116 protein-coding genes, 7 pseudogenes and 1 riboswitch (2 of these 124 only partly in view) are annotated in these 107,989 nt (G+C 70.7%); of the genes and pseudogenes, 64 read left to right on the forward strand and 59 right to left on the reverse strand.

Annotated features, from left to right (window positions below):
• The 5 genes and pseudogenes from ACY0PA_RS08105 to ACY0PA_RS08125 all read right to left on the reverse strand — a co-directional run.
• Positions 1-672, reverse strand: the 5' portion of a protein-coding gene (locus ACY0PA_RS08105; RefSeq protein WP_473084026.1) for an urease accessory protein UreF. The gene continues 3 nt to the left of window position 1, outside the view; the window shows 672 of its 675 coding nt (coding positions 1-672); its start codon is at positions 670-672; its stop codon lies off the left edge, out of view.
• 19 nt (positions 673-691) lie between these two features.
• A complete protein-coding gene (locus ACY0PA_RS08110) occupies positions 692-2,413 on the reverse strand; it encodes an urease subunit alpha (protein WP_473084027.1) in 1,722 nt (573 codons plus the stop codon).
• Positions 2,406-2,717: an urease subunit beta gene (locus ACY0PA_RS08115; RefSeq protein ID WP_473084028.1), complete on the reverse strand. Its 312-nt coding sequence runs from the start codon at positions 2,715-2,717 to the stop codon at positions 2,406-2,408. The genes ACY0PA_RS08110 and ACY0PA_RS08115 overlap by 8 nt, the downstream gene beginning before the upstream one ends.
• Positions 2,718-2,733: 16 nt before the next feature.
• Positions 2,734-3,036, reverse strand: coding sequence for an urease subunit gamma (locus ACY0PA_RS08120; protein WP_383084142.1), 303 nt, complete (start codon positions 3,034-3,036; stop codon positions 2,734-2,736).
• Between the two features lie 199 nt (positions 3,037-3,235).
• Positions 3,236-3,403 (reverse strand): annotated as a pseudogene (locus tag ACY0PA_RS08125) (TetR/AcrR family transcriptional regulator); the annotation flags it as partial.
• On the opposite strand from ACY0PA_RS08125, the gene ACY0PA_RS08130 reads away from it, so the two are divergent.
• The gene (locus ACY0PA_RS08130) at positions 3,345-3,506 is read left to right on the forward strand and encodes a hypothetical protein (RefSeq protein ID WP_473086646.1); all 162 of its coding nucleotides are present in this window, start codon (positions 3,345-3,347) and stop codon (positions 3,504-3,506) included. The pseudogene ACY0PA_RS08125 and the gene ACY0PA_RS08130 overlap by 59 nt on opposite strands.
• A gap of 238 nt (positions 3,507-3,744) precedes the next feature.
• On the opposite strand, the gene ACY0PA_RS08135 is transcribed toward ACY0PA_RS08130, so the two are convergent.
• Positions 3,745-4,023, reverse strand: coding sequence for a type II toxin-antitoxin system Phd/YefM family antitoxin (locus ACY0PA_RS08135; protein WP_329575903.1), 279 nt, complete (start codon positions 4,021-4,023; stop codon positions 3,745-3,747).
• Positions 4,024-4,253: 230 nt separating this feature from the next.
• Here ACY0PA_RS08135 and ACY0PA_RS08140 point away from each other — a divergent pair, with 230 nt between their 5' ends.
• The 5 genes from ACY0PA_RS08140 to ACY0PA_RS08160 all read left to right on the forward strand — a co-directional run bounded on the left by ACY0PA_RS08140 (position 4,254) and on the right by ACY0PA_RS08160 (position 7,397).
• Positions 4,254-4,613 carry a hypothetical protein gene (locus ACY0PA_RS08140; protein ID WP_473084029.1) on the forward strand — a complete coding sequence of 120 codons (360 nt, stop codon included), beginning with the start codon at positions 4,254-4,256 and terminating at the stop codon, positions 4,611-4,613.
• 162 nt (positions 4,614-4,775) lie between these two features.
• Positions 4,776-5,411, forward strand: coding sequence for an ATP-dependent Clp protease proteolytic subunit (locus tag ACY0PA_RS08145; RefSeq protein ID WP_473084030.1), 636 nt, complete (start codon positions 4,776-4,778; stop codon positions 5,409-5,411).
• Positions 5,412-5,418: 7 nt separating this feature from the next.
• Positions 5,419-5,727: a hypothetical protein gene (locus ACY0PA_RS08150; protein WP_100597546.1), complete on the forward strand. Its 309-nt coding sequence runs from the start codon at positions 5,419-5,421 to the stop codon at positions 5,725-5,727.
• Between the two features lie 352 nt (positions 5,728-6,079).
• Positions 6,080-6,257: riboswitch (cyclic di-AMP (ydaO/yuaA leader) on the forward strand.
• A gap of 3 nt (positions 6,258-6,260) precedes the next feature.
• Positions 6,261-6,734, forward strand: coding sequence for a C40 family peptidase (locus tag ACY0PA_RS08155; RefSeq protein WP_469988449.1), 474 nt, complete (start codon positions 6,261-6,263; stop codon positions 6,732-6,734).
• Between the two features lie 105 nt (positions 6,735-6,839).
• Positions 6,840-7,397 carry a DUF6328 family protein gene (locus ACY0PA_RS08160; protein WP_473084031.1) on the forward strand — a complete coding sequence of 186 codons (558 nt, stop codon included), beginning with the start codon at positions 6,840-6,842 and terminating at the stop codon, positions 7,395-7,397.
• A 21-nt stretch (positions 7,398-7,418) separates the two neighbouring features.
• On the opposite strand, the gene ACY0PA_RS08165 is transcribed toward ACY0PA_RS08160, so the two are convergent.
• Complete coding sequence (locus tag ACY0PA_RS08165; RefSeq protein WP_473084032.1) at positions 7,419-7,853, reverse strand: ATP-binding protein; 435 nt, start codon at positions 7,851-7,853, stop codon at positions 7,419-7,421.
• Positions 7,854-8,125: 272 nt separating this feature from the next.
• On the opposite strand from ACY0PA_RS08165, the gene ACY0PA_RS08170 reads away from it, so the two are divergent.
• Positions 8,126-9,007, forward strand: a complete 882-nt coding sequence (locus ACY0PA_RS08170) for a helix-turn-helix domain-containing protein (protein WP_473084033.1) — start codon at positions 8,126-8,128, stop codon at positions 9,005-9,007.
• Between the two features lie 9 nt (positions 9,008-9,016).
• The gene (locus tag ACY0PA_RS08175) at positions 9,017-9,253 is read left to right on the forward strand and encodes a DUF397 domain-containing protein (RefSeq protein WP_473084034.1); all 237 of its coding nucleotides are present in this window, start codon (positions 9,017-9,019) and stop codon (positions 9,251-9,253) included.
• Here the strand turns inward: ACY0PA_RS08175 and ACY0PA_RS08180 are convergent.
• On the reverse strand, positions 9,237-10,397 hold the full coding sequence (locus ACY0PA_RS08180; protein WP_473084035.1) for an 8-amino-7-oxononanoate synthase: 1,161 nt from the start codon (positions 10,395-10,397) through the stop codon (positions 9,237-9,239). The genes ACY0PA_RS08175 and ACY0PA_RS08180 overlap by 17 nt on opposite strands.
• A 213-nt stretch (positions 10,398-10,610) precedes the next feature.
• On the opposite strand from ACY0PA_RS08180, the gene bioB reads away from it, so the two are divergent.
• Genes bioB through bioD form a run of 3 tightly spaced genes read left to right on the forward strand, consistent with a single transcriptional unit; the run spans position 10,611 to position 13,862 of the window.
• Positions 10,611-11,828 (forward strand): biotin synthase BioB, encoded by a 1,218-nt coding sequence (bioB, locus tag ACY0PA_RS08185; RefSeq protein WP_473084036.1) that lies wholly within the window; start codon positions 10,611-10,613, stop codon positions 11,826-11,828.
• Positions 11,821-13,143: an adenosylmethionine--8-amino-7-oxononanoate transaminase gene (locus tag ACY0PA_RS08190; protein ID WP_473084037.1), complete on the forward strand. Its 1,323-nt coding sequence runs from the start codon at positions 11,821-11,823 to the stop codon at positions 13,141-13,143. The genes bioB and ACY0PA_RS08190 overlap by 8 nt, the downstream gene beginning before the upstream one ends.
• Before the next feature lie 5 nt (positions 13,144-13,148).
• The gene (gene bioD, locus ACY0PA_RS08195; RefSeq protein WP_473084038.1) at positions 13,149-13,862 is read left to right on the forward strand and encodes a dethiobiotin synthase; all 714 of its coding nucleotides are present in this window, start codon (positions 13,149-13,151) and stop codon (positions 13,860-13,862) included.
• Positions 13,863-13,872: 10 nt separating this feature from the next.
• On the opposite strand, the gene ACY0PA_RS08200 is transcribed toward bioD, so the two are convergent.
• Positions 13,873-14,211, reverse strand: coding sequence for a fic family toxin-antitoxin system, toxin component (locus ACY0PA_RS08200; RefSeq protein ID WP_473086268.1), 339 nt, complete (start codon positions 14,209-14,211; stop codon positions 13,873-13,875).
• A 49-nt stretch (positions 14,212-14,260) separates the two neighbouring features.
• Positions 14,261-14,488 (reverse strand): toxin-antitoxin system HicB family antitoxin, encoded by a 228-nt coding sequence (locus tag ACY0PA_RS08205; protein ID WP_100597555.1) that lies wholly within the window; start codon positions 14,486-14,488, stop codon positions 14,261-14,263.
• Between the two features lie 177 nt (positions 14,489-14,665).
• Between ACY0PA_RS08205 and ACY0PA_RS08210 the strand changes: the two genes are divergently transcribed.
• From ACY0PA_RS08210 to mug, 9 genes are all read left to right on the forward strand, one after another.
• Positions 14,666-15,460: an ABC transporter ATP-binding protein gene (locus ACY0PA_RS08210; protein WP_473084039.1), complete on the forward strand. Its 795-nt coding sequence runs from the start codon at positions 14,666-14,668 to the stop codon at positions 15,458-15,460.
• A 10-nt stretch (positions 15,461-15,470) separates the two neighbouring features.
• The gene (locus ACY0PA_RS08215) at positions 15,471-18,038 is read left to right on the forward strand and encodes an ABC transporter permease (protein ID WP_473084040.1); all 2,568 of its coding nucleotides are present in this window, start codon (positions 15,471-15,473) and stop codon (positions 18,036-18,038) included.
• A 101-nt stretch (positions 18,039-18,139) separates the two neighbouring features.
• The gene (locus ACY0PA_RS08220) at positions 18,140-19,030 is read left to right on the forward strand and encodes an LLM class F420-dependent oxidoreductase (protein ID WP_473084041.1); all 891 of its coding nucleotides are present in this window, start codon (positions 18,140-18,142) and stop codon (positions 19,028-19,030) included.
• Between the two features lie 66 nt (positions 19,031-19,096).
• Positions 19,097-19,522: a GNAT family N-acetyltransferase gene (locus ACY0PA_RS08225; RefSeq protein ID WP_473084042.1), complete on the forward strand. Its 426-nt coding sequence runs from the start codon at positions 19,097-19,099 to the stop codon at positions 19,520-19,522.
• 309 nt (positions 19,523-19,831) lie between these two features.
• The gene (locus ACY0PA_RS08230; protein ID WP_473084043.1) at positions 19,832-21,172 is read left to right on the forward strand and encodes a hemolysin family protein; all 1,341 of its coding nucleotides are present in this window, start codon (positions 19,832-19,834) and stop codon (positions 21,170-21,172) included.
• The gene (locus ACY0PA_RS08235) at positions 21,169-22,182 is read left to right on the forward strand and encodes a hemolysin family protein (protein ID WP_473084044.1); all 1,014 of its coding nucleotides are present in this window, start codon (positions 21,169-21,171) and stop codon (positions 22,180-22,182) included. Before ACY0PA_RS08230 ends, ACY0PA_RS08235 begins: the two co-directional genes overlap by 4 nt.
• 79 nt (positions 22,183-22,261) lie before the next feature.
• Complete coding sequence (locus ACY0PA_RS08240) at positions 22,262-23,050, forward strand: SGNH/GDSL hydrolase family protein (RefSeq protein ID WP_473084045.1); 789 nt, start codon at positions 22,262-22,264, stop codon at positions 23,048-23,050.
• 105 nt (positions 23,051-23,155) lie between these two features.
• The gene (gene purB / locus ACY0PA_RS08245) at positions 23,156-24,598 is read left to right on the forward strand and encodes an adenylosuccinate lyase (RefSeq protein WP_473084046.1); all 1,443 of its coding nucleotides are present in this window, start codon (positions 23,156-23,158) and stop codon (positions 24,596-24,598) included.
• A gap of 92 nt (positions 24,599-24,690) precedes the next feature.
• Entirely contained in the window at positions 24,691-25,215 is a 525-nt protein-coding gene (gene mug, locus ACY0PA_RS08250; RefSeq protein ID WP_473084047.1) for a G/U mismatch-specific DNA glycosylase, read from the forward strand.
• A gap of 33 nt (positions 25,216-25,248) precedes the next feature.
• Here mug and ACY0PA_RS08255 read toward each other — a convergent pair whose 3' ends face one another.
• From ACY0PA_RS08255 to ACY0PA_RS08270, 4 genes are all read right to left on the reverse strand, one after another.
• Complete coding sequence (locus tag ACY0PA_RS08255) at positions 25,249-26,055, reverse strand: SAM-dependent methyltransferase (protein WP_473084048.1); 807 nt, start codon at positions 26,053-26,055, stop codon at positions 25,249-25,251.
• Positions 26,056-26,146: 91 nt separating this feature from the next.
• The gene (locus tag ACY0PA_RS08260; protein ID WP_473084049.1) at positions 26,147-26,581 is read right to left on the reverse strand and encodes a hypothetical protein; all 435 of its coding nucleotides are present in this window, start codon (positions 26,579-26,581) and stop codon (positions 26,147-26,149) included.
• A gap of 65 nt (positions 26,582-26,646) precedes the next feature.
• Entirely contained in the window at positions 26,647-27,384 is a 738-nt protein-coding gene (locus ACY0PA_RS08265; protein WP_473084050.1) for an ABC transporter permease, read from the reverse strand.
• A 2-nt stretch (positions 27,385-27,386) separates the two neighbouring features.
• The gene (locus ACY0PA_RS08270; protein ID WP_473084051.1) at positions 27,387-28,316 is read right to left on the reverse strand and encodes an ATP-binding cassette domain-containing protein; all 930 of its coding nucleotides are present in this window, start codon (positions 28,314-28,316) and stop codon (positions 27,387-27,389) included.
• Positions 28,317-28,423: 107 nt separating this feature from the next.
• Between ACY0PA_RS08270 and ACY0PA_RS08275 the strand changes: the two genes are divergently transcribed.
• The 3 genes from ACY0PA_RS08275 (at position 28,424) to ACY0PA_RS08285 (ending at position 31,631) form a co-directional block, all read left to right on the forward strand.
• Entirely contained in the window at positions 28,424-29,653 is a 1,230-nt protein-coding gene (locus ACY0PA_RS08275) for a sensor histidine kinase (protein WP_473084052.1), read from the forward strand.
• Between the two features lie 75 nt (positions 29,654-29,728).
• Entirely contained in the window at positions 29,729-30,379 is a 651-nt protein-coding gene (locus ACY0PA_RS08280) for a response regulator transcription factor (RefSeq protein WP_473084053.1), read from the forward strand.
• A 94-nt stretch (positions 30,380-30,473) separates the two neighbouring features.
• Positions 30,474-31,631, forward strand: a complete 1,158-nt coding sequence (locus tag ACY0PA_RS08285) for an ROK family transcriptional regulator (RefSeq protein ID WP_473084054.1) — start codon at positions 30,474-30,476, stop codon at positions 31,629-31,631.
• 116 nt (positions 31,632-31,747) lie between these two features.
• Here ACY0PA_RS08285 and ACY0PA_RS08290 read toward each other — a convergent pair whose 3' ends face one another.
• Entirely contained in the window at positions 31,748-32,515 is a 768-nt protein-coding gene (locus ACY0PA_RS08290; RefSeq protein ID WP_473084055.1) for a GntR family transcriptional regulator, read from the reverse strand.
• A gap of 287 nt (positions 32,516-32,802) precedes the next feature.
• A complete protein-coding gene (locus tag ACY0PA_RS08295; RefSeq protein ID WP_473084056.1) occupies positions 32,803-33,681 on the reverse strand; it encodes an RNA polymerase sigma-70 factor in 879 nt (292 codons plus the stop codon).
• Positions 33,682-33,863: 182 nt separating this feature from the next.
• Here ACY0PA_RS08295 and ACY0PA_RS08300 point away from each other — a divergent pair, with 182 nt between their 5' ends.
• Positions 33,864-34,694, forward strand: coding sequence for an alpha/beta fold hydrolase (locus ACY0PA_RS08300; protein WP_473084057.1), 831 nt, complete (start codon positions 33,864-33,866; stop codon positions 34,692-34,694).
• Positions 34,695-34,778: 84 nt separating this feature from the next.
• Here ACY0PA_RS08300 and ACY0PA_RS08305 read toward each other — a convergent pair.
• A pseudogene (locus ACY0PA_RS08305) lies at positions 34,779-34,973 on the reverse strand (EamA family transporter); the annotation flags it as partial.
• Here ACY0PA_RS08305 and ACY0PA_RS08310 point away from each other — a divergent pair.
• The 3 genes and pseudogenes from ACY0PA_RS08310 to ACY0PA_RS08320 form a co-directional block, all read left to right on the forward strand.
• Positions 34,972-35,760, forward strand: a pseudogene (locus ACY0PA_RS08310) (aminotransferase class I/II-fold pyridoxal phosphate-dependent enzyme); the annotation flags it as partial. The pseudogenes ACY0PA_RS08305 and ACY0PA_RS08310 sit on opposite strands and share 2 nt — an antisense overlap.
• A gap of 188 nt (positions 35,761-35,948) precedes the next feature.
• Entirely contained in the window at positions 35,949-37,535 is a 1,587-nt protein-coding gene (locus tag ACY0PA_RS08315) for an alkaline phosphatase D family protein (protein WP_473084058.1), read from the forward strand.
• Positions 37,536-37,628: 93 nt separating this feature from the next.
• The gene (locus ACY0PA_RS08320; protein ID WP_473084059.1) at positions 37,629-39,080 is read left to right on the forward strand and encodes a GNAT family N-acetyltransferase; all 1,452 of its coding nucleotides are present in this window, start codon (positions 37,629-37,631) and stop codon (positions 39,078-39,080) included.
• A gap of 181 nt (positions 39,081-39,261) precedes the next feature.
• Here ACY0PA_RS08320 and ACY0PA_RS08325 read toward each other — a convergent pair whose 3' ends face one another.
• Positions 39,262-40,473, reverse strand: coding sequence for a trans-sulfuration enzyme family protein (locus ACY0PA_RS08325; protein WP_473084060.1), 1,212 nt, complete (start codon positions 40,471-40,473; stop codon positions 39,262-39,264).
• A gap of 60 nt (positions 40,474-40,533) precedes the next feature.
• Between ACY0PA_RS08325 and ACY0PA_RS08330 the strand changes: the two genes are divergently transcribed.
• Positions 40,534-41,028 carry an Lrp/AsnC family transcriptional regulator gene (locus tag ACY0PA_RS08330; protein WP_473084061.1) on the forward strand — a complete coding sequence of 165 codons (495 nt, stop codon included), beginning with the start codon at positions 40,534-40,536 and terminating at the stop codon, positions 41,026-41,028.
• 35 nt (positions 41,029-41,063) lie between these two features.
• Entirely contained in the window at positions 41,064-42,767 is a 1,704-nt protein-coding gene (locus tag ACY0PA_RS08335; RefSeq protein ID WP_473084062.1) for a DUF885 domain-containing protein, read from the forward strand.
• A gap of 62 nt (positions 42,768-42,829) precedes the next feature.
• On the opposite strand, the gene ACY0PA_RS08340 is transcribed toward ACY0PA_RS08335, so the two are convergent.
• On the reverse strand, positions 42,830-43,315 hold the full coding sequence (locus ACY0PA_RS08340) for a rhodanese-like domain-containing protein (RefSeq protein WP_473084063.1): 486 nt from the start codon (positions 43,313-43,315) through the stop codon (positions 42,830-42,832).
• 146 nt (positions 43,316-43,461) lie between these two features.
• On the opposite strand from ACY0PA_RS08340, the gene ACY0PA_RS08345 reads away from it, so the two are divergent.
• The gene (locus ACY0PA_RS08345) at positions 43,462-43,917 is read left to right on the forward strand and encodes an Lrp/AsnC family transcriptional regulator (RefSeq protein ID WP_116500112.1); all 456 of its coding nucleotides are present in this window, start codon (positions 43,462-43,464) and stop codon (positions 43,915-43,917) included.
• 27 nt (positions 43,918-43,944) lie between these two features.
• Here ACY0PA_RS08345 and ACY0PA_RS08350 read toward each other — a convergent pair whose 3' ends face one another.
• The 3 genes from ACY0PA_RS08350 to ACY0PA_RS08360 all read right to left on the reverse strand — a co-directional run bounded on the left by ACY0PA_RS08350 (position 43,945) and on the right by ACY0PA_RS08360 (position 48,824).
• A complete protein-coding gene (locus ACY0PA_RS08350) occupies positions 43,945-46,941 on the reverse strand; it encodes an AAA family ATPase (protein ID WP_473084064.1) in 2,997 nt (998 codons plus the stop codon).
• Complete coding sequence (locus tag ACY0PA_RS08355) at positions 46,938-48,101, reverse strand: exonuclease SbcCD subunit D (RefSeq protein ID WP_473084065.1); 1,164 nt, start codon at positions 48,099-48,101, stop codon at positions 46,938-46,940. Before ACY0PA_RS08355 ends, ACY0PA_RS08350 begins: the two co-directional genes overlap by 4 nt.
• 96 nt (positions 48,102-48,197) lie before the next feature.
• Positions 48,198-48,824 carry a YigZ family protein gene (locus tag ACY0PA_RS08360; RefSeq protein ID WP_473084066.1) on the reverse strand — a complete coding sequence of 209 codons (627 nt, stop codon included), beginning with the start codon at positions 48,822-48,824 and terminating at the stop codon, positions 48,198-48,200.
• A gap of 171 nt (positions 48,825-48,995) precedes the next feature.
• Here ACY0PA_RS08360 and ACY0PA_RS08365 point away from each other — a divergent pair, with 171 nt between their 5' ends.
• The 3 genes and pseudogenes from ACY0PA_RS08365 to ACY0PA_RS08375 all read left to right on the forward strand — a co-directional run bounded on the left by ACY0PA_RS08365 (position 48,996) and on the right by ACY0PA_RS08375 (position 51,598).
• The gene (locus tag ACY0PA_RS08365; RefSeq protein WP_473084067.1) at positions 48,996-50,972 is read left to right on the forward strand and encodes an APC family permease; all 1,977 of its coding nucleotides are present in this window, start codon (positions 48,996-48,998) and stop codon (positions 50,970-50,972) included.
• Positions 50,973-50,986: 14 nt separating this feature from the next.
• Positions 50,987-51,097, forward strand: a pseudogene (locus ACY0PA_RS08370) (M56 family peptidase); the annotation flags it as partial.
• 93 nt (positions 51,098-51,190) lie between these two features.
• A complete protein-coding gene (locus ACY0PA_RS08375; RefSeq protein ID WP_473084068.1) occupies positions 51,191-51,598 on the forward strand; it encodes a CoA-binding protein in 408 nt (135 codons plus the stop codon).
• 27 nt (positions 51,599-51,625) lie between these two features.
• Here ACY0PA_RS08375 and ACY0PA_RS08380 read toward each other — a convergent pair whose 3' ends face one another.
• The 3 genes and pseudogenes from ACY0PA_RS08380 to ACY0PA_RS08390 form a co-directional block, all read right to left on the reverse strand.
• Entirely contained in the window at positions 51,626-52,483 is an 858-nt protein-coding gene (locus ACY0PA_RS08380) for a hypothetical protein (protein WP_473084069.1), read from the reverse strand.
• 97 nt (positions 52,484-52,580) lie between these two features.
• A pseudogene (locus ACY0PA_RS08385) lies at positions 52,581-53,137 on the reverse strand (YbaK/EbsC family protein).
• A 43-nt stretch (positions 53,138-53,180) separates the two neighbouring features.
• A complete protein-coding gene (locus tag ACY0PA_RS08390; protein ID WP_473084070.1) occupies positions 53,181-53,753 on the reverse strand; it encodes a helix-turn-helix domain-containing protein in 573 nt (190 codons plus the stop codon).
• Positions 53,754-53,856: 103 nt separating this feature from the next.
• On the opposite strand from ACY0PA_RS08390, the gene ACY0PA_RS08395 reads away from it, so the two are divergent.
• Positions 53,857-54,723: an EamA family transporter gene (locus tag ACY0PA_RS08395; protein ID WP_473084071.1), complete on the forward strand. Its 867-nt coding sequence runs from the start codon at positions 53,857-53,859 to the stop codon at positions 54,721-54,723.
• A gap of 7 nt (positions 54,724-54,730) precedes the next feature.
• Here ACY0PA_RS08395 and ACY0PA_RS08400 read toward each other — a convergent pair whose 3' ends face one another.
• Entirely contained in the window at positions 54,731-55,504 is a 774-nt protein-coding gene (locus ACY0PA_RS08400) for an acyltransferase (RefSeq protein ID WP_473084072.1), read from the reverse strand.
• Between the two features lie 144 nt (positions 55,505-55,648).
• Between ACY0PA_RS08400 and ACY0PA_RS08405 the strand changes: the two genes are divergently transcribed.
• Entirely contained in the window at positions 55,649-56,182 is a 534-nt protein-coding gene (locus ACY0PA_RS08405) for a gamma carbonic anhydrase family protein (protein WP_473084073.1), read from the forward strand.
• A gap of 9 nt (positions 56,183-56,191) precedes the next feature.
• Here the strand turns inward: ACY0PA_RS08405 and ACY0PA_RS08410 are convergent, their stop codons facing one another.
• Both ACY0PA_RS08410 and ACY0PA_RS08415 read right to left on the reverse strand, forming a co-directional pair.
• Entirely contained in the window at positions 56,192-56,827 is a 636-nt protein-coding gene (locus ACY0PA_RS08410; protein WP_473084074.1) for a DedA family protein, read from the reverse strand.
• A gap of 101 nt (positions 56,828-56,928) precedes the next feature.
• Positions 56,929-57,366, reverse strand: coding sequence for a DUF4442 domain-containing protein (locus tag ACY0PA_RS08415; protein WP_473086269.1), 438 nt, complete (start codon positions 57,364-57,366; stop codon positions 56,929-56,931).
• Between the two features lie 87 nt (positions 57,367-57,453).
• On the opposite strand from ACY0PA_RS08415, the gene ACY0PA_RS08420 reads away from it, so the two are divergent.
• From ACY0PA_RS08420 to ACY0PA_RS08430, 3 genes are all read left to right on the forward strand, one after another.
• A complete protein-coding gene (locus ACY0PA_RS08420; protein ID WP_473084075.1) occupies positions 57,454-58,410 on the forward strand; it encodes a DUF8017 domain-containing protein in 957 nt (318 codons plus the stop codon).
• A gap of 95 nt (positions 58,411-58,505) precedes the next feature.
• Positions 58,506-59,543: a DUF8017 domain-containing protein gene (locus tag ACY0PA_RS08425; RefSeq protein ID WP_473084076.1), complete on the forward strand. Its 1,038-nt coding sequence runs from the start codon at positions 58,506-58,508 to the stop codon at positions 59,541-59,543.
• 227 nt (positions 59,544-59,770) lie between these two features.
• Positions 59,771-61,075, forward strand: a complete 1,305-nt coding sequence (locus ACY0PA_RS08430; RefSeq protein WP_473084077.1) for an MFS transporter — start codon at positions 59,771-59,773, stop codon at positions 61,073-61,075.
• On the opposite strand, the gene ACY0PA_RS08435 is transcribed toward ACY0PA_RS08430, so the two are convergent.
• The 3 genes from ACY0PA_RS08435 to ACY0PA_RS08445 form a co-directional block, all read right to left on the reverse strand.
• Positions 61,037-61,882 (reverse strand): spermidine synthase, encoded by an 846-nt coding sequence (locus tag ACY0PA_RS08435; RefSeq protein ID WP_473084078.1) that lies wholly within the window; start codon positions 61,880-61,882, stop codon positions 61,037-61,039. The genes ACY0PA_RS08430 and ACY0PA_RS08435 overlap by 39 nt on opposite strands.
• A gap of 486 nt (positions 61,883-62,368) precedes the next feature.
• On the reverse strand, positions 62,369-63,547 hold the full coding sequence (tuf, locus tag ACY0PA_RS08440; RefSeq protein ID WP_473084079.1) for an elongation factor Tu: 1,179 nt from the start codon (positions 63,545-63,547) through the stop codon (positions 62,369-62,371).
• Positions 63,548-63,862: 315 nt separating this feature from the next.
• Positions 63,863-64,567: a DNA alkylation repair protein gene (locus ACY0PA_RS08445; protein WP_473084080.1), complete on the reverse strand. Its 705-nt coding sequence runs from the start codon at positions 64,565-64,567 to the stop codon at positions 63,863-63,865.
• Positions 64,568-64,617: 50 nt separating this feature from the next.
• Here ACY0PA_RS08445 and ACY0PA_RS08450 point away from each other — a divergent pair, with 50 nt between their 5' ends.
• Positions 64,618-65,343 (forward strand): TVP38/TMEM64 family protein, encoded by a 726-nt coding sequence (locus ACY0PA_RS08450; RefSeq protein WP_473084081.1) that lies wholly within the window; start codon positions 64,618-64,620, stop codon positions 65,341-65,343.
• 34 nt (positions 65,344-65,377) lie between these two features.
• Here ACY0PA_RS08450 and ACY0PA_RS08455 read toward each other — a convergent pair whose 3' ends face one another.
• Positions 65,378-66,547: a thiolase family protein gene (locus tag ACY0PA_RS08455; RefSeq protein ID WP_473084082.1), complete on the reverse strand. Its 1,170-nt coding sequence runs from the start codon at positions 66,545-66,547 to the stop codon at positions 65,378-65,380.
• 119 nt (positions 66,548-66,666) lie between these two features.
• Here ACY0PA_RS08455 and ACY0PA_RS08460 point away from each other — a divergent pair, with 119 nt between their 5' ends.
• From ACY0PA_RS08460 to ACY0PA_RS08470, 3 genes are all read left to right on the forward strand, one after another.
• Entirely contained in the window at positions 66,667-67,137 is a 471-nt protein-coding gene (locus ACY0PA_RS08460; protein WP_473084083.1) for a winged helix-turn-helix transcriptional regulator, read from the forward strand.
• Between the two features lie 193 nt (positions 67,138-67,330).
• Complete coding sequence (locus ACY0PA_RS08465) at positions 67,331-68,206, forward strand: undecaprenyl-diphosphate phosphatase (protein ID WP_473084084.1); 876 nt, start codon at positions 67,331-67,333, stop codon at positions 68,204-68,206.
• Positions 68,207-68,320: 114 nt separating this feature from the next.
• Complete coding sequence (locus tag ACY0PA_RS08470) at positions 68,321-68,500, forward strand: hypothetical protein (RefSeq protein ID WP_473084085.1); 180 nt, start codon at positions 68,321-68,323, stop codon at positions 68,498-68,500.
• Positions 68,501-68,514: 14 nt separating this feature from the next.
• Here the strand turns inward: ACY0PA_RS08470 and ACY0PA_RS08475 are convergent, their stop codons facing one another.
• Complete coding sequence (locus tag ACY0PA_RS08475) at positions 68,515-69,192, reverse strand: maleylpyruvate isomerase N-terminal domain-containing protein (RefSeq protein WP_473084086.1); 678 nt, start codon at positions 69,190-69,192, stop codon at positions 68,515-68,517.
• A gap of 86 nt (positions 69,193-69,278) precedes the next feature.
• Between ACY0PA_RS08475 and ACY0PA_RS08480 the strand changes: the two genes are divergently transcribed.
• Together ACY0PA_RS08480 and lnt are read left to right on the forward strand one after the other, a co-directional pair.
• On the forward strand, positions 69,279-69,803 hold the full coding sequence (locus tag ACY0PA_RS08480) for a nuclear transport factor 2 family protein (RefSeq protein ID WP_473084087.1): 525 nt from the start codon (positions 69,279-69,281) through the stop codon (positions 69,801-69,803).
• Between the two features lie 113 nt (positions 69,804-69,916).
• Positions 69,917-71,611, forward strand: coding sequence for an apolipoprotein N-acyltransferase (gene lnt, locus ACY0PA_RS08485; protein WP_473084088.1), 1,695 nt, complete (start codon positions 69,917-69,919; stop codon positions 71,609-71,611).
• Here the strand turns inward: lnt and ACY0PA_RS08490 are convergent.
• Positions 71,535-72,440 (reverse strand): Gfo/Idh/MocA family protein, encoded by a 906-nt coding sequence (locus tag ACY0PA_RS08490; RefSeq protein ID WP_473084089.1) that lies wholly within the window; start codon positions 72,438-72,440, stop codon positions 71,535-71,537. The two genes, lnt and ACY0PA_RS08490, sit on opposite strands and share 77 nt — an antisense overlap.
• A 47-nt stretch (positions 72,441-72,487) precedes the next feature.
• Positions 72,488-72,646 (reverse strand): hypothetical protein, encoded by a 159-nt coding sequence (locus ACY0PA_RS08495; protein WP_473084090.1) that lies wholly within the window; start codon positions 72,644-72,646, stop codon positions 72,488-72,490.
• On the opposite strand from ACY0PA_RS08495, the gene ACY0PA_RS08500 reads away from it, so the two are divergent.
• Together ACY0PA_RS08500 and ACY0PA_RS08505 are read left to right on the forward strand one after the other, a co-directional pair.
• Positions 72,639-72,905: a hypothetical protein gene (locus ACY0PA_RS08500; RefSeq protein WP_473084091.1), complete on the forward strand. Its 267-nt coding sequence runs from the start codon at positions 72,639-72,641 to the stop codon at positions 72,903-72,905. The two genes, ACY0PA_RS08495 and ACY0PA_RS08500, sit on opposite strands and share 8 nt — an antisense overlap.
• Positions 72,906-73,083: 178 nt before the next feature.
• The gene (locus ACY0PA_RS08505; RefSeq protein WP_473084092.1) at positions 73,084-73,449 is read left to right on the forward strand and encodes a hypothetical protein; all 366 of its coding nucleotides are present in this window, start codon (positions 73,084-73,086) and stop codon (positions 73,447-73,449) included.
• A 97-nt stretch (positions 73,450-73,546) separates the two neighbouring features.
• Here the strand turns inward: ACY0PA_RS08505 and ACY0PA_RS08510 are convergent, their stop codons facing one another.
• The 9 genes from ACY0PA_RS08510 to ACY0PA_RS08550 form a co-directional block, all read right to left on the reverse strand.
• Positions 73,547-74,098, reverse strand: a complete 552-nt coding sequence (locus tag ACY0PA_RS08510) for a hypothetical protein (RefSeq protein ID WP_473084093.1) — start codon at positions 74,096-74,098, stop codon at positions 73,547-73,549.
• A 165-nt stretch (positions 74,099-74,263) separates the two neighbouring features.
• Positions 74,264-74,947, reverse strand: coding sequence for a uracil-DNA glycosylase (gene ung / locus ACY0PA_RS08515; RefSeq protein WP_473084094.1), 684 nt, complete (start codon positions 74,945-74,947; stop codon positions 74,264-74,266).
• 105 nt (positions 74,948-75,052) lie between these two features.
• A complete protein-coding gene (locus ACY0PA_RS08520; protein ID WP_473084095.1) occupies positions 75,053-76,633 on the reverse strand; it encodes an ABC transporter substrate-binding protein in 1,581 nt (526 codons plus the stop codon).
• A 165-nt stretch (positions 76,634-76,798) separates the two neighbouring features.
• A complete protein-coding gene (locus ACY0PA_RS08525) occupies positions 76,799-77,566 on the reverse strand; it encodes an SDR family oxidoreductase (RefSeq protein ID WP_473084096.1) in 768 nt (255 codons plus the stop codon).
• A 17-nt stretch (positions 77,567-77,583) separates the two neighbouring features.
• Positions 77,584-78,345: a 3-oxoacyl-ACP reductase FabG gene (fabG, locus tag ACY0PA_RS08530; protein ID WP_356286572.1), complete on the reverse strand. Its 762-nt coding sequence runs from the start codon at positions 78,343-78,345 to the stop codon at positions 77,584-77,586.
• A gap of 159 nt (positions 78,346-78,504) precedes the next feature.
• Positions 78,505-78,894 (reverse strand): DUF3037 domain-containing protein, encoded by a 390-nt coding sequence (locus tag ACY0PA_RS08535; RefSeq protein ID WP_473084097.1) that lies wholly within the window; start codon positions 78,892-78,894, stop codon positions 78,505-78,507.
• Positions 78,891-79,718, reverse strand: coding sequence for a HipA family kinase (locus tag ACY0PA_RS08540; RefSeq protein WP_473084098.1), 828 nt, complete (start codon positions 79,716-79,718; stop codon positions 78,891-78,893). Before ACY0PA_RS08540 ends, ACY0PA_RS08535 begins: the two co-directional genes overlap by 4 nt.
• 79 nt (positions 79,719-79,797) lie before the next feature.
• Entirely contained in the window at positions 79,798-80,544 is a 747-nt protein-coding gene (locus ACY0PA_RS08545; protein WP_473084099.1) for a tyrosine-type recombinase/integrase, read from the reverse strand.
• A 1-nt stretch (position 80,545) separates the two neighbouring features.
• Positions 80,546-81,342, reverse strand: a protein-coding gene (locus ACY0PA_RS08550) for an IS5 family transposase (RefSeq protein WP_376692667.1) whose coding sequence is annotated in 2 segments (ribosomal slippage) — positions 80,546-81,007 and positions 81,010-81,342 — 795 coding nt in all. Because the reading frame shifts where the segments join, the coding sequence is not laid out codon by codon here.
• A gap of 448 nt (positions 81,343-81,790) precedes the next feature.
• On the opposite strand from ACY0PA_RS08550, the gene ACY0PA_RS08555 reads away from it, so the two are divergent.
• The 3 genes from ACY0PA_RS08555 to ACY0PA_RS08565 all read left to right on the forward strand — a co-directional run bounded on the left by ACY0PA_RS08555 (position 81,791) and on the right by ACY0PA_RS08565 (position 85,446).
• A complete protein-coding gene (locus ACY0PA_RS08555) occupies positions 81,791-82,516 on the forward strand; it encodes a heparin lyase I family protein (protein WP_473084100.1) in 726 nt (241 codons plus the stop codon).
• 286 nt (positions 82,517-82,802) lie between these two features.
• Positions 82,803-84,179 carry an IS1380 family transposase gene (locus ACY0PA_RS08560; RefSeq protein WP_473079639.1) on the forward strand — a complete coding sequence of 459 codons (1,377 nt, stop codon included), beginning with the start codon at positions 82,803-82,805 and terminating at the stop codon, positions 84,177-84,179.
• A 436-nt stretch (positions 84,180-84,615) separates the two neighbouring features.
• Entirely contained in the window at positions 84,616-85,446 is an 831-nt protein-coding gene (locus ACY0PA_RS08565; protein ID WP_473084101.1) for an IS5 family transposase, read from the forward strand.
• Here ACY0PA_RS08565 and ACY0PA_RS08570 read toward each other — a convergent pair.
• Complete coding sequence (locus ACY0PA_RS08570) at positions 85,406-85,930, reverse strand: hypothetical protein (protein WP_473084102.1); 525 nt, start codon at positions 85,928-85,930, stop codon at positions 85,406-85,408. The two genes, ACY0PA_RS08565 and ACY0PA_RS08570, sit on opposite strands and share 41 nt — an antisense overlap.
• A gap of 128 nt (positions 85,931-86,058) precedes the next feature.
• The gene (locus tag ACY0PA_RS08575) at positions 86,059-87,501 is read right to left on the reverse strand and encodes an NF041680 family putative transposase (protein ID WP_473083030.1); all 1,443 of its coding nucleotides are present in this window, start codon (positions 87,499-87,501) and stop codon (positions 86,059-86,061) included.
• A 100-nt stretch (positions 87,502-87,601) separates the two neighbouring features.
• On the opposite strand from ACY0PA_RS08575, the gene ACY0PA_RS08580 reads away from it, so the two are divergent.
• A complete protein-coding gene (locus ACY0PA_RS08580) occupies positions 87,602-87,814 on the forward strand; it encodes an STAS domain-containing protein (protein ID WP_473084103.1) in 213 nt (70 codons plus the stop codon).
• Positions 87,815-89,306: 1,492 nt separating this feature from the next.
• Here the strand turns inward: ACY0PA_RS08580 and ACY0PA_RS08585 are convergent.
• The 4 genes from ACY0PA_RS08585 to ACY0PA_RS08600 all read right to left on the reverse strand — a co-directional run bounded on the left by ACY0PA_RS08585 (position 89,307) and on the right by ACY0PA_RS08600 (position 91,438).
• A complete protein-coding gene (locus ACY0PA_RS08585) occupies positions 89,307-89,510 on the reverse strand; it encodes a cold-shock protein (protein ID WP_389708268.1) in 204 nt (67 codons plus the stop codon).
• Between the two features lie 233 nt (positions 89,511-89,743).
• The gene (locus tag ACY0PA_RS08590; RefSeq protein ID WP_473084104.1) at positions 89,744-90,079 is read right to left on the reverse strand and encodes a MerR family transcriptional regulator; all 336 of its coding nucleotides are present in this window, start codon (positions 90,077-90,079) and stop codon (positions 89,744-89,746) included.
• Positions 90,080-90,986: 907 nt separating this feature from the next.
• Positions 90,987-91,247 (reverse strand): DedA family protein, encoded by a 261-nt coding sequence (locus tag ACY0PA_RS08595; protein ID WP_473084105.1) that lies wholly within the window; start codon positions 91,245-91,247, stop codon positions 90,987-90,989.
• Positions 91,244-91,438 carry a DedA family protein gene (locus ACY0PA_RS08600; RefSeq protein WP_473084106.1) on the reverse strand — a complete coding sequence of 65 codons (195 nt, stop codon included), beginning with the start codon at positions 91,436-91,438 and terminating at the stop codon, positions 91,244-91,246. Before ACY0PA_RS08600 ends, ACY0PA_RS08595 begins: the two co-directional genes overlap by 4 nt.
• 649 nt (positions 91,439-92,087) lie before the next feature.
• Between ACY0PA_RS08600 and ACY0PA_RS08605 the strand changes: the two genes are divergently transcribed.
• The 4 genes from ACY0PA_RS08605 to ACY0PA_RS08620 all read left to right on the forward strand — a co-directional run bounded on the left by ACY0PA_RS08605 (position 92,088) and on the right by ACY0PA_RS08620 (position 95,338).
• Complete coding sequence (locus ACY0PA_RS08605) at positions 92,088-92,354, forward strand: hypothetical protein (RefSeq protein WP_473084107.1); 267 nt, start codon at positions 92,088-92,090, stop codon at positions 92,352-92,354.
• 504 nt (positions 92,355-92,858) lie between these two features.
• Positions 92,859-93,062 (forward strand): cold-shock protein, encoded by a 204-nt coding sequence (locus ACY0PA_RS08610; protein ID WP_023586116.1) that lies wholly within the window; start codon positions 92,859-92,861, stop codon positions 93,060-93,062.
• 337 nt (positions 93,063-93,399) lie between these two features.
• On the forward strand, positions 93,400-94,893 hold the full coding sequence (locus ACY0PA_RS08615; protein WP_473084108.1) for a DEAD/DEAH box helicase: 1,494 nt from the start codon (positions 93,400-93,402) through the stop codon (positions 94,891-94,893).
• A 46-nt stretch (positions 94,894-94,939) separates the two neighbouring features.
• Positions 94,940-95,338, forward strand: a complete 399-nt coding sequence (locus tag ACY0PA_RS08620) for a CBS domain-containing protein (RefSeq protein WP_473084109.1) — start codon at positions 94,940-94,942, stop codon at positions 95,336-95,338.
• Positions 95,339-95,528: 190 nt separating this feature from the next.
• Here the strand turns inward: ACY0PA_RS08620 and ACY0PA_RS08625 are convergent, their stop codons facing one another.
• Positions 95,529-95,753 carry a hypothetical protein gene (locus tag ACY0PA_RS08625; protein WP_473084110.1) on the reverse strand — a complete coding sequence of 75 codons (225 nt, stop codon included), beginning with the start codon at positions 95,751-95,753 and terminating at the stop codon, positions 95,529-95,531.
• Between the two features lie 207 nt (positions 95,754-95,960).
• Between ACY0PA_RS08625 and ACY0PA_RS08630 the strand changes: the two genes are divergently transcribed.
• From ACY0PA_RS08630 to ACY0PA_RS08640, 3 genes are all read left to right on the forward strand, one after another.
• Positions 95,961-96,521, forward strand: coding sequence for a hypothetical protein (locus ACY0PA_RS08630; protein WP_473084111.1), 561 nt, complete (start codon positions 95,961-95,963; stop codon positions 96,519-96,521).
• Between the two features lie 55 nt (positions 96,522-96,576).
• Positions 96,577-97,059, forward strand: coding sequence for a hypothetical protein (locus ACY0PA_RS08635; protein ID WP_473084112.1), 483 nt, complete (start codon positions 96,577-96,579; stop codon positions 97,057-97,059).
• Positions 97,060-97,127: 68 nt separating this feature from the next.
• Positions 97,128-97,283 carry a DUF6131 family protein gene (locus ACY0PA_RS08640; protein ID WP_383891451.1) on the forward strand — a complete coding sequence of 52 codons (156 nt, stop codon included), beginning with the start codon at positions 97,128-97,130 and terminating at the stop codon, positions 97,281-97,283.
• 171 nt (positions 97,284-97,454) lie between these two features.
• Here the strand turns inward: ACY0PA_RS08640 and ACY0PA_RS08645 are convergent, their stop codons facing one another.
• The 3 genes from ACY0PA_RS08645 to ACY0PA_RS08655 all read right to left on the reverse strand — a co-directional run bounded on the left by ACY0PA_RS08645 (position 97,455) and on the right by ACY0PA_RS08655 (position 98,783).
• Entirely contained in the window at positions 97,455-97,700 is a 246-nt protein-coding gene (locus ACY0PA_RS08645) for a hypothetical protein (RefSeq protein ID WP_473084113.1), read from the reverse strand.
• Positions 97,701-98,075: 375 nt separating this feature from the next.
• A complete protein-coding gene (locus ACY0PA_RS08650; protein WP_473084114.1) occupies positions 98,076-98,267 on the reverse strand; it encodes a hypothetical protein in 192 nt (63 codons plus the stop codon).
• 30 nt (positions 98,268-98,297) lie between these two features.
• Positions 98,298-98,783, reverse strand: a complete 486-nt coding sequence (locus tag ACY0PA_RS08655; RefSeq protein ID WP_473084115.1) for an Asp23/Gls24 family envelope stress response protein — start codon at positions 98,781-98,783, stop codon at positions 98,298-98,300.
• A 322-nt stretch (positions 98,784-99,105) separates the two neighbouring features.
• On the opposite strand from ACY0PA_RS08655, the gene ACY0PA_RS08660 reads away from it, so the two are divergent.
• The 3 genes from ACY0PA_RS08660 to ACY0PA_RS08670 all read left to right on the forward strand — a co-directional run bounded on the left by ACY0PA_RS08660 (position 99,106) and on the right by ACY0PA_RS08670 (position 100,216).
• A complete protein-coding gene (locus ACY0PA_RS08660) occupies positions 99,106-99,354 on the forward strand; it encodes a hypothetical protein (RefSeq protein WP_473084116.1) in 249 nt (82 codons plus the stop codon).
• A gap of 162 nt (positions 99,355-99,516) precedes the next feature.
• A complete protein-coding gene (locus ACY0PA_RS08665; RefSeq protein WP_473084117.1) occupies positions 99,517-99,948 on the forward strand; it encodes a hypothetical protein in 432 nt (143 codons plus the stop codon).
• Between the two features lie 94 nt (positions 99,949-100,042).
• Entirely contained in the window at positions 100,043-100,216 is a 174-nt protein-coding gene (locus ACY0PA_RS08670) for a CsbD family protein (protein WP_383890971.1), read from the forward strand.
• Positions 100,217-100,521: 305 nt separating this feature from the next.
• Here the strand turns inward: ACY0PA_RS08670 and ACY0PA_RS08675 are convergent, their stop codons facing one another.
• Together ACY0PA_RS08675 and ACY0PA_RS08680 are read right to left on the reverse strand one after the other, a co-directional pair.
• Positions 100,522-100,902 (reverse strand): hypothetical protein, encoded by a 381-nt coding sequence (locus tag ACY0PA_RS08675; protein ID WP_473086270.1) that lies wholly within the window; start codon positions 100,900-100,902, stop codon positions 100,522-100,524.
• 198 nt (positions 100,903-101,100) lie between these two features.
• Positions 101,101-101,280 (reverse strand): annotated as a pseudogene (locus ACY0PA_RS08680) (ribonuclease BN); the annotation flags it as partial.
• Between the two features lie 517 nt (positions 101,281-101,797).
• Here ACY0PA_RS08680 and ACY0PA_RS08685 point away from each other — a divergent pair.
• Positions 101,798-102,913 carry a PP2C family protein-serine/threonine phosphatase gene (locus ACY0PA_RS08685; RefSeq protein ID WP_473084118.1) on the forward strand — a complete coding sequence of 372 codons (1,116 nt, stop codon included), beginning with the start codon at positions 101,798-101,800 and terminating at the stop codon, positions 102,911-102,913.
• Positions 102,914-102,982: 69 nt separating this feature from the next.
• On the opposite strand, the gene ACY0PA_RS08690 is transcribed toward ACY0PA_RS08685, so the two are convergent.
• Positions 102,983-103,192 (reverse strand): helix-turn-helix domain-containing protein, encoded by a 210-nt coding sequence (locus tag ACY0PA_RS08690; RefSeq protein ID WP_473086271.1) that lies wholly within the window; start codon positions 103,190-103,192, stop codon positions 102,983-102,985.
• A 1,116-nt stretch (positions 103,193-104,308) separates the two neighbouring features.
• On the opposite strand from ACY0PA_RS08690, the gene ACY0PA_RS08695 reads away from it, so the two are divergent.
• The 3 genes from ACY0PA_RS08695 (at position 104,309) to ACY0PA_RS08705 (ending at position 106,789) form a co-directional block, all read left to right on the forward strand.
• A complete protein-coding gene (locus tag ACY0PA_RS08695; RefSeq protein WP_473084119.1) occupies positions 104,309-104,539 on the forward strand; it encodes a hypothetical protein in 231 nt (76 codons plus the stop codon).
• 524 nt (positions 104,540-105,063) lie between these two features.
• Positions 105,064-106,305 (forward strand): PP2C family protein-serine/threonine phosphatase, encoded by a 1,242-nt coding sequence (locus tag ACY0PA_RS08700; protein WP_473084120.1) that lies wholly within the window; start codon positions 105,064-105,066, stop codon positions 106,303-106,305.
• 235 nt (positions 106,306-106,540) lie between these two features.
• Positions 106,541-106,789 (forward strand): hypothetical protein, encoded by a 249-nt coding sequence (locus ACY0PA_RS08705; protein ID WP_473084121.1) that lies wholly within the window; start codon positions 106,541-106,543, stop codon positions 106,787-106,789.
• A gap of 412 nt (positions 106,790-107,201) precedes the next feature.
• Here ACY0PA_RS08705 and ACY0PA_RS08710 read toward each other — a convergent pair whose 3' ends face one another.
• Together ACY0PA_RS08710 and ACY0PA_RS08715 are read right to left on the reverse strand one after the other, a co-directional pair.
• On the reverse strand, positions 107,202-107,369 hold the full coding sequence (locus tag ACY0PA_RS08710; RefSeq protein ID WP_473084122.1) for a DUF5994 family protein: 168 nt from the start codon (positions 107,367-107,369) through the stop codon (positions 107,202-107,204).
• Between the two features lie 599 nt (positions 107,370-107,968).
• Positions 107,969-107,989: pseudogene (locus ACY0PA_RS08715) on the reverse strand (DUF5994 family protein); its annotated part runs 105 nt beyond the window's last position; the annotation flags it as partial.

Here is a 107,989-nt window from a genome sequence, read left to right on the forward strand (position 1 = left end):
GGACGCGAACAGGCGCACAGCCCAGGCCGCGTGGGCCTCGGCCCCCACCTCCAGCAGCGGCGCGGACGCCGCGGGCAGCGCGTCCACCCCGTCGGTGACGGCCCGTGCCGCCGCCTCGGCGGCCGCCGTCGCGACACGGTCGATGTCGTCCGCGAGGCGCGCGAGCCCCGCCGTCGCGTCGAAGGGATCGAGGCTGAGCAGCCGGACCGTCGCGGTGGCGGGCCCGCTGACGCTCTCGTACGCGGAGCAGTAGGCGGCGTCGGCGGCTCCGAGGCCCGCGGCCCGGGCGGTGAGGCCGAGGACCACCGGCTGGTGGGCCCCCTTGGGGAACCGCCGGGCGAGCGCGTCGAGTTCGGGATGCGGCCAGGACGCGCGCGCGGCGCGCATGAGCTGTCTGCCGAGCCTGCGCGCCGCGGTGCGCAGGGCGGGTGACGGTGTACGGGCGTCGGCGGCCTCATCCAGGGTGACCGGATCGAGGCCGAGCGCGGCGGCGGCCGCCAGGGACGCCGACACCAGTCCCGTGGTGTGCAGACGGCCCCGGCAGAAGTCCTCCAGGCTCGCCGCGCCCGTGATGCGTCCCGCCTTGACGGCGGCCTCCGCCCCGCCGGAGTGGGCATGCCCACCGGCGGGGAAGCGGCCGTCGGCCAGGACGAGTAGTGCGGCTCGTGTCATATCTCTTCTTCTCGGCCCGTCAGAACAGGAAGTACCGCTGGGCGAGCGGCAGTTCGGCGGCGGGCGCGGGTTCGACGAGTTCACCGTCGATGGTGACGGCGAAGCTGTCCGGGGCGACCTCGACCCGCGGTAGCGCGTCGTTCTCCCGCATGTCCGCCTTCGTGCGTCCCCGCGTCGAGCGGATCGGCACGAACTTCCTGTCCAGGCCGAGGCGTTCGGGCAGCCCGTCGTCGAGGGCGGTCTGCGTCACGTAGAAGAACGAGTTCGAGGCGGGGGCCCTGCCATGGGCGCCGAACATGGGGCGGGGCAGGACGGGCTGCGGTGTGGGGATGGACGCGTTGGCGTCACCCATTTGAGCGTACGCGATCTGGCCGCCCTTGATGACGAGCTGCGGCTTGACGCCGAAGAACCGCGGGTCCCAGAGCACCAGGTCGGCAAGCTTGCCGGTCTCGACGGAGCCGATCTCGTGGTCGATGCCCTGTGCGACGGCCGCGTTGATCGTGTACTTGGCGACATAGCGACGGGCGCGCAGGTTGTCGGCGCGGGTGTCGCCGGGGAGTTGGCCGCGGCGACGCTTCATGACGTGCGCGGTCTGCCAGGTCCGCAGGACGACCTCGCCGACGCGGCCCATCGCCTGGGAGTCCGAGGACATGATCGAGATGGCGCCGATGTCGTGGAGGATGTCCTCGGCCGCGATGGTGGTGGGCCGGATCCGGGACTCGGCGAAGGCCAGGTCCTCGGGGACGGCCGGGTTGAGGTGGTGGCAGACCATCAGCATGTCGAGGTGTTCCTCGACGGTGTTGACGGTGTGCGGCCGCGTCGGGTTGGTCGAGCTCGGCAGCATGTTGGGCAGCGAGACTGCCGTGATCATGTCGGGCGCGTGCCCGCCGCCCGCGCCCTCGACATGGAAGGCGTGCAGGGTGCGGCCGGCCACCGCGTCGAAGGTGGCGTCCACGAAGCCCGCCTCGTTCAGGGTGTCCGTGTGGACGGCGAGCTGCGCGCCGGTGTCCTCACAGACGTTCAGGCAGGCGTCGATGACGGCGGGGGTCGCGCCCCAGTCCTCGTGGATCTTGAAGCTGACGGCACCGCCGCGCAGTTGGGCGTACATGGACTCGGCGGACGTGGTGTTGCCCTTGCCGAGGAAGCCGACGTTGACCGGGCTCGACTCCATCGCCTCGAACATGCGGGCAAGGTGCCACGAACCGGGAGTGATCGTGGTCGCCTTGGAGCCCTCCGCCGGGCCGGTGCCGCCGCCGATCAGCGTGGTGACACCGGAGGCGAGCGCCTCGTCGACGATGGTCGGCGAGATGAAGTGGATGTGGGTGTCGATGGCGCCCGCGGTGACGATCTTGCCGTTGCCGGCGAGGATCTCGGTCTCGGGGCCGATGACGAGGCCGGGGTGGACGCCGTCCATCGTGTCGGGGTTGCCGGACTTGCCGATCGCGGTGATCCGGCCGTCCCGGATGCCGATGTCGGCCTTGACGATGCCCCAGTGGTCGACGATCACGGCGCCGGTGATGACGGTGTCGGGGGCGCCGTCCGCGCGCGTGGCGCGTGACTGGCCCATGGACTCGCGGATCACCTTGCCGCCGCCGAACACCGACTCGTCACCGGAGAGCCCGGGGCCGCCGGAGCGGTCCTCCTCGATCTCGATCAGCAGGTCGGTGTCCGCGAGGCGGATGCGGTCGCCGGTGGTGGGGCCGAACAGGTCGGCGTAGGCGGCGCGGGAGAGCTCAGCCATCGAGGGCACCTCCGGTCCGGCCCCGCAGGCCGGGCACGATGCGCCGGCCGGCCAGAGGCACGAGTTCGATGTCGACAGGGATGCCGGGCTCGAAGCGCACGGCGGTCCCTGCGGCGATGTTGAGTCGCAGACCGTGCGCTGCGCCACGGTCGAACTCCAGACCGGGATTGGCCTCGGCGAAGTGGTAGTGGGAGCCGACCTGGACGGGCCGGTCGGCGGCGTTGAGCACGGTCAGACGGGTGACCTCGCGGCCCTCGTTGAACACGACGGGCTCGTCCGCGAAGAGGATCTCTCCGGGAATCATGGAAGCGCTCCCCCCGTCAGACGATTGGATCGTGGACGGTGACGAGCTTGGTGCCGTCGGGGAAGGTCGCCTCGACCTGCACGTCGTGGATCATCTCGGGGATGCCCTCCATCACGTCGTCGCGCGTGAGCACCTTGCGACCGGACGACATGAGTTCGGCTACGGACCGGCCGTCACGTGCGCCTTCGAGAATGTGCGACGTGACGAGAGCGATCGCCTCGGGATGGTTGAGCTTCAGACCCCGGCTCCGGCGCTTCTCGGCCACGTCGGCGGCCACATGAATGAGCAGTCTCTCCTGCTCGTGCGGGGTCAGCTGCACGGCTCCCACCTCACAGTCCTTCACTCCGGACCGTGCGGGGTCCGGCTGCCGCGGCCACCGCGACGGGTATAGATGTAACACACAAGAAATGCACATGATCTTGTGCATCCCGGATACAAAAGCCCCTGGTGACGTGCGGTGCAGGCTAATTGGGGGGAGTTTCAACGAGGTTAACCGCCCTTTGACCCGCCCATGACTGTCAGCTGGCCTCGCCCATACTCATCAGGGCCCGCAGGCCGTTCTGCAAAGTTTTGACAGGGACGTGAACTTCCCCGAACAGGGCCTGCTGCGCGGCGAATCCCTGCGCCATGGCGATCATGATCCGGGCGACGTCGCCGGCGGGGATGACGGCGCGCATCATCCCCGCGGTCGGGCTCGTCTGCATACTGCTCGGCGGGCTGCGCAAGAAGCGGGGCGCCGGCGAAGGGGCCGGGGAGCCCGCGGTGCGGGACGCGGTGGCGGTCGGCTGACGCCGCGCGCCCTCATGACAGCCGTGCGTCCCCGCTGTAGCGGACGGGGGCGCACGGCCTTTTCCTGCCCGGAACAGTCACCCAAACCGCTTGAGCCGGGCGCCTCTTGAGGCCTGTGAGACGTACTGGACGTGGCGGACCGGCCGGATCTGCCAGATCTGCCGGATCTGGAAGATCTGCAGGGACTGCAGGGACTGCAGGATCTGCAGGGACTGCAGGATCTGCAGGGACTGCAGGATTACCTGACCTCCGGCCCCCGGTGCTCCGCGGCGATGCCGAAGCGGTGGCGGTCGCCGCCTGTGGATGAGGTCGAGCCGATGCCGGAGACGGAACTGATCACCTGCTCGTCCCCCGGCTCCCCCAGGGCCTCGAGTCGCTCGAGATCGGCGGCGGAGACCAGCGCGACGAGCGGCTTGCCGTGCCGGGTCACGACGACCCGTTCACCGCCGTACACGACGCGGTTGATCAGATCGGCGAGCTCAGCGCGGGCTTGCGTCACCGGAATCTCGTAGGCCATGCCCTCCAGCTTAGACCGGACCCCCGGCGCGGACACGGTCCGTGACCGCACGGCAACCCGCAGGTGGGACGGCGGCCCGAGGGGTACGGTTCGGGGCGCCGCCGTTGTCAGTGGCTGCGCGTAACGTCGACGTGTCAACTGTTCGTGCTGCATGGCTGCTTGCGCGGATCCGACGAAGCCCCGCCCGGAACAGCGCCCGCGGCGGGGCACCGTCCGCCTAGGCTCCGCGCATGGAACAGAGCGAGATCATCCTGCGCGCAATCGGCGTCCTGACCGAGACCCAGGAAATGGTGCGCAGGCTCAGCAAGGATGCCGAGCCCGACATCGAGACCGAGGACGCCCAGCTCGGACGCCTGGTGACAGAGGCGTTCCCCTCCATCGAGATCCCGGCGGAATCGAGCGTGGAGGAGGCGGCGGAGGCGACCATCGCGGCGCTGATGCCGGTGACGATCTCCTTGGTGGGCGCGTTCGCGTTCCTCTTCTCCGAACTCGCCGAGGTGCACGACTCGGGCAGGACCGACATCAAGAGCGCCGACCTCCTGCAACACCTCGCGCTGCGCCTGTCCAGGACGGACGAGGGCGACCGCTAGTCACGCCCCAGAAGCACGGAGAGGGGGTCGGCCACGCGCATCGGGCGCGGGCCGGCCCTTTTTCGCGTTTCTGGGAGCCTCGACCCTACCCTGCCATCGGTACGTCCTGTACATTTTTTACAGAAGCAGCGACAGAGTTCCGCGCTCACGGAGGCATGTGCCATGAACCGACCTTCCGCCCGCTACGTCCTGCCCGAGTTCACCGAGCGCACCTCGGCCGGGCACCGCACGCTCGATCCGTACTCCAAACTTTTGGAGGAGCGGATCGTCTTCCTGGGGACACCGATCGACGACACCTCCGCGAACGATGTGATGGCGCAGTTCATGCACCTCGAGTACGCCGCGCCGGACCGGGACATCTCGCTGTACATCAACTCCCCCGGCGGCTCGTTCAGCGCGATGACGGCGATCTACGACACGATCCGGTTCGTCAGCTGCGAGGTCGAGACCGTGTGCCTCGGGCAGGCCGCCTCCGCCGCCGCCGTACTCCTGGCCGCCGGGACACCGGGGAAGCGGGCCATGCTGCCCGGCGCGCGCGTGGTGATCCATCAGCCGGGGCTGGCCGAGCCCGCACAGGGCCAGCCGACCGACCTGGAGATCCAGGCCCGTGAACTGGTGCGCATGCGCGCCCAGCTGGAGGAACTGCTCGCGCGGCACACCGGGCAGAGCCGAGAGCGCATCGGCGCCGACATCGAGCGGGACAAGATCCTTCGGGCCCAGGACGCCGTGGAGTACGGGCTCGTGGACCGGGTCATCGAGAACCGCAAGCTGTCCGGTTCGGCTCACGGCGCCAGGTGACCCGGCGATGCTGCCGCCCGAGCTGCCCCCGCTGCCCGCGCTGACGCGCGCCGAGTGCGAACTCCTCGACCGCTATCTGGAAGTGGTCGACCTGCTCGGAAGGATCAACCCGGCCAGAAGCGACCACACGTATGGCGGACTGCGGGCCGCGCAAGCGCTCGTCGGCGGGGCGACGGCGCTCAGGGACGCCCTGACGCTCATGCATCAGCGGGGCGAGACCGAGCTCCACGCGACGACGCTGGCTCGGGCTTTGCGGGTCCTGGACGGAGAAAGGAGGACACAGCGGGTCACAGTGCCGCCGGAATCGGTCAATTGACGGCCCGTTCCAGACCGAAGTGATCGACCCGAACCGTCCGGGCCGGGTTCGAAACGGACCAGAAGAGGTACCCACATACGGCGTAGCCGGTACTCGAACATGCGAACCGGAAAAGTTGCGCGGACCGCCTACGCGGAATCGGGAATTCCGCCTTCCGCTGCTGGTGCGGGGCTCGTTGGGACCCCGCGCCGGGGTGGAAAGGTGTGCTGTCCACCCGAATGGATCACTCGTGAGGACACTCACACAACGCCGATTCGGCTCTGCGTTCGCGCCGTTTGTGCGTGAAGATCCCTTCCGACGACAAGCCCCCGCCGCCGCGGCGGGGCGGTCCGTGCGGACGCCGAGTCCTGCCGCCGTACGGATGCCAGGTCGACAGAAGTGGATCGGCAGGAGTGGAGGACCCGAGCACGACGGGCCGCCGGAGCTGTTCTCCGGGCCGGCCCTTGGGGTGAAGCCGCACTTCGCGGCCGGGCAACTTCGCCAGCCCGAATCCGACAGGTCATCCTTCACAGGCGGCTGACGAAGGGTTGCGCATGACCGCGCTCAATCGTGTCCCGTCGCTGCTGACCCGGGCCGGCACCGCCTCGGCTCTCACGCTCGCCGTAGCGGGCGGCAGCCTGCTGGTCCCAGGAGCCACGCCCGAAGCGGAGGCCTCGCCACCTGCGACGAAAGCCCTCCAGATCGCGGCCTCGAGGAAGGGAAGCCCCTACCAGTGGGGCGCCACAGGACCGCACAGGTTCGACTGCTCGGGCCTGACGGTCTACTCGTTCAAGCGGGTAGGCAAGAAGCTGCCCCGTACCGCCGCCCAGCAGTACAACAAGACCCGCCACGTCTCCGCGTCCCATCGCAAACGCGGTGACCTGGTCTTCTTCCATTCGGGCCGCGGCGTCTACCACGTCGGCATCTACGCCGGGAAGGGAAGGATCTGGCACTCGCCGAAGACCGGTGCCGTGGTGCGACTGGAGCGGATCTGGACGAGGAGCGTCTGGTACGGGCGTGTGCGGTAGCGCCACCTGACGGGTCCCCGGGGCCTGCGGGTCCGTCAGGCGTCACCGGGTGCACACGCCCGCCCCGGCCGTCTCACCACCGCACGATGGGGTACTCGTGGTCATATGGACGAGGACCGACCGGCCGGCGACGAGGACGCCCCACGCCACTCAGGCCCAAGGAGCGTGGGGCAGGACCGGCACGAGACACCGCTGGAGCGCGCGGACCGGAACTTCGGCGAGCTGCTCCAGGAGCTGAGAGTCACCCAGACGGGCGTGCAGATCCTCTTCGCGTTCCTGCTGACGCTGGCGTTCACTCCAAGGTTCCCGGCGCTGGACGGCGTGCAGCGCGCGACGTACATCGCGACGCTGCTGCTCGCGGTGCTCGCCGCCGCGCTGTTCACGGCGCCCGCGGCGCTGCACCGCGCGCTGTTCGGGCGGGGTGCCAAGCCGCAGATCGTGCAGATGTCCTCGCGGCTCGCCGCGGCCGGCCTGGGCGTACTGATGCTGGCCCTGGCCGGGTCCGTACTGCTCGTCGTGGACGTCACCGCGGGGCGGGCGGCGGGCATCGCGGCCGGGGCGGGCACGCTCGCGGTCTGTGCGGGCCTGTGGGGCGTGCTGCCGCGTCTGGTGCGGCGCTCACTCACGCGGGCGCAGGAGGGGACGCACACCCCGTCCCCGTAGCCGCGCCACCACCGCCGGTCTTCACACCGACTGGACAGGGACCGTCCACGGCAGGGCGATCCACACGGTCTTGCCGCCCTCGGCGGTGGGCCTGACCGACAGGCTTCCGCCGCACTCGGCGGTCAGACAGCGGATGATCACCATGCCGCGCCCGTTGTCCTGCTGGACGGCGGCCGGAAGCCGCTTCGGGTAGCGCGGGTGGCTGTCCGTGACGCCGATGCGCAGGTGTTCGTCGCGCTCCAGCTGCACGTCGACGGTGAAGACCGGCGACTGCCCACGGGTGTGCATCACGGCGTTCGTGGCGAGTTCGGAGACGATGAGCCGGACCGTGTCGGCTGTTTCCGCATCGCGCGGCATGCCCCATTCGGCGAGTACGTCGCTGACATAGGTGCGGGCCGAGGAGACCGAGGCGGGATCGCTCGGCAGAGTGACGGATGCTTCCTGGTGATCTGCCATGGCGGCGTCGTCCCTTTTTTCGCCGGGGCCTGAATCCGACACATGGCGGATGACTCGAGGCGACCCCCGGACTGGTGCTTCGCGCCAGAGTGCCACTCCCGCTCCGCCACTGGAGCCGATCCCCCGAGATATGCATATATCTGTCGCTCGAAGCGGTGAACTCTGTGTCGGTGGACCGCATTTGGGCGTACGCCGCCGGCTTCCTCTACCGTCGGCTCGGAACACGATCCGCCGGGCCGGAAGGAGCCGGGCCGCAGGTTCGAGGAGACAGAATGAAACACGGTCCGGCGGTGCGCCGCCGCAGGCTCGGCGCGGAGCTGCGCGCGCTGCGCGCCCGCGCGGGGCTCACCAGTGGCGAGACGGCCCGGCTCGTCGGCTGGCACCAGTCGAAAGTGAGCCGTATCGAGACCGGCCGCAGCGGCGTGAAGGCGTCGGACGTACGCCTCCTGCTCGACGCGTTCGAGGTCACGGACCCTGGCATACGGGACCTGCTGGTCGCGCTGGCCGGGTCGGGGCACGACGGCGGCCAGCACTGGTGGCACGCCTACCGGGGTCTTCTGCCGCCCGCCTACCGGGACTTCATCAGCCTGGAGTCGCAGGCGTGCCGGGTCAGGACGGTCGAGACGTCCGTCGTGCCGGGCCTCCTCCAGACGCCCGACTACGCGCGTGCGGTGACCAGGGCCGCGCTCGGCGGGCTGCCGGACGGGCAGGTCGACGCCCTGGTCGAGGTGCGGATCGCCCGACAGGATGTGCTGCGTTCGGCGTCGCCGCTGCGGCTCAGCGCGGTTCTCGACGAGGCGGTGCTGCGGCGGCCGGTGGGCGGTTCCCGGGTGATGGCGGAGCAGCTGCGCCATCTCGCCGCCGTGGCGAAGCTTCCCCATGTACGGCTACAGGTATTGCCGTTCGCCGCAGGGGAGCATGTCGGACTCACCGGCCCTTTCGTTGTGTTCTCATTTCCGAACACTTCTGATCTGGACGTAGTAGTTCTCGACCATTTGACGAGTAGCCTCTACCTCGAGCGGAAAGAAGACCTCAAGGCGTACACGGACGCCTTTGACACCCTTCGGATCCACGCCCTTTCGCCCGGGGACTCGCTGGATTTCATCGCCGGGATCGCCGGAGCGCACCGCCCTCCGGACAGTGAACGCACGTAAGGAGGCACCATGTCAGCTCTGCCTCGGTACGTACCATCCGCCACGGTTCCCAGCACCTCTCTGCACGACGCGCCATGGCGGCGAAGCAGCCGAAGCACCGGAATGAACAACTGCGTCGAGACGGCTCCGCTGCGCCGCGGCCCCTCGGCCGGACGACTCGCCGTGCGCGACTCCAAGCGCACGGCCGGACCCGCCCTGCTGTTCTCGCCCTCCGCCTGGGAGGGGTTCCTCAACTCCTTGCGGTGAACGCCGAGTCGGGCGCGTTGCGGCTGATCACCCGTACGGCCTCGGCGATTTGATCGTCGGTCAGGTCGGCGCGGGCGGTCAGCCGCAGCCGTGAGATGCCGTCCGGCACGGACGGCGGCCGGAAGCAGCCGACGGCGAGGCCGACTTCGCGGCAGTCGGCCGCCCAGCGCACGGCCTCTTCGGGCGACGGCGCGCGCACGGAGACGACGGCGGCGTCCGGCCGTACGGCCTGGAGCCCCTCGGCCGTGAGGAGTTCGTGCAGCGAGGAGGCGACGGCGCGCGCCCGTTCGGCGCGCTCGGGCTCGCGGCTCAGCAGGCGCAGGGCCGCGAGTGCGGCGCCGGCCGCCGCGGGCGCGAGGCCCGTGTCGAAGATGAACGTCCGTGCGGTGTTGACGAGATGGTCGATCACCCGGGCGGGACCGAGGACGGCGCCGCCCTGGCTGCCGAACGACTTGGACAGCGTGACGGTGACGACGGTGTCGTCGGCGCCCGAGAGCCCAGCCGCCTGCGGCGCCCCCCTGCCACCGTCGCCGAGCACTCCGAGCCCGTGTGCGTCGTCGACGATCAGGCCGGCCCCGAACTCCCTTGCCACTCCTGCCAGTTCGGCCAGTGGAGCCGCGTCGCCGTCCACCGAGAAGACGGAGTCGGAGACGACGACCGCCTGCCCCTGATGCGTGTCGAGGGCCTTACGGACGGCGTCCGGGTCGACGTGCGGGACGACCTGCGTGGCGCCGCGGGCGAGCCGGCAGCCGTCGATGAGGGAGGCGTGATTGCTCGCGTCCGAGACGATCAGGGACCCGTGCGGGGCGAGCGCGGTCACAGCGGCGAGATTGGCCGCGTAGCCGGACGACAGGACGAGTGCCGCCTCGAAGCCGCAGAACTCGGCCAGTTCGCGCTCGAGTTCCGTGTGCAGCTCCGTGGTGCCCGTGACGAGCCGCGAGCCGGTGGCGCCGCCACCCCAGCGCAGCGCCGCGTCCGCCGCTCCCTTGGTGATCTCGGGGTGGCGGGTGAGACCGAGGTAGTCGTTGCTCGCGAGATCGAGGAGCGCGTTCTCGGCGGGGCGGGGACGCAGCGTGCGGACGAGTCCGGCGTCGCGGCGCACGCGCTCCTGCTCGTCGATCCAGCCGAACGGCGATCCCGCCATGTGAGTCCCTCCGCCCGGCCGTCGGGCGACCGGTTCTCGAGTGGGGTGTGCTGTCCCGTGCCCGCTGCCGCTTTGTAGACAGTTTTGTAGGCAGTGCACAGACAGTAGCGGGACATCCAGCCGCCCAGGGTGTGGCAATACCCACACCTCGAACCGGCAGAGTTGTGCAAAGCCTCCTTGGCCTGAGCAGGCCACGTAGGTCAGGATCGGGCCATGGACCTGCTGAACACGCTGGTGGACAAGGGGCTGCGGCGCGAGCTGCCGAGCCGTGAAGAAGCGCTCGCCGTTCTGGCGACTTCCGACGACGAACTGCTCGATGTGGTGGCCGCGGCCGGCAAGGTGCGGCGGCAGTGGTTCGGCCGGCGGGTGAAACTCAACTATCTGGTCAATCTCAAGTCGGGCCTGTGCCCCGAGGACTGCTCGTACTGCTCGCAGCGGCTCGGGTCCAAGGCGGAGATCCTCAAGTACACGTGGCTGAAGCCCGACGAGGCGTCGAAGGCCGCGGCCGCCGGTGTCGCGGGCGGCGCGAAGCGGGTCTGTCTGGTGGCGTCCGGGCGCGGCCCGACGGACCGGGACGTCGACCGCGTGTCGGAGACCATCGGCGCGATCAAGGAGCAGAACGAGGGCGTCGAGGTGTGCGCCTGCCTCGGTCTGCTGTCCGAGGGCCAGGCCGAGCGGCTGCGCGGCGCGGGCGCCGACGCGTACAACCACAACCTCAACACCTCCGAGGGCACGTACGGCGACATCACGACGACGCACACCTATGCGGACCGCGTCGACACGGTGCAGAAGGCCCACGCCGCCGGTCTGTCCGCCTGCTCCGGTCTCATCGCGGGCATGGGCGAGAGCGACGAGGACCTGGTCGACGTCGTCTACTCCCTGCGCGAGCTCGACCCGGACTCGGTGCCGGTCAACTTCCTGATCCCCTTCGAGGGCACGCCCCTCGCCAAGGAGTGGAACCTGACGCCGCAGCGCTGCCTGCGGATCCTCGCGATGGTCCGCTTCGTCTGCCCCGACGTCGAGGTGCGGATCGCGGGCGGGCGCGAGGTGCACCTGCGCTCGATGCAGCCGCTGGCGCTCCACCTCGCCAACTCCATCTTCCTCGGCGACTACCTGACGAGTGAGGGCCAGGCGGGCAAGGCGGACCTGGACATGATCACGGACGCCGGGTTCGAGGTCGAGGGCACCGGCCAGGTGACGCTGCCCGAGCACCGGGGCGGGCCCTGCGGTTCTGAGGCTGAGGCGGCCTGCGGTTCCGGCGCGGGTTCGGCCTGCGGTTCCGGCGGGGGCTGCGGCTCCCATGAGGAAGGGGGCTGCGGCTCGCACGACGACGCTGCGGAGCCCCCGGTCGCCGAGGTCCCCGAGGCGCGTACGGACCTCGTCGCCGTACGCCGCCGGGGTGCCGGTACGGATCTCGCGCCCAATGCCTGAGGGGCCGGGACTGCCCGTGCCGGGGCTGCCCGTGGCGGAGCTGCTCGACCTCGACCGGCGGCACGTCTGGCATCCGTACGGTCCGATGCCGGGGCGGCAGGAGCCGCTCGTCGTCGAGTCGGCGGCCGGGGTGCGACTCCGGCTCGCCGGCGAGGGCGGTGGGGTCGGTGCGGGTGCCGAGCTGGTCGACGGGATGTCGTCCTGGTGGTCGGCTGTCCACGGCTACAACCACCCCGTGCTCAATGAGGCGGTGCGCGACCAGCTCGGCCGGATGAGCCACGTCATGTTCGGCGGGCTCACGCACGAGCCCGCCGTCCGGCTCGCGAAGCGCCTTGTCGACATGTCGCCCGAGGGTCTGGAGCATGTCTTCCTCGCCGACTCGGGCTCCGTGTCCGTCGAGGTCGCGATCAAGATGTGCCTCCAGCACTGGCGTTCCCTCGGGCGGCCGGAGAAGCGCCGCCTGCTGACCTGGCGCGGCGGCTACCACGGCGACACCTGGCAGCCGATGGCGGTCTGCGACCCCGAGGGCGGTATGCACGAGCTGTGGTCGGGTGCGCTGCCGCAGCACGTGTTCGCCGACGCCCCGCCGGCCGCGTACGAGGAGGCTTACGCGGATCATCTGCACGAGCTGATCGGGCGTCACGCCCATGAGCTGGCGGCCGTGATCGTGGAACCCGTGGTGCAGGGCGCGGGCGGGATGCGGTTCCACTCCCCCGCGTATCTGCGGGTCCTGCGCGAGGCCTGCGACGCGCACGACGTGCTCCTCGTGTTCGACGAGATTGCCACCGGGTTCGGGCGTACGGGTGCCTTGTTCGCGGCGGAGCATGCCGGTGTGACGCCGGATGTGATGTGTGTCGGCAAGGCGCTGACCGGCGGCTATATGACCCTCGCCGCGACGCTGTGCACGGCGCGCGTGGCGGACGGGATCTCGCGCGGCGAGGTGCCGGTGCTCGCGCACGGGCCCACGTTCATGGGGAACCCCCTCGCCGCCGCGGTGGCCTGTGCCTCGATCGACCTCCTGCTCGGGCAGGACTGGGCCACGGAGGTCAAGCGGATCGAGTCGGGTCTGCGGGAGTCGCTCGCCGCTGCCTCGGAGCTGCCCGGGGTGCGCGACGTGCGCGTGCTCGGCGCGATCGGCGTCGTACAGCTGGACCACGAGATCGACATGGCGGCCGCCACTCGGGCGGCGGTGCGCGAGGGCGTGTGGCTGCGGCCGTTCCGCGACCTCGTGTACACGATGCCCCCGTACATCACGGGGGACGAGGATCTGGCACTCATCGGCCGCGCGGTGTGCGCGGCGGCGCGGGAAGGCTGAACAGCATGACGGTACTGGTGGTCACGGGGACCGGAACCGAGATCGGCAAGACGGTCACGACGGCGGCCGTGGCGGCCGCCGCGCTGGCCGCGGGGCGGTCGGTGGCCGTCCTGAAGCCCGCTCAGACCGGGGTCGGTCCCGGTGAGTGCGGGGACGCGGACGAGGTGAAGCGCCTGGTGGGCGCCGGAGTGACGGCCGTCGAACTGGCGCGGTACCCCGAGCCGTTGGCGCCGGCGACGGCCGCGCAGCGCGCCGGCCTCCCCCCGGTGCGCCCGCACGAGGTGGCCGACGCGGCGGCGAAGCTGGCCACGGAGCACGACCTCGTCCTGGTCGAGGGCGCGGGCGGCCTGCTCGTGCGCTTCGACGTGGACGGGGGCACCCTCGCGGACGCCGCCAGGCAACTCGGAGCGTCGGTTCTCGTCGTCGCGGCGGCGGGGCTCGGCACGCTCAACTCGACGGCCCTGACGACGGAGGCACTGCGCGCCCGTGACCTGACGCCGCTCGGCGTCGTCGTCGGCAGCTGGCCGGAGCACCCCGACCTCGCGGCCCGCTGCAATCTGGCGGACTTCCCTGAGGTCTCGGGGACGAAGCTCCTCGGCGCGATTCCCGAAGGAGCAGGCGCACACCCCGACTTCCGTACATCCGCGCCGAGTTGGCTGGCACCGGAGCTGGACGGAACGTGGGACGCGACGGCCTTCGCCGCGAGTGTCGCCGGGTAGCCCCAGCGGCTCACAGGGTCCATCTGCGGAGTTCCTCCGCGATGTCGTGCACGGTCGCCCCGCCGTCCTTGACCAGGCGGGCCAGTTCCCTGACCTGGTCGGGCGACGTGGCGACCTTCAGGCCGCTGGCGACGAGATAGGCGTACGCGACGGCCGACGCGAACATGGCGTTCGAGCGTTCGAGGGCCGGGACATGAAGGAGCAACTGGAGGAGTGCCGCGGCCCGCGCGGGCGGGCTGTCGTAGACGGCGGTCCCGAATATCTCCGCCTCGTGCCGGCTGACGGCGGCGACGAGCGCGCCCCAGTCGGTCACCTGAGGGTCTCCGGGGGTCTTCTGTTCGGCGATCATGAGAAGCCAGGCCAGGTCGATACGCACGTTCTTCGATTCGCTCAAGGGCTCAGCGTCGGCCTTCGCGCTCCGCGCCGAACTCCTCGGCGAACACGGACTCGTACTGCTTCATGAAGTCGGCGGCTGCCTCGACGAACGTCCGGCCGAGCTCGCCCGCGTCCTGTCTGACCAGCTCCTCGATGTACCGGTTCACACTCACGCCGCGTGCGAGCGCACGCTCACGCGCGGCTCGGGCGGTGTCCTCGTCCACCCGTACGTTCAGCTGAGTCTTCGCCATGACTTCACGCTAGCGCCGACGTGCTAGCACCGGCAAGGAGACGGCGAAGGTGCCCCTTACACGCGTATCGGGAGCCCGACCTCGGAGGGATACCGCGGGCGTGACGCACCCCACTACCCTCGTACGCGGCACGGGAGTCGTGACGGCCAGGACGACGGCGGGATCCAGGAGGCGGCCTTGTCCACAGCGGCAGCAGAACAGCCCTACGGCCTGGCGGAGGCGGGCGACGTCGCGGCGCGCGCCCGCGGCCTGACCAAGGCGTACGGGTCCGGCGAGACCGCGGTCCTCGCGCTCGACTCGGTCGACGTGGACATCGCGCGCGGCCGGTTCACCGCGGTCATGGGCCCCTCGGGGTCGGGCAAGTCCACGCTGATGCACTGCCTGGCCGGGCTCGACTCGGTCTCCGCGGGTCAGGTGTGGCTCGGGGACACCGAGATCACGGGCCTGCGCGAGAAGGAGCTGACGCGGCTGCGGCGCGACCGGATCGGCTTCATGTTCCAGTCGTTCAACCTCATTCCGACGCTGAACGCGGCGGAGAACATCACGCTGCCGATTGACATCGCGGGCCGCACCCCGGACGCACAGTGGCTGAAGCAGGTCATCGACACGCTGGGCCTCGGCGACCGGCTCAAGCACCGTCCCGCGCAGCTCTCCGGAGGGCAGCAGCAGAGGGTGGCCTGCGCCAGGGCCCTCGCCTCGCGGCCGGAACTGATCTTCGCGGACGAGCCGACGGGGAACCTGGACTCGCGCGCGGGCCTGGAGGTCCTCGGGTTCCTGCGCGAGGCGGTGGACGACCTCGGGCAGACCGTCGTGATGGTGACGCACGACCCCGGCGCGGCGGGCCACTCCGACCTGGTGCTCTTCCTCGGTGACGGCCGCCTCGTGGACGAGATGCCGCAGCCCACGGCGGAGGCGGTCCTGGAGCGCATGCGCCTGTTCACCGGGGCAAACCCCCACAACTCCCAGCCGTAGAGAGGCCGTTGTGCTGAAGGCGACGCTCAGGAGTTTCCTCGCACACAAGGGCCGACTGGTCCTGTCGGGGCTTGCCATCGTCCTCTCGGTGGCGTTCGTGGCGGGCAGTCTGGTCTTCTCGGACACGGTGACCCGCACCTTCGACCGGCTGTTCGCGTCCACGTCTGCCGACGTCCAGGTGAATCCGAAGCAGGACTCCCTCAGCGAGTCGGTGCCGACCGGTGCGGTCGAGACCGTCCCGGCCCGCCTCGCCCGGCAGATCAGGTCCATAGACGGCGTCGCCGCGGCGAGGATCGACGCCGCCGCCGAGAACATCACCGTCGTGGACGACAAGAACACATCGGTCGGCCCGACCAGCGGCGCCCCCACCATCGCCACCAACTGGTATGTGACGGACCGCAGTCCGGTCCGCCTGACCTCGGGGCACGCCCCGCGCGGCAGTGGCGAGGCGCTGCTCGACGCCGACACCGCCGACAAGAAGCACATCCGCATCGGCGACTCGCTCACCGTCCTCGCACAGCCGGGCTCCTTCACCGTGCGGATCGTCGGCATCGCGACCTTCCGCACCACCAACCCCGGCGCCGCGCTCGTCTTCCTCGACACGGCGACGGCGCAGGCGAAGCTGCTCGGCAGTACGGACCGCGCGACGAGCATCTCCGTGGACGCGGCCCCCGGGGTGAGCGACGCCGCCCTGAAGCAACGGATCGCCCAACAGCTGGGCTCCGGCTACGACTTGAAGACCGCCGGCGAACAGGCCACATCGGACGCGGCGGACCTCGGCTCGTTCCTCGACGTGATCAAGTACGTGATGCTCGGCTTCGCCGGGATCGCGGTCCTGGTCGGGATCTTCCTGATCGTGAACACGTTCTCGATGCTGATCGCGCAGCGCACCCGCGAGCTGGGACTGCTCCGTGCGCTCGGCGCCGACCGGCGGCAGGTACGCCGCTCCGTCCTGACGGAGGCGGTGCTGCTCGGCCTGGTGGGCTCGGTGCTCGGCCTGGCGGCGGGCATCGGGCTGGCGCTCGGCCTCATCAAACTCATGAGCGCGTTCGGGATGAACCTGAAGTCGACCGAGATGGTGATCGGCTGGGGGACGCCCGTCGCGGCCTTCGCGGTCGGGGTCGGGGTCACGTTCGTGGCCGCGTATCTGCCGTCGCGGCGGGCGTCCCGGGTCTCCCCCATGGCGGCGCTCGCGGACGCCGAGATCGCGGGTGCGGGGCGGCCGCTGCGGGTGCGCGCCGTGGCGGGGACCGTGGTCGGCGTGACGGGGGCGGCCGCTCTCGTGGGGTGCGCCGCGGCCACGAAGACGGCGAGCGCCTCGCTGCTCCTCGTCGTCGGCATCGTCCTGACGCTGCCGGCCACCGTGATCGCGGGCCCTTTGCTCGTACGTCCCGTGATCCGCGTTCTGGGCGGCGCCTTCCCCGCCGTGTTCGGCTCGGCGGGACGGCTGAGCCAGCGCAACGCGCTGCGCAACCCGCGGCGCACCGGGGCCACGGCTGCCGCACTGATGGTGGGGCTCGCCCTGGTGGCGAGCATGTCCGTGGCGAGCGCGTCGATGAGCAAGTCGTTCGACGAGCAGATCGACAAGACCCTCGGCGCCGACTTCACAGTCCAGAATTCCAACTTCATGCCCTTCTCCAAAGAAGTGACCGACAGGATCCGCGCCACGGAAGGTGCAGGGCTCGTGGTGCGCCAGCGGTTCGTGCCGCTCGCGGTGCGCCTGCCGGACGGCAAGCGCGTGAAGACGACCGCCGCCGGCTACGAGGCGCAGCTCGACGACGTCGCGCACGTCACGTACTCCCAGGGCGACTCGGCGGCCGCGCTCGCGCCCGGGAAGGTCGCGATGGACGCGGAGTTCGCGAAGGAGCACCACGCGCGCGTGGGCACGGTGGTGCCGGTGGACCTGCCCGGCGGGCGCACGGACCGGCTCACTGTCGCGGCCCTCACCGACCAGGGCAGCGGGGACGGATTCGGCATGTCCGGCGGCCTGTTCATGGGGATGGGGACGCTGGAGAAGTTCCTGCCCGACGGCCAGGACTCGGCCGTGTACGTGAACGCCTCCCCCGGCACAGGCGCGGACGTGCTGCGGGCCCGTCTGGAGAAGGCCCTCGATCCGTACCCACAGGTACAGGTGCGCGACCTGGCCGACTACAAGAAGCTCGTGCACGACCAGATCGCGGTGCTGCTGTACCTGGTGTACGCGCTGGTCGGGCTCGCGATCGTGATCGCCGTCCTGGGCGTCGTCAACACCCTTGCCCTGTCGGTCGTGGAGCGGACAAGGGAGATTGGTCTGCTCCGCGCCATCGGGCTCTCCCGGCGCCAGCTGCGGAGGATGATCCGCCTGGAGTCCGTGGTGATCGCCGTGTTCGGCGCGGTGCTCGGGCTCACGCTCGGCGTCGTGTGGGGCCTCGCGATCCACGAGGTCCTCGCCCTCCAGGGCATGGAGGCGCTCGCCATCCCGTGGGGGACGATCGTCGCGGTCGTGGTCGGCTCGGTCGTCGTGGGACTCGCTGCGGCGCTCCTTCCCGCCCTGCGCGCCTCGCGCATGAACGTGCTGGCGGCCATCGCGCACGAATGATGTACTCGCCATGCGGTCTCCCTGCCGTTCAGCTCGTCCGACGTCATCTCGCCCGAGTTCGACTCCCGCTGGTTCAACTCGCCCGAGAGTGAGGAGAGTTCATGAGTCGCGCGTACCGGTTCGGCGTCAACATGGTCACCCCCGCGGCCGGCGCCGAGTGGCACAAGCGCTGCCGCAGGGCCGAGGAACTCGGCTACGACGTGATCCTCGTCGCCGACCACCTGGGCGTGCCCTCGCCGTTCCCCTCCCTGGTCGCCGCCGCCGAGGCGACCGAGCGCCCGCGTGTGGGCACGTTCGTCCTCAACGCCGGCTTCTGGAACCCGGTGCTCCTCGCCCGGGAGGTGGCGACCACGGACGCGCTCACCGGCGGCAGGCTCGAACTCGGCCTGGGCGCAGGCTACGTACAGGCGGAGCACGAAGCAGCCGGGTTGCCGTGGGGTTCGCCCGGGGAGCGCGTGAACCGGCTGCGGCGCGTCGTCGAGGAGCTGGACCGGCTGCTCGGGTCGGACGAGCATCAGCCGCGGCCCGCGCAGCGCCCCCGCCCGCCGCTGCTGATCGGCGGCAACGGCGACCGGCTCCTGAAGCTGACGGCCGAGCATGCGGAGATCGCGGCGTTCACCGGGGCGCGCTCCGTCCCCGGCGACCCGAGCGGGAAGCTCCAGCACCTCGCCCCCGGGGAACTGGACGAGCGCGTCGCCGCCTACCACCGTTTCGCCGCGGGCCGCGCGGAGCCCGCCGAGCTCAATCTGCTGATCCAGATGGTCGCGGTGACCGACGACCGGCGGGCCGCCATCCGGCCGGTCCTCGAACACATCCCGCAGTTCACGGAGGACGAGGCGCTGGAGCTTCCGCTGCTGCTCGTCGGCACGGTCCGCGAGATCGCCGACCAGGTGCGCGCGCAGCGCGACCGCTACGGGTTCACGTACCTCACGGTCCTGGAGCCGTACATGGAGGCGTTCGGTCCGGTCATCGAGGAGCTGCGAAAGGAATAAGGAATGAGGCCGTCCGCATCCTGAAATGGCGCACGGGCCCGGCCGCTCGGTGATGGGATCGGACCCATGAGTGATCTTCGGATACGGGCCGCGACGCCCGACGACCTCGATGCCGCCCTCGCCTTCTGGAAGGTGGCCGCCGAGGGCACGAGCATCAGTGACGACCGCGCGGGCGTGGAGCGGCTCGTCGCCCGCGACCCCGAGTCACTGCTGCTCGCCGAGCGCGGTGGGGAGCTGGTGGGCACCGTCATCGCCGGCTTCGACGGGTGGCGCTGCCATCTGTACCGCCTCGCAGTGCATCCGGACGCGCGGCGGCAGGGCGTGGGGTCGGCGCTGCTGGCGGCCGCGGAGGAACGGTTCGTACGGCTCGGTGGGCGGCGGGGCGACGCGATGGTCCTGGACCGCAATGAGCGCGCGCAGCACGCGTGGCGTGCCGGGGGTTACGCGCCGGAGCCGCAGTGGACCCGCTGGGTCAAGCACCTCACGGACTGATCCACACCGGGCTCACACTCCGGACTGACACCTTCCGGACGGACACGGTCCGGACTGACGCGGTCCGCACTGACACCGTCCGGACTGACACGGTCCGGACTGACACCTTCCGGGGCCGGGGCGACGGCGTCCCGGCCGCACCAGCTTTGCCGATCCTTTACCATGGTTGCTCGACTTGTCCCGTTGTTGTTCTGGTTCTTCTCTTGAAAGGTGTGAGCGTCCGCCCATGGGCGAGCCTCCCAGTACCCGGCGCTTGCGACATCGCGCGATACCCACCGCCCTGTCCGATCATGGGACGGAGGTGACCCGATGACCGAAGTGCTTCTGCTCGCCGTGGCGGTCCTGCTCTCGCTGGCCTGCGGTGCGTTCGTCGCGGCCGAGTTCTCCCTCACCACGGTCGAGCGTTCCGGCCTCGAGCGCGCGGTCGAGCGCGGCGACCGCGGCGCCGCCGGCGCCCTCAAGGCCGTACGGAACCTCACCTTCCAGCTCTCCGGCGCCCAGCTCGGCATCACCGTGACCAATCTGGTCGTCGGCATGCTCGCCCAGCCGTCCGTCGCCAAGCTGATCGCGGGCCCCCTGGAGAGTCTGGGGCTCTCCCGCTCCACCGCCACCTCGGTCGCTCTGGTCATCGGCACGGCTCTGTCCACGGTCTTCCTGATGGTCGTCGGCGAGCTCGTCCCCAAGAACTGGGCGATCTCGTCGCCGCTGGCCATCGCCAAGCGGGTCGCGACGCCGCAGCGCTTGTTCAGCGCCGCGTTCCGCCCCTTCATCACGCACCTCAACAACACCGCGAACCGGGCTGTGCGCCGCCTGGGTATGGAGCCCGCCGAGGAGCTGGCCTCCGCGCGCGGACCGCAGGAACTGGTGGCCCTGGCCCGCCACTCCGCCAAGGAGGGCGCCCTCGAGGCGGACACCGCCGAGCTGTTCATGCGGACCCTGAACCTCGCGGACCTGACCGCCGAGAACGTGATGACCCCGCGCGTCCAGGTCGTGGCGCTCGACGCGCAGGCCACCTGCGAGGACGTGGCGAACGCGACGCGGGCCACGGGCCTGTCCCGGTTCCCCGTCTACCGCGGCAACCTCGACTCGGTCGTCGGCGTCGCGCACATCAAGGACGTCCTCGCCGTGCCCGCCGAACTCCGGGGCCGCCGTTCCGTGTCCGATCTGATGCGCGAGCCGCTCCTCGTACCCGAGACCCTGACCGTCGACCGGCTCCTCGACCGGCTCTCCGGGAAGCGCACGATGGCCGTCGTCATCGACGAGTACGGCGGCACCGCGGGCGTCGCCACCGTGGAGGACATCGTCGAGGAGGTCGTCGGCGAGGTGCGGGACGAGCACGATCCGCACGAGACACCTGACCTCGCCCCGGCCGGCGTGGACGACGAGGGCCGCGCCCTCTACTCCGCCGACGGCGCCGCCCGCACCGACCAGCTCCAGCGGGTCGGACTGCGCGTCCCCCACGGCCCCTACGAGACGCTCGCCGGCCTGGTCGCCACCGAGCTCGGCCGGATCCCGGCCGTCGGCGACAGCGTCCAGGTGGCCGGGTGGCGGCTCGACGTCGTGGACGCCGCGGGCCACCGCGCGGCCCGCGTCCTGCTGCACGCGCCGCAGGCCGAGCAGTCCGACGACGCCCCGGAGGGGGACCGATGACCGCGATCCAGCTCCTGATCGGCCTGGCGACGCTCGTCGTCAACGCCTTCTTCGTGGGCGGCGAGTTCGCCATGATCTCCGTACGCCGCAGCCAGATCGAACCGCACGCGGACGAGGGCGACCGGCGGGCGACAAGCGTCCTGTGGGGCCTTCAGCACGTGTCGGCCCTGCTGGCCGCGGCGCAGCTCGGCATCACGCTGTGCACCCTGGTACTCGGCATCGTCGCCGAGCCCGCCATCGCCCATCTCCTTGAGCCGGTGTTCGACGCGGTCGGCGTGCCGCACGGCCTGGTCCACCCGATCTCGTTCGTGATCGCGCTGACGGTGGCCACGTATCTGCACATGCTGCTCGGCGAGATGATCCCGAAGAACGTCGCGCTCGCCGAGCCGGTGCGCAGCGCGCTGCTCCTCGGGCCGCCCCTGGTGGCCTTCGCGAGGGCGCTTCGCCCGGTGATCTTCACGGTCAACGCCTTCGCGAACGGGCTGCTCAAGTTGTTGCGCGTCGACGTCAAGGACGAGGTGTCCGCGACGTTCTCGGACGACGAGCTGGCCCGTCTCGTCAAGGACTCGGGCGACGCGGGACTCATCGACGACCGCGCCCAGGAGCGCCTGCGCGACGCGCTCGAACTGGGCCGCCGCCCGGTCAGGGACGTCGTCCTGCCGCTGGAGCGGGTGACCTACGCGCATGTGGGCGTCACGCCCGAGCAGCTGGAGCAGTTGTCGGCCCGGTCAGGGTTCTCGCGCTTCCCCGTGGTCGACGACAACCGCCGCATCGTCGGCTATCTGCATGTGAAGGACGCCCTGGACGCGTCGCCGCGTGATCTGCCGTTCCGGATTCCGGACATGAGGCCGATCGCGCGCGTCCGCGAGACGACGCCGCTCGACGACGTCCTTTCGGCGATGCGGGACAGCCGTACGCACGTGGCGGCGGTCCTCGGCTCGGACGGGCGGCTCGCGGGTCTGGTGACGATGGAGGACGTCCTGCGGGAGCTGTTCGGCCAGCCCGCGTGATCTCCGCGCCGTGTGCCCGACGTCGGGCACACGGCGCCCCGTCGGCTCTCGCGGGGCCCGGGTTACCATCGCTTCCGCCATGCAGAAAAATGCCAACCACACCAGCTACAGCAGCCTTGTCACGGTCGGTGACTCGTTCACCGAGGGCATGTCCGACCTGCTGCCCGACGGCTCCTACCGAGGCTGGGCCGACGTACTGGCCGGCCGGATGGCGGCCCGCACCCCCGGCTTCCGCTACGCGAACCTCGCCGTGCGCGGCAAGCTCATCGGCCAGATCGTCGACGAGCAGGTGGACGTCGCGGCCGCGATGGGCGCCGACGTCATCACGCTGGTGGGCGGGCTCAACGACACCTTGCGCCCCAAGGTCGACATGGGCCGGGTGCGCGGGCTCCTCGAAGAGGCCGTCGAGAAGCTGGCGCCGGCCTGCGAGCAGCTCGTCCTGATGCGCAGCCCCGGCCGCAACGGCCCGGTGATGGAGCGCTTCCGGCCCCGCATGGAGGAGCTGTTCGCCTGCATCGACGACCTCGCGGCGCGGCACGGCGCGGTGGTCGTCGACCTGTACGGGCCGCCCGCCCTCGGTGACCCCCGCATGTGGGACGTGGACCGGCTGCACCTGACACCCGAAGGGCACCGCCGGGTCGCCGAGGCCGTCTGGCAGGCGCTCGGCCACGAGCCCGAGCACGACTGGCAGGCCGTGCTCCCGCCGTCCGTGCCGCCGGGCTGGGGCGCGCGCCGCCTCGCCGACGCCCGCTTCGCCAAACAGCACCTGGTGCCCTGGATCGGCCGCCGCCTGACGGGCCGCTCCTCCGGCGACGGCCGCCCGGCGAAGCGCCCCGAACTGCTCCCGTACGAGGCCCCGCGGGGCTGACCTGCCGAGACGGGGGCGGCGCGCGCCGAGCGCCCCGCCCTCGTAGCTTCCGACGAACGGGGCCCTGGCGCTGGCCTGCACGAATCGCCAGTAGAATCCGTACACGTGACTGCTGCGCCTGCAAAGCCCCGTATCCCGAATGTTCTCGCCGGACGCTACGCCTCCGCCGAGCTCGCCACTCTCTGGTCCCCCGAGCAGAAGGTGAAGCTGGAGCGTCAGCTCTGGCTCGCCGTGCTGCGCGCGCAGAAGGACCTCGGGATCGAGGTGCCGGACGCCGCTCTCGCCGACTACGAGCGCGTCCTCGACCAGGTCGACCTGGCCTCCATCGCCGAGCGCGAGAAGGTCACGCGCCACGACGTGAAGGCCCGCATCGAGGAGTTCAACGCCCTCGCCGGCCACGAGCAGGTCCACAAGGGCATGACGTCCCGCGACCTGACGGAGAACGTCGAGCAGCTCCAGATCCGGCTCTCCCTCGAACTGGTCCGCGACCGCGCCGTCGCTGTCCTCGCACGCCTCGGCAAGCTGGCCGGCGAGTACGGCGAGCTGGTGATCGCCGGCCGCTCGCACAACGTCGCTGCGCAGGCCACGACCCTCGGCAAGCGCTTCGCGACCGCCGCCGACGAGCTGCTCGTCGCGTACGCCCGGGTCGAGGAACTGCTCTCCCGCTACCCGCTGCGCGGCATCAAGGGCCCCGTCGGCACCGCGCAGGACATGCTGGATCTGCTCGGCGGCGACGCGGCGAAGCTCGACGATCTTGAGCAGCGCATCGCGGGCCACCTGGGCTTCTCGCAGGCGTTCACCTCGGTCGGCCAGGTCTACCCGCGCTCCCTCGACTACGAGGTCGTCACCGCCCTCGTGCAGCTCGCGGCCGCGCCGTCCTCGACCGCCAAGACGATCCGTCTGATGGCCGGGCACGAGCTCGTCACCGAGGGCTTCAAGCCGGGCCAGGTCGGCTCGTCCGCGATGCCGCACAAGATGAATACCCGCTCCTGCGAGCGCGTCAACGGCCTCATGGTCATCCTGCGCGGCTACGCGTCGATGACCGGCGAGCTGGCGGGCGACCAGTGGAACGAGGGCGACGTGTCCTGCTCCGTGGTGCGCCGCGTCGCGCTGCCGGACGCGTTCTTCGCGCTCGACGGCCTTCTCGAGACGTTCCTGACGGTGCTCGACGAGTTCGGCGCTTTCCCCGCCGTCGTCGCGCGCGAGCTGGACCGCTACCTGCCGTTCCTCGCCACGACGAAGGTCCTGATGGCGTCGGTGCGGGCGGGCGTCGGCCGCGAGGAGGCCCACGAGGCCATCAAGGAGAACGCCGTCGCGTCGGCGCTCGCCATGCGCGAGCAGGGCGCCGAGCGCAACGAGCTGCTCGACAAGCTCGCCGCGGACTCCCGGATCCCGCTGGACCGCGCCGGGCTCGACGAGCTGATGGCCGACAAGCTGTCCTTCACGGGCGCGGCGAGCGACCAGGTCGCGACCGTCGTCGCGCGCGTCGAGGAGATCGTCAAGCAGCACCCGGAGGCCGCCGGCTACGCGCCCGGAGCGATCCTCTGACCCGCCCCCAAGCTCTCGGCTCCGCTCGAGCAGGGAGGGACCCCCTTACTCCCGCGGACCTGGAGGCCGCCCGTGACCGCATCGTCCCCGATGTGGTCGCGAGCGGCCTCTCCGTGCTTTTCTGCGGGATCAACCCGGGCCTGATGACGGCCGCGACGGGCCACCACTTCGCGCGCCCCGGCAACCGCTTCTGGCCCGTGCTCCACCTATCCGGGTTCACGCCCCGCCGGCTCGCCCCCGCCGAGCAGGAGGAACTGCTGCTCTACGGGCTCGGGATCACGAACGTCGTCGCGCGGGCCACGGCGCGGGCGGACGAGCTGAGCGCGCGGGAGTACCGCGACGGCGGCCGTCTGCTCACCGCCAAGGTGGAACGGCTGCGGCCGCGCTGGCTCGCGGTCGTGGGCGTAACGGCGTACAGGTCGGCCTTCGGGGAGCCTAAGGCGAGGATCGGCCCGCAGGAGCGGATGATCGGCGGGACCCGGGTGTGGGCGTTGCCCAACCCCAGTGGTCTGAACGCGCATTGGACGGCGGCGACGATGGCCGAGGAGTACGGGCGGCTGCGCGCCGCCGCCTCGGGGGACGACGGCACGGGGCTTCCCGGCTCACACGGCGCGTGACGGGTTGCGCGGTGGCTTGCGTCACGGCATGCGTCAGGGCTTGCGGGCCACGGCGCCGAACTGGGCGACGAGCGGCCCCTCGTCGGCGCCGTCCGTCCGCCAGCGCGCGCAGGAGACGAGGCCCGGCTCCAGGACGTCGAGTCCGTCGAGGAAGCCCTCGATCTCGGCCCGGCCGCGTGCTGTGATCGGCGGCGTCGCGTTCTCGTTCCAGAAGCGCATCGCCGCCTCGTTTCCCTCCCCGCCCAGTTCCAGCGTGGGGTGTGTGACCACGAGATAGCTGCCGGAGGGGACCGCGTCCAGGAGGTGGCGCACGATGGACGTGGCCTCGGCGGTGTCGAGGACGAAGTTCAGGATGCCGAGCATCATGACCGCGACCGGCCGGCTCAGGTCGAGGGTGCCGGACGCGGCGCGGAGGATGGCCGCGGGGTCGTGCGCGTCCGCGTCCACATAGCTGGTGGCGCCCTCGTCCGTGCTGGTGAGGAGCGCGCGGGCGTGCGTGAGCACGATCGGGTCGTTGTCGACGTAGACGACGCGGGAGTCGGGGGCGATGCGCTGGGCGACCTCGTGGGTGTTCTCGGCGGTGGGCAGGCCCGTGCCGATGTCGAGGTACTGGCGGATGCCCGCGCGGTCGGCGAGGTAGGTCACGGCGCGGCCGAGGAAGGCCCGGTCGGCGCGCGCCACTTCGCCGATGCTGGGGTACATGGAGGTGACTTGGTCGCCGACCTGCTCGTCCACGTCGTAGTGGTCCTTGCCGCCGAGCCAGTAGTTCCACACGCGGGCGTTGTGCGCGATGTGGCTCGCGGTCCGCTCCCCCGGCTCCTGCCCGCTCTGCTCGCTCACGTGCTCTCCCTCGCCTCGGTCGTGCCATGATCCGCTGCCAAGATCCCATGGTGGCACGGGAGTTCCCGCATACGGAGCCCCAGGCGCGTCGTCAGGGCGGGTCCACGTCCGTGACGGCGGCGACGAGCCGGAACGGCAGGTCCTCCGCGCCGAGCGGGATGCCCAGCACGATCCACCGCCCGTCGGCCTGCCACAACTGGACGTCCGGAACATACGCGCTGAGCGCGGCCCAGGGCTCCGGTATGTCCTCCCCTCCCTCGACCGCGCGCAGGCTGACGCTCCACAGGCTGAACCACTGCGGCTCCCCCCAGCGCTCGGTGAGCACCGAGGAGAGGCCGTCCCGGTCGGCGACCCACTGGTCCTGAGCGGCGCCCTCGGGGGCCTGCTCCCGGAGTTCGCCGCACGTCGCCAACTCCGCGATGTGGTAACCCGGTCCGCCGGAGCCCGCGTCCGATCTGCCGTGCTCCGCGGGGAACTCACGGGAGCGCAGCAGGTCGATTGTCGCGAGATGCTGTGCGGTGCTCATAACGTCCAGTAAAGCGGCCACCACTGACATCTGGCGGGGCGTCCGGCGGTTACGAGTCCCTGTCGTTACGCGTCCCTGCGGCGCAGTGCCCACCAGCCGGCAAGGAGCGCGGCTGCCGCCCAGGCGGCGGTCACGGAGAGCCCCGTCCACGGCCCGAGCGTGCCTGCCGGGTCCTGGCGCAGGACCTGCTGTCCGGCGTGGTCGGGCAGGAAGTCGGCGACGGAGGCGGCCATGTCGCCCACGACGAATGACACGATCAGGATGAACGGGATGAGCAGGCTCAGTACGGCGACCGCGCTGCGCAGGACGACGGTGAGACCGGCTGCGAACAGGGACATCAGCGCGAGGTAGACGCCACCTCCGACGCAGGCGCGCAGCGCGCCCGGATCGCCGAGCCCGAGGGCGTAGGACCCCATGAACGCCTGCCCCGACAGGAACGTGACGAACGAGGTGAGCTGGCCCGCGACGAGGGCCAGGGCTCCGACGACCGTCATCTTCGCGGCGTAGAGGAGATTCCTGTTGGGGACTGCGGCGAGGGAGACGCGCAGGGCGCCGTTGACGTACTCCGACGACACGGCGGTCGTGCCGAAGGCGATGGCCGCGATCTGGCCGAAGTTGAGTGCGTAGAAGGCGCCGAAGAGGAGGTCGGCTCCTTCGTTGTCCGCCTCGGCCTGTCCGACCGTGGCAGTGGCCAGGACAGTGATGGCGACGGTCGTGGCGAAGACCGCGACGAGTGAGCCGGCGCTGGCGCGCACCGATCTCACCTTGATCCATTCGGAACGCAGCACGGCGGTGGTCGACATCGTCAGGCCTCCTGGAGGGGCGTTGCGGCGGACGCGAACTCGGTGGCGTCCGCGGTGAGGGCGAGGTAGGCCTCCTCCAAGGAGGCGGATTCGTCGGCGAGTTCGAGGACGGGGATGCCGTCCGTGGCGGCGAGCGCGCCGATCTCCTCTGCGCGCGCCCCTGCGACGGTCCAGCGGCCGTCGCCGGTGGCCACGGCTTCGAGTCCCTTGCGGCGAAGCGCGGCGTGCAGGCTCGCGGGATCGGTGGTGCGCACGCGGACGCGCCGTTCGCTGTGCCCGTCGATGAAGTCCTGCATCGGGGTGTCGGCGAGCAGCCTGCCCCGCCCGAGGACGACGAGGTGGTCGGCGAACGTGGCGGTCTCGTTCATGAGGTGGCTGGAGACGAGGACCGTACGGCCCTCGCGGGCGAGGCCGCGCATCAGTTCGCGGATCCAGATGATGCCTTCGGGGTCCAGGCCGTTCGACGGCTCGTCGAGCATCACGACCTGCGGGTCGCCGAGGAGTGCGGCGGCGATGCCGAGGCGCTGGCGCATGCCCAGCGAGAACGTCTTGATCCGGCGCCCGGCGACGGCCGCGATCCCGGCTAGCTCCATGACCTCGTCGACCCGCCGCGCCGGGATGCGGTGGGAGGCGGCCAGCGCGCGGAGGTGGTCGCGGGCGGTACGGGAGCCGTGGGCGGCCTGGGCGTCGAGGAGGGCGCCGACCTCGCGCAGGGGTTCGCCGAGCGTGGCGTAGGGGCGGCCGCCGAGTGTGGCGGTGCCCGACGTGGGCCGGTCGAGGCCGAGGACGAGGCGCATGGTGGTGGACTTTCCGGCACCGTTCGGGCCGAGGAATCCGGTGACCCGGCCGGGCCCGACGCCGAACGTCAGGCGGTCCACGGCGCGGGTCGTGCCGTACTCCTTGGTGAGCTCTTGGACGTCGATGCTGGTCATGGCTCCAGCCTTCCGGCCGCCCCCCGCCGGGTCCTCCCCCGGGCGTGGAGAACGGCTCCCCCGTGAGGGGGAGCCGTTCGCGCCCGCACCGCTGGCACGATGGCGGCATGTCCCGCCTCCTCGCGCCGCTGACCCGCGCGGTCACGTACACCCGCTGGCTGCATCTCCTCGTGGGCGCGATCATCGCCGTTGTGTGCGGGTTCGTGTACCCGGGGTTCACGAGGCCGGGGTACGGGGACTGGGCGCTGATGGTGCTGATCCCGGTCCCGCTGCTCATGGCGGCCGCCGTGATCCCCGTGGTCCGCAGGGCCGAGGGGCTTCAGGCCCGCCTGCTGCTGTTTCCCGGTGCGCACGCGCGCGTGGAGGACGGTTCGGCTCCAGGGGAGGCGGGCGTCTCCGTGGCACCGTCGGTGTCGTGGCGCGACCGGGGCAGGACCGCGGTGTGGCTGGTGCTGCGTCTGTGGGCCGGCTGCGCGATCGCGTTCGTGACCAGCCAGCTCATGGCTCTCGCGCTGGAACTGCTGGACGCGACGTCGGGCGGCCCCGCCGAGGCCGAGTCCCTCGTCCCCGTGCCGGGGTACGGCTGGGCGTACGCGTTCCTCGTGCCGGTGCCGCCGCTGGTGCTTGTGGGGGTGGTCGCGCTCGCCGGGCGTCTGATGGCGTCGGCCGCCCTTGGCCTGCTCGGGCCGTCCGCGGCGGAGCGTCTGGCCGCCCTGGAGGAGCGCACCGAGCAGCTACTCGAGCGCAATCGCATCGCCCGCGAACTCCACGACTCCATCGGGCACGCGCTGACCGTCGCCGTCGTGCAGGCGGGCGCGGCACGGGCGGCCGCCGACCCGGCGTTCACCGACCGCGCCCTGGGTGCCATCGAGGAGACCGGCAGGGCAGCCCTGGAGGACCTGGAGCGGGTCCTGTTGGTGCTGCGCGAGTCGGGGCAGCCCGCGAGCCGCAGGCCCACGCTCACGGAGGCGGACCGCCTTCTGGACTCGGCGCGCGCCTCTGGCGCGGAGGTCGACGCGGAGGTGCTCGGTGCGCTGGACACGGTGCCCGGTCCCGTCTCCAGGGAGGGCTACCGCATCCTTCAGGAGGCGCTGACGAACGTGCTGCGCCACTCGGGGACCGTCCCGATCCGGGTCGCGGTCAGGGTCGACGACGCCCGCCTGTGGCTCGACGTACGCAATCCGCTTCCCGTGGGCGCGCCGGTGAACGGCCAGGGCAGCGGGACCGGCAGCGGTTTGCGGGGCATCCGCGAGAGGGCGGCGCTTCTCGGCGGACGGGCGCGCTCGGGTCCCGACGAGGGGCAGTGGCGGGTGCACGTCGAGCTGCCGCTCGGCTGATCCCCGCCCTCGCGTACGCCCCGACCGCGCGACCTGTCCGAGCCTGATCCGCCGGGCACCCCCTACGCTGTCCGGATGCCGCTCACCGTGCTCCTTGTCGACGATGAACCGCTGGTCCGCGCGGGGTTGCGCGCCGTGCTTTCGGCGCAGCCGGACATCGAGGTCGTGGGCGAGGCGGCCGACGGCGCCGCCGTGATCCCTCTCGTCCGGCAGCTGCGTCCGGACGTGGTCGCCATGGATGTGCGCATGCCTCTCCTGGACGGCATCGAGGCCACGCGCGCGGTGCTGCGCAGTGTGTCCGAGCCGCCCAAGATCCTCGTGATCACGACGTTCGAGAACGACGAGTACGTGTACGGGGCGCTGCGGGCGGGCGCCGACGGGTTCCTGTTGAAGCGTTCGCGGCCGGCCGAGATCGTGAACGCGGTCCGACTCGTGGCCGAGGGCGATTCGCTGCTGTTCCCCGCGGCCGTGCGGCGCCTAGCGGCCGAGTACGGCAACACGTCGGCGCGGGAAGCGATGGACCGCGCGGCGCTCACGGAGCGGGAGGCGGACGTACTGCGCCTCATGACTCGGGGCCTGTCCAACTCAGAGATCGCCGGCCACCTCGTCGTGGGCGCGGAGACGGTCAAGTCGCATGTGAGCGCCGTCCTCGCCAAGCTCGGGGCGCGGGACCGGACGCAGGCCGTCATCGCCGCCTACGAATCCGGTTTCGTCTCGCCCGGCTGAGCGTCACCCGTCCCAGAAGTGCACCCGCGCTCGCAGGGGTGCGCCGCGGCGAGTACGATCCGCCCAACACGCGCGCGAGCTGGGAGGACGGACGTTGGGGCGGCTGACCGGCGGGGACCCCTCTCTGCTACGGCGGATCAACTCCGCGGTGGTGCTGCATGCCCTGCGTGCCACGGATCTCGCGACGCTCACCGAGATCACCCGGGTCACCGGGCTGTCCCGGCCCACGGTCGAGGGCGTCGTCGAAGGGCTCATCGTGGCGGGGCTCGTCGTGGAGACGGCCGTCGACGACAGCGGTACGCGGCGCCAGGGGCGGCCCGCGCGCCGGTTCCGCTTCCGGGCCGAGGCGGGGCATCTGCTCGGTCTGGAGATCGGCCCGCACCGCGTGGCCGCGGTCCTGTCGGACCTGGACGGCAAGGTGCTCGGCACGGCCGCCAGGGACGTCGACGAGACCGCTCCGGCCGACGAGCGGATCGAGCGGCTGCGAACCGCGGTCGCGGACCTGCTGCGCCGCGCGGGCGTCGCACGTAACTCGCTGCGGGCGGTCGGCGTGGGCAGCCCCGGCATCGTGGAGGCCGACGGCACCGTGCGCCTCGGCACCGCCCTTCCTGAGTGGACGGGGCTTCAGCTGGGCGAGCGGCTGCGGCGCTCCTTCAAGTGCCCGGTCCTGGTGGAGAACGACGCGAACGCCGCGGCGGTGGCCGAGCACTGGAAGGGCGCGGCGACCGAGTCCGACGACGTCGTGTTCGTACTGGCGGGGCTCAGCCCGGGCGCCGGCGCGCTGATCGGCGGCCGGCTGCACCGCGGGTACGGCGGCGCGGCCGGGGAGATCGGAGCACTGCACCTGCTGGGACGCGAGGTGCGTCCCGAGACGCTGCTCTCGACGACGGACGAGCCGCTGCACCCGCTCGACGAGCAGGCCGTCGCGCAGGTCTTCGCTCTCGCGCGCCAGGGCGACGAGCGGGCGGGCGCGGCCGTCGACCGGTTCCTCCAGCGGCTGGTGCACGACGTGGCGGCGCTGGTGCTCGCCCTCGATCCGGAGCTGGTCGTCGTGGGCGGCTGGGCGACCGGTCTGGACGGCGTACTGGAGCCGCTGCGCCGGGAGTTGGCCCGCTACTGCCTGCGGCCGCCTCGCGTGGCCCTGTCGGTGCTGGGCGAGGCGGCGGTCGCGACCGGGGCGCTGAGGCTCGCGCTGGATCATGTCGAAGAGCAGCTGTTCGCCGTCGAGGGCACGGTCACGGCGCGCCGCTAGCCCGGAACGCACCAGACGCCGAAGGCCCACCGTGAAGATCACGGTGGGCCTTTACGGATTGCGGCGCGCCCGGCGTGCGCGGAATTGCGGCGCGCCCGGATTGCAGCGTGCGCGGGTCAGGAGGCGCGGCGGTCCGGGCCGTGGTGGATCTCGACGCCGCCCGAGTCGCCGAAGGTGAGGCGGCACGTGTCGGCTCGGTAGGTGGCCACGGAGACCGCGGCGGTCTCGCCCTCGCTGAAGAACCGGGTCGTGACGACGAGGACGGGCGCGCCCGGCAGCCGGTCGAGCTCCTTCGCGTCGTCGGCGCGGGCCGAGCCCAGCTCGACGGCGCGGTCCTGCCCTTCGAGCCCGAGCCGCCGCAGCTCACGCAGCACGGAACGCGCGCGGAAGGGGCCCGACGGTGCGTCTATGGCGGAGAGTTCGGCCACGGACGACGACGGTACGTACAGCAGCTCGGCGGCGACGGGCTGGCCGTGTGACACGCGCGTACGGCGCACCCGGTGGACGCGCTCGTCGGGCGCGGTGCCGAGGATGCGGGCCACAGCGGGCGGCGGCACCGCGAGCTCGCTGTCGACGGCCTGCCAGGCGTCACCGTCGGCGGCGCCGGGCCACTCCTGGTCGTCGGACGAGTCGACCGCCACGCCCACACGGGGCGGCGCGACGGTGGTGCCCACGCCACGGCGGCGCTGGAGCCTGCCTTCGAGTTCGAGCTGTTCGAGCGCCTGGCGGAGCGTGGCACGGGCGACTCCGAAGCGGGCCGCGAGGTCCCGCTCGTTCGGCAGGATCTCTCCCACGGCGAACTCGGAGTCGAGTGCCTCGGTCAGCACGGTCTTGAGGTGCCAGTACTTCGGCTCCGGCGCCGTTTCCAACTGCGTGGTCCCCACCCTGTCCTCCGCAATCGCCGTGTCCCGGCTGCGTTTAGCGCCCTTGTTTATTAAAGGTTCCTGCACTATCTCTGCGAGGGTAGGCCCGCCCTCCGACTTGGTCAAGACCAATCGTCGCTCCGCTCCGGCGGCCTCGGGGGCTCTGCCGCAGAGCGTTCATGAGGGTCCGCAGAGCGTTCACACCGCGTTCGCGAAACGACGAGAGCCCCCGCCCGGTCAGGGCGGGGGCTTTGGTGGCCACAGGGACGGCCATGGAGAGCGCCACAAAGAGGGCCGCAGGGAGAGCCTCAGGCGAGCGACATGAGTTTGTCCGGGTTGCGCATGATGTATACGCACTGCACGTGACCGTCGGCCACATCGACCTGGAAGACGCTGTCCGGCTTGCCGTCGACGAGGGCGAGCACGGCAGGCCCTCCATTGACCTCCACGATCCGGAAGGTGAATCCGGCGCCGCCGCCCTTGGCGGCCCCGAGCAGGAAACGGCCCACCTTGTCGGCGGACTCGATGACGCGCAGCGGCGCCTTGGACTTGCCGCCGCTGTCGCCGACGAGACGCGCGTCGGGCGCGAGGAGCGTCATCAGTCCCTCCAGGTCCCCGCCCGTCGCGGCCGCGAGGAAGCGCTCGGTGAGGTCGCGCTGCTCGACGGGGTCGACGTCGAAGCGCGGCCGGCGCTCGTCCACGTGCTTGCGGGCACGTCCCGCGAGCTGGCGCACGGCGGACTCGCTGCGTTCGAGCGTGGTGGCGATCTCGGCGTACGGGAACCCGAACGCCTCGCGGAGCACGAACACGGCGCGCTCCAGCGGCGAGAGGGACTCCAGGACGACGAGGACGGCGAGCGACACCGACTCGGCGCGTACGGCCGCCTCCGCGGTGTCGGGTACGGTCGGCCCGAAGTCGGTGACCAGCGGCTCCGGCAGCCAGGGACCCACGTACGCCTCGCGCCGGGTCTGCGCCTGCCGCAGCCGGTCGATGGCCAGGCGGGTGGCGACGCGGACGAGGTAGGCGCGTGGTTCGCGCACCTCGTCGCGGTCGGCCTGCGCCCAGCGCAGCCAGGCGTCCTGGACGACGTCCTCGGCGTCGGCCACGCGGCCCAGCATGCGATAGGCGACCCCCATCAGGACCGGCCGGTGTTCTTCGAAGACCTCAATCACGGTGTCGGTTGCCACCCCTCCATCCCAACGGACGCGGCGCCACGTGTCCAGGTGGAATCGGTGCGTCGGTGACCACAAACGGCTCCGCGCCGGGCTTCGCTCCCCCGTCCCTCTTGAACTGGAGGCTACTGAGCGGTAATTGTTGCTGACAGGCAGTCTAAGGAACCGTCGCGCCGGCGTCGGGGACAGGGAGCGACATGGCCACAGAGGTGTCCTTCAGCATCGAAACCCCCGATGGCCCCCGCGAGGTGACCGTCGCGTACGAACGCGTGGGCACCGGGGAGCCCCTGCTTCTCCTGCACGGGATCGGCCACCACTGGCAGGCCTGGGCCCCCGTGATCCCGGTCCTGGCCGCCGAACGCGACGTGATCGCCATCGACCTGCCGGGCTTCGGCGCCTCTCCCGCGCTGCCCGACGGCGTCTCCTACGACCTGCCGACGGTGGCGGCGACGCTGGGCTCGCTCTGCGCGGCCCTCGGCATCGAGCGGCCGCACGTGGCGGGCAACTCCCTGGGCGGTCTGCTGGCCCTGGAGCTCGGCCGCGAGAAGCTCGTACGGTCGGTCACCGCGCTGTCGCCCGGCGGGTTCTGGTCGCAGGCCGAGCTCCGTTACGCGTTCTGCACGCTGCGCGCGATGCGGCAGGGGGCGCGGGTGCTGCCCGTTCCGGCGATCGAGCGGCTGTCCCGGTCGGCCGCGGGCCGGGCGGCCCTGACGAGCACCATCTACGCCCGCCCCGGCCGCCGTTCACCCGATGCGGTCGTCGCGGAGACCCTGGCCCTGCGCCACGCCCCCGGGTTCGCGCAGACGCTCGCCGCGGGCCTGGAGGTGCAGTTCACGGACGACGTGCCGGACATCCCGGTGACCGTCGCCTGGGGCACCCGCGACCGCCTGCTGCTGCGCCGCCAGGGCATCCGGGCCAAGCACGCCGTTCCCGGAGCCCGCCTCGTGCGGCTGCCCGGCTGCGGTCACGTCCCCATGAGCGACGACCCGGCGCTCGTCTCCCGCGTCATCCTGGACACCAGCCGCTGACCGCGCGCCCAACATGCCGGAGCCCAGGGCCACTCCGGCGCCGACGAGCGCGCTGCCCACGGCCTGCGCGGCGCCGTACGTCCCGGTGCCGACGAGTGGCGCGGTGCACGCCGCCGCCACGGGGATGAGGCCGGAGAACAGGGTGGCGCGCTCGGTGCCGATGCGCTGCATGCCGATGTACCAGCACACGGAGCCGATCACTGTCACGACGGCGGCCTGCCACAGCAGTGCGCCCTGACGCCAGGGAGAGCGGCGGCCCGGATTAAGGTCCACGTTCATGACGCCATCGGGGACCAATTCGCGTGCCGCAGAAGGTGGCGGCCAACCATCCTCCGCCGCCTGGGAGTTACTGCTTCCTCTCGCATCGGCGCCCGCACGCGCGCGTGGCCGCGGTCTCCAGGCCGCGCTGCGGGACGCCGTCAGGTCGGGGCGGCTCGCGCCCGGGACACGGATGCCGTCGAGCCGCGATCTCGCGGCGGATCTGGGCGTCTCGCGCGGGCTGATCACCGAGGCGTACGAGCAGTTGACCGCCGAGGGGTATCTGCGCAGCGGGCGCGGGGCGGGTACGTGGGTGGGCGGGGCGGTGCGTGCCGCGGCGGCGGCCGGTGTGCGGGACCTGGCGCTCCGTCCGCCGGGCACGCGCGCCGACTTCGTGGCCGGCAGTCCCGATCTGTCGCTGTTCCCGCGGGCCGCGTGGGCGGCGGCGCTGCGCGGCGTGCTGGCCGAACTGCCGCACCACATGCTGGGCTACCCGGATCCGCGGGGCATCCCCCGGCTGCGTACCGCGCTGGCCGAACTCCTCGCGCGGCGGCGGGGCGTGGTCGCCGATCCGGAGCGGATCATCGTCTGCTCCGGGGTGGCACAGGCGGTGACATTGCTGGGTTTCGTGGTGCACGCGCGCGGGGAGCGGTCCGTGGGCGTCGAGGACCCGGGGAGCCCCGATCTCGGTTCGCTGTTCGCCTCGGCCGGTGTCGGCACGACTCCGCTGCCCCTGGACGGCGAAGGGCCGGCCCTCGGGCCGCTGCGGGACGCGGGGGTGCGCTCCGCGGTGACCACGCCGTCCCACCCACGCGCGCGTGGGCGGCGGCGTGGGCATGTGAGGCGACGCAGCGCGCCGGGTTCCCCGACCCCCAGGGGCAGTTGTTCACTTGGGGTTCGCGTGTGCGCCGTGGTGAGCCCGTAGGTGTGGCTTCGCCGCGGCGCCCCCGCAGTGGTGGCACCGCACTGTCGGAACCCGTTTCTGGAGGCGTATTCATGTCACACCGTCCGCCGAGTTCTCTGCCCGGCCGCCGCGGGGTGCTGCGCGGCTCGCTCGCCGCTTCGGCCGCCCTGGCGCTGCCCGCCGTGGGCTCGGCCGCAGCCCCGGCCTTCGCGCTGTCGGGTCGCCCGAAGGCGGCGTGGGGTGTCCAGGCAGGGGACCTCGGCGCGCACTCGGGGCTGATCTGGACGCGCTCCGACCGGCCCGCCCGCATGATCGTGGAGACCTCCGCGACGGAGTCGTTCCGCCGGTCCACCAGGTGGCACGGGCCGCTGATCGGCGCGGGCACGGACTTCACGGGAACCACCCGCCTGCGCGGCCTGCCGCCGGGCGAGCAGATCCACTACCGCGTGGTGCTCGCCGACCCCGACGACCCCCGCCGCACGGGCGAACCCGTCACCGGCACCTTCCGCACCACCCCCGTGGGCCGCCGCGACGGGGTGCGCTTCCTGTGGTCGGGCGACATCGCGGGCCAGGGCTGGGGCATCAACCCGGACATCGGCGGCTACCGCGTGTACGAGGACATGCGCGCCCTGGACCCGGACTTCTTCCTGTGCAGCGGCGACAACATCTACGCCGACGGCCCGATCCTGCCCAGCGTCACGCTGCCGGACGGCCGTGTGTGGCGGAACGTCACGACCGAGGAGAAGTCCAAGGTCGCCGAGACGCTGGCCGAGTTCCGCGGCGCGTTCCGCTACAACCTCCTCGACGAGAACCTGCGCCGCTTCAACGCGCAGGTGCCCACGATCACGCAGTGGGACGACCACGAGGTGCACAACAACTGGTACCCGGGCCAGATCCTGGACGACGCCCGCTACACGGAGAAGGACACGAACGTCCTCGCCGCGCGCTCCCTGAGGGCGTTCAGCGAGTACTTCCCCGTGTCCACCCTGCCCCCGGGCGACGACGAGGGGCGCGTGTACCGGGTCCTGCGGCACGGCCCTCTGCTCGATGTGTTCGTGCTCGACATGCGCTCGTACCGCAACGCCAACTCCCCGGGCCGGCAGCCCGACGACGCGACCGGGATCCTCGGCGCGCGGCAGCTGGCCTGGCTGAAGCGCGAGCTGTCGCGGTCGCGGGCCGTCTGGAAGGTGATCGCCTCCGACATGCCGCTCGGCCTGGTCGTGGCCGACGGCAAGGTGAACTTCGAGGCCGTCGCCCAGGGCGATCCGGGAGCGCCGCTCGGCCGCGAGCTGCAGATCGCGGAGCTGCTGCGCCACATCAAGCACGACCGGATCACGGGCACGCTGTGGCTCACGGCGGACGTGCACTACACGTCGGCGCAGCACTACGACCCCTCGCGCGCCGCGTTCCAGGACTTCGAGCCGTTCTGGGAGTTCGTCTCGGGTCCGCTGGCGGCGGGCGGTTTCCAGGCGGTGAAGCTGGACGCCACCTTCGGCCCGGAGCAGAGCTTCATCAAGGCGCCGGGCCGGGCCAACACCTCGCCGATGGAGACCCCGCAGTACTTCGGCGAGGTCGACATCGACGGCGGCAGCGGCGAGCTGACGGTACGGCTGCGGCAGGAGGGCGGCGACGTGCTGTTCTCGAAGGTGCTTCAGCCGGGGCGGGTAGGACAGGAGTGAACTAAAGCGACATAAGCAGTCTTTACCCATCGGTCACAAAGCGTTCGTGATCACGCAACACCGTTCCTTCACAGTGGCTGCATGAGTCCAGACATGTCTGATGTGACGCGAACCAGGAACGGCCGCCCCGTCCACCACTGGCGGCGCGACGTCGTCGAGCTCGCCGCCCTGTTCACGGCCGTGGCCGTCGCGGACGCCGTGGCGAACCTCGTCGGTCACGGCCCGGGCGGCCCCGCGCTGCTCGCCATCTCGGCGGTCGCGCTCCTCGCCACGGCCGGATTCCACACATGGTGGGCACGCCGCCACAACCACGCACCCCCGGCAGGCGATACCGACGCCCGGCGGCTCCCCACGGAGCGCGCCGGGCTGTCGGAACGGCCCGACACAGAGGTCCCCGCGGGCGCCGGCCAGCAGACCACGAACGAGGCCACGGCCACCGCGCTGTGGCGCATGCGGACGACGGTCCGTGACGAGCCGGGGTCGCTCGCGGCGCTGTGCACGGCGCTCGCCTCGCTGCAGGTCGACATCCTGAGCCTCCAGACGCATCCGCTGGGCGAGGGCACCGCGGACGAGTTCCTGCTGCGCGCGCCGCAGGACCTGCCCGCCGCCGGACTCACCCGGGTCGTGTCCCAAGCCGGCGGCTCCGGCACCTGGATCGAGCGGGCCGACGCCCACGACCTCGTGGACGCGCCCACCCGCATCCTCGGTCTCGCCACGCGCACGGCCCTGGACGCGGCTGAACTCCCGCTCGCCCTGCGCCAGTTGCTCGGCCGGTGCACCATCAGGTCGCTCCCGGCCACGACCATGAGCGGCCGAAGGCCCGAGAGCGCTCCCGTGGAGGGGGCACTCGAAGGGACCGTGATTCGGCTCCGGGCCCCGGAAGGCGGCGTGATCACCGTGGAGCGGCCGTATCTGCCGTTCACGCCCACCGAGTTCGCGCGCGCCCGCGCCCTGGTCGAGCTCGACGCGCGGCTCGGCCCGCGCATCCCGCGCAGCCAGGACGTCCTGACGCTCCCCGAGGGCAAAGCGATCACCGTGCGCCGGGCCGACTCGAACGACGTGGAGGCGGCCAAGGCCATGCAGGAGCGCTGCTCCCGCGCGACCCTGAGCAAGCGCTACCACGGGCCCGTCGGCAACGCGGACCGCTACCTCAACCACCTGCTCAGCCCCCGCTTCGGCCGCACGCTCGCCGCGCAGACCGCGTCGGGCCGCATCGTCGCCCTCGGGCATCTGCTGTGGGACGGCGACGAGACGGAGATCGCGCTGCTCGTCGAGGACGACTGGCAGCGCCGCGGCATCGGCACCGAGCTGCTCGGCCGCCTGGTCGCGATGGCGATCGAGGCGGGCTGCGAGAGCGTGTACGCCGTCACGCAGGCGTCCAACACCGGGATGGTCGCCGCGATGCGCGGCCTCGGACTGCCCCTCGACTACCAGATCGAGGAGGGCACGCTGGTGATCACGGCGCGCTTGGAGGCGACTCCGGTCAGGTCGCAGCTGCCGTACGAGGGGCCCCGCGCGGCGTACGAGCAGGCCGACCGGCACTGAGGACCGGGCCGGCCGGGACCGGCTCCGCGCGAGCCGGCCCGGACCAGTCCCCTCCTGCGTCTGTCCGGCCCGGACCGATCCCCTCCTGCTTCTCTCCGGCCCGGACCGATCCCCTCCTGCGTCTGTCCGGCCCGGACCGGTCCCCTCCTGCGTCTCTCCGGTCCGGGCAAGCGCCTCTACGTCACTCCGGCACCCGCAGGCGCGCCTCGGCCGCACGCCCCGTGACAGCGCCCGGCTCCCCCAATGCCTGGTCCAGGTCCGCCCACAGGTCCTCGACGTCCTCCAGTCCCACCGAAAGCCGCAGCAGCCGGTCGCTCACGCCCGCCGACCTGCGGTCGCCGGCGTCGACGATGCGGTGGCTGATGGACGCCGGGTGCTGGATGAGCGAGTCGACGCTGCCGAGGCTGACGGCGGGCGTGACCAGGCGGACCGTACGGATCACCTCGTGCGGGTCGCCCACGGTCTCGAAGGCGACCATCGCGCCGCCGATCCGCGGATAGTGCACGCGCGCGATACGCGGGTCCCCGGACAGGCGCGCCGCCAGTTCGGCCGCCGTCGCCGACGCCGCCCGCACGCGCACCGGCAGCGTCGCGAGGCCGCGCAGGAGCAGATAGCCGGCGAGCGGATGCAGCACGCCGCCCGTCGCGAACCGCACCTGGCGCAGCTGCCGGGCGAACGCCTCGTCGCAGGCCACGACCCCGCCCATGACGTCACCGTGCCCGCCGAGGAACTTGGTCGCGCTGTGCAGCACCAGCCGCGCGCCGTGCTCGACGGGCCGCTGGAGCACCGGCGTGGCGAAGGTGTTGTCGGCGAGGAGCGGCACCGTTCCGCACGAGTGGGCCACGGCCCGCAGATCGAGCTCGGCGAGCGTCGGATTGGCGGGTGACTCCACCATCACGAGCCCGGTGTCGGGCCGGATCGCGTCCGCGATGCCCGCCGGGTCCACCCAGGTCACCTCCGTGCCGAGCGCCCCCGCAGTGAGGAGGTGGTCGCTGCATCCGTACAGCGGCCGGACGGCGACGACATGGCGCAGCCCGGCGCCGTTGCGTACGAGCAGCACCGCGGTCAGGGCCGCCATGCCGCTCGCGAAGGCGACCGCGCTCTCGGTCCCTTCGAGCCGGGCGAGCGCGGTCTCGAAGCGGCCGACGGTCGGGTTGCCGAGCCGGGCGTACACCGGCGGGCCCTCGTCGACGACGCCGTCCGCCGCGAACGCGTCGATGCGGGCGGCCTCGCCGCGGCTGTCGTACGACGGGTAGGTGGTGGACAGGTCGATGGGCGGGGCGTGCAGACCGAGTCCCGCGAGGTCGTCGCGGCCGGCGTGCACGGCTTCGGTGGCCAGGGCGCGCCGGTGGGCGGGGCCCGGGCGCATCCCTGCGTACAGGTCGTTGTCCATGGACGGCAGCCTGAACAACGGCCGGGGTTCTTAGGACAGATCCCGTGCTACGTTCGGCCGATGGCCGATTCCGTCGTACTTGATCCGGTTGATCTGCACCTACTGCGCCTCCTCCAGAACGATGCCCGCATCACCTACCGGGACCTCGCCGCGCAGGTCGGCGTCGCGCCGTCCACGTGCCTCGACCGCGTGACCCGGCTGCGCCGGTCCGGCGTGATCCTCGGGCATCAGCTGCGCCTCGACCCGGCGAAGCTGGGCCGCGGGCTCCAGGCGCTGCTCTCGGTGCAGGTGCGGCCGCACCGGCGCGAGCTGGTCGGCCCGTTCGTGGAGCGGATCCGGACGCTGCCGGAAGCGCGGTCGGTCTTCCATCTGACGGGCCCCGACGACTACTTGGTGCATGTCGCCGTGCGTGACACCGCCGACCTCCAGCGTCTGGTACTCGACGAGTTCACGGCGCACCGCGAGGTGGCGCGCGTCGAGACACGGCTGATCTTCCAGCAGTGGGAGTGCGGCCCGCTGCTGCCCCCGTCCGCCGACGCCGTCGGTGAATCTTGATGACGCGGCCCCCCACCCCGTACGACGATGGCGGCATGTCAGATTCGTCAGCCACAGCAGCAGCCGTCACCGGACCGCTCCCGCGCGAAGTCGCCGACGCCTACGTCGACGAGCTCATCGCCCTCGACCCCGTCACCGGTACCTACCTCGGCGTGCCCGAGAGCCACAGCAAGCTGCCCGACCTCTCACCCGCCGGTCAGGAGGCCCTCGCCGATCTCGCGCGGGCGACCCTCGCGCGGCTCGACGAGGCCGAGCGCAGGCCCGGGGCCGACAGCGCGGCCGAGCGCCGCTGCGGCCGGCTCCTGCGGGAGCGGCTCACGGCCGAACTCGCCGTGCACGACGCCGAGGAGAACCTGCGGGCCGTCACCAATCTGGGCGGGCCGGTGCACAACGTGCGGGAGGTCTTCACCCTCACGCCGACCGCGACGGACGCGGACTGGGCGGCCGTCGCGGAGCGGCTGCGCGCCGTGCCCGGGGCGCTCGCCGGGTACCGCGAGACGCTGTCGCTGGGCCTGGAGAAGAAGCTCCACGGCGGACCGCGGCCGACCGCCACGTTCATCGAGCAGCTCACCGAGTGGGCGGGCGAAGGGCACGGCTGGTTCGAGGACTTCACCGTGGACGGACCCGACGCGCTGCGCGCCGAGCTCGACGAGGCCGGCAGCGCCGCGACGGCCGCGGTGGTCGAGCTGCGCAACTGGATGCGCGACGTGTACGCGCCCGCGATCGAGGGCTCGCCCGACACGGTGGGCCGCGAGCGGTACGCCCGCTGGTCGCGCTACTACAACGGCACGGACCTCGACCTCGACGAGGCGTACGCGTACGGCTGGGCGGAGTACCACCGCCTGCTCGGCGAGATGAGGACCGAGGCGGAGAAGATCCTTCCCGGCGCCGCGACGCCGTGGGTGGCGCTCGCGCACCTCGACGAGCACGGCACGCACATCGAGGGTGTGGAGGAGGTGCAGCGCTGGCTCCAGAGCGTGATGGACGAGGCGATCGAGGCCCTCGACGGCACCCACTTCGAACTCGCGGAGCGGGTACGGAAGGTGGAGTCCAGAATCGCCCCGGCGGGCAGCGCCGCGGCGCCCTACTACACGGCGCCGTCCGAGGACTTCACGCGGCCGGGGCGCACCTGGCTGCCGACGATGGGCCAGACCCGGTTCCCCGTCTACGACCTGGTCTCCACCTGGTACCACGAGGGCGTGCCCGGCCACCATCTCCAGCTCGCGCAGTGGACGCACGTCGCGGACAGCCTCTCCCGCTACCAGGCGAGCGTCGGCATGGTGAGCGCCAACGCCGAGGGGTGGGCCCTGTACGCGGAGCGCCTGATGGACGAACTGGGCTTCCTCACGGACGCCGAGCGGCGGCTCGGGTATCTGGACGCGCAGATGATGCGCGCGGCCCGCGTCATCGTCGACATCGGCATGCATCTGGAGCTGGAGATCCCGGCGGACTCGCCGTTCCACCCGGGCGAGCGGTGGACGCCCGGCCTCGCGCAGGAGTTCTTCGGCGCGCACAGCAGCCGGCCCGCGGACTTCGTGGAGAGCGAGCTGACCCGCTATCTGTCCATTCCCGGGCAGGCCATCGGCTACAAGCTGGGCGAGCGCGCGTGGCTGCTCGGCCGCGCCAACGCGCAGGCGAGGCACGGGGAGGCGTTCGACGCGAAGGCCTGGCACATGGCGGCTCTCTCGCAGGGATCGCTGGGCCTCGACGACCTGGTGGACGAGCTGTCCCAGCTGTAACTCGACTGCGGGCGGCGGCACTTGGCGGCTGCCGCCCGCACATCCACGTTCCCGGTGCTCGCTCAGCAGCCGCAGTCGTCCGAGTCCACCGGCGCCGTCAGCGGGTCGGCGTCGCTCTGCGCGGGCCCCTCCCACGTCTCGTACGCGAAGCCCTCCCGCGCCCAGTACTCGAAGCCGCCGAGCATCTCCTTGACCTGGAAGCCGAGTTCGGCGAGGGCGAGAGCCGCGCGCGTGGCTCCGTTGCAGCCCGGGCCCCAGCAGTACGTGACGACGGGCACGGACTTGTCGAGGAGCTGTTCGGCCTGCTCGGCGATGAGCGCGGTGGGCAGGTGGACGGCGCCGGGTACGTGCCCCTGGTCCCACGAGACGGTGGAGCGGGTGTCGATGACGAAGAAGCCCGGGTCCCCGCCCGCGGTGAGCGCCGAGGCGACGTCGGACACGTCGGCGTGGAAGGCGAGGCTCGCGCCGAAGTAGGCGGCGGCCGCGGCGGGGGACGCCGGGGGCACACGGAGCACGGCGTTCGGGGTGACGGTGGTGGTCGCGGTCATGATGTCGGCCTCCCTGGCGGATCGCTGCGGGCCGCACGACGGTGCCGCCCTCGACCAGAAATCTACGGTCCGTGGCGATCTTCCTGAAGTGATGATCCCCGGCATCCCTCTTGATCTGCCGGGGATGTCCCTGCTATTCCTGCCGCATGACCGGTGAATCCCCGTACACCCCCGACGCCACCGACTGGCGCATCCTCGACGTCCTCCAGCGCGAGGGCCGGGCGAGTTACGCCGAGCTCGCACGGGCCGTCTCCATGTCCGCGAGCGCCGTCACCGAGCGAGTGAAGCGCCTCGAGGAGGCCGGGGTGATCGCGGGGTACGCGGCGGTGGTCGTCCCCGAGCGGATCGGCCTGCCCATCCTGGCGTTCGTACGGCTGCGCTATCCGAACGGGCACTACAAGCCGTTCCACGACCTCGTCGAGGTGACGCCGGAGATCCTTGAGGCGCACCACGTGACCGGCGACGACTGCTTCGTCATCAAGGTCGCGGCGCGCTCGATGAAGCACCTGGAGGAGGTTTCCGGCAGGATCGGCGCGCTCGGCTCGGTGACGACCAGCGTGGTCTACTCGTCCCCGCTCCCCCGGCGCCCGCTCGGCCACTGACCCGCCGCCGGGCAGCCACGGCCGGGCTCAGGTCCGCTGCCGTACGACCGACCCCGACCGCCCCTTCACGATCTCCAGCTGCGCGTGCACCCGGCGCCGCAGGTCGGCGACGTGGCTGACGATGCCGACGCTGCGGTCCCGCTCGCGCAGGGAGTCCAGGACGTCGAGCACCTCGTCCAGGGTCTGGTCGTCGAGGCTGCCGAAGCCCTCGTCGATGAAGAGTGTGTCGAGGCGCACGCCGCCCGCCTCGTCCGTGACGACGTCCGCGAGGCCGAGGGCGAGGGCCAGCGACACGAAGAACGTCTCGCCGCCGGAGAGTGTCGCGGTGTCCCGTTCGCGCCCCGTCCAGGCGTCGACGACATGCAGGCCGAGGCCCGAACGGCCGCGCCCCGAACGGCCGTCGGAGTGCACGAGCGTGTAGCGGCCCGACGACATGCGGGCCAGCCGCGCGGTCGCGGCGGCCGCGACCTGTTCGAGCCGGGCCGCGAGCACATAGGACTCCAGGCGCATCTTGCGCTCGTTGTCCGCGGACGTCCCGGCGGCGAGGCCTGCCATGCGCGCCACGCGGTCGTACGCGGCGCGCAGCGGTGCGAGCCGTCGCACGGCCGTGGCGCAGCGGGCCGAGAGCCGGTCGATCTCGGTGCAGCGGCGAGCCGCGTCGTCGCGCGCGGAGGCCGCCTCGCGCACCCGTCGGTCGGCCGCCTCGGCGGCATGCCGCGCCGCGGCCACATCGGCGGGCGCCAGCCGGGCCGCTGCCGCAGTTTCGTGCTCGGCGAGTACGGCGCGCACCGCGGCCTCCTCGGACTGGCGGGCGTCGAGCCGGTGTTGCAGCTGCCGATGCTGGGCGTCGTCCAGGAGGGCGGCGCCGGCGGCCTCCGGCGTGTCGAACCCGGCGCGGAACGCCGCGTCGGCGAGTCGCGCGTCGGCGTCCTTGAGCCGCTTGGCACAGTCGTCGGCGTCGCGGGCTGCGTCCGCGGCGGCCGTGAGCTGCGCCGCGAGGCGCTCCAGCTGTGCGGCGCGCGCGCCGACACTGGCCTCCGTCCCGCGTGCCTGCGCCAACTCGCGCTCCAGGACGCCCTGTTCGCGGTCGACGCTTTCGCGCAGGGTGGCGCGGGCGACGGCGCGACGTGCGGCTTCCTGCTGCGCGGCGAGTCTGCGGTCGTGCTCGCCCTCGGCCTGACCGAGGGCCTCACGCGCGGCGTGCAGCCCGGAGGCGAGGCCGCGCGCCTCGGCGTGTCGCGCGCGCAACTCGTCGGCCGCATCGGCGAGTTCCAGGGCGGATGCCTCTCCGGCGGCGGCCGTCGCGGCGGCCAGTGACTCGCGCACTGCGGCGAGCCGGCTCTCCTGCGCGGTGCGCGCGTCGTCCGCGCGGCGGTACGCGGCGAGGGCGGACTCCTCGGCGTCGCGGCCCACGTGCTCCGCGGTCTTGCGCATGGGGTCGGGGTGGTCGGTGGACCCGCACACCGCGCAGCTCTCGCCGGGGACGAGCTGCGCGGCCAGCTCGGCCGCGATCCCGTTCAGCCGCTGTTCCTTGAGGCCGAGCCAGTGTTCATGGGCGGCCGCGGCGTCCTCACGGGCGCGCAGGGTGCGGGTCCGGGCGTCGGCGGCCTCGCCGGTGAGCCGGTCGCGGCGCCGGGCGGACTCCAGCTTCTGCTGCGCGGGCTCCAGCTGACCCGCCAGGTGCTCGGCGCGCGTCGCGGCGTCCTGCGCGGACTCGACGGCGTCCTGGAGCGCGGCCCGGGCGCTGTCCCAGCCGTCGAGCCAGCTCGCCGCGTCCTGGAGCAGCTCGTCGTCGGCGCGCTCCTCGCGGTCGAGTCCGTGGCGCTGCCCGGCGAGTTCCGTCAGGCGCAGCTCGGCGCGCCGGGCGGACTCCAGGCCGCCCAGCTCCTCGGCCGACTTCCGCGCGGCGGTGGCGAGGCCCGCCGCGCCGGCGCCGTCGTACGACTCGGGCAGCGCGGCACGCGCGCGTGTGTCCTCGCTCGTGGCCCTGCGGTGTTCGGTTTCCGCGGCCTCGCGCAGCGCGAGTGCGGGGGCGACGGCCTCGGCCTTGCGGCCCCACGCCATGCGCTCCTGGACCCGCCGGTGCTCGTCTGCCCGCTCGTCGAGCCGAGCGGCCCGCTCCCGCGCCTCCTCGAACCGCCGCTGCAGCCGCTGCACTTCCTGTACGGCGGCCAGGTCGCGCTGCGCCTCGGTGCGGGCCGCGTCGGCGGCGGTCAGCGCGAGGTGCAGGGCGGTGAGCCGCTCGCGAGCGGTGGAGCGGGCGACGGCGGCCCAGGTGAGGACGGAGTCGGCGAGCCCGGGGTCGCCGGGCGCGGCGTCGGTGGCGGGCAGTTCGACTATGTTCCCCGCGGCCTGCTGCATACGGTGGGCGTCGGCGAGCAACTCGGCGTCCGCCGCGCGCACTTCGCTCTCGGCGGCGCGGCGCCGCTCTGCGAGCCGCTGCTCGGCCGCGGCGAAGCGCCGGGTGTCGAAGAGCCGGCCGAGGAGCTTGCCGCGGGCCTCGGCATCGGCCCGCAGGAACCGCGCGAAGTCCCCCTGCGGCAGCAGGACGACCTGGCAGAACTGTTCCTTGCTCATGCCGAGGAGCTGGCTGATCTCCTCGCCGATCTCCTGGTGGGAGCGGCTGAGGTCCTTCCAGGTGCCGGCCGTGGCGTCGTACTCGCGCAGCCGGCTCTGGGCCTTGTCCGTCGTGGTGCCCGTGCCGCGCTTCTTGGGGCGCTCCCACGGAGGCTGCCGGGTCAGCTCCAGGCGGCGGCCCGCGACGGTGAGGTCGAGGGCGACCTCGGTGCGCGTGCCGGGTGCGGCGTGGTCGCTGCGCAGGGACGTGCCCTGGCCGCTGCCCTGCCGGGCGCCGGGCACCGAGCCGTACAGGGCGTAGCAGACGGCGTCGAGGACGGAGGTCTTCCCGGCGCCCGTCGGGCCGTGGAGCAGGAAGAGGCCCGCCGATGACAGGTCGTCGAAGTCGACTTCCTGGCTTGCGCCGAAGGGTCCGAAGGCGGTGATCCGCAGCCGGTGGAGCCTCATCGGGCGACCTCGCGCCGGGTGTCGTCGATGCGTACGGCGTCGAGCGCCTCCCGCAGGACGGCGCGCTCGCGTTCGTCGGGTCCGGCGCCGCGCACGTGGGAAACGAAGTCCTCCGCGATCTGCTGGTCGTCGCGCCCCTTGAGCCGCTGCGCGTACGAGATGTCGGGGTCCTCGGGGGCGCGCTGCGGGTCGAAGGCGAGGCTGAGGGTGTGCGGGAACCGCTCGGTGAGGCGGGCCATGGGGTCGTCGGGCCTGACCGGGTCGGTGAGGGTGGCCTCGACCCACGCCTCCTCGTGCGTGGCGAGGTCCGGACGCGCGAGCAGGTCCGCGAGGTCCCCGCGGATCCGGGCGAGCGGCCTGGGGACGGGGCAGTCGACGCGCTCGGCGGCCGCGAAGCCGCCCGCGTCCAGGTCGACGAGCCACATGCTCTTGCGGTGGTCGGCCTCGGAGAAGGAGTACGGGAGCGGCGAGCCGGAGTAGCGCACGCGCTCGGAGATGACCTGGCTGCCGTGCAGATGGCCGAGCGCCACATAGTCGACGCCGTCGAAGACGCCGGAGGGGACGGCGGCGACTCCGCCGACAGTGATGTCGCGCTCGCTGTCGCTGGCCTCGCCGCCGGTGACGAAGGCGTGCGCGAGGACGACGGACCGGGTGCCTGCCGGGCGCTCGGCGAGATCGGCCCGCACCCGGTCCATGGCGGCGGTCAGGACGGCCTCGTGGCCCGGCTTCGACACCGCGAACTCGTCCTTCACCAGCGCCGGTTCGAGATAGGGCAGTCCGTAGAAGGCCACGTCACCCGTGGCGTCCGGGATCAGGACGGGGGTCGCGCAGGCGCCGGGGTCGGTGCGCAGGTGGATGCCGGCGCGGCCGATGAGCCCGGCGCCGACGCCGAGGCGGCGCGCCGAGTCATGGTTCCCGGAGATCATCACCGTGGGGATGCCCTGCTCGGCGAGGCGGTGCAGGGCGTCGTCGAACAGCTCGACCGCGGCGAGAGGCGGCACCGCGCGGTCGTACACGTCGCCCGACACGACCACCGCGTCGACGTCGCGCTCACGGACGGTCGCGATGAGGTGACCGATGAACTCGGCCTGGGCGCCGAGCATGTTCACCCGGTGGAACGCCCGGCCGAGATGCCAGTCGGAAGTGTGCAGCAGCCTCATGATCCCCGAGACTAACGGGCGGGTCGGACATCACGGGCGGCTACTCGCGTACCGGTACCTGCTGCGCCGCGCACGCGTCCCGCCCGCCGGTGCCGGTCACGCGTCCCCGTACGCCTCTCCCCCCAGCTCGAACTCCGCGGTGCCGGCGGTGACATCGGCGAGCCACGCGCGGAACGCGTTCACGTCGGCGTCCGGCAGACCGATCTCGATCGTGACCGCTTCCCCGTAATGGACGTCACGCACCTCACGTCCTGTGGACCGCAGATCGTTCTGCACCTTGCCGGCGCGCTGGTGGTCGACGGTGACGGTGGCGAGCCGGAAGCGGCGGCGGGTGAGGGTGCCCAGTGCGTCGAGCGCCTCGCCGACCGCTCCTCCGTAGGCGCGGATGAGGCCGCCCGCGCCGAGCTTCACGCCTCCGTAGTAGCGGGTCACGACGGCGACGACGTACCGCATCTCGCGGCGCGTGAGCATCTGGAGCATGGGGACGCCCGCCGTGCCGCCCGGTTCGCCGTCGTCGCTCGCCTTCTGCACGGAGGCGTCGGCGCCGATGACGTACGCGTAGCAGTTGTGGGACGCGGTGGGGTGCTCCTTGCGGATGCGCGCCACGAAGTCCTGGGCCTCGCGCTCGGTGGCCGCGGGCGCGAGCGCGCACAGGAACCGGGAGCGGTTGATCTCGGTCTCGTGCACGCCCTCACGGGCCACGGTGCGGTACTCGTCCTGCATCCGGCCAGCGTATGCCGCGTGCCGGGGTTCGCTCGCCCCCGCCCGTCGCCCGGGTCACGCGGTGGTGAATACTCGCTCGTCGTCGCAGCGTCGCGGGGCGTTCTGTCCTGCGGCTTCCTGCGCGGATGCACCCCCGGGTCCGTACTGGCACGACAGAAAGCAGTTCCGCCCATGACCGGCACGCAGGCCGAACGCGCCGAAAGCACGGCCGTCCGGCCGCCGTCCCCACGATGGCGGTCCTGGCTCCTCGAAGGTCTGAGCGAGACGACGGCCCGGCATCCGGGACCGCACGGCACACCGCCGGCCGAGCACAAGGGCCACACCTGGTGGCGGGTGATGTGCCTGACGGGCGTGGACTACTTCTCGACCCTGGGGTACCAGCCGGGCATCGCCGCCCTCGCTGCGGGACTGCTCTCCCCGCTGGCCACCCTGGTCCTGATCGCGCTCACGCTCGGCGGCGCGCTGCCGGTCTACCGCCGCGTCGCCAAGGAGTCCCCGAACGGCGAGGGTTCCATCGCGATGCTGGAACGGCTCCTTCCGTGGTGGGCGGGGAAGCTGTTCGTCCTTGTGCTGCTCGGGTTCGCCGCCACGGACTTCATGATCACGATCACGCTGTCGGCGGCGGACGCCGCGGCGCACGTCGTCGAGAACCCCTTCGCGCCCGCCGCGCTCGACGGCGCGAACACCTGGATCACGCTGTTCCTGGTGGCGGGCCTCGGCGCGGTGTTCCTCAAGGGATTCCGTGAGGCGATACGGGTGGCGGTCGTGCTCGTCGCCCTATATCTCATGCTGAACGTCGTCGTCCTCATATCCGCCGCGTGGCACGTCCTCACCGAGCCGGTGAAGGTCGGAAACTGGTGGGACGCCATGACCGCCGCGCACTCCTCGCCCGCCGCGATGATCGGCGTGGCGCTCCTCGTCTTCCCGAAGCTGGCGCTCGGCATGTCCGGCTTCGAGACGGGCGTCGCCGTGATGCCTCAGGTACGCGGCGACGCCACGGACACGTACGAGCGGCCCGCGGGACGGGTGCGGGACACCCGTAAGCTGCTCACCACCGCCGCGCTGATCATGAGCGGTTTTCTGCTGCTCTCCAGCCTCGCGACGACCATCCTCATCCCCCAGTCCGCGTATCAGAGCGGCGGCCCGGCCAACGGCCGCGCCCTCGCGTTCCTCGCGCACCAGTACCTGGGCGAGGGCTTCGGCACGGTGTACGACGTCTCCACCATCGCCATCCTGTGGTTCGCCGGCGCCTCCGCACTCGCGGGGCTCCTCAACCTCGTGCCGCGCTATCTGCCGCGCTACGGCATGGCCCCGGAGTGGACGCGCGCCGTCCGCCCGCTGGTGCTCCTGTTCATGGCGATCGCGGTCTTCATCACGCTCTGGTTCAACGCGAACGTCGACGACCAGAGCGGCGCGTACGCGACCGGTGTCCTGGTCCTGATGCTGTCGGCGTCGTTCGCGTCGACGGTCGCGGTGCGCTCGCGCGGGCGCCGGGCCGCGACCATCGGCTTCGGGGCGATCACCGCCGTGTTCGGGTACACGCTCGTCACGAACGTCATCGAGCGGCCCGACGGAATCAAGATCGCCCTCCTCTTCATCGTCGGGATCCTCCTCACCTCGTTCGCGTCGCGCGTGCACCGCGCGTTCGAACTGCGGGCGGGCGACGTCACGTTCGACGCGACGGCGGCGCGGATCATCGACGAGGCCGCGAGCCACGGCCCGCTGCGGATCATCGCGAACGAGCCCGACGAGCACTCAAAGGCCGAGTACCGCGCCAAGGAGTACAGCCAGCGCGAGCAGACCCACATCCCGGACGGGCGGCCCGTCCTGTTCCTGGAGGTCTTCGTCCACGACTCGTCGGACTTCACCGCGCCGGTGGAGGTCCGTGGCGACGAGAAGCACGGCGTACGCCGCCTGCGCGTCCGGGGCGCGGGCGTGCCGAACACCATCGCGGCCGTCCTGATGAGCCTGCGGACCCGCACGGGCGAGGTGCCGCACGCGTACTTCAACTGGACCGAGGGCCACCCCGTCAGCCATCTGCTGCGCTTCCTGGTGTTCGGCGACGGCGAGGTCGCGCCGGTCACCCGCGAGGTGCTGCGCCGCGCCGAGCCCGACCCCGCCCTGCGGCCCCGCGTCCACGTGGGCTGAGACTGAGCCGGGCGATGGGCGTCTTCGTCCTCCTGCCGCTGGTGCTGCCGCTGACGGCACGACCCGTGGCGCGCCTGGCCGAGCAGCATCTCCACCCGCGCACCGCGACCCGTCTCCTGGACGGCCGTCACAGGAGTGATGGCCTCGTCCGGCGGGAATCCCGCAGGGCACCGCCCTGTTGACCACGGACAACGCCCGTCGACACCAGGAGGCAGCGCATGTACGGCGATCAGGAGACGGTCCGCAGGATCCTCACGGAGCTCGGTGACACCTGGGCGGTCGTGGGCCTCTCGTCGAACAGGGCGCGCGCCGCGTACGGCGTCGCCGAGGTCCTCCAGCGCTTCGGCAAGCGCGTCGTCCCGGTCCACCCGAAGGCGGAGACGGTCCACGGCGAGCAGGGCTACACGTCCCTCGACGAGATCCCGTTCAAGGTCGACGTGGTCGACGTCTTCGTCAACTCCCACCTCGCGGGCCAGGTGGCCGACGAGGCCCGCGCGATCGGCGCGGAAGCGGTCTGGTTCCAGCTCGGCGTGATCGACGAGGCGGCGTACGACCGCACGCGCGAGGCGGGCCTCGCCATGGTCATGGACACATGCCCGGCGATCGAGATCCCGCGCCTGGCCTGAAGCGCTCCAGCCTGAGCGTCCCCGTCCTCACATGCACGCGATCGGCTCGATCGCCCCCGGCCACCGCTCCACAACGCTCCCGGTGCGTACATACGCGTCCGCCTTGTCGGCGGCGAGCCACAGTTGGCGTCGGCCGTCGCGGTATCCGGTGTCCGTGGCCCCGTCGGGCAGCTCCGTCTTCGGCGCGTACGAGGAGTGCAGGAGTTCACGGGGCAGCGTGTGCTCGGGGTCCCGCAGGTACTGGTGGTCGCCGAGGTGGAGGAACTCCGCCGACTGCCAGTCGCAGTGCTCGGGGCCGGCCGTGCTGAAGATCTCGGACGCGGGGGCCGGTCGCCCCGCGCGGTCCGCCCACACCTGGATGTCGAGGTGCGCGCGGTCCCGGCGGGCGAATTCGGACGGATCGCACTGCGCATACGTCTCCAGACCCCAACCCGGCCTGCGCGGCAGATCCTTGGCGACGATCACGGCCACGCGGGTGCGGCTGCCGACGTCGTACGAGTACAGGACGCGGCGGCCCGCCTCGCGCTCGACGCGATAGCCGCGGCGCGGCAGGGACCGGGAGAATTCGTCGGCCACGAGCGCGCTCAGGGCCTGGTCCGGCGAGTCCGCGCCGTCCGACGCGCCCCAGCCGTCGTCCCCGCCGCCGCCCTGGTACGGCTTGCCCGCGCATTCGAGGGCGAGGACGGAGGCGCCCCCGCCCTGGACGTCGTCCTCGTCACCGTCGATGTCGGGCGCCTTCGCCTTGAGCGGCCCGCGGTAGGGGGCGGCCGGCGAGGATCCGGTCACCACCAGGTCCTCGGGGACCGGCGTGCCCGCATCGCAGGCCGCCACGGACACCAGCGACACCAACGCCGCCACCAGCACGGCCGCCGTCCGGATTCTCATTCCTCGCCCCACCCGCTTCCGAGCCCCTGCCCCGCGCCGCTGCACGGAGCCGCTCCTCAGACGCGGCGGCCGCCGGGTTCGTTCACCGGCGGGCGGATCAGTTCACGCCGAGCCCTTCGAGGACGACCGCGCCGGGCAGGTCGAGGAACGCCTTGCCGGGCACGATGAGCTTGCCGCGGCGCGTTCCGCTGCCGATCAGGACGTGCGGCCGGTCGACGACCGCCGCGTCCACGAGGAGCGGCCAGTCGGCGGGCAGCCCGATCGGGGTGATGCCGCCGTACTCCATGCCGGTGGCCCCGGTGGCCGTCTCCATCGGGCGAACGACGCCTTACGGGCGCCCAGTTGACGCCGTACGACGCCATTGACGTCGACCCGGGTGCCGGAGAGGACCAGGCAGGCGGCGAGCGTCGTCTCACCGCCGCGCTTGCCCGCGACGACGACGCAGTTCGCGGAGTCCTGGAGCAGCTCGGGGCCGTAGTGCTCGACGAACGTGGCCGTGTCCGCCCACTCGGGCTCGGTGTCGACGTGGATCAGCTGCTCCGCCGGGACCGTGCCGTGCCAGTTGCGTACGGCGTCGGCCACCGGATCCGTGAGCAGGTCGAGCGCTTCGGGAGCGGGGCGGACACGGTCGAAATTTCCGATGGGTGCGCGCATGCCGGCACGCTAACAGCCGTCCGGGGCGGGTGAGTCGGGCGCCTCAGCGTACGAGCGGCACCGATACGGCCATGGTCATCTCCATCGCCTCGGCGCCGTCGTTGCGGTACGTGTGCGAGGAGTCGGCCTCGAACGAGACGCTGGATCCGGCGGGCACGCGGTACTCGGTGCCGTCCACGACCAGGGTCAGCTCCCCGGCCGTCACATGGAGCAGCTCGACGGTGCCCGCGGGGTGGGGGTCGGAGCCGCTGCCGTCGCCCGGCTCCAGGCGCCAGTCCCACATCTCCAGGGGGCCGGGGGCCTCGGTCCCGGCGAGCAGGCGGTTGTAGCTGCCGCCTTCCGTGCTCCACAGGCGCACGGCCTGCTCGGGCGGGACGATGCGGACCTTCGGGCCCTGTTCGTAGTCGAGCAGGGTGGTGATGCTGATGCCGAGCGCGTCACCGATCTTGACGACGGTGCCGATGCTGGGGTTGGTGCGGGCCTGCTCGATCTGGATGAGCATGCCGCGGCTGACTCCGGCGCGGGTGGCGAGACCGTCCAGGGTGAAGCCCCGCTCGGTGCGCCAGCGCTTGACGTTACGGCCGAGGGACTGGGTCAGCAGATCGAGGTCCGACACATTCCGTCCAATATTCTGGATGACAGAGTTCAATTCATTGAACTAACGTGTGGTGCAACAAAGCATTCACCGATGTTCACCACACTGTACTGCGAGGCAGACCATGACAGCACTCTTCGCCCTGGCCACCAGCCTCATGTGGGGCCTGGCCGACTTCGGCGGAGGGCTCCTCACCCGGCGAACGCCCGCGCTCACGGTCGTGGTGGTCTCACAGGGCATCGCCGTCGCGGTGCTCGGCGCGATCGTGGCCGCGACCGGCGCCTGGAGCGAAGCGGGTCCGCAGCTGTGGTTCGCGGTCGCGGCCGGTCTCGTCGGCCCGGTCGCCATGCTCGCCTTCTACAAGGCCCTCGCCCTCGGCCCGATGGGCGTCGTCTCGCCGCTCGGCTCGCTGGGCGTCACCGTCCCCGTGGCTGTCGGCCTGGTGCTCGGGGAGCGTCCGGGGCTGCTCCAGTTCGCGGGCATCGGCGTGGCCGTCGCAGGGGTGATCCTGGCCGGCGGTCCGCAGTTCAGGGGCGCGCCCGTGCAGCGCCAGGCCGTCCTGCTCACGCTGCTCGCGGCGTTCGGCTTCGGCGCGGTGATGGCCCTGATCGCGGAGGCCTCGACCACCGTGACGGGACTCTTCCTGGCGCTCTTCGTGCAGCGGGTGACGAATGTGGCGGCGGGCAGCACGGCCCTGTACGTGTCCGTGCGGCGCGGCGGCCGGGCGCTTCCCGAGTACGGCGGGATGAAGGTCGTCCGGTCGGCACTCCCGGCGCTGGCGTTCGTGGGCCTCGCCGACGTGGCGGCCAACGGCACGTACGCGATGGCCGCGCAGCAGGGCCCGGTCACCGTGGCCGCCGTGCTCGCCTCGCTCTACCCCGTGGTGACGGCGCTGGCCGCGCGCGGTTTCCTCGGCGAGCGGCTGCGCGGGGTACAGGCCGCGGGGGCGGGCCTCGCGCTGGTGGGCACGGTGCTGCTGGCGACGGGTTAGGGCCCGATCAGCCCTGGGCGCTCGCGCCCGGCTGTTGTACGCCCTCTTCTAGCTCTTCCAGGTCGGCGAGCGCGAGGAGTTGTTCGGGGGTGACGCCTTCGGGGATCGGGGCGGGGGCGGGTGTGCGCAGCGGCGGCTGCCACCCGTTCTCCTCGTCCCAGCTCCGTACGACCCGGGCGGGCGCGCCGGCCACCACAGCGTGGTCCGGCACCTCGCCGCGCACGACGGCACCGGCGGCGACCACGACGTTCCGGCCGATCCGCGCGCCGGGCAGGATCACCGCGCCGGTGCCGATCCAGCAGCCGGGCCCGATCTCCACCGGCTCCATGCGCGGCCACTGCTTGCCGATGGGCTGGTGCGGGTCGTCGTACGAGTGGTTGGTCGAGGTCACGTAGACGTACGGCCCGAAGTAGCAGTCGCTGCCGATCGTCACCGTCGTGTCGGCGATGACATGGCTGCCGCGGCCGAGGACGACGCCGTCGCCCAGGCGCAGGATCGGCTCGGAACCGAGGTCGAGGTCGGGCATCAGCCCCGCGGTGAGAGTGACCTGTTCAGCGATGATGCAGTGCGCGCCGAGGTGGATCCAGGGCTCGCCGAAGACCGTGCCCTGCGGGAAGGCCAGCTTGGTGCCGTGGCCGAGGGACCCGAATCGGTAGCGGCCGGGATGCGCCGCGGTCACCGCGCCCGCGCGCTGCGCCAGGCGCCAGCCTGCCTGCACCACGCGATGGGCCAGGCGTCCGGTGAAGTCGCGGGATGAGAACGCGTTCCAGTTCTTCGGCACAGCCTCACGTTACTCAGCCGTTCGCCACCGCGCAGAGCCCTGGCCTGTGATCTTCGCCCCACGCGGCACCCGTTCGGGGCCGTCCCGTACGGTTCGCTCTGGCGCGACACAGGCTGTGCGGAAGACCGAAGAGGAGACAGAGCGATGGGCCAGCAGGCACTCATCACCGGGATCGGCGGCAAGGACCCGGACCTCGACCAGGAGGCGTTCGCCGCGCCGACCTCGGTCGTGATCGGCGAGGTCACCCTGCACGCCGGGGCGAGTGTCTGGTACGGCGCGGTGCTGCGCGCGGACTGCGGCCCGATCGTGCTCGGCGCCGACAGCAACATCCAAGACAACTGCACGGTGCATGTCGACCCCGGATTCCCGGTGACGGTCGGCGAGCGGGTCTCCGTCGGGCACAACGCGGTCCTGCACGGCTGCACCGTCGAGGACGACTGCCTCGTCGGCATGGGCGCCACGGTCCTCAACGGCGCGGTGATCGGCGCCGGCTCCCTGGTCGCCGCCCAGGCCCTCGTCCCGCAGGGCATGCAGGTCCCGCCGGGCTCACTCGTCGCCGGCGTCCCCGCCAAGGTGAAGCGCCCGCTGACCGAAGAGGAGCGGGCGGGCATCACCCTGAACGGCACGCTCTACGTGGAGCTGGCGAAGGCCCACCGCGCGGCGCACGAGGACAGCTGACCGGCCTGGTCAGTCGGCGGCCGGGACCGGTTCCGCCTCGGCCGCCGCCTTCTTGGCCTTGCGCCTGACGATCAGCATGGAGGCCACGCCGATCAGCACGGCCGCGCCGAGCCCGTAGTACGAGAACCGCTTGAGCCAGTCCTCGGCGACCACGCCGATGTAGTAGATGACGGCGGTCGTGCCGCCGGCCCAGATGACACCGCCGAGGAAGTTCGCGATGAGGAACTTCCAGTACGGCATGTGCAGCACACCCGCGAGCGGGCCCGCGAAGATGCGCAGCAGGGCGACGAAGCGACCGAAGAAGACCGCCCACATGCCCCACTTCTCGAAGGAGCGCTCGGCGGTCGCGACATGGGCCTCGCCGAAGTGGCGCGGGAACTTGTTGCCCAGCCAGGCCAGCAGGGGGCGTCCGCCCTTGCGGCCGATGGCGTATCCGATGGAGTCGCCGATGACGGCTCCCGCGCTGGCGCAGGCGCCCAGGATGACCGGGTTGACGTCACCGTGCTGGGAGGACAGCAGCGCCGCCGAGACCAGGACGATCTCTCCCGGCAGCGGGATGCCCAGGCTCTCGAGGCCGATGACCCCGGCCACCAGGGCATAGATGGCGACCGCCGGTACCGTGTCGAGCCACTCCTGGACGTGCAACGCCGATTCCTCCCGTGTTGGTGGGCGTGTGCCTGGCGCGCGCTCCCCCGGGTGCGCACGCCAGGCAGCCTACCCGGTCGAGGGAAACGGAGATGTCCGGCTCAGCTGTTGGGGCGCAGCGTCCAGACGACAGTCATTTCCCCGGTCACCGCACCGTCGGCGCGCTGGATCGCGACCGTCACCGGGAACTCGGGCCGCTCCCCCGCGTCGAGCTCGGCGACGACGTCGACGGCCGGGCGGCCGAGCGTGGCCGTCGCCGCGACGGGGCCCATGGCGAGCTTCTTGTACGCAATGTCGGCACGCACGGCGAGCGGCACCGCCCGCGACAGCTGGTCCCCGAAGGCGGCGAGGACGATCGCACCGCTCGCGGACTCGCCGAGCGTGAACATCGCTCCGGCGTGCGGTCCGCCGACGTGGTTGTGGAACTCGCCCTGGTCCGGCAGGGCCACGACGGCCTTCTCCGGGGTGGTCTCGAGGAATTCGATGTTCAGGGTCCGGGCCATCGGCACGGTGGCGGCGAGCATCTCGCCGATCGACATCTGTTCTGCGCTCATGCGGCGTGATGTTACCCGCGAGTAGCGACCTTGGCCATCCTCGGTCCTGCGGTGGCTCTATCGTTGCTCGCCATGTGGCCAGGAGAGCAGGGTCCCGGGGGCGAGCAGAACCCGCAGGGCCGCCAACCGAATCCGTACCAGCAGCCGAACCCGCATCCCCTGCCGTCCGGGCAGCAGGTCTGGAACGCGCCCACGATTCCCGCCGGTTCAGCCCAGCCGTCGCCCGAACTCCCGAAGCACCGGCGGACGGCTCTCATCGCCGTCGTGGCCGCCGCCGCGGTCGTCGTCGCGTCCGTGGTCACCGGGGTCCTCGTCCTCGGCGGCGACAAGGACAAGAAGGACGACAACGCCGGACCCGGTCCCACGAACTCGTCGGCAGCCGCGCCGAGCGCGACCGGCAACCCGCGTGCGGGCGGCGGTGTCGAGCCCACCGTGGACGGCTGGAAAACCGTGGTGAACACCGACCACGGCATGGCGTTCGACGTTCCCTCCACCTGGCTGGTGAAGTCGAACGGCTGGGTCAACTGGGTCTCCAAGGAAGGCGACCCGCAGGAAAAGCCGCTCATCGCCATGAGCAACCCGGCGTTCCTCAACGAGAAGTGGTGCGTGTCCGACGACGACAAGGACGGCAACGAGGAGGAGTCCTCCCTCGGCGCGACCGGGTCGCGGGGCAACAACGGCGCCAAGAGCACCGAGGACGCCGCCACCAAGGACGCCACGATGTGGGTCTACGGCGCGTACTCGCAGCCCGACAAGAAGAGCATCACCACCAAGCCGGCGGAGTCGTACACCACCGCGTCCGGCCTCACCGGCAGCCTGGTGACCGCCTCTTCGACGGGCGTCAAGCAGAAGAAGCACGGCAAGTGCTCCTCCGACGGCAAGGCCGCCGTGTTCGCCTTCAAGGACGCCGACGGCGACTTCGCGTCCTGGTCGTTCTTCGGGCCCACGGCCGTCAAGCGCGAGGTGCCCGACGCGACGGTCAGGAAGATCGTCAGCACGGTGCGGCTCGTGGACGTCAGCGACTCCTGACACGCGGCGCGGTGACGAGGCCGCCGGCGAACCGTTGCACGTCCGGTACAGGGCGACGGTGCCGGCGCCTGACGGGACCTCTATTGTTGTGCGCCATGTGGCCAGGACAGCAGCCGCCCGGGGGCGAGCAGAACCCGCAGGACCAGAATCCGTACCAGCAGCCGGGGTACCAGCAGCAGCCCAACCCCTATCAGCAGCCGGGCTACCAGCAGCAGCCCAATCCGTACCAGCAGCAGCCGGGACAGCAGCCTCCCGGACAGTGGGGCGCTCCCACCGTCCCGCTCGGCGCTCCCCAGCCGCCGAGCGGCAACGGTGGCGGCAACAAGACGAAGATCACCGCGATCGTCGCGGCCGCGGCCGTCGTCGTCGCCGCCGGTGTGACCGGGTTCCTCGTCCTCGGTGGTGACAAGGAGGACAAGGCGGACCCCGAGCCGTCCAAGTCCCCCACGAAGTCGGCCTCCAAGGACCCGAGCCCCGACGCGAGTGACGACGTCAACCCGCGCGACCCGTCGAACGCGCCGAAGGCCACCATTGAAGGCTGGCAGGTCGTCGTGAACCCCAAGTACGGGACCGCGTTCGACGTACCGGCCGACTGGGTCGTGAAGTCGGACGGCCTGATCACCGGCTTCGACGACGCGAAGGACGAGGGCGCCAAGCCCCTCATCACGATGTCTGCACCCGCGTTCCTCAAGGAGAAGTGGTGCACCTCCGACGACGACAAGGACGGCACCGAGGACGACAGCGCCCTCGCCGCGACAGGCACCAAGGGGCAGAACGGCGCCAAGAACACCCAGGACGTCGCGCGCAACGACTCGGCGTGGTGGGTGTTCGGCGGCTACACCGACCAGAAGGACTCCTCGAAGAAGCTCCTGAAGATCGGTAAGCCGAAGGACTTCACGACCGACTCCGGAGTCAAGGGAAGCGTGGCGACGACCACGTCGTCCGGTGTGCCGAAGAAGGGCAAGTGCGACACGGACGGCAAGGCCACCGTGTTCGCCTTCAAGAACTCCCAGGGCGACTTCGTCTCCTGGACGTTCTACGGCGCCAAGGGCGTGAAGGACGAGGTCCCGGAGGCCACGGTGCAGAAGATCCTCAGCACCGTCCGCCTCCAGGGCGACCCGAGCGTGGACTGAGCCGCACAAAAGCAGGGCGTCCGGCCTGCCCGGTGAAGGGCAGGCCGGACGCTGTCAGCGGCGTGATTCGATCAGCGCAGGTAGTTGCGGTGGAACCCACCTGCCGGAGATCGCGTCCTCGGACACCTTGCAACTGCCGATAAGTGACACGCCAGTAAGAATCAGGTTCGGCGAGGGCGGAAGAATCTCGTTTGGCAAGTCGGACCCGCTGCGGCGATAGTCCCTCAGTGAACTCTCCCGGCGCCTCCCCGCTCAGACCCCGCCGGCCCGCGTGGGCGGGTCGCAACTACAGCCTGCTGGCGGTGGCGGCGTTCGTGACGACGCTGGGCAGCAACGGCGCACTGATCGCGTCCGCGTTCGCGGTGCTCGAGACGGGGGGCGACGGCGGGGACGTCGGCCTCGTCGCCGCGTCACGCACCCTGACGCTCGTCCTGTTCCTGCTCGTCGGCGGAGCCGTCGCCGACCGGCTGCCGCGACACCACGTGATGGTCGCGGCCAACGCGCTCAACTTCCTCTCCCAGGGCGCCTTCGCGCTGATCGTCCTGACCGGGACGCCCGAGCTGTGGCAGATGATGCTGCTCAGCGCGCTGGGCGGCACCGGGCAGGCGTTCTTCAACCCCGCCGCCGAAGGCATGCTGATGTCGTCGGTCGACCGGGAGCAGGCGAGCCGCGCCTTCGCCCTCTTCCGGATGGCGATGTCGGGCGCGGCCGTCGGCGGCGCGGCGCTCGGCGGCGCGATGGTCGCGGCCATCGGGCCCGGCTGGGTACTCGCCGTGGACGCGGTGGCGTTCGCCGTCGCGGGGGCGCTGCGCTCGTTCCTCGACGTCAGCCATATCGCGCCGCGCGAGCCCGGCGGGGGTCTCCTCGCCGATATGCGCGACGGCTGGCAGGAGTTCATCGGGCGGCCGTGGCTGTGGAGCGTCGTCGCGCAGTTCTCCGTCGTGGTCGCGGTGGTCGGCGCCGCCGAGGCGGTCTTCGGCCCGCTCGTCGCGCGCGACTCCCTCGGCGGACCGGGCCCCTGGGGACTCGCCCTCGGCGCGTTCGGCGTCGGAACCGTCGCCGGGGCGTTCCTGATGATGCGGTGGAAGCCGCGGCGGCTGCTGCTCGCCGGGACCCTGTGCGTGTTCCCGCTGGCGCTGCCCTCGGCGGCGCTCGCGGTGCCTGTGCCGCTCGCCGTGCTGGTCTGCGTGATGTTCGTGAGCGGTGTGACGATCGAGGTGTTCAGCGTCTCCTGGATGACGGCGCTGCACCAGGAGATCCCGGAGGACAAGCTGTCCCGGGTCTCCGCGTACGACTGGTTCGGCTCCGTGGCGATGGTGCCGGTCGCCACGGCGCTCGCGGGCCCGGCGGAGGCCGCCTTCGGTCTGTCCCCGGCGCTGTGGGGCTGTGCGGCGCTCGTGGTCGTGGCGACAGGCGCGGTCCTGTTCGTGCCGGAGGTACGGCAGCTGACGCGCCGCTCCGACGCCGACAGGCAGCCCGCGCCGGAGCCGGTGTCAGCCGATGCCGAAGGAGCCGCCGGGCGGCTCGGGTGACGGCACCGCATCCTCGTCGCGTACGGGCTTCGCGCTGCCGGTGAAGCGGCGCAGCTGAGCGCCGTGCTCGACGCGGGCCGGGAACGCGTCGGCCGCGGCACGCCGGGCGAGCGCCGCGATGTCGAGTTCCTCGTGGGAGGCCACGAGGACGGTGTTCCCGAAGCGCCTGCCGCGCAGCACGGCGGGCTCCGCGATCAGCGCGAGATGCTCGAACACTGCTGAGAACGTGGCGAGTTGGGAGCGGAGGAAGGCGAAGGGCGTGCCGTCCGCGAGGTTCGCCGCATAGACGCCCGTGGGGCGCAGGACCCGCTCGGCGGCCTCTGCGTACGCCACGGTGGTCAGGTGGGCCGGGACGCGGGAGCCGCCGAAGACGTCCGCCACGAGTACGTCGGCGCTGTCGGCCTCGGCCGACTCCAGCCAGGTGCGGGCGTCGGCCCCGTGGACGGTGATCCCGGCGCCGTCGGGGACGGGCAGATGCCCGGCGACCAGGGCGAGCAGCCCGCGGTCCGCCTCGACCACGTCCTGACGTGAGCCGGGCCGCGTCGCCGCCGCGTATCGGGGCAGGGTCAGCGCGCCACCGCCGAGGTGCAGCACGTCGAGGGGCTTTCCGGGCTCGTCCGCACAGTCGAGGACATGGCCGAGCCGGCGCGCGTACTCGAATTCGAGGTGTTCCGGCGCGTCCAGATCCACGTACGACTGCGGCGCCCCGTCGACCGTGAGCAGCCAGGCCCGACGCCGGTCCACGTCGGGCATCAGCTTGGCGGTGCCGTGATCGACGGTCCTGGTCACGGGTATCGGCTCATCCACACCGTCCATTGTGCCGGGCGGTGGGGGTGGCGAGGGCCGGGCGGGGTTCACGGGGTGGACGGGGGCCGCGGGGTGGCGGGCTTACCGGGCGGCGTTCGGCCGGCGACGGGCGTGCCGGGTGCCGGGCGGCATTCGCCGGGTGTGCGGGCTGCGGGGGGGCCGGGCGGCATTCGCCGGGTGTGCGGGCTGCGGGGGGGCCGGGCGGCATTCGCCGGGTGTGCGGGCTGCGGGGGGCCGGAGACCGCACGGCACTCGTCGTCAGGGGGCTGCTCAGCCCCACACCTCCGCCACGCCCGCCGCCTGCGCCGTCGCCTGTTCCCGGCCTGCCCGGGCCGACGGGGCACGGTGGGTCGGGTCGAGGCTGTTGTGGCCCATTGCTTTTCTGGTGGTGCGGTTCGGGGTGGGACGCTTGCCGGCGCCGGCGTCCAGTGTGGCCGACGTGCGACCGCCCGCCTCCCGCGGGGTGCGGGAGGCGGGCGGTGCGGTTCAGCCGACGGAGCTGACGGTGCCCGCGCCGACGGTGCGCCCGCCCTCGCGGATCGCGAAGCCGAGGCCCGCCTCCAAGGGCATGTCGCGGCCGAGCTCGACCGTCATCGTGACGGTGTCCCCGGGCCGGGCGACGGCGGTCTCGCCGAGGTCGACGTCGCCGACGACGTCCGCGGTCCGCAGGTAGAACTGCGGGCGGTAGCCGGTGGCGACCGGTGTCGTCCGGCCGCCCTCGGCCGCCGAGAGGACGTACACCTGCGCCGTGAAGCGGCGGCTCGGGCTGACGCTGGCGGGGGCCGCGACGACGTCACCGCGGCGGAGCGCGTCGCGGGGCACGCCGCGCAGCAGCAGCGCCACGTTGTCCCCGGCCTGCGCCTCCTCCATGGGCTTGCCGAAGGTCTCCAGGCCGGTGACCACGGTCGCCGCCGCGTCGGTGTCCGCGCCGAGGATCTCGACGCGGTCGCCGACGCGCACCCTGCCGCGCTCGACGGCCCCGGTGACGACCGTGCCGCGCCCGGTGATGGTGAGCACGTTCTCCACCGGCAACAGGAAGGGCGCGTCCACGTACCGCTCGGGCATGGGCACATACGTGTCCACGGCGTCGAGCAGCGCGTCGATCGCCCCGGTCCAACGGGGGTCGCCCTCAAGGGCCTTGAGCCCCGAGACCCGCACCACGGGGACCGAGTCGCCGCCGTACCCGTGCGCGGAGAGCAGCTCGCGGACCTCCAGCTCGACGAGGTCGGTGAGCTCCTCGTCCCCCGCGTCCGCCTTGTTCAGCGCGACGACGATGTGGTCGACGCCGACCTGGCGGGCGAGCAGGACGTGCTCGGCGGTCTGCGGCATGATCCCGTCGAGCGCGGAGACGACGAGGATCGCCCCGTCGAGCTGCGCGGCCCCGGTGACCATGTTCTTGACGTAGTCGGCGTGGCCGGGCATGTCGACGTGCGCGTAGTGGCGGGTGTCGGTCTCGTACTCGACGTGCGCGATGTTGATGGTGATACCGCGGGCGGCCTCCTCCGGGGCGCGGTCGATGCGGTCGAAGGGCACGAACGTGCCGGCGCCGCGCTCGGCGAGGACCTTGGTGATGGCGGCGGTGAGGGTCGTCTTGCCGTGGTCGACGTGGCCCATGGTGCCGATGTTGAGGTGCGGCTTGGTGCGCACGTATGCCGTCTTGGGCATGACTGGGTGGTTCCTCCCGGAACGTGTTCCTCAACGGAACAGGGTGTGATGGCCTCCTTGATGAGGCGGGGACCCCTGAGTCCTACCGACCCTCCCCCTGCGGGGTCCGCCGGAATGTCCGGAGAGGGTCAGCTTCGGGCGCCGTCTGCTGCGGCGGCCAGGAAGACGGCAGCCTTCGCAGCGTCCGCGACTGCGGACGTGGCTGCGGAGAAGGCGTACCGGAACATGACGCCGATCATTGCCTACGGAACGGCGCAGGTCGAATGGTTTTCCGGCGGGCCGCCCGGCCCTGTCTCCCCTGGGGCGTAAGGGAGTTCAGGAGCCGATGTTCTTCAGGGCCTCGCGCACCGACAGAGGCGCGAGCCGGTCCCGATGGGCGGCGACGAAGGAACGTACGGCATCGGGGTCGGTCTTCGCGTACTCACGCAGGCACCAGCCGATGGCCTTGCGGATGAAGAAGTCGGGGTGCGGGGCCTGGCGCAGGCAGTAGCCGAAGAGGCGCTCCGTGTCGGTCGTCTCCTTGCGGCGGAGCTGGTGCAGGAGCGCGGTGCGGGCGATCCACAGATTGTCGTCCTCGATCCACGCGTCCATGTCCTTCTCAAGGCGCGGGTCGGCCGCGACGAGCGCGCCGACGACGTGCGCGGCGAGCAGGTCGACGGTGTCCCACCACGGGACCGTTGACACCAGGCGCCGGGCGACGGGCAGGAAGCCGGACGAACAGCGGCCCGCGTGCCGGCGCAGGTAGTCGACCGCGAAGTACGCGTACTCGCGCTCGGGCAGCTCCCAGCTGCGCAGCGCGAGCGCGGTGCAGTCGGCCTCGTTCGGGCGCGGGGTCCCGGCCAGGACGGTGCGCGAGAGTGCGCGGCGGACGGGGGTGGTGAGACCGAGGAAGGGGGCCACGTCCTTCATGTACGCGCGCATCTGCCCGGCCCGCTCGGGGTCGGCTGCCGTCGGGTACACGGAGGTCAGCCGCTCCAGCAGAGTGTCGGCCAGCGCGCTGCGCGGGACTGTGACGGTCATGCGACACAACCCTACGGCGAACATACATATGGGTCGGTTAGTCTCCCCGGATGCCCGACACCGTCGCGACACGTCCCGAGGGACTCGCCGCCGCCCGGCCGGCGGGTCTTGCCCTGCGCTGCACGAGAGTTCTGCTGTCCCCGTGGTCTCGGCTGTCGCTCCTGGTGGCACTGCTCGCCGCGGGCGGGGCGATGGTGTTGCTCCTCCAGCCGCAGAGGCTGCTCGCGGACGGCTGGCCGCCCCAGATGAGCGGCACCGCCGCGGTCGTCCTGTTCGGTGTCGCGTACGGCCTGTGCACGGTGCCCTTCGTACCGCGGCCGCTCCTCAACCTCGCGGCGGGTGCGCTGTTCGGTTCGCAGCTCGGCACTCTCGCGGCGCTCGGCGGGACGGTGCTCGGCGCCGGGTTGGCGTTCGGGCTCGGCCGAGTACTCGGTCAGGAGGCGCTGCGGCCCCTCGTTCGCGGCCGCTGGCTGAAGGCGGCCGACGGGCAGCTCAGCCGGCACGGCTTCCGGTCGATGCTGGCGGCGCGGTTGTTCCCGGGGGTGCCGTTCTGGGCGGCCAACTACTGCGCCGCGGTCTCGCGGATGCGGTGGGCGCCTTTCCTTCTCGCCACGGCGATCGGCTCGGTCCCGAACACGGTGGCCTACGTCGTCGCCGGGGCCAGGGCCTCGACGCCGACGTCGCCCGCGTTCCTGATCGCGATGGGTTTCATCGCGCTGACCGGCCTCGCGGGTGCGGTGGTCGCGTGGTGCAAGCGCGACCGCCTCCGCGGCTGACGCACCTCCGAAAACTCGGAGCGCCCACGAAGACTCAGAGCGCTTCGAGGACGGTCGCGTTGGCGAGACCGCCCGCCTCGCACATGGTCTGGAGTGCGTAGCGTGCGCCGCGGGCGCGCATGGCGTGGACCAGGGTGGTCATCAGACGCGTGCCGCTCGCGCCGAGCGGGTGGCCGAGCGCGATGGCGCCGCCGTGCACGTTCAGCTTCGCCGGGTCGGCGCCGGTCTCCTGGAGCCAGGCGAGGACGACGGCCGCGAACGCCTCGTTGACCTCGAAAAGGTCGATGTCGCCCAGCTCGAGACCCGCCCTGCGCAGCACCTTCTCGGTGGCGGGGATGACGCCGGTGAGCATCAGGAGCGGGTCCGAGCCGGTGACGGCGAAGCTGTGGAGGCGGGCGAGCGGGCGCAGGCCGAGCCGGGCCGCGTTCTCGCTCGTGGTGATGAGGACGGCGGAGGCGCCGTCGTTGACGGGGCTCGCGTTGCCCGCGGTCACCGACCAGTCGATCTGCGGGAAGCGCTCGCCGAAGTGCGGGTCGTAGTAGGCGGGCTTGAGCCCGGCGAGGATCTCGGCGGTGGTGCCGGGGCGCACGGACTCGTCGCGGGTGACGCCTTCGAGGGGCGCGACCTCGGCGTCGAAGAGCCCGCTCGCCCAGGCCTGGGCGGCCTTGCGGTGCGACTCGACGGCGTAGGCGTCCATCGTCTCGCGGGACAGTGACCACTTGGCGGCGATCAGCTCGGCGCTGACGCCCTGCGGGACCAGACCTTCCGGGTAGCGCTCGGCGACGCCGGGACCGAACGGGTCGGCGCCCTCGGGCACGTTCGACCACATCGGTACGCGGCTCATGGACTCCACGCCACCGGCGATGACCATGTCGTAGGCGCCGGAGATGACGCCCTGCGCGGCGAAGTGCACGGCCTGCTGGGACGAGCCGCACTGGCGGTCGACGGTCGTGGCGGGCACGGACTCCGGGAAGCCCGCCGACAGGACGGCGTACCGGGTGGTGTTCATGGCCTGCTCGGCGACCTGGTCGACGGTGCCGCCGATGACGTCGTCGATCTGCGCGGGATCGATCCCGGCGCGCCCGACGAGGGTGCGCAGGGTGTGGGCGAGGAGTTCGACCGGGTGGACATGTGCGAGGGTCCCGTTCGGCTTGCCCTTGCCGACGGGGGTGCGTACAGCTTCGACGATGACTGCGTCACGCATGGTGCGTGCCTCCTTGACCGACGGGTCGGCGCCCGGCGCCGATTACCGGTGAGTAGGAAAACTGAACTCACCATAGCCTCGTAGGTTGGAAAAACAAACCCTCACTTAGACTGATGCGCATGCCAGCTCCCAAGGACCCGCGCCCCTGCTCGATCGCCGACACGCTGGCCGTGGTCGGCGAGAAGTACTCGCTCCTGATCCTGCGCGAGGTGTGCCTCGGCAACGGACGCTTCGACCAGCTGGTGCGCAACATCGGAGCGCCGCGCGACATCCTTGCGACGCGCCTGCGCCGCCTCGTCGACGCCGGCGTCCTCAAGAAGGTCGCCTACCAGGAGCGCCCGCAGCGCTTCGAGTACCGGCCCACCACGGCGGGGCTCGAACTGGAACCGGTCCTCATGACCCTCATGGCGTGGGGCGACCGTCATCTGCGCGACAACGGCGACCGCCCGATGGTGATCGAGCACACCTGCGGCAATGAACTGGTCCCCGTCGTGACCTGCTCCGCATGCGGCGACTCCGTCCACCACGAGGACCTCAGCGCCCATCCCCAGGCCCCGGGCTGGACCAAGGCGGGGCCGGCCGCGGCGTAGCTACCGCCCGAGGGGAGAGACCCTGTCGTCGTTTCTTCATACAAGGGCGCTACGCTGCCCACGGCGGGCGCCCTTACATTTCCGTACCCCTTGACCAGTACGGCCTCGCCCGTCCGTCCTTCCTTTCTCCGTGTCCGCCTCTGGCCTGCGCGTCTGCGGTCAGCTCACGTCAGCACTTGGATCGCGTAACTTCATGTCTTGGTTCGAATCATTCATCCTCGGACTCGTCCAGGGGCTGACCGAGTTCCTGCCCATCTCGTCGAGCGCGCATCTGCGGCTGACCGCGGCCTTCGCGGGCTGGCACGACCCGGGAGCCGCGTTCACGGCGATCACCCAGCTCGGCACCGAGACGGCGGTGGTGATCTACTTCCGCAAGGACATCGCGCGGATCATCTCCGCCTGGTTCCGCTCCCTCACGGACAAGGCGCTGCGCAGCGACCACGACGCGCAGATGGGCTGGCTCGTGATCGTGGGATCGATTCCGATCGGCGTGCTCGGTGTCGCGTTCAAGGACCAGATCGAGGGCCCGTTCCGCGATCTGCGGCTGACCGCGACGACCCTCATCGTGATGGGCATCGTCCTCGGCATCGCGGACCGTCTCGCCGCGCGCGACGAGGTCGGCGGCAAGCACCGCGCGGTGCGGGAGCGCAAGGGCCTCAAGGACCTGAGCGTCAAGGACGGTCTGATCTACGGCCTCTGCCAGGCCATGGCCCTGATCCCCGGAGTCTCGCGCTCCGGCGCGACCATCAGCGGCGGTCTCCTCATGGGGTACACCCGTGAGGCCGCGGCCCGCTACTCGTTCCTCCTCGCGATCCCCGCGGTCCTCGCCTCCGGGGTCTTCGAGCTGAAGGACGCCGGCGCGGACGGGTCCGTCTCCTGGGGCCCGACCGTCTTCGCGACGATCATCGCCTTCGGCGTCGGGTACGTGGTCATCGCCTGGTTCATGAAGTTCATCTCGACCAAGAGCTTCATGCCGTTCGTCTACTACCGGATCCTGCTCGGCATCGTGCTGATCGCGCTGGTGACGGCGGGCGTCCTGAGCCCGCACGCCGGGGAGTCGGCGGGCTGACCGGTCCGGCTTCCGCCGGACGGGCCATCCCCCGCGCGGCGTTTACGATCACTTGGCGAATATGTTCCGTCGCTTAGGGTTCCCAGAGGGGGGCACGCACCCTAGCCTTACCGCATGCCGCTTGAGTGTTCGGGTTCCGCGCGGTCTGCCGAGGAAGTCAACGAGCAGATCCGCGGGTTGTGGTTGCGCGCGGGTGGCCGGCTCTCCACCGAGCAGCGCGCTCAGTACGCACGGCTCGTGACCGAGTGGGCGATCGCGGTCCGTACGGAGGTCGTCGAACCGGCCGCGGCCTGACGGCTCGTCAATCCTCAACACGGTCGGCGTTGTCGGCCCTGTCTGACTGCCTGCTGACGGACTTCGGCGTTCCAGCGCCAGGACGTGAGCCGCTCCACGCCGGGCAGCTCACCGCGCCCCGTCGCCCACAGCAACGTACGCCAGGGGTCGTCGCCCTGCGGCGCGTCGGGGAACAGCCGGGCGAGTGCCCTGGCGCAGAGGCCGGCCGGCGGGGCCCAGCCGAGGCCGAGGCCCTCGGCGATGTCCTGCGTGTGGACGAGGGTCTCCACGACGCCCATCGCGCCGAAGCCCGCGGGGTCCGAGAGGCCGAACACATGGTGGGCGCGGGTCTCGGGCGCGGCCGTCCGCACCATCGCGACCAGCAGGGCGCCGCTCGCGTCGAGCACCTGGAGCAGTCCCGCGGGGCCTGCGTCGCGGTTCGCGAAGATGACGTTCGCGGGTCCGCCCGGCCTGCGGCGCGTCCAGTCGAACGGCACCTCGGTGTCCAACGGCGGCTTCGACGGACCGAGTTGGGCCGCGTACGCGAACAGGTCGTCGGCGAGGTGCTCGGCCGTCTCCCAGCAGTCCCACTCCAGCGAGCCGGCCCTGACGCTCCAGTCGGCGGCCGACGCCCCGCCGAAGGTGTCCAGCGCGAGCCGCACGGAGTGCGCGAGGTCGTCGGCGGCGGTCCGTGAGGCGCTCTCTGGTGACATGCCGAGAAGGTATCAATGATCACTGTCGCGGCCTCTCCCCCGTCGCGCCCCTTGGATCTGCGGTTCCGGTGCCCAAGACTGACTCAATGACACAGCGCGTAGAACTCGCCACCGTGATGGACCGACTCGCCATCGAGGAGCTGATCACCGACTACGCGGTGTCCGTGGACGACGGGGACTGGACGGCGTACCGCGGACTCTTCAGTCCGGACGGGCGCGCCGACTACCGGCGGGCCGGCGGCATCGAGGGCAGCGCGGCCGAGATCACCGAGTGGCTGACCCGGACGATGAAGCTGTTCCCGATGCGCCAGCACCTGATCGTCAACCGGCGCCTGCGCTTCGGGCGCCTCGACAACGACACCGGCGACACGGCCGAAGTACAGGCCGACTACATCAACCCGATGCGGTTCGCCGGCGACGGCGCAGGTACCGCCGCCGATGCGCCCTCGAACGCTCCCTCCGACACTCCCTCCGGCGCGCCCGACTTTGTGTGCGGCGGCCGCTACGCCTTCGCCCTCGTGCGGACGCGCTCCGGCTGGCGGCTGCGCGGGGTGACGGTGCACGAGAAGTGGCGCCGCACCCAGGGCTCCGCGGCGGCCACCACGCGCTGACGCGACCGCCCCCGATGCCCCCCGATGCCCCCCCGATGCCCACTGTCAAAGATCGTCCCCGGCGCGCACACTGAAGGCACGTACCGGGCGTCGGACGACGAGGGAGGCGGCGCATGGACGGGTCGGGCGGGAAGGGTCGGTCGCGCTCGTCAAGTACGACGCAAGCGTGGCGGGTGTCGGCGGTACCGGCGTCGTGGACGGCGCCCGCCGCGTCGTGGCAGGGCATCACTCCCCGCCTCGCGGAGTCCCCCTGGTGGCGTGGCGTCGCCGCCGTTTCGGCGGGCGCGCTGCCCGCCCTCGCGTTCCCGGCTCCGTCGCTGTGGTGGCTGGCGTACGTCGCGCTGGTGCCGTGGATGCTGCTGGCCCGCTCGGCGCCCACGCCGCGCCGCGCGGCCCTCGACGGCTGGCTCGGCGGACTCGGGTTCATGCTGTCGGTGCACCACTGGCTGCTGCCGAGTCTGCATGTGTTCACCGTCGTGATCGCGGCGCTGCTCGGTGCGCTGTGGGCGCCCTGGGGCAGGCTGCTGCGACGGCTGCTCGGCGGCACGCCCACGCGTGGGCAGGCGGCCGCCGCCCTGGTCGCGGTGCCTTCGGCGTGGCTGATGGTCGAACTGGTCAGGTCCTGGCAGGGGTTGGGCGGCCCGTGGGGACTCATCGGGTCGAGCCAGTGGCAGGTGCAGCCCGCCCTGCGCGTCGCGTCGGTGGGCGGGGTGTGGCTGGTCAGCCTGCTCGTCGTGGCGGTGAACACCGCGATCACGGTCCTCCTCGTGGCACGCAGCGCCCGTACGCCCGCGGTGGCGGGGCTTTTGGTGACGGCCACGGTGACGACGGTCTCCTGGGCCTGGGCCCCGCGACCCGAGCCGGACGGCCCGGTCCGGGTCGCCGTCGTCCAGCCGGGCCCCATAGGCGGCGCCGACAGCGGCGACAAGCGCTTCGACCGGGAGGAGGAGCTGACCCGCGGCCTGGCCGGGCAGGGCGTCGACCTGGTGGTCTGGGGCGAGAGCAGCGTCGGCTTCGACTTCTCGCACCGGCCGGACCTGGCGCGCCGGATCGCGGCGCTCTCGCGCGAGGTGGGCGCGGACATCCTGGTGAACGTGGACGCGCGGCGCGTCTCCCCCGGCGGTGCCCCCGGCATCTTCAAGAGCTCGGTCCTGGTGGGCCCGGACGGCCTCACGGGGCAGCGCTACGACAAGATGCGGCTCGTCCCCTTCGGCGAGTACATCCCGGCGCGCGCCCTGCTCGGCTGGGCCACGTCGGTCGGCAAGGCCGCGGGCGAGGACCGGGTGAGCGGGACCCGGCAGGTCGTGATGGACGCGCGGTCCGCGCGGGACAGCGACCTGCGGATCGGCCCGCTCGTGTGCTTCGAGTCGGCGTTCCCCGACATGACGCGGCGCCTCACGCGCGACGGGGCGCAGGTGCTGCTCGCGCAGTCCTCCACGTCCACGTTCCAGCACAGCTGGGCGCCCGAGCAGCACGCGTCGCTCGCGGCCGTACGGGCCGCGGAGACGGGCCGTCCGATGGTGCACGCGACGCTGACCGGGGTGTCGGCCGTGTACGGCCCCGACGGTTCACGCGTCGGTCCGTGGCTCGGCACGTCGGCGAGCGCGGCCCGGGTCTACGAGGTGCCGACGGCGCACGGCACGACGCTGTACGTGCGCTTCGGGGACTGGCCGGTGCACGCGGCCGTCACCGTGCTCGCCCTGCTGGGCGCGTCGGAGGCCGTCCGCCAGTTCAGGCGGCGAACCGCTGCACCTCACGTACGACCTGCTCGCACAGCACATGCGTCTCCAGCGCGTCCTTGGCACTGAGCACCTTGCCCGCGCGCACGCCGTCGAGGAAGCCGAGGACCGCCTGCTCGATGCCGCGCTGGCGGGCCACCGGCACCCAGTCGCCGCGGCGGCGCACGGTCGGCTGGCCCTTGTGGTCGATGACTTCGGCGAGGTTGACGACCTGGCGCTTGGTGTCCTGCCCGGAGACCTCGAGGATCTCCTCGGTCGAGCCGCTGAGCCGGTTCATGACGCCGATCGCCGTGAACCCGTCCCCGCCGAGCTGGAGCACCACGTGGTGCAGCAGGCCGTCCTCGACCCGGGCGCGCACCGACACGTCGTCGATCGGCCCGGGCACGAGGTAGCGCAGGGTGTCGACGACGTGGATGAAGTCGTCGAGGACGAGCGTGCGCGGGTCCTCGGGCAGCCCGATCCGGTTCTTCTGCATCAGGATCAGCTCGCGGGGGTGCTCGGCGCACTGCGTGTAACCGGGCGCGTGACGGCGGTTGAAGCCGACGGTGAGGCTGACGCCGCGCTCCTCGGCGAGCCGCAAGAGGCGCTGCGAGTCGGCGAGTTCGTAGGCCAGCGGCTTGTCGACATAGGTGGCGACACCCGCTTCGAGCAGCCGCGTCACGATCTCGGGGTGGACGGCGGTCGGCGCGTGCACGAACGCCGCGTCGAGCCCCTGCGCGAGCAGCGCGTCCAGGTCGGTGTGCCGGCGCTCGGCGGGGATGTGGTGCGTGTCCCCGACCCCTTGGAGCGTCGCCGGCGTGCGGGTCTGCAGGTGCAGCTCGACCCCCGGCAAGGTGGTGAGCACCGGCAGATACGCCTTCTGCGCGATGTCTCCGAGTCCGATACAGCCGACCTTCACGTCCGTCTTCTCCCTGTCGCCCCGAGCCGGCCGTGTCCGCTGTCCGGCTACGCCGTCTGTGTCCCGGCAGCATACGGCCGCTGCGGTGGCCGCCAGTCGGCGATCTCGTCGAATCCGCGCAGCATGACGGCGGGTCCGGCCTTGTCGAGGGCGGCGATGAGGATGTTGCGCAGGGCCGTGGCGGGCCGGTTCCTGAGCATGTTCACCCGGCCGACGCGACGGCCCGAGCTGAGGGCGTTCTTCGATGCGACGGGACGGCAGTTCCGCGAACCGCTCACCGCGCTGCTGCGCGCCGCGGGGTCCCAGGATCCGGAGCGGCACACACTGTCGGTGGTGGCCTGGTCCGAGGGGATCATGTTCTCGTGCGTGGCCGGGGCATTCCACGCGTCGGTCCCGGACCTGGCGGACCTTTTGGAGGGGTTCGGGGAGATGCTGCGCGGGATGCTCGCCGCGTCCCCGTCCTGACCTGCGCGTCACCCGTGCGGGGCATCATCGGCCGACCGGCGCGCCACGAGGGTCCGTAGCCGACAGAGTTGCGCGGGTGCATCGATCGACGACCTCAGCAGCGCTTCTGCTCACGGTGGCGGCCACGGCCGCCGCGGTGTCCGGTTGCGTGAGCGTACGGCAGCCGGAGCCTTTCGCCGTGTCCCCCAGCGCACCGGCCGTTCCCGCGGCGCCCCGCCCCGAAGGCCGGGCGGACCCCCAGGTCGTGCAGGCGCCGGTGCGGGAGGCGCTGGACCGGATGGGCCGCACGCCGCCGGCCCATTCGCCCTCGTCCGAGCCGCCCCGTGCGCCACGCCCGCCCCGGCCGCCACGCCAGGAGGCACCCCGGCGGTCGGGCCCAGACCACGCGGCGCGCCCCGCGGCACCTCCGCCGCGCCACCCGCACACGGCGACCCCCGCGGCGCCGGGCGTCCCGGGCGATGTGTGCGCCCTGGGCCATCAGTACGGCAAGTGGAACCCGGACAGCCCCGAGGCCCGCATCTGCCGGGAGATGTACGGGCGGTGAGGCCGGACAAAGGGTGAGACGCGACGGAGGATGAGTGCGGGACGGCGGGCGAGGCGGGCCGCGCATCAAGTGGAGGGGACCGGCGAGGGGTGGCGGCCTAAGAGCTCCGTCTGGGCGGCCGCAGTGGCTCGCCCCCTGTGGAACCCCGGCCCGGACCCTCGCCCCCGCCGGGCGGCATCGCCGCGACCCGCTGTTCCAGGCGGGCGATGGCCGCCCGCACACCGTCCCCGTAACCGTCGTCCCCGAGCGCGCCCACCACGGCGTGCGCCTGTGTCAGATGGCTGCGGGCGGCCTCGGGGCGGCGGAGCTTCACATAGTCCGCCGCCAGGTTGAGGTGCAGCGAGGGGTAGAGCGCGCGGACCGCGAGCGACTGCTCGTGGCGCGCGAGCCGCGCCTCGGTCAGGCCCTCGGCGGCGGAAAGGGCCCGCAGGTCCCATGCCAGCTCGTCGTCCGGGTCGTCCTGGGCGTCCGCCATGTAGTGCGCGAGCGTGCAGCGGTGGAGGGGGTCGCCGTCCTCCCCGATCTCCGCCCACAGGCCGAGGTACCGGTCCCTGGCCTCCTCGCGGTCACCGGCGTGATGAAGCATGATCACCTGCCCGATCCGGGCCATCATGGCGTCGTCCGCCGCCTGCTCCCGCTGCTCAGCCACAGGTCCTCCACGCTCGCATGCCGATCGTCCAAGCTGGTAACGATTCCGACGCTATAGGCAGCCGCTGACAATCCCGGTCAGGCGCGGGCGGGGGCCTTTCCTCCGGGGCCGGGCGGTCACCGCACCCGGCTCAGACGTATCCGGAGGGACACAGGTCCGTGGACGTCAGCCCAGGTCCGGAATGCGCCAGTCGATCGGCATGTGACCCTGCGCGGCCACCGCCTTGTCGATCTGCGTGAAGGGATGCGAGCCGAAGAACTTCTTCGCGGAGAGCGGCGAGGGGTGGGCCCCCTTCACGACGACGTGGCGCTCCTCGTCGATGAGGGGGAGCTTCTTCTGCGCGTAGTTCCCCCACAGGACGAAGACGGCCGGGTCGGGCCGGTCGGCCACCGCGCGGATCACCGCGTCGGTGAACTTCTCCCAGCCCTTGCCCTTGTGCGAGTTGGCCTCGCCGGCCCGCACCGTGAGCACCGCGTTCAGCAGGAGGACGCCCTGCTCGGCCCACGGCATCAGATACCCGTTGTCCGGGACCGGGTGGCCGAGCTCCTCCTTCATCTCCTTGTAGATGTTCCGAAGGGAGGGCGGCGTCCTCACGCCGGGCCGCACGGAGAAGCACAGACCGTGCCCCTGCCCCTCCCCGTGGTACGGGTCCTGGCCGAGGACAAGGACCTTGACCCGGTCGTACGGGGTCGCGTCGAGCGCCGCGAAGACCTCCTCGCGCGGCGGGTAGACGGGACCCTTGGCGCGCTCCTCCTCGACGAACTCGGCGAGCTCCTTGAAGTAGGGCTTCTGCAGCTCCTCGCCGAGGACGCCGCGCCAGGACTCGGGCAGCATCGCGGTGTCGGTCACGTCAACAACCTCCGGGGTACGGTCACTTCACGGCCGTACGAGGCACGGCCGCTGCACACCCCAGAACCTACCCGCGGCCACTGACAACGGGCCCCGGCGGACCGCCTACCAGCTGGTCTTGCGCTGCAGCTCCCACATCATCATGATCGTCGACGGGTCGAGGGCCCGCTCGCCGCCCGAGATCTCCTCGCTGGCCGCGATGTACTGCTTGCCCTGCCACAGCGGCAGCAGCCTGGCGTCGTCGACGAGTATCTGCTGGGCGCGCTTGAACTGGCCCACCACGGCGGCGCGGTCGCTCTCGCGGCGCGACTGCGGCAGCAGATCGTCGGTGATCTCCTTGGACGCGTAGGGCGTTCCGAGCGCGTTCTGCTCGCCGACGAAGGGCGCGATGAAGTTGTCCGCGTCCGGGAAGTCGGGGAACCAGCCACGTCCGAAGGCGGGGTACTCGCCCTTGCGGTACCCGGCCTCGAACGTCTTCCAGGGGCGTCCCTTGACCGTGACGTCGAACAGTCCGGACGCGTCCAGCTGTCGCTTGAGCTCGGTGAACTCGGCGCCGGTCGCGGACCCGTAGCGGTCGGTGGTGTACCAGAGGGTGAGCGGGACCCGGTCCGTGATGCCCGCCCGGGTGAGGATGTCCTTGGCCTTGGCCGCGTTCGGGTCGCCGAATGCGTCGAAGAAGCCGGTGGTGTGCCCGGTCAGGCCCCTCGGGACCATCGAGTAGAGCGGTTCGACGGTGTCCTGGTAGATCTTGTGGGCAATCGCGCCGCGGTCGACGACCTGGGCGACGGCCTTGCGGACGGCGGACTTGCGCGCCCAGGGGTCCTTGGGGTTGAACACCAGGTAGCTGATCTCCATGCCCGCGCCCTCGACGAGCTGGATGCCGTCCTTGGCCTGCTTGCCCTGCAGTCCCACCGCGTCCGACGCGGCGAGCCCGCGGTACGTGGCGTCGATCTTCTTGGCGCGCAGGGCGCCGACCATCGAGGCGGAGTCCTTGAAGTAGCGGATGGTGACGGCGCTGTTCTTGCGCTCGGCGAACCCGTCGTAGTGGTCGTTCTTGACGAGCTCCGCCTTGTCGCCGTCGGTGTACGCGTCGAGCGCGTACGGCCCGGAGCCGGCGATCTTGCCGTCGTCGCGTACCGCGTCGGCCGGGTACTCGGCGGGGTCCACGATGGACATCGCCGGTGTCGCGAGCACGAAGGGGAAGGTCGCGTCGGGCTTGTTCAGTTTGAAGGTGACGTCACGGTCGCCCTTGACCTCGACCGACTTCAGGCTGCCGAGGAGCCCCTTGGGGCCGCCCTTGACGTTGATCCTGCTGATGCGGTCGATGGAGTACTTGACGGCCGCCGCGTCGAGCTTGTCGCCGTTCGAGAACGCCATGCCCTCGCGCAGTGTGCAGTGATAAACGCTGTTGGAGGGGTCGGTGAACTCGCAGCGCTCGGCGGCGTCGGGCTTCGGCTCGGAGGCGCCGGAGGGGAAGCTGACGAGGGTCTGGTAGACGTTCCTGAACAGCTCCCAGGAACCGTCCCAGGACGCGGCCGGGTCGAGGGTGCTCGGCGCGCTGGTGGTCCCGACGACGATGGGTTCGGTGTCGTCGGACTCTCCGGACGACATCAGTCCACATCCGGCAAGGAGCGATATGCACGTTATCGCCGCCAGTTGACGGGGGCCCTGGATCCGGTTGAACACGCGCGCGCTCCTCGATCGGCCATGCCACAGGTCGGCAGACCATACCGCAGTGCCCCGCCGGGCCAACGAGGCACTCCGGCAGGGCACTTGATGCGTACGTACGCGACATACGCGGGGAACTTCACTTAGGCGAACTTGGTCCGATATGACCCCGGCGGGGGTTTGTCAGGCGACGCCCGCATTGAGGAAGATTCCGCCGTCCACCACGAGGGTCTGACCGGTGATCCAGTCGGACTGCTGCGAGGTCAGGAAGGCGGCGGCGCCGCCGATGTCCTCGGGCACGCCGAGCCGGGCCAGCGGGTAGGCAGCCGCAGCCTCCTCCTCGCGCCCCTCGTAGAGGGCCGTCGCGAACTTCGTCTTGACGACCGCCGGGGCGATCGCGTTGACCCGCACCTTGGGCGCGAACTCGTGCGCGAGCTGGATGGTCAGGTTGATCATCGCCGCCTTGCTGATGCCGTACGCGCCGATGAACGGAGACGGGGCGAGGCCCGCGACGGAGGCGATGTTGACGATCGCCCCGCCGTTCTCGCCCTGCCACGCCTTCCACGTCTGCTGGGCGAAGCCGAGCGCCGAGACGACGTTGGTCTCGAAGACCTTGCGCGCCACGTTCAGGTCGAGCTCGGCGATGGGGCCGAACACCGGGTTCGTACCGGCGTTGTTGACCAGGAAGTCGACGCGGCCGAAGGCCTCCATGGTGCGCTCGACGGCGACGGCCTGGTGTGCCTCGTCGTGGGCCTTGCCGACGACGTAGACGGCCCGGTCGGCGCCGAGCTTCTCGACAGCCTCCTTGAGGGCGTCCTCGCCCCGTCCGGTGATGCACACGCGGTCACCGCGGGCGACGAGCGCCTCGGCGACGCCGTAGCCGATGCCGCGGCTCCCGCCCGTGATGAGGGCGGCCTTGCCGGAGAGCTCCGGGAGCTGGGATGAAGTCATGTCCGTTTCCCCCGGCCCTAGTTGAGCGGTCCGCCGGCGACGTACATGACCTGGCCGGAGACGAATCCGGCCGCCTCGCCGGTGAAGAAGGCGATGGCGTTGGCGATGTCGTCGGGCTTGCCCACGCGCTGGACGGGGATCTGCGTGGCTGCGGCGGCCTGGAACTCCTCGAAGCCCATGCCGACACGGGCGGCGGTGGCGGCCGTCATCTCGGTGACGATGAAGCCGGGGGCGACGGCGTTCGCGGTGACGCCGAACTTGCCGAGCTCCTTGGCGAGGGTCTTGGTGAAGCCCTGGAGACCGGCCTTGGCCGCCGAGTAGTTGACCTGGCCGCGGTTGCCGAGCGCCGACGACGAGGACAGGTTGACGATGCGGCCGAACTTGGCGTCCACCATGTGCTTCTGGACGGCCTTCGACATCAGGAACGCGCCGCGCAGGTGCACGTTCATGACGGTGTCCCAGTCCAGGGCGCTCATCTTGAACAGCAGGTTGTCGCGGAGCACGCCCGCGTTGTTGACCAGGATCGTCGGCGCGCCGAGCTCCTCGGCGATGCGCGCGACCGCGGCCTCGACCTGCGCCTCGTCGGCGACGTCGCAGCCGACCGCGAGGGCCTTGCCACCGGCGCTGGTGATCTTCTCGACGGTGTCCTTGCAGGCGGCCTCGTCGAGGTCGATCACGGCGACGGCGCGGCCCTCGGCGGCCAGACGTACGGCGGTAGCAGCGCCGATGCCGCGTGCGGCACCGGTGACGATCGCGACGCGCTGTTCAGTGGTGGACATGCTCTTCGGTCTCCTCGCCCTAGAGTGCGGCCCTCACGTCCCAACTCGGTGAGCGACCGCTTAGTACCCTGTGGACGTGACGCTAGAAGTCCTGGCACCCGGTGTCAACGTACCCACCGGGTGCGACTGATCACTCACCGCGAAGGGGCCACCGCGAGGTCACCTCACCAGGAGGTCGAGAAGCCTGTTGACCTCTGCCTCGGGGTCCACGGTGAGCCCGGTGTGCACGGGCCCGGGCTGCACGACCGTGGAGCGCGGCGCGACCAGCCACCGGAAGCGGCGGCCCGCGTCGTCGTCCGCCGCCTGACCGGCGTCGCCGCCGCCTCGGCAGTGCCTTTCGACGGCGGAGAGCGACGCGCGGACGCCGGTCACATCCGCCTCGGGGTCGAGGGCGCGCAGTTTCGCCTCGTCGAGATGCGTGAGCGCGCGGACGTAGGACTTGGCGCGGCAGTAGACGACCACGCCGGCGTTGATCTGCTCGCCGCGCTCGACGCGCGGGACGACGCGCAGCAGCGCGTACTCGAAGACGTCTCGGGCGGTCGCGGTCACCGGGTGCCGCCCTTCACACTCGCCGTGCCGGTCAGCCAGCCCAGGGTGCGCGGGAGCCGGTCGGGATCCGGCTCGGGCAGGCCGACGCGCTCGTGGATGGCCGCCGCGCGGGGCAGCAGCACGGCGGCGTACGCGCGTCGCACCGCGTCGGGGTCGTCGAAGCCCGGCTCGTCGGCGAGCCAGGCGTCGGGGACGTCGGCGGTGACCTCGGCGAGCAGCTCCTCGGTGAGCCGCGGAGCGAGCTCCGCCGCGGCCGCCGCGACGTCGGGCGCGAAGGGGGCGAGGGCGTGGTCGGAGGCGTCGTACGGACGGGCCGCCGCGGCCTCGGCGCCGCGCCAGTTGTGGTGCCAGATCATGCTCGCGCCATGGTCGATGAGCCACAGGTCGCCGTGCCAGACCAGCATGTTGGGGTTGCGCCAGGACCGGTCGACGTTGTTGATCAGGGCGTCGAACCAGACGACGCGGCCCGCCTCCGCGGGATCCACCTCGTAGGCGAGCGGGTCGAAGCCGAGCGCGCCGGAGAGGTACCGCATGCCGAGGTTCACGCCACCGCTCGACTTGAGGAGGCCCTGCACCTCCTGGTCCGGCTCGCCGAGGCCGATCACGGGGTCGAGTCCGATCCGCACGAGCCCCGGCACCCGGAATCCGAGCCGCCGCGCGAGCCCTCCGCAGATCACCTCCGCGACAAGCGTTTTGCGGCCCTGTCCCGCGCCGGTGAACTTCATGACGTACGGGGCGAGATCGTCGGCCTCGACGAGCCCGGGCAGCGATCCGCCCTCCCTCATGGGGGTGACATAGCGGGTCACGGTGACTTCACTCAGCAATTTCCCAGCCTCCGTAGCCCACTAGCCTTGCAATCAACGGTCAACTCCCGACGTCCGCGCCTGGGGGAGCCGACAGCGATTAACCCTGGGGAGAATCTGGGGAGTTTCGGCCGCCATGCCCATCCCCCTGCCTCCCCAGCAGTCCGTCAATGGCGGTGCGCCCCTTACTTCCTGCCTCCGGCATGAAATGAGCATAGTAACCGAGCGTGATGGCCGGCGAGGAGTGCCCCAGCCACTGCGCCAACGTCACCACGGACTCTCCCGCTTCGAGCATGACCGAGGCATAGGTGTGCCGCAGCGCATGGAAGCCGTCCTTCGGCGCTGCCTCCCACTGCCAAGGCTTCGCGCCCTTGGCGCGTGGCGGGATGATGCCGACCTTGGCCAAGGCGGGTTTCCAGGTGTAGGTATTCCACGTATGCGCCCCTGCGGCGTTGCCGAATCGCGTGGTGAGCAGGAGGGAGAACTTCTTTGTCGGCCTGTCCGGCCCCGGCTTCTCCCATGGGAGCTCCACCTCCAGCGGCGGGCACTGTTCGACATGATGCTTCAGCTCCTCGGCCACCGAGGGGGGCATGTCAACGGCGCGAGTCTTCCCGCCCTTCGGCAGGGCAAAGTACTGCTTCCCGTCGATCGACTGGACTTGGCGGCGGACGTGCAGCACGCCTCTCGCGTAGTCGATGTCCTCCGGGCTCAGCCCAAACACCTCGCCCTGCCGGAGTCCGCACCCCAGACCAAGCACGACGGCTATCCGGTTGCGCGAGTTGATGACGTCACGGACTCGGAGCGCCGTCTCCAGCCGCCACGCTTCGCGCCGCTCCTTAGAGATCATCTCAATTGGTGAGTCTGCGGTAGCAGATGAGGGTGCAGGCGATGCTGGTGAAGGCCAGGAAGTGGATGGCCTGCCGCTCGTAGCGACGGTGGAGACGTCGGCAGCCGGCGAGCCAGGCCATGGTGCGTTCGATGGTCCACCGGTGGCGCCCCAGCTTCTGTGACGTCTCAACTCCCTTGCGGGCGATGCGCGGTGTTATGTGGCGTAGGCGGAGCCATTGCCGCAGGTGACGGTTGTCGTAGGCTTTGTCGGCGTGAAGCTTGGCGGGGCGCCGACGGCGTGGACCGCGCCGGGATCTGATCGGTGGGATGCCGCGCACGAGCGGTTCGAGGGCCTGGCTGTCATGAAGGTTGGCGCCGGAGATGCCGACGGAAAGCGGCAGTCCGGTCCGCTCGGTGATCAAGTGGATCTTCGAGCCGTACTTGCCCCGATCTACAGGATTCGGACCCGTCAGGTCCCCTTTTTCAGGGCCCGCATGTTCACCGAGTCGATTGCGCATCGTGACCAGTCCAGCTCGCCTCGAGCCCCCAGCTCATCCAGGACCAGACGATGCAGTTTCGCCCAGACCCGTTGTCGGCTCCACTCCATGAACCGGCGGTGAGCCGTGGCCCCCGATGGCCCGAACACGGGCGGGACCTGCGACCACGTGCACCCGGTCGTGGCCACGAAGACAATCGCCGCCAACACCTCACGGTCCCCATGACGGCGCCGGCCACCACCCTGCGGCCGAGTCGGCGCCTCCGGCACCACCCGCTGGAACAACTCCCACAGCCCATCTGGGACCAGACGCTCAGTCAGCAACACAGCACCAGACTACCGGCATCACCAATTGAGATGATCTCTTAGAACCCGTTGTCGTACCGATCGCCGGGTCCGGTGGTTCGAACAGGGCTCCTGGTCAGGTGATTTTGCCGGTGGTCATCCGTGCACGTCTCCGCCGACTCCGAGCCCTTGATGGCGGGGGCCGATCAGCACCCCGGCCACCGTCTCACGCGCGATGACCAACCGCTCCAGCCGGCTCTCCACCTCGCCGAGTTCGGCCAGGATCCGATGGGCTTCCTCGGGCAGCCGCTCGAAAGAGCACTGCCACCACGGGCTGTTGTGAAGCGCTTTTCTGAGGTTCGGGAAAGAAAAAACAGAACAAGGTATTCCGTTTTCTCAAACCTGTGGATCACACTCGGCGGGCATCAAGTTCCTCCCTGTGGGCAAGGCCCTTTGCCGCCCACTCCCCAGTGAAAGGAAACCTGTGCGCAAGCGTCTTCTGGCTCTCCCCGCAGCGATACTCGCCTGGTCCGTCATCGTCGCCTCACCCGCGAGCGCCTCGCTCACCTGGGACGGTGACACCACCAACGGAATCGGTGTCTTCGGCAGTCTGGAGTGCCCGTCACCGGGCGGCATCGTCTCCGCGGCCCAGACCGACGGCCACGGAGCCATCTGGCGGTACACCAAGGCAGTTGGCATCGACCGCTGCGAGTCGAAGGGCATCAAGATCGGCGGCTCCAAGTACACGTTCCAGAACAACAGCACGTACTACCTGGGCTGGGAGAGCAAACTGTCCACCACCAGCCTGGCCAGCGGCGACTTCGTCGTCTTCCAGTGGAAGTCGTATCCCAACTCCAGCCAGAATTACCCGGTGTTGATGACGGTCTCCGGCGGCTCAGCCAACCTCTACTACATCGAACCGGGCGAGGTGTGGAACAAGATCTGGTCCGCTCCGATCGCGGCCTTCGACTGGCACCGGTTCGCCTTCGCGATCCACACCTCGGACTCGACCACCGGAGGCTGGATCGAGCTGCGGCTCGACGGGGCCCAGCAGACCTTCACCAACGGCTCCACGCGCTACACCGGCCGCACCTGGGACACCTACAACGATCCCAAGTGGGGCGCCTACGACCGCGATCACCCGGAGAACGAGATCATCAACCGCATCGACAGCCTCAAACTCGGCACGTCGTACGCGGACGTCGACTGAGGCTTGAGGCTGCCGGCGCCCTCCGCACTCAGGAGTGGCTGTGCGTTTCGAGCAGCCGCAGCCGTGGTAGCCGTCGGCGTACAGGCCCGCGCCCGAGACAGCACCCAAGTCGTAGTCCCCAGCGCATGCCACAAAGCGATAGCGTGGTTCAGCTTGATCTTTAGCCTCGCGCTTTCACGAGGTGGAGTGTCCGAGGCTTGATCAAATAAGCGGAGAGTGCTCCTGACCTGCAACGATGGGACTTGTCTAGGGTCCTGTTGGCTGCAGGGAAAGAAGCACTCTCCAGGTGAAGAAGCGTATCGGGTCGTACCCGCGTGTCCGCATCGAGGGCGGCGGCCGGGCGGTGGTCTCGCAGGCTGGGGGCGTGCTGCTGGTCGAGACCGTCCGCAAGGCCGGCCTGGACACCGCGATATCAGCGGCGCTGACGCCGTGGCGGAAGACTCGGGCGGTGCACGACCCGGGCAAGATCCTGCTGGACGTGGCCCTGGCGGTCGCGCTGGGCGGCGACTGCCTCGCGGATGTCGCCATGCTGCGGGCCGAGCCGGCCGTGTTCGGGCCGGTGGCCTCCGACCCGACGGTCTCCCGCCTCATAGACACCCTTGCAGCCTCCGGGGAGAAGGCCCTGCGGGCCATCCGTGCCGCGCGGGCTGAAGTCCGCCGACATGTCTGGCGGTTGGCCGACCGGGAAGCGCCTGATGCGGGCGGGACGGTGACCGTCGACCTCGACGGGGTGCTGGTGATCGCGCACTCGGACAAGGAGGACGCCGCGCCCACGTGGAAGCGAACCTATGGCCACCACCCGCTGATGGGGTTCGTCGACCACGGACCGGGCGGCACCGGTGAGCCCGTGGCGGCCCTGCTCAGGCCGGGCAACGCGGGATCGAACACGGCCGCCGACCACATCACCGCCGCCCGACTGGCCTTGGCCCAGCTGCCGAAGAAGTACCGGCGCGGGCGCCGGACGTTGATCCGCACCGACTCCGCGGGCGGCACCCACGACTTCGTCGCCTGGCTCGCTCAGCGGGGACGGTGGCTGTCCTACTCGGTCGGCATGGTGATCACCGAGGCGATCCACCAGCATGTGCTGAAGGTTCCGGCATCGGCCTGGACGGCGGCCGTCGAGGCCGAGGGCGGGATCCGTGACGGCGCCTGGGTCGCTGAACTCACCAGCAACGTTCTGGACGGCTGGCCGGAGGGCATGCGGCTGATCGTCAGGAAGGAACGACCGCACCCCGGTGCTCAGTTGCGGCTCACGGATGCGGACGGCATGCGGCTGACCTGTTTCGCCACCAACACCTCGGGCCGGCCGATCGCCGAGCTCGAGCTCCGTCACCGGCTGCGGGCCCGGGCCGAGGACCGCATCCGCGCCGCCCGGGCCACCGGCCTGCGCAATCTCCCTCTGCACCGCACGGCCCAGAACCGGATCTGGCTGGAGATCGTGCAGATCGCACTGGACCTGCTGGCCTGGATGCCGATGCTCGCACTGACGGGCAAGGCCAGGTGCTGGGAGCCCCGCCGACTGCGGCTCCGCCTGTTCACCGCGGCCGGACAGCTCGTGACCACCGGCCGTCGGCGAATCCTCCGCCTGGCCCGGCACTGGCCCTGGACCAGCCACATCACCACAGCCCTCGAACGGCTCGCACTCCTGCCGAACCCCGGCTGACCAACGGATTCCCGTCCCTACGACAGCAGCTCAACACCCGGAGCAGTGGAACCCGGCGCCACCCCGAGACGACACTCGGGTCCTGGGTATGCACAGCCTCAGCCGACGGCACGAAAACGGTCCACCGACTCCGTCGGCGGACCGTCACGAAACTTCGAGGTTAGAAGCCGTAATTCCTATCGATCACGAGGACGGTTCTGGTCGAACAGGGTGCCTGGTCGGGTGGTCTTGGCCGGGTGGGTGCATGAAGGCAGGGCCTCTGGTGCAGCACGAGGGTTGTTGAAGCCAACTCGTGAGACCGGAGGCCCTGTTGATGCAGTTGTGCGCGGATTCGTCCTCGGGGTTCAACTCGGCGCCGTCGGTGTGCGATTGCCTCGCTCACCGGTTCGGGAACGCAGCCGACCGGCCGGAGAGGGTGCGGCGGTATCCGTCGGACATGACCGACGCGGAGTGGGCGGTGGTGCGTGACGCGCTGCCGGTGCCGGCCTGGCTGGAGGGCAGGGGCGGCCAGCCGGAGGGCTACTGTCACCGGCAGATGCTGGACGCGGTCTTCTACGTCACCGACAACGGCATCAAGTGGCGCTCCGTTCCCGCCGACTTTCCCGCATGGGACCGCGTCTACGCCTTCTTCCGCAGGTGGCGCAGGAACGGCCTGGTCAAGGAGCTGCACGACCGGCTGCGCGGCAAGGCCCGCGAGGCCGCGGGCCGCGACTGCGAGCCGACTGCGGCGATCATCGACTCGCAGTCGGTCAAGGCGGCCGCCTCGGTGCCCGCGGCCTCACGCGGTTACGACGGCGGGAAGAAGATCAACGGCAGGCGCCGACACGTCATCACGGACACCCTCGGCCTGCTGTTGATGGTCCTGGTGACTGCCGCGGACGTCACCGACCGCCAGGCTGCCCGCATCATGCTGCCCCGGCTGCGTGAGCGGTTCAGGAAGATCAGCCTGGTGTGGGCCGACGGCGGCTACACCGGCCGCCTCGTCACGTGGGCGAGGGAGAAACTCCAGCTCACCCTGCAGATCGTCAAGCGCAGTGACGACATGAAGGGGTTCGTGGTGCTGCCGAGACGGTGGGTGGTGGAGCGAAGTCTGGGGTGGCTGATGCGCTCGCGGCGCCTGGTGCGCGACTACGAGACTCAGCCCGCCAGCAGCGAGGCGTTCATCCACTTCTCGGCGAGCATGCTCATGGCCCGTCGCCTGGCCCGCGCCGCCACAGGCAGGGCGGTCAACTCCCTGCAGCAGGCACAGACGAGGCTCGCGGCATGAACCGGCCCGACGGCGACGCCATCAGCCACTCCCGCTCGACCAGCCGTTTTGCCCTTGACCGCACTCCCTCGATCTTTGCCGGCACCAGCTCCAGCTCCAGCCGGGCCGCCAGTTCCTTCGCCGACACCCCCTCACCGTCGCCCGGTTCCGCCTGAAGCAACTCGACGATCCGCCGGTACTCCGGCGCGAGCGCCTCCACGGTCATCCCCTCCCGGCGCCGCACCACCGTCGCCCCGGCGACCGGCGCCTTGACCACCTGGGCCGGCGGCGCCGGATCCCGCACCTCCGGGCAGGGCGGATCTGTCACATCGTCGCCGGTGGCCAGGGCCTCGGACAGCTCCGCACACGCGATCACCCGGCGTTCCAACACCGCCTCGGCCACACTGAGTTCACCCAGGACCCGATCCACTTCCGCCTGGAGCTCCTCCACCCGCACCCGGGCAGCGGCTTCCCGCTCCTCCAGCAAGCCCATCACCGACGCCACCGGCCACCTCCGCATCATCGAGGCCGAACAGAACGTCCAACCCCTCCCACGACGACAGCGAAACCATGCCCGACCAGCGGAAACTCACCGCTCACATCCGGAAAGACAACGGCTTCTAAGCTTGATCTTTAACCTGTGCGGCCGTAGTGCTCGTCGAGTGTCTCGGCGCGCTTGACAGTCTTTCCCGGTGTGTGACGGGGTGCTCTCGCGCGGTTGCTCGATCCGCAGGGGCGCCCCGGGCCGGGGCGAGAGGGTTTTGGTGCGGCCGCGGGACGAGCGGTCTTCGCGCGGATGTTGCGGAATCCTCGCCGCACCCGGGCAGGCGTCAACTTGTTTGCCGCAAGCGGCCGTTCCCAGGGACGGCGCAGATCTCGCGCGGCGGGTCGGGCGAGCCACAACTGGGTGTGTGCGGCGATGATCAGCGTCGTCCACAGGTCGGCACTGGCAGGGTCTCGGAGCTTGGGCACGGTCCAGCCAAGTGTCTGCTTCAACAGGCGGAAGGTGTGTTCCAGGTCGAATCTGCGCAGGTAGGCCCGCCACAGCTGGTCGACATGGGCGGGGTCGGCCCCGGGGTTTGAGGACCACAGCCACACCGGGTCGGGATCCCGGCCGCCGGGCAGGCGCTCGACACTCAGGCGGATCACCAGGCCGTGCAGGATGGGAAGTTCGGCGTTCTGGTCGGTGATCCAGGCCGAGCGGCGGGTGAGCCGAGGGTGGAGCCGGTCCCATGCCCGGGCGGTCGCGGTGCCGTAACGCGTGGTGTTGGTCCGGGTCTCGGTCTGCGGGTCGCCCCAGGTGGTGGGCCTGGCCAGGGCGAACGGGGCACCGTGCATGCGCGGGCGACCCGGCCGTGGCCGAGCATTGTGCGGTGCCGGATCGCGGGCCATCACACGGTCCGAGCGCAGTCTGCCGCATACCTCCACGGGCAGGTCGGCGAGGAGATGGGCCAGGCGGGCAAGGTCGTAGCCGGCGTCGGCGACGATCAGCAGATCAGGGGCGCCGTCACTCCAGTGGCCTGCGGCGATCAACTGCGCCACGATGTCGCGGAGTTGCGCGGCGGTAACGGCTGCGGCGTCGTCGGCAGGGCCGAGCCGCATGGCGTCCAGCAGGCGGCACCAGGAAGTGCGGCCGGACTCCAGCACGGCGACGAAGGAGTAGGGCCAGCCGGGGATGAACTGGTCCTTGTTGCGGCCGCGCCCGTAGACGTGGCAGAAGAGCCGGTCAGAACTGGTCTCGGCGTCCGGCCGCAACCAAGTCGAGACGTCCACGGCCAGCACGATCCGCCCATCGACCGCACGCGGAACGGGTAGCGAGGCCAACAGGCCCCGCATCCGGGCCGGCTCGGCCCAACCGGCGTTCAACGCCTGGTAGAGGGCACCGTGCCCACGCCGGTGCTCGGCCTCCAGACTGAGGTCGACCAAGGTCTGCACAGGTCCGTCCTTGCACAGGATCGCGTCGGTGAGCTCGAAGAGGGCATCGGCGCGGGCGTACAGACAGTCGTAAAACTCGACCCGAAAGCGGGACAAGACTTCCAACCCATCACCAGCAGGACCAGAGACAGAGACACTCATACACAGCGGCCGTTCTCTCGCACTTCGTTACTCAACATCTCGAAGCCTGGAGAACGGCCGCCTCGGCTGTCCCGGGAAGAGCCGCAGATCAGCAGGTCGGGTGACACTCGAGGTTAAAGATCAAGCTAAGAGCAGCGTCGATCTGAACTGTGCGGGGCTCACGTTCGTGGATTGTTCCGGGCTGTCCGCGCTGCTGGCCGCCGCCCGCGCGGCGAAGGCCGACGGGGTGGAGCTGCGGCTGTGCGCCGTCCCGCACGTCCTGGCCCGCCTGCTGCGGCTCTCCCACACCGGCAGCGCCTTCACCATCGAGTAGCCGAGCCTACGGGCGGGTGCACCGGTGGCGCCTCGCCCGGACGAAACACCAGGCCAGTGGCGAAGGCTTCCGCCTGGTGGCGGCGACTCCGCCGTCCCCATGGCCGATTACGAGGAGTTCCGGATCGGGAAATACGCGATGTTCCACAGCGGTCCCGTTGTACCCGGAGGCTGCCGGATTCGCCGGCCCCTACGACTTCGACGTCCTGGCCGCCTACCGGCCCACCGGGAAGGGCCTGGTCGAACGCCAGGTGCTGATCGTGCGTGATCACGTGCTGTCCGGGCGGGCCTTCTCCTCGCTCGAGGAGGGGTCGGTGTGGCCGAGGTCAATGCCGAACATCACGCTGACGGCGAGGGCGTGTTGCCAAAAAGGCGCGCAGAATGGCCACTTGCTGTTGCCGAATAGCGCCATCTCCTGGGTGCTGAGCTGGTTCTGTTTCCGTGACCGGTCGGCCGGTCATCCGGTGAGTACGCCTTCCACTCACCCCATTCCCGGGTTGGTGCACTGCGTGAAGCAACCGGGGAGAAGAGCCTCTACAGCTCCGGCGTCGTCGACGGCCACGTCCGTTTAGGGCGATTAAGAGGCAGATATGTGGCCGGGACCCCTTCCAGCGGCTTCGCGCCCGCGCGTCCTGCTGCGATCGCGACCGTCACGGCATACCGTCGCCGCATCGTGATTACCGTGAGGCCCAGGGCAGGGTGCAGGTGCTTGCGTGCCGACTTCGCCGCCGCGGTGTGCGGGACCGCGAAGCCGGCTGCCGCCGCGGGAACTGCGGCACTGCCTATTGTCACAGCTTCAACAGAGCGACTTCCAGGCGGATTTGGCGCATAGGCTGGGATACCTGTGTGCAGGAATCAGGGCCAACCCTGTTCATCGTGCCGTGTGGCGCCAGGGTGCGGCCGCCGGTCCAGGATTCACCACCTCCGCCTGTTTGCGCACCGAAGGGAGGACACCTCCCGACTGGGAAGGAAACCACCGCTCCATGTCAAATCCCAGCGCGGTGAGGCGCCTCATCCTGCCCCGCTGCCCGCCGGGAGGCAGTCCACGCTCACCCATCACGGTATTGGTGTGCGCTCGCTGCGCCTCATGATGGGCGAGCACCAGGCCGTAGCCAGCCTCGGGTTGTCTGTAAGCACGCATTCGGCCCGCATGGTGCGGACGCCGATGGTTCACCCACCCGGGCCCCTGATGGCCTTCTCGCTGGCTGCCCTTGCGCATCAGCCCATCGCCAGCCCCGCAGCCGAACGCCTGTCGGCGCCAAATGAACCTGGCGCAGCGCGGCCCGAAGACGTGCTTACAAACAATCCCGTCCCGTACGCGTGTCTTGACACAGATCGGGGCCGCGCGTCCATTGCCGCGCGGCCCCGAGCACATATGCCACGGATCCCGCTACCTCCCGCGCAAGCCTGGTGCCAGCTGCTTGGGTCGGGCCCGCTCGAGGCAGGCGTCCCTTCGAGCGCGGCGCCCGCGGCTAACAGGCTGGTGAGGCGGGTCAGGCCAGGTTGATGTTCTCTGCCTGAGGGCCCTTCTGGCCCTGGGTGACGTCGAACGTCACCATCTGGCCCTCCTGGAGCTCACGGAAGCCCGTGGAGTTGATTGCCGAGTAGTGGGCGAAGACGTCCGGCCCGCCGGCGTCCTGGGCGATGAAACCGAAGCCCTTCTCCGCGTTGAACCACTTCACAGTTCCCGTAGCCATGTCTCATGCCTTCCAGTCACGAAAATGCCTCCCGCACCATGCGGAAGGCGGAGGTGGTCGTCCTGGTTCCTGCGACACAGCACAGCAAAACGCCCACGCCGAAGCGCGGGAAAAAGGGGAACCTCCGAACCACGACAGCTGACCCAAACGCTACACACCCTCACACCCTGTCACCATCGGAACTGGGCGCATGCACCACGCCCCCGACGAGTGCGCGCCGACACATTGCCGCCTCAGACCGCGGGCGGTGTACCCGATTCGGCGGCGCGGCGGTATTCGGCGTTGATGCGCTGGGCCTCTTCGAGCTGGTCCTCGAGGATGATGATGCGGCAGGCGGCCTCGATGGCGGTGCCCTGGTCGACGAGTTCCCGGGCGCGGGCGGCGATGCGCAGCTGGTAGCGGGAGTAGCGGCGATGTCCGCCCTCAGAGCGCAGCGGGGTGATGAGACGGGCTTCACCGATGGCCCGCAGGAAGCCCTGGGTGGTGCCGAGCATCTCGGCGGCCCGGCCCATCGTGTAGGCGGGGTAGTCCTCGTCCTCGAGACGTCCGAACGAGTCGTCTGCTGTCATTGCACCTCTCTGTGGAACACGCTTGAGGGGCCCTGGTGCCATGTGGCACCAGGGCCCCGAAGGAACTGCTACACCATCTGCCGGCCCTGGAACTGCGCCGGCCTTCTGTGTCCGCCGACCCGACCTGGGAGTTGTCGGGGGTGCGGGGATCGCGGTTGCTTGACCGGAGACCACCTCACTATCGATGTCCTGCGGTACCCGGACTCAACACTCCGCCCGGGCGATCCTGATGGCGCTCGTTCCTCCGTTCTTCCCTCGGTAATCAGCTACTTACTAAACGGGGGACTTGATACTGCTGGTACTGCTCTACTGCGTACTGCTCAGTGGCCTGTGACAGCGCCACCTTTCCGGCAGCCAGCCCCGTCGCCCATCGTGCATCTGCTCTGGCTTAGAACCCCACTGCCGAACCTCCCGGTGCGCGCGCCCGCAGCCGACGCCTTCACCGAGGTACCGCTCACTGACTTCACTGCCGGGTACCACCAACTGCACTCACGGGTTCCGCCACTCTTGGCTGCGGTCCCGCAGGCGGCCCCTGATCACTGCGGGCCACCCGGTCCGGTCGTCAGCCCCGTCGCCGTCCTGCAACTGCTCTGGCTTCGGAACTCCACCACCGCACCGTCCTGCGCACTGCAACTTCCGTAATGCTGCCCGGCAGTTCGTTTCTGCCGGGCCCTGCCGACTTCTGGCTACGAGAGAAACCATAACCACGCCGCCACCTAATGTCTACTCCGGCCAACATAGATTTCTGCGTGTTCGACGGTGAGGTAATCGGCCTCGAACAGTGAGGGCAGACCCAAGGGCTGTCATCGCCGAGTGCCGAGTAGGGACCGCAGACTGGGGCGCAAACAACCGGGCAGCCAGGGTCCGGCATCGCGGATCCAGAAGGTCGCGAGGCCGACCTGGGGTGTCAGCCGGCCCGGTTCTTCGGATCTGGACTGTCCGCCTGGCGGCGGCGCCGAACGCGCCACACGATGAGCCCGCCCACCACGATCACTGCGACGGCGATGGCAACGACGCGGCCGGCAACCGCCTCGACCCGCTGGTAGGCGGAGCCTGCGAAGTAGCCCAGCAGGGCGAAGCCGACTCCCCAGACCAGGCCGCCGAGGGCGTTGAAGAGGAGGAAGCGGCGGTAGTCCATGTGGGAGATACCGGCGAGCGCCGGCATCATAGTGCGAAGAAGGCGATGAAACGGCCCAGGAAGACCGCTTCAGGGCCTCGGTGGCGGATGAAGTCCTGTGCCTTCTGGCTGCGTTGCTCGTGTCGGCGCAGCGGTCGGGTAGTAAGGATTTTCGGGCCGAAGTGGTGGCCGACGGAGTGGCCCACGGTGTCTCCGGCGATTGCGGCGGGCACGACGGTCATAACGAGCCAGTAGACCGAGACCTGGGCCTAGATTGGCGAGTACGCCGCCCAGGACTACGGCTGTCCTACGCGGCAGGACGAAGCCGAAGAACAGCGCGTCCTCGGCGAACACCAGGGCGCCGACGGCCGGTAGACAGTGGGCCGGACAGGCCGCCGAGCCAGTCGGTGATCGCGTTCATGTGCGGTGTCCTCCGGGCCGTGGTCCCCGTGGCCCAGTTTCGAGGAACGACTACACCGATGCGCGGCATGTCGACCCACGCTGGCCGAGGCGAAACTCCTTGCCCCAGGCCCTCTCCCCGCAGTGGTGATCAAGCTGCTGGAACGAAGGAGGGCTGCAGATAGGACAGCCGACTCCTCCGGGCGAGGCGACGCGTCATGTGTCTTTCGCGGCCCAGGGACGCTGCTCGCCGACTCCGGTCCGCCCCGTCGCACTCACACCGCCGGTGGCGACTCGTACACCACGGCGCGGCACGGCCTGGTCGTCGTCGAGGTCCTGGCGGGGGCAACCCGGCACGCCGTGGTGACTGTGATGTGGAGCAGGCAGCCGCATTGGACGGCGGTCACGGCCGGGCGAAGAGGGCTTGTAACGAGGACGCCTCGTAGCTTGTGTGGTGGGGTGTCCGGACGGGCTTTGCGTCGTTTGCCGGTCATGACCGACACCGCTGCGCCGCTCCCGGCGCAACTGCGCCATCTGATCGAGAGTGACCCTGCTGCGGCTCGTCAGGCCATCGACGGTCTCCTGCTGGAGTTGCACTCGCTCACGACGACGGCGACGCGGACCGCTCGCAAGACTGGCGTGAACCTCGAGCAAGTCGGCCGGGCGCTACGGCGCGTTGATGAGGCCGTGGTGCTCCTGCATGAGGCCGCCGATCTGCTGCTCGGCGCGCTCGCCGACACCGGACGTACGAGGACGTAGGGCTTCATTGCATGCTGCGGCCACCGTGGCTCTGGTCCGCGGTTCGCGGTTCGGCGCTCGGGGCCCCGCGCGCGGCGCAGTCCGTACCTCCCATACGGCACGCGGTGCAGCAGAGCCCCAGGGCCACGCTCCGTGCGGATGACAAGCGGCTGGAAATGGCGGCACAACAACAGCAGTGAGGCTGCGTCTGTGGCCAACCGCCGGGCTCCGCAGCGACTCGAGGCAATATCTGCGCCGGCGAGGTCAGAGTTTGACGGACCACGCGGTGAGAGTTTTTGCCGCAATGGGCAGAGTGGAATTATTCAACGCACGACGGCCGTTGCGGCGTGCTACTGTCGATCTCAGTTGCAGTTGTGGTTCCCAAAACTTCAAGTGCCCTCACTCGGCTCCTGCCGGTGGGAGCACTTTTGTATTTCCGGTCATTTTCCGGGCGGGGTAATCATCGCGGCGACACGGTGTCCGCACAGTGTGGATTCCGATGTACTGCCCCAAAGGAGATATGACATGGCTGCTGGTACCGTGAAGTGGTTCAACGCGGAAAAGGGCTTCGGCTTCATCGAGCAGGACGGTGGCGGCGCTGACGTGTTCGCCCACTACTCGAACATCGCCGCCCAGGGCTTCCGTGAGCTGCTCGAAGGCCAGAAGGTGACCTTCGACATCGCGCAGGGCCAGAAGGGCCCGACGGCCGAGAACATCGTTCCGGCCTGACGCTGACGCACACTTGTAGCTGGGGCCCGCATCCTTAGGGGTGCGGGCCCCAGCTACACGCATTTCTGGCAGTGGTTTCGCCTGCGGGACGGCTCGGAGGGGTCCGCAATCTCGCGCAGCTCCTCCTTCAGGAATGCAGGCGCATCCTGAAGAGCTACACCGCACCTCGGCGCCCGGATTTTACGTCCCCACTGCGTCGCCTATTTCAGCATTTTCGCCCGCGCGGATTACCGACGGCCCGGATTTGCTTTGACATCGGTCCATACTTGTAATTCTCGATGCCGCTCATCGCTGCGGGGATTCCTTGATATGTGCCATATCGAGGAAGGTTCCCCACATGAACCGCACACGCACCAACGACCGTTCCACCCGCACCCGTAGCGGCACTGCTGACGCCACCAGGGGCGGCAGCCGCTTCGGCTCGCAGGCACCGCGCCGTTCCGGCGGCCCGGCCCGTTCCGGCGGCTACGGCCGCCGGCCGGCCGCAGTGCAAGGCGAGTTCGCGCTCCCCAGGACAATCACCCCCGCGCTGCCCGCTGTTGAAGGCTTCGAGGATCTGGGCATGCCCGCCCAACTGCTCGCCGAACTCGGCAGGCAGGGCGTGACCGCGCCGTTCCCGATCCAGGGCGCGACGCTGCCGAACTCCCTGGCGGGCCGTGACGTCCTGGGCCGCGGGCGCACCGGTTCCGGCAAGACCCTCGCCTTCGGCCTCGCCCTGCTCGCCCGCACCGCCGGGCAGCGTGCTGAGCCCCGTCAGCCGCTGGGGCTGATCCTCGTGCCGACGCGTGAGCTGGCGCAGCAGGTGACCGACGCGCTCACTCCGTACGCCCGCTCCGTCAAGCTGCGGATGGCAACGGTGGTGGGCGGGATGTCGATCGGCAAGCAGGCCGGCGCGCTGCGAGGCGGGGCAGAGGTCGTCGTCGCGACCCCGGGCCGGCTCAAGGACCTCATCGACCGTGGCGACTGCCGACTGAGCCAGGTGGGCGTCACGGTGCTGGACGAGGCCGACCAGATGGCCGACATGGGGTTCATGCCGCAGGTCACCGCCCTGCTCGACCAGGTGTGTCCGGAGGGGCAGCGGATGCTGTTCTCCGCCACCTTGGACCGTAACGTCGACCTGCTGGTGCGCCGCTATCTGACCGACCCCGTCGTGCATTCGGTCGACCCGTCCGCGGGTGCGGTCACGACGATGGAGCACCACGTGCTGTACGTCCACGGCGCCGACAAGCACGCCGCCACAACCGAGATCGCCGCCCGCGACGGCCGCGTGATCATCTTCCTGGATACCAAGCACGCGGTCGACCGGCTCACCCAAGACCTACTCAACAGCGGGGTACGGGCCTCCGCGCTGCACGGCGGCAAGTCACAGCCACAGCGCACCCGCACGCTGGCGCAGTTCAAGACGGGGCACGTCACCGTCCTGGTAGCGACCAATGTCGCGGCGCGCGGCATCCACGTCGACAACCTCGACCTCGTCGTCAACGTCGACCCGCCGACCGACCATAAGGACTACCTCCACCGCGGCGGCCGTACCGCCCGCGCCGGCGAGTCAGGCAGCGTCGTCACCCTCGTCACACCGCACCAGCGCCCCGGCATGGTCCGCCTCATGTCGGACGCCGGAATCCGGCCGCAGACCACCCAGATCCGCTCGGGCGACGAGGCTTTGAGCCGAATCACCGGCGCCCAGGCCCCGTCCGGCATCCCGGTCGTCATCACCGCACCGGTGGCCGAACGCCCCAAGCGCAGCGCCTCCTCCCGAGGCCGGCGCCGCCCCTCGTCGGCGACCCGGCGCGCGCCCGTACGCCAGTCCGTCTTCGACGCGGCGGCCTAGAACCTTCGTGATCAGGAAGCTGGCCCATCTCTGCAGGAGGCACCTTTTGACGCTGGTTCAGATGCAGCCCCGCCCGGCGAGCACCAACCCCGTGCACAGGAAGACGGTTGAGGCCAGGGACGCGGCCGGACCGCAGGTCTGTGACGACATGAGTGTCGAGGTGGCGCTGTCCGTCATGGCCGCAGCCCACACGGGTCGGCTGGCCGTCTGCGACCAGGACGGCCAGCGCACCGGCCTGGTCACCCAGACCGAACTCACCGCCGTCCGCGACAGCTCCGCTTACACGGACCGCGTCCGCCTGCGCGACATCACCGGCGATCGCGGGTCGTTCACTTCGCGCGAGGCCACTGGCTCCGAATCCGAGCACGTGCTGCGCTCCCGCCGGCTCGGACTGCCGCAGCGTCCCCTCACGATGATCGCTTCAGCGACACGGCACTGCCGCTAGTTCTCGTGAACATCCACGACTCGAATGCTGACCAACCGCTGCTGAAACTCATCGACAAACGCTGCTGCTGAACGTGAACGAAGCCAGTGGCCCAATCCAGTCCCGTCATGACGAAGACATGCGCCGCTGACCCGCGCACCAAACGACACCTGAGGGAGATCTGAGGTGCGGTGTCGCCATCACTGAACTCTCACCCGACACTGCCGGTGTCGAGGAGAACGAGCAGCCCGCCGAGCACCACGTACACCACCCACACCCGCCCGCGGAGCACGGCGTCGGTCGCGGCCGTGCTCCCGTGGCCGGCCGCTCTGTCCGCGGCAATGTCGTCGATGAGCGCGAGGGTCTCCTCGTGTACGCCGTCGGGCATCGCGGCGAGTGCCGCCTCGGCCCGGCGGGTCAGGTCCGCCCTGTGCATAACGTCCCGGGCTGTCCGTCCCCGGGACGTTGGGCGGAGCGGGACTGTCGCACGCCCGCACACCCCATGCAGGGCCGATGCCCTAGCACTTGGCGGGTGTAGCACCGTCTGCTGCCAGTCGCATGCCGCACCACCGTCATGTATCGCTCACATTAAGAGAAAAAGCTAAAATGGGCACGATTGGCGCATTGAGGGAGGTTCGGCCTCATGTTGAATGGGACACTTCTGGCGATCATCATCGCCGTCGTGGTGGTGCTTGCGCTGCTCGCAGTGGCGGGCTCTCTGCTTGTGCGCCGTCACCGTCTGCGCGAGCGTTTCGGTCCGGAGTACGAGCGAACGATCGAGGGCTCGGACAGTCGCAGGGCCGGTGAAAGCGAGCTCAAAGCACGCGAGAAACACCACGACTCGCTGGACATCAAGCCCTTGGACAGTGGCGCCCGAGACCGATACAGCCGGGACTGGACCAATGTCCAGCAAGAGTTCGTGGACCGGCCTGAAGACGCGGTGCACGATGCGGACCATCTGGTGACTTCCCTGATGCGCGAGCGCGGCTATCCCACCGAGGACTTCGAGCAACAGCTCAAGGATCTCTCGGTCGAACACGGGCGCACGTTGGAGCACTACCGGTCAGCCCATGAAATCGACGCACAAAGCACTGAGCACAGGGCGACCACCGAGCAGCTACGGGGCGCCATGGTGCACTACCGCGCTCTGTTCGACGAGTTGCTCTCCAACGGCGGCGGCCAAGCCCGTCACGCCCGTACCTGAAACGACCTCACCCTCGTTAGATGCGGCCCTCCATGCGGCCAGTGACGGAGGAGACATGCAGAGCGACGGCAATTCTGACCGATCGAGCGGGCTGTCAACGGAGGACCTCGCCCAGACCCCGGACCGTACCGACCGATCACAGGACGAGGCCGTAGAAGCGCGGAGCGAGGCTCCTGCCTTCCCCGGCGAGAGCACCCCCATTGCGTCGGCCGAACACTCCGAGACCGAAGGCGAGAAGACGGAAACGGACGCACCGGCCGAGGAGGAAGCCACCCGGCTCCTCAGCGCGGAGGACGAGGAAGTCTTCCGTTCACGCTGGGGAGAGACCCAGAGCAAGTTCGTGGACGATCCGCGTGACGCCGTGCATTCCGCTGACGCCTTGGTCGCGGACGTCATGCAGACCCTGGCCACGACGTTCGCCGATCGCAAACAGGAGCTCGAAGAGCAGTGGAGCCGGGGCGAGCGGGCGGACACCGAAGACCTGCGCGTGGCTCTGCGCCACTATCGATCGTTCTTCAACCGTCTGCTCACCGCCTGAACAGCTGCGGAGCCCGACTGGGCGGGAACAGCTGAAAGAGGAATCGGAAGCGGCCAAGGGGCGTGACCATGATCATCCTAGGCGTTATCTTGCTCGTCATCGGCTTCGTCGCGAACATCGCGATCTTGTGGACGATCGGCATCATCCTCGTCGCAATCGGAGCCATATTCTTCCTTCTCGGCGCCCTGGGACACGGGGTCGGAGGTCGGCGACATTACTGGTAGGCCGGGCAAGATTCGCCCTGCATCTCCGCATTCAGTAGCTGGCGCGACAACCAGTCGCGGTGCTGTGGGTCCCGACAGCGTGCCGCGTTCGCGGGGGCCGTGGTGTCCGCCGTAGTGCTCGTACCGAGCGGCGGGTGCACGACGATCAGCGCCACCGCCATGCGTGCATGGTCACCCGAATGGCCGGTCCGTGCATGCGGTGCGGGTGTCGGTCTCGGAGGATTTCCGCAGAGCCCCGCCCGGTCTCCCTCCCTTCCTTCCGGCCGGGCCTCTCTCATTCCAGAACGCCGAGCTCGGTGTCGGGCCGGCAGTGAGGGCCCGCAGTGCCTGGTCCCGGGCGACGCCGCGGGAGCGCTTGCCCGCCATGCCGCCGACGTGGACGTACACGGGGTCGCGGCGGCCGAGGCCCATTTCCATGAGTCAGCCCGGGTCCGGCGGCCGGTGCTCCTGGCCGTACCGCTGTTCAGCATCGCGGCGTTCGGTGTCCGCGATCGTGCGCGGGACGTGTTCCAGGGATATGGCTAGCCACGTCTCCAGAGTGCGGAGACGCGGCATATCCGGCGGCAAGTCGTTCGCGTATTTGAGTCTATGACTCCGGGGCCGACCTCCCAGCCCGCGCCTTCACTGTCCTGTGACACCGAACCTTGAGCGTGTGCCAGACTCCCTGAATCCGCGCAGTGCCTCACAGGCCGCGCGGGAGGCGATCTTCGCGACGACCCGATCGGCGACACGGATCGCACCGCGCCCGCCTGCGGGCACGGCCTGAGCGGCCGCCTCTGGCTGGGCCACCGGTCATCGTCGCCGGTCGACGCGCTCGCGGGACCGGAAGAAGTCACCGAGCTCCAGGTCCCCGTCCACGAACCGCCCGGCGACGAATCCGACGGCGCCCAGCGCCGCCACCAGGAGAAAAGCCCCGAAGCCGCCGAAGTACCCGGCGAAGCCGAGCGCCATCCCGGCAACCAAGCCCACCACGGCCATGCTCATCGTGCGCTCCTTCGTGTTCCATCGGACCCGCTATCGCAGCCGTGGCTGCTCTTCCTCTTCTTCCTCCTCGTCGGGAAGCTTCACGTCGCTGACCGCGATGTTGACTTCGACGACTTCCAGGCCCGCCATCCACTCGACGGCGGAGATCACGCTCTCTCGCACGGCGCCGGCCACATCCGTGATCGAGACGCCGTAGTCGATGATGATCTCCAGATCGATCGCCGCCTGCGTCTCGCCGACTTCGACCTTGACTCCGCGCGAGACGGATTTGGTCGTGCCAGGCACACGTTCCCGTGCGGTCCCGAAGGCCCGGGAGATGCCGCTGCCCATCGCATGGACACCGACCACATCGCGGGCCGCCATGCCAGCGATCTTCTCGACCACACCATCGGCGATGGTGGTCCGGCCCCGCGTGCCGGGGTCGCCGCGCTTCACCCCGGCGTTCTTCCTGGCGCCCTCGACCGTGGACTCCGCGCCGGAGGTCTCGGGCCGGTTCTGCTGTCCGGTATCGGTCATAGCCAGTCGTCCCTTCCCAGAAGATGAGCCTGCAGCCCGCTTTTCCACCTTAGGTCCGTTTGGCTGGCACTGCTCCAGGGATGCGGGAGGCGTGGGACCGCCCCACCGAACAGATGCCATGAGCAGCCGCAACAGGGTAGTTCCGGCAGTCTGGGCGCATCACGGCAGCTAAAGAACGCGGTAAGAGAAGTGGGAGAGCCGATGACGGGTGACGGATGGGCCAGGGCCGTACGGCAGCAACTCGGCCTTGGCCGACTGCTGCCGCTCGGCGTGCCCGAGGACGGGTCCTGGATCACCGAACAAGCGGCCAGCGGAGTACTGATTGCCCGTGCACGTCCGTTGGCCGTCGCCCGCTGCGGCGCGTCGCCACCTCGTCGATGACCCACAGAAGTCGGTCCTTGCCGCAGACGGGCTCGTCGCCGAGGTCATGCAACTGCTGGCCACCACATTCGCCGAACACAAACAGGGACTCGAAGGCCAATGGCACCGCGGCGAGGAGGTCGCCACCGAGGATCTGCGCCCGGCCCTGCGCCAATACAGGTCCTTTTTTGACCGCCTGCTCAGCGCCTGACCACCGCCCAGGCCCTCAGCGATCCGTCCAGCCGATCGCTGAGGGCACCTCGAGAAGGCGCATCATGACCGGATTCTCGCTACTGGGGGTGCAGAGTCGTCGCCGTGGCGTTGTGGACGGTGCGATTCTACTGTAGGAGCAGGTAGATCCTTGGAGCGCGTCATGATCGTCATCCTCGGACTCGTCATCTTCATCGCCGCGGTGGTCGTCGGCGTGGCCGGTGTTCTCACCAACAGCGCCAGCGGGCATGAACTCACCGGCGGGTTCTCGGTATTCGGCCACGAGATGATCGGCTCCACCGGCACGCTGTTCCTGTACGGCATCGTTGTCGGAGCGGCGGCCCTGTTCGGGCTGGCCCTGCTCGTGACCGGTGTGCGCCGCCGCTCTTCTCGCCGAGGCAGCGTCTCGCGCCGCGGACTGAAGCAGTCCCGCGGCGATACGGCCCCTGCAGGGCGAGACAGCCGCGACGACCGGGGCGACCAACGCGCGGACAACGCGAATGCGCGGGGGAACGACTCACTCCACGGTGATCGCACTCCCGGTGGTCGTCGGAGCAAACGGCACTTGTTCGGGCACCGATCCGCCGCCCAGTAGGCGTGCCGCCGCACACACAAATCGCCGACTGGCCGGTGCCACGGATGCCTTTCCCACCGAAGTCCAGCAGACAACTCACCCAGGGTGGCTCCCCATGAGTATCGGCAAGAAGATCGCGCACAAAGCCGAAGCGATGAAGGGCGGTGCCAAGAAGACAACCGGCCGCGCCACCGGCAACCGGAGCCTGCAGGCCGAAGGCCGCGGAGACCAACTCAAGGGCAACATCAAGCAGGCCGGGGCAAAGATCAAGGACGCCTTCAAACACTGACCCCCCACCCCGACCAGGCCCACGCCCAAGCGCGTGTCGGCGTGGACTGCGCCAGTTCATGGACGCGTGCAAGCGCGGCCGCTACGGACGTGTTTGGGGTCCGGGCCAAGGTCACCGGGCTGACCACGCCACCGGGCTGACACCGGGCATTGACGTCGTCTTCGCCTGCGGCTTACGTGAGTGGACGGCGAATCGCGAGCCTCCCAGAACTCACGACCTGACGTTGGCATGCCTTCATCCGCCGCTCACCGTCACTGGGACCGGGCCCCACGTTAGCGCCGGGCGGCCGGGGAAACCCTTAGGCCCTACGCCGTGCCGGGCGGGTCCTGGGGGTCCACACCGGTCGAGGCGGAGGCATCCTTGGTTCCGCTGGGACGCTGTGAGCGGCCTCGCGCCCCGAGGTCGTGCATCCCCTTGTCGCCAGAGCCCTTGCTCGCCTCCTCCCCGCGCCTGCCCCTGCTCTTGGAGGGATTGCCGTGAGGATTCCCCGCCTCCGCCGTCGAGACCGTCCTGCCAGGCCCCTTGGCGGGAGCGTGTTCATCCGGGTGGAAGGAGCGGTGGGCGCTCGGGTTCTCCTCCTGATGGGTCTCGTCCACATCCGGAGACCAACCGTGTTGCTTGGTTCCCTTGTGCCGGCTTGTGCCCTCGCCGTGTGAGGGCTGAGACGGCTTCGGCTGCTTGGTCATAACCTGACCCGCTGTCCTGTGATGGGAAGGAGAATGCACTGGAATACGCGCCCTACCGGTGGTAATGAAATTCTCCCACCTGCCCGCCGAGCGGTCATATCGGCCCGAAAGGGTTGCTCCCGTCTGGCGACCGGACGGTCCCGAGCGTCCCGCACTGTCCTGAGCGGGGCAGAATGCGGGAAATCCGAACCTCACCCCTTGCCGCCTCCGCCCACGTGCTATGCGGGGCAGATCATCGTGGAGCAAACGACCGACCAGCGCGCCGCCGAACACGACGACGACCAGCCAAGACCGGATGACCAGGACGGTCCCGAACGGGCTGTAGGTGGCGGCGCTGGATGCGATCTACGGTGAGAACACGAGTCCGGAGAAGCCCCTCGGGCTGTCAGGCGCTGCACTGTTGCGGGCTTCGTCGCGGAGCCCGGAGATCTCCTGGCGGGCGAGGAGAAGATCCGTGCGTGCACTGGTCGAACTGAGAGTGAGTCCAGAGCCTTCGGCTCGGACAGGTTCGAGGGCCTGGCGCTGACGGGCTTGGTCGATGTACTCGCGGACGCCGGGCGCCCTGACTTGACGAGTTAGACGCCTGAGGTGTTCTACGGAGCGATCATTCGCAATTGCTAATTGGCAGCCGAGTCGTCGTGGGGCGTCGGGCGGCCAATCGATGGATGCCACAAGCGGCAGAACTTTGAAAGCCACACCCGACGCCCCTGGGTGGGCCAACCATACGAAGGGCTCGCCCAGTCCCGCAGACGACGTAGGGAAGTTTGACGGTCCTCGGAATCGTGCCAGCGAAGTTTGGGTGGCAAGGGTTCCTGGTCGTCAGGGCCGGTGGCAGCCGACCGCACTGCGCATCTCCGCCGGTGCGAGCCGAGCAAAGGCGGTGTAGACAGGAGTCATGCCGCAGCGCCTCGAAGGACTTCGACGGCCGGTGCGAGCGGGGCGGGCGTTGCTCGCCATCCCGATCGCGTGGATTGTTGCGGTGTCCGTGGTCGACCTTCTTGCTCCGCCCAACATTCATCTGGGCCCGCTGCTCGTCGCGGCCCCGGCGATCACGCCATTGTTCGGCGGGCCCTGGTCGGTGGGCCTGGTCTCTGCACTGGCGGTGATCGCGCAGACGATCATCGGGCTGGTGCGCGATCCTGACCAGATGCTCTCGTCCAACCACCAGGCACAGATCATCGCCCTGGTGCTGGTCGGCACGAGCCTGGTGATCTTCTGTGTAGTGCGGGAGCGCCGCGCAAGAGTGATGGCGCAAGTACGGTACGTGTCCGAGGCCGCCCAGCGTGTGGTCCTGCCGCCCCTGCCCAGGAAGATCGGACCGCTGCGCGTCGCCTCCCTCTACCTTGCCGCAGAGGCCGAGGCCCAGATCGGCGGGGATCTGTACGCGGCGACGCGCACCACCTCCGGCACCCGGCTGATCGTCGGCGACGTGCAGGGCAAGGGGATGACCGCAGTCAATGACGCCGCCCTGCTGCTCGGAGCGTTCCGCGTTGCTGCCCACCGCCCGGCGAGCCTGAGCGAGCTCGTGGCCTACCTCGACCAAAGCGTGTGCTGGGACCTGATGGAGCCGGGCGAGATGGGCCGCTACGGAGAAACGTTCATCACCGCCACCATCCTGGACATCCCCGACCACAGCGGCCGGGTCCAGACGGTCGCCTGCGGACACCCCCCGCCCATCGTCCAGCGCAACGGCCGACCGACGACGATGGACACCCTTCATCCCGCACCTCCGCTGGGCCTGGGCGAACTGGCACATCCGCAATACCACGTCGACAGCTTCCAGTACGAGGTGGGAGACCTTCTGCTGCTGTACACGGACGGTGTCACCGAGGCCCGCGACTCCACCGGCACCTTCTACCCGCTCGCCGAGCGCATCACAGGCTGGACCGAGAACGACCCCGCCGCCTTCCTCGGCCGTTTGCGGCGCGACCTGCTGCACCACGTCGGCGGACACCTGAACGACGACGCCGCCATGATTGTCATAAAGCGCACCGCCCCATCCCGGTCCTGATCACCCGGCCCCACCCGGGGCCGCCGCAGCGACCGGTGCCCGCACTGCGGGCAGTGACCCGTCAGAGCGTTATGAGCTGGGCTTGCTGCGGGTGGCGCCGCCGCGCCCGCGCAGGGTGACTCCTGCCTCGGTGAGGAGGTTGTGGACGAACCCGTACGAGCGTTTGGTGCTGTCGGCGATGCTCCGGATCGAGGCGCCGCCTTCGTATGCGGCCTTCAGCTCGGCGGCCAGCTCGTCTCGCTCCGCACCGGTGATCCGCTTGCCCTTGTCCATGACCATCCCCCTCCCGGTTCGAAGGGCGATCATCGCGCACCCTGCGGCGCCCGTCAGGGAAACTGCCGGGTTCGACCGCCGGCCCGTTCGCATCGGATGCGGGCGCATGCCGGCGAGAGGTGACTGCGGAACCGGAAGGTGGCGGGTCTCGCTGCCCGGGCGCGGGTGCGTCGTCAGGACGTCTGGGGGCACGGCGCGGGTCAGGGGTTCGAGGTCGCCGTAGAGGGCGGCGTGCAGGGCGGCGGCCAGTTCACGGGCCCGTCCTTCGCTGTCCACGTCGTGCAGGACGAAGTCGACGGGGCCGGCGGAGGAGTCGGGACGGATCTCCCGGGAGCGGATGAGGAGGACGACGGCCTCTCGCACGGTGTCATGGACGGTGGTGGTGATGGTGTGCTGCGGGGCGGTGAGCGCGTCCGCCTTGACCATCCATAGCGGGCCCCCCTGGTGCTCCACGGCGATGAACACGACGCGCTGCTCCTTGGCCTCCTTGCACGCGGCCTCGAACGCTTCCAGACCGGTCGCGTCCGGGATCCGGTCCGCGGGACAGGGCGTCGGCAGCGGCTCCATGACAAGCATCCTCCCAGCAGACAGACGCAGGCGCTGCGCGTGGCCGCGGAGCGTGTCCCCATAGGCAGGCCAGGCGTTGAGATCGTGCGCGACAGCTTTCCGCTTCCCTGACCGCGTGAGTGACAGCCCTGGCCGCGCCCCCTCGGGTGCGCGGCCAGAGCTGCGTGCTGGGGGCGGTGTTCTGGCGAGCCAGCCGCGGTGATGGACTGGTGGGGCTGCCCAAGCGGCGGGGCCCCAACCTCGGTGCCGCCAACGCAGCCTGGGGCGCGGCGCCGGCGGGCGCCTCGCGGCTACACGGGGGTCCGGTGCGGGCGTGGTGGGGGCCACGCCCGCACCGCGCGGACAGCTATCGCCGCACACGCGACCCGAACAACCGCCCCCTCGGCGTCCGGATCACCGGCCCCCTGGCGGCCTGGAGTGCGAGCGACCCGCCGTGAGCGACTGTGAGCTGCGATAACGCCGCCCAACTGCCATCCTGGAACGCCGGACAGCCCAGCCCCGTCCCGGCCCGCCGGGACGGAGTACGGCCCGACGACACGGCGAGCGGAGGCCATCATGCTGATCAGTCACAGCGTCGACGGCGACACCCTGCGCCTGACCTTGCACCACAGCCTCGACGTCAACACCCGGGCCGCAGCCGCCGCAGAGATCGAAGCCCTCGCCCACACCCACACGCCCCGCCACGTCACCGTCCAGATCCCCGCCGGGGAACCCACCCCCGCCACGCTCAGCGTCGTCGTCCGCGCCCATCGCATGTGCAAGAACCTCGACACCCCCTCAGCCTGACCGGAGCCACCACGGCCGCCCAGCGCCTGTTCGCCACGAACACCACCTAGAGGCCTCCCCCGGCCTGCACGTCCGTTGACCCGGGCCGGGAGTGACCGGCCGGTCCAGCAGCCTCGGTTACCGGGCAGGTCGGCGAGGCTGCCGGCCGGTACAGCGGGTGCGGGGATGGGGGGAGTCCAGGCGCTGAACTCCGACCCGCGGGCCTCGGCGGCCGGGGGCGTGACGCCTTTCGCGTACCCGCTTGCGGGCCCGGTAGGCGGCCTGGCGGCACGCGTGCCGGCGGTGGAGTTTTCGACAGTGTGTTTCGGAGCCACTCAGGCAGCGAGATCGGGAGCCGCTGTTTGGACACCGGAATTGAACGCTGCGTCTCCTGACCGGGTGTGACATGCCGTCGTTGTCGTAATCGGCTCGTTGGGCCGGCTGACCGCGTCAGGCTGTGCGGATTGACGGGTCGTATCAGGAGTCCGTGTGTACCGATCACGTGATTGGGTCTTCCAGCGGATCCGTCAAGGGCGGGTGTGACTGTGACGGCAGGAGAGTCGCAGCCCGAAAGGGGCGCGGTGGACCGGTCGGAAGGATTCGGTGAGCGGCTACTGGGGGTGCTGCTGGACCAGGCCCACGAGATGCCACCGCATCTGATCGCCCCGCTGATCGTGGAAGTGGTGGGCCGGGTCGGGGGCCGTGACGTCTCGGTCCTCCTGCAGGACTACGAACAACTGATGCTGGTGCCGCTGCCGGGTAGGCGGCTGACCGTCGGCGAGCACGCGCCGATTGATGGCTCCCCCGCCGGCACGGCCTTCCGGAGCGGAACCCCCGTCGAGGTGCCGCAGGCAGACGGTGTACGGATCTACCTGCCGTTGCTGGACGGCAGCGAGCAGGTGGGGGTGCTGGCGCTCACCCTGGACACCGTCGACGACGACGACCGGCGGCTGCTGCACCGACTGGCCGGCCTGGCCGCCCACATGCTGGTCATCAAGAACAGCTACACCGACCAGTTCTTCCAGACCCGACGGCGCGAGCCGATGAGCGTGGCCGCGGAGATCCAGTGGTCCCTGCTGCCCCCGCTGTCGATGTCCACCCCGCAGGTCGCGGTGGCCGGCATCCTCGAACCCGCCTACGAGGTCGCCGGCGACAGCTTCGACTACGCCCTCAACGACGACAGCCTGCACGTCGTCACGGTCGACGCGATGGGCCACGGCCTGGAAGCCGCCACCATGGCGACCGTCGCCATCGGCGCCTACCGGCACGCCCGACGCACCGACGTCGGGTTGTCCGGGATCTACGCGTTCATGGACCGGGCCATCGCCGGGCAGTTCGGGCCCGAGCACTTCGTCACCGCACAAGTGATGCGCCTGAACGTTGCGACAGGCCACCTGCAATGGGTCAACGCCGGCCACCCGGCGCCTCTGCTGATTCGCAACCACCAGGTCGTCCGGCAACTGCACAGCCCCACCACCTTGCCGGTCGGCTTCGGCGGCGACGAGCCCCAGATCAGCGAGCAGACGCTCCAGGTCGGCGACCGGGTGCTGTGCTTCACCGACGGCCTGATCGAGGAGCACGATGTCCGCGGCGAGCAGTTCGGCGAGGAGCAACTCATCACCTGGGTCAACCGCATCGAGCACGCCGAGGAAGGGATTCGGGCGGTGGTGCGCTCCCTCTCCCGCACCCTGATCCGGGAGCGGGGCGGGATCACCAGCGACGACGCGACCCTCTTCCTGATCGAGTGGCGCGGGGGTGCTGCCGACCACCTTGCCACCCTGGAATGAGGGGGTATTCGAACTTGATGGGGGTGTCGGCCATCGGCGGTCCTCCCGCGTACCTTGGCGGACGGCCGAACGCCCTGGCCGGACAGCTCGCAGCGAGGCGGCCAGCGGGCGCGCGTCGGCGGCGCCCCCACCAACTTCGCAGACCCAAAATGAGCCGATACCGCCCGCCTGGTTGCGGCCGTTGGCGGTGACTCGGGCAGACGCGAGAAAACCGCGAAGGATCTATCGTAAAGGTATGAGCGTGTTCATCAAGCTGGTGGAGAACCGGCCCCCCAAGGAATACTCGGATCTGGCGGCTGCAGATATCTCCTACGACGACATCACCGAAGGGGAGTCGCCCGCCACGTACGAGTACGACCTGCTTCCGAGCGGCGCATTGCGGATCCTCAGAGTGACCAAAGGCGAGGCCGCTGTCGTCGAATCGATCTACGCTCCCGGACTCTGGTTCCGTGTCCAGGGGCAGTGGCGCGTCAATGCGGAATAGCAAGCACTCTGCCGGCGGCCGGGCGCGTGCCGGCTGCTGGGCCCGGTCGACGGTGCTTGAGGTCCGGGCAGAATGTGCTCATGCTTCGCGTCAGCCTACAAAATCACGTCGGAAACCATCTGCAGGTGTACCGTGAATTGTGGGTTGCGCACTCTCACGTGTTGCGCCTGAAAGGACGGCCCCGGCGGTTTCACCGGGGCCGGTTTGGGGGATCACGCTGAGCGTGCTGGCGCGGTCACACAGGCGTCATGGCCGCCCTCGGAGTCCCAGACCGCTTCACGGGCCTGGTCGACTTCTGTCACGATCCGTTGGAATTCGGCCCTCTCCAGCAGATCACTCGCTGCGCGGGCGTAGCTGACCGGTAGCCGCGGTCATCAGCCAGGCGCCGATGGCCGGATCCGTCTGCGCGGAATCACCAGCAGGTCCCAGCGGCCGACGGTGCAGGAAAGCAGCAACAGCTTGTGGGGGTCTTGCTCGGCCTTGAACCAGCGACGCTCACCACGTGCCCATCAACGGGCACCTTCCCTGGGATGACCGGCCACAGGGTCGGGTTCACCGTGACATGCGTGATGCGCCCCACCAAGGGGATCCAGCACCGCTGTCAACACAAGAAATTCCGCCGCCAGGTCGCGGGGCCACCAGGCACCGTCCAGAGAGCACCAGGGGTGTCCGTTGAGGCGAGCGCGAGACGCAGCGGCAGCGAAAAGGTCCGCTCCTCGACCGCCGACGTATACGGAATGGTCGCGGTCATTACGCGGACCTGTCCCCGGGCCGGTGTACACCGGCCCGGTGTTGTGAATCGCCGAGAACGACAGGAGCTTAGAAACTCTTATGCGAAATGTCCTCGGTAATTTCAGGATACTCCCGGATAGAGCCCGCCGGGCGGTTTCGTGGTTACGCATATCGGGGAGTTTTTTTGACGGGTCTTCGAAGGCCTCGCTCAGGCTGCTTCGATTCGTCGTGCAAGTCGCGGTTATCCCGGCGCCTTCCTCACGGCTTCTGGGCCTCCCGGACGGTGGGCCTCTGGGGTACAACGACCCCGTGGGCACGCGGTAGCGGGAGGTTCAGCGGTCGGCCAGAGCGCTGATCAACTTGCGGGCCGCCGCCTTGGTCAGCCGTTTCGAGGCCGTGGCGGTCCGCTCCCTGGGGGGCACGCGGCTTGATGTCGGTGACCTTGACGTCCAGGAGCCCCTCCCGGGA

The organism is Streptomyces sp. DS1-CR2 (genome assembly GCF_055760475.1).

Bases quoted from the DNA above. Each gene is read 5' to 3' on its own strand.
- ACY0PA_RS08110 (WP_473084027.1), bottom strand. From the start codon at position 2,413: ATGGCTGAGCTCTCCCGCGCCGCCTACGCCGACCTGTTCGGCCCCACC.
- ACY0PA_RS08115 (WP_473084028.1), bottom strand. From the start codon at position 2,717: ATGATTCCCGGAGAGATCCTCTTCGCGGACGAGCCCGTCGTGTTCAAC.
- ACY0PA_RS08130 (WP_473086646.1), top strand. From the start codon at position 3,345: ATGGCGATCATGATCCGGGCGACGTCGCCGGCGGGGATGACGGCGCGC.
- ACY0PA_RS08135 (WP_329575903.1), bottom strand. From the start codon at position 4,023: ATGGCCTACGAGATTCCGGTGACGCAAGCCCGCGCTGAGCTCGCCGAT.
- ACY0PA_RS08140 (WP_473084029.1), top strand. From the start codon at position 4,254: ATGGAACAGAGCGAGATCATCCTGCGCGCAATCGGCGTCCTGACCGAG.
- ACY0PA_RS08145 (WP_473084030.1), top strand. From the start codon at position 4,776: ATGAACCGACCTTCCGCCCGCTACGTCCTGCCCGAGTTCACCGAGCGC.
- ACY0PA_RS08150 (WP_100597546.1), top strand. From the start codon at position 5,419: ATGCTGCCGCCCGAGCTGCCCCCGCTGCCCGCGCTGACGCGCGCCGAG.
- ACY0PA_RS08155 (WP_469988449.1), top strand. From the start codon at position 6,261: ATGACCGCGCTCAATCGTGTCCCGTCGCTGCTGACCCGGGCCGGCACC.
- ACY0PA_RS08160 (WP_473084031.1), top strand. From the start codon at position 6,840: ATGGACGAGGACCGACCGGCCGGCGACGAGGACGCCCCACGCCACTCA.
- ACY0PA_RS08165 (WP_473084032.1), bottom strand. From the start codon at position 7,853: ATGGCAGATCACCAGGAAGCATCCGTCACTCTGCCGAGCGATCCCGCC.
- ACY0PA_RS08170 (WP_473084033.1), top strand. From the start codon at position 8,126: ATGAAACACGGTCCGGCGGTGCGCCGCCGCAGGCTCGGCGCGGAGCTG.
- ACY0PA_RS08175 (WP_473084034.1), top strand. From the start codon at position 9,017: ATGTCAGCTCTGCCTCGGTACGTACCATCCGCCACGGTTCCCAGCACC.
- ACY0PA_RS08180 (WP_473084035.1), bottom strand. From the start codon at position 10,397: ATGGCGGGATCGCCGTTCGGCTGGATCGACGAGCAGGAGCGCGTGCGC.
- bioB (WP_473084036.1), top strand. From the start codon at position 10,611: ATGGACCTGCTGAACACGCTGGTGGACAAGGGGCTGCGGCGCGAGCTG.
- ACY0PA_RS08190 (WP_473084037.1), top strand. From the start codon at position 11,821: ATGCCTGAGGGGCCGGGACTGCCCGTGCCGGGGCTGCCCGTGGCGGAG.
- bioD (WP_473084038.1), top strand. From the start codon at position 13,149: ATGACGGTACTGGTGGTCACGGGGACCGGAACCGAGATCGGCAAGACG.
- ACY0PA_RS08200 (WP_473086268.1), bottom strand. From the start codon at position 14,211: ATGATCGCCGAACAGAAGACCCCCGGAGACCCTCAGGTGACCGACTGG.
- ACY0PA_RS08205 (WP_100597555.1), bottom strand. From the start codon at position 14,488: ATGGCGAAGACTCAGCTGAACGTACGGGTGGACGAGGACACCGCCCGA.
- ACY0PA_RS08220 (WP_473084041.1), top strand. From the start codon at position 18,140: ATGAGTCGCGCGTACCGGTTCGGCGTCAACATGGTCACCCCCGCGGCC.
- ACY0PA_RS08225 (WP_473084042.1), top strand. From the start codon at position 19,097: ATGAGTGATCTTCGGATACGGGCCGCGACGCCCGACGACCTCGATGCC.
- ACY0PA_RS08230 (WP_473084043.1), top strand. From the start codon at position 19,832: ATGACCGAAGTGCTTCTGCTCGCCGTGGCGGTCCTGCTCTCGCTGGCC.
- ACY0PA_RS08235 (WP_473084044.1), top strand. From the start codon at position 21,169: ATGACCGCGATCCAGCTCCTGATCGGCCTGGCGACGCTCGTCGTCAAC.
- ACY0PA_RS08240 (WP_473084045.1), top strand. From the start codon at position 22,262: ATGCAGAAAAATGCCAACCACACCAGCTACAGCAGCCTTGTCACGGTC.
- ACY0PA_RS08260 (WP_473084049.1), bottom strand. From the start codon at position 26,581: ATGAGCACCGCACAGCATCTCGCGACAATCGACCTGCTGCGCTCCCGT.
- ACY0PA_RS08265 (WP_473084050.1), bottom strand. From the start codon at position 27,384: ATGTCGACCACCGCCGTGCTGCGTTCCGAATGGATCAAGGTGAGATCG.
- ACY0PA_RS08270 (WP_473084051.1), bottom strand. From the start codon at position 28,316: ATGACCAGCATCGACGTCCAAGAGCTCACCAAGGAGTACGGCACGACC.
- ACY0PA_RS08275 (WP_473084052.1), top strand. From the start codon at position 28,424: ATGTCCCGCCTCCTCGCGCCGCTGACCCGCGCGGTCACGTACACCCGC.
- ACY0PA_RS08280 (WP_473084053.1), top strand. From the start codon at position 29,729: ATGCCGCTCACCGTGCTCCTTGTCGACGATGAACCGCTGGTCCGCGCG.
- ACY0PA_RS08300 (WP_473084057.1), top strand. From the start codon at position 33,864: ATGGCCACAGAGGTGTCCTTCAGCATCGAAACCCCCGATGGCCCCCGC.
- ACY0PA_RS08315 (WP_473084058.1), top strand. From the start codon at position 35,949: ATGTCACACCGTCCGCCGAGTTCTCTGCCCGGCCGCCGCGGGGTGCTG.
- ACY0PA_RS08320 (WP_473084059.1), top strand. From the start codon at position 37,629: ATGTCTGATGTGACGCGAACCAGGAACGGCCGCCCCGTCCACCACTGG.
- ACY0PA_RS08325 (WP_473084060.1), bottom strand. From the start codon at position 40,473: ATGGACAACGACCTGTACGCAGGGATGCGCCCGGGCCCCGCCCACCGG.
- ACY0PA_RS08330 (WP_473084061.1), top strand. From the start codon at position 40,534: ATGGCCGATTCCGTCGTACTTGATCCGGTTGATCTGCACCTACTGCGC.
- ACY0PA_RS08335 (WP_473084062.1), top strand. From the start codon at position 41,064: ATGTCAGATTCGTCAGCCACAGCAGCAGCCGTCACCGGACCGCTCCCG.
- ACY0PA_RS08340 (WP_473084063.1), bottom strand. From the start codon at position 43,315: ATGACCGCGACCACCACCGTCACCCCGAACGCCGTGCTCCGTGTGCCC.
- ACY0PA_RS08345 (WP_116500112.1), top strand. From the start codon at position 43,462: ATGACCGGTGAATCCCCGTACACCCCCGACGCCACCGACTGGCGCATC.
- ACY0PA_RS08350 (WP_473084064.1), bottom strand. From the start codon at position 46,941: ATGAGGCTCCACCGGCTGCGGATCACCGCCTTCGGACCCTTCGGCGCA.
- ACY0PA_RS08355 (WP_473084065.1), bottom strand. From the start codon at position 48,101: ATGAGGCTGCTGCACACTTCCGACTGGCATCTCGGCCGGGCGTTCCAC.
- ACY0PA_RS08360 (WP_473084066.1), bottom strand. From the start codon at position 48,824: ATGCAGGACGAGTACCGCACCGTGGCCCGTGAGGGCGTGCACGAGACC.
- ACY0PA_RS08365 (WP_473084067.1), top strand. From the start codon at position 48,996: ATGACCGGCACGCAGGCCGAACGCGCCGAAAGCACGGCCGTCCGGCCG.
- ACY0PA_RS08375 (WP_473084068.1), top strand. From the start codon at position 51,191: ATGTACGGCGATCAGGAGACGGTCCGCAGGATCCTCACGGAGCTCGGT.
- ACY0PA_RS08380 (WP_473084069.1), bottom strand. From the start codon at position 52,483: ATGAGAATCCGGACGGCGGCCGTGCTGGTGGCGGCGTTGGTGTCGCTG.
- ACY0PA_RS08395 (WP_473084071.1), top strand. From the start codon at position 53,857: ATGACAGCACTCTTCGCCCTGGCCACCAGCCTCATGTGGGGCCTGGCC.
- ACY0PA_RS08405 (WP_473084073.1), top strand. From the start codon at position 55,649: ATGGGCCAGCAGGCACTCATCACCGGGATCGGCGGCAAGGACCCGGAC.
- ACY0PA_RS08415 (WP_473086269.1), bottom strand. From the start codon at position 57,366: ATGTCGATCGGCGAGATGCTCGCCGCCACCGTGCCGATGGCCCGGACC.
- ACY0PA_RS08420 (WP_473084075.1), top strand. From the start codon at position 57,454: ATGTGGCCAGGAGAGCAGGGTCCCGGGGGCGAGCAGAACCCGCAGGGC.
- ACY0PA_RS08425 (WP_473084076.1), top strand. From the start codon at position 58,506: ATGTGGCCAGGACAGCAGCCGCCCGGGGGCGAGCAGAACCCGCAGGAC.
- tuf (WP_473084079.1), bottom strand. From the start codon at position 63,547: ATGCCCAAGACGGCATACGTGCGCACCAAGCCGCACCTCAACATCGGC.
- ACY0PA_RS08445 (WP_473084080.1), bottom strand. From the start codon at position 64,567: ATGACCGTCACAGTCCCGCGCAGCGCGCTGGCCGACACTCTGCTGGAG.
- ACY0PA_RS08450 (WP_473084081.1), top strand. From the start codon at position 64,618: ATGCCCGACACCGTCGCGACACGTCCCGAGGGACTCGCCGCCGCCCGG.
- ACY0PA_RS08455 (WP_473084082.1), bottom strand. From the start codon at position 66,547: ATGCGTGACGCAGTCATCGTCGAAGCTGTACGCACCCCCGTCGGCAAG.
- ACY0PA_RS08460 (WP_473084083.1), top strand. From the start codon at position 66,667: ATGCCAGCTCCCAAGGACCCGCGCCCCTGCTCGATCGCCGACACGCTG.
- ACY0PA_RS08465 (WP_473084084.1), top strand. From the start codon at position 67,331: ATGTCTTGGTTCGAATCATTCATCCTCGGACTCGTCCAGGGGCTGACC.
- ACY0PA_RS08470 (WP_473084085.1), top strand. From the start codon at position 68,321: ATGCCGCTTGAGTGTTCGGGTTCCGCGCGGTCTGCCGAGGAAGTCAAC.
- ACY0PA_RS08475 (WP_473084086.1), bottom strand. From the start codon at position 69,192: ATGTCACCAGAGAGCGCCTCACGGACCGCCGCCGACGACCTCGCGCAC.
- ACY0PA_RS08480 (WP_473084087.1), top strand. From the start codon at position 69,279: ATGACACAGCGCGTAGAACTCGCCACCGTGATGGACCGACTCGCCATC.
- lnt (WP_473084088.1), top strand. From the start codon at position 69,917: ATGGACGGGTCGGGCGGGAAGGGTCGGTCGCGCTCGTCAAGTACGACG.
- ACY0PA_RS08500 (WP_473084091.1), top strand. From the start codon at position 72,639: ATGTTCACCCGGCCGACGCGACGGCCCGAGCTGAGGGCGTTCTTCGAT.
- ACY0PA_RS08525 (WP_473084096.1), bottom strand. From the start codon at position 77,566: ATGACTTCATCCCAGCTCCCGGAGCTCTCCGGCAAGGCCGCCCTCATC.
- fabG (WP_356286572.1), bottom strand. From the start codon at position 78,345: ATGTCCACCACTGAACAGCGCGTCGCGATCGTCACCGGTGCCGCACGC.
- ACY0PA_RS08545 (WP_473084099.1), bottom strand. From the start codon at position 80,544: ATGATCTCTAAGGAGCGGCGCGAAGCGTGGCGGCTGGAGACGGCGCTC.
- ACY0PA_RS08565 (WP_473084101.1), top strand. From the start codon at position 84,616: ATGACCGACGCGGAGTGGGCGGTGGTGCGTGACGCGCTGCCGGTGCCG.
- ACY0PA_RS08575 (WP_473083030.1), bottom strand. From the start codon at position 87,501: ATGAGTGTCTCTGTCTCTGGTCCTGCTGGTGATGGGTTGGAAGTCTTG.
- ACY0PA_RS08585 (WP_389708268.1), bottom strand. From the start codon at position 89,510: ATGGCTACGGGAACTGTGAAGTGGTTCAACGCGGAGAAGGGCTTCGGT.
- ACY0PA_RS08590 (WP_473084104.1), bottom strand. From the start codon at position 90,079: ATGACAGCAGACGACTCGTTCGGACGTCTCGAGGACGAGGACTACCCC.
- ACY0PA_RS08595 (WP_473084105.1), bottom strand. From the start codon at position 91,247: ATGATGCCGGCGCTCGCCGGTATCTCCCACATGGACTACCGCCGCTTC.
- ACY0PA_RS08600 (WP_473084106.1), bottom strand. From the start codon at position 91,438: ATGACCGTCGTGCCCGCCGCAATCGCCGGAGACACCGTGGGCCACTCC.
- ACY0PA_RS08605 (WP_473084107.1), top strand. From the start codon at position 92,088: ATGACCGACACCGCTGCGCCGCTCCCGGCGCAACTGCGCCATCTGATC.
- ACY0PA_RS08610 (WP_023586116.1), top strand. From the start codon at position 92,859: ATGGCTGCTGGTACCGTGAAGTGGTTCAACGCGGAAAAGGGCTTCGGC.
- ACY0PA_RS08615 (WP_473084108.1), top strand. From the start codon at position 93,400: ATGAACCGCACACGCACCAACGACCGTTCCACCCGCACCCGTAGCGGC.
- ACY0PA_RS08625 (WP_473084110.1), bottom strand. From the start codon at position 95,753: ATGCACAGGGCGGACCTGACCCGCCGGGCCGAGGCGGCACTCGCCGCG.
- ACY0PA_RS08630 (WP_473084111.1), top strand. From the start codon at position 95,961: ATGTTGAATGGGACACTTCTGGCGATCATCATCGCCGTCGTGGTGGTG.
- ACY0PA_RS08635 (WP_473084112.1), top strand. From the start codon at position 96,577: ATGCAGAGCGACGGCAATTCTGACCGATCGAGCGGGCTGTCAACGGAG.
- ACY0PA_RS08640 (WP_383891451.1), top strand. From the start codon at position 97,128: ATGATCATCCTAGGCGTTATCTTGCTCGTCATCGGCTTCGTCGCGAAC.
- ACY0PA_RS08645 (WP_473084113.1), bottom strand. From the start codon at position 97,700: ATGGAAATGGGCCTCGGCCGCCGCGACCCCGTGTACGTCCACGTCGGC.
- ACY0PA_RS08650 (WP_473084114.1), bottom strand. From the start codon at position 98,267: ATGAGCATGGCCGTGGTGGGCTTGGTTGCCGGGATGGCGCTCGGCTTC.
- ACY0PA_RS08655 (WP_473084115.1), bottom strand. From the start codon at position 98,783: ATGACCGATACCGGACAGCAGAACCGGCCCGAGACCTCCGGCGCGGAG.
- ACY0PA_RS08665 (WP_473084117.1), top strand. From the start codon at position 99,517: ATGATCGTCATCCTCGGACTCGTCATCTTCATCGCCGCGGTGGTCGTC.
- ACY0PA_RS08670 (WP_383890971.1), top strand. From the start codon at position 100,043: ATGAGTATCGGCAAGAAGATCGCGCACAAAGCCGAAGCGATGAAGGGC.
- ACY0PA_RS08675 (WP_473086270.1), bottom strand. From the start codon at position 100,902: ATGACCAAGCAGCCGAAGCCGTCTCAGCCCTCACACGGCGAGGGCACA.
- ACY0PA_RS08685 (WP_473084118.1), top strand. From the start codon at position 101,798: ATGCCGCAGCGCCTCGAAGGACTTCGACGGCCGGTGCGAGCGGGGCGG.
- ACY0PA_RS08690 (WP_473086271.1), bottom strand. From the start codon at position 103,192: ATGGTCATGGACAAGGGCAAGCGGATCACCGGTGCGGAGCGAGACGAG.
- ACY0PA_RS08695 (WP_473084119.1), top strand. From the start codon at position 104,309: ATGCTGATCAGTCACAGCGTCGACGGCGACACCCTGCGCCTGACCTTG.
- ACY0PA_RS08705 (WP_473084121.1), top strand. From the start codon at position 106,541: ATGAGCGTGTTCATCAAGCTGGTGGAGAACCGGCCCCCCAAGGAATAC.